Genomic DNA, 115343 nt, shown 5'->3' with positions numbered 1-115343 from the left:
AATTACTGACTAAAATTGCAAAGTAATTCATCTTTAAAATAAAAAATCCCGCATTCAGCGGGATTTTTTATTATTCGATTAACAGAATTTCAGACCGCCATAACAGTTAGAGGGAACATTCTGGTTTTTTAGAATCTGATTACTCAACGTTAACGTAGAAGGATTAGCTTGGGTCCATGGCCCTACATCAATTGTTAATGTTTTAACAATAGGGGTATTGGCTAAGGCCTTAATAGAATCACCCAAATCAATTGGAATTTCATTACCTGGAGCTTGCAGGTTGTTGGTAATATTTGTCGCAACTTGAGGAAGTACCGCCGAAATATCTACAGCCCCTGCCACATTGAGTTTCCCCAATTGCACAGGATCAGCAAATGACATCCACCAACCTCTTTTTGCAACATCTGCTGCATCTGCTCCTGGCCACTGCAAAGCAAGCTGCTGCAAAGCCAAATAACCTCCTGAACCGGTTAATGGTACATTATGTACCATGCTTAATAATTGATTAAAGGTCACATTCATATTCAGATTAGTCAGCTTTGAACCCTCCCCCATTTTAAATTTCGAGGTACTTACCAAACAAAGTGATCCTAAGCCTACACATGGATTAATATTTACCAATAGCTGGTCATTATCAAACTGTGTAGTATTCAAACCATTATAAACCTCATAATTAGCATTATCCTCAGCCGTACCTTTTGCCAAAGGAATCACTGGAATAGTCACCATAATGTTGGTCGCACTTGCCTGGGTTTGTCGGTTTCCAGATACAGTAAAGCCTGGAACATTAAATTTCACATTATTTAACTGCGGTACTGTAATACCCGTCGTATTAGAATTTGTTGGATCACTAGTAAAGTTATGCGTACCAAATAGAGCAATATCCAAGACTCCTGAAATTGCTTGGTTGGACGCTTTACCAAATTTCGCAGCTGCAGTATTGGTAGAACCTGATGTATCTGCAATTTTCATATAACCACTGAAAGATTGAATACCATCTGTCGGTGATTGTGTATTGGCAATACCTGTAGTTAATAAACCCAAAATTTCTTGTGCCCCTAAACGAAAACCAACTATTTCCCTGGTTGATGCTTTATCGCTATTTTTGATTGCAAATTCAATAAAGGGATTAGTTATTTTTGCACTCGTTGAGGCACGGTCATTTGCAAATACAGGATTTCCATCGGCATCATAACTTGTAGGTAATCCACTTAAAGCCAAATTCGAAATATCAATATCACAACCATTTGCACCATTTACTCCCCCACATCCTAATTGTAAGGATTTAATATTGGTATTTAGTTCCATTTCAGCTTCAAGTCCAAGTTTAAAAAAATTAACCTTTTCGTTACTTGAAGTATTATAACTATAAGCATCTTTAGAAAAATTCAGCAAAGCTTGACCATCTACTTTGGCCAATTCGGTATCCGTCAAACTTTTAAATCCTGTTGCATTTGCTCCTGAAGAAATGCAACAAATCAATGCTGGCAATAGTAATCTTTTCATTTTCAATCCCTATAATTTATTCTTTTATCGTGGAGTAATACCCAAAGTGCTACGCATTGCCCCTCCGGTAATTGCAAGATCAGCAATTTTCTGCATATTACCTGCTGGAGACATGGCCATTTCTGCGGTAAAGGGCTTACCTTGAGAAGTCGCAGTAGCTAAATAATTAAACTTGACCTGATTATCTAGTACAACAGTATCCTGTTTCATTTGAACTCTGGATTCGAATCCTATATGTCCTTGAAGCTTATTTAAATTAACACTAGATTCGCTTGGTCCAGTTGCAGCTTTAACATCTTCATTAATGATACTTAAGAAACTTCCTCTATCCGTAGAGCCTGTGAGATCTTTAAACTTAAAATTTCCTTTTAAAGACAAATAATTGGTGTCCGGCGTTGCATTTGCTGAATTTAGCCCCGGAACAATCAGCAATTCCCCTTGACCCTCGAGCTTAAAGGCAATAGAAGACAATACATCATCTTTTTTAGCAAAATTATCAATAGGTACGACTTTTTTATCACAATTTGTACCACCAGTTGCTGTAGTACAGTTATATAAAGAACCCGGAAGTTGTCCAATTGCAATTTCAGCTTTTGCTGCAAATAATAAATTATCTGCCTTGATATAAATTCCTTCATCTTCAAAACCAATGACACCATCTGATTTTAAATATGAATCGATATTTCGAAGACCTGCATAATAATTGACTTCTTCGTTATATACTCCCTTTGCACCATCTACGACAATGATAGAAGTTGTACTTGGCGTTCCGGTTTTTTTATCAATACCATAACCTTCCGTAGACATTGCCAAGTTATATCCCAAACCTGAGCTGGTCACTCCTTTATAAGTATAATTTTTAGCAAATAGCGCCAGATTGGCATTTAAATTAAAGATAGGTATACCTATGCCCCATTCTCCAGAAGAGCTGGTTATCTCAGCAATTGAATTGTCTGAAATAAAACGTGCTTTACGTGCTATGGCCTGAAAATCCATACCACGAATCGCAATTAATGCTACATTTTGCCCTTTATCAACCGGCACCATATCGTAGGTTAATTCGGTACTTGAAGCATTAAGTATCTTTTTAACATTTTCATTGATAATAAAATTTAAGCTTTTAACTTGTGCGGTATTAATGTAAATATCACCAAAGTCAATATATGCATTTTTAGTATTCAAATTGGTAGCATTGGTTGAATTACGAATAGCTAAAGGAGATAGATTTGAAAATTCTATAGCATAGCTACCATGTCCTGTATGACCTATTTCCAAAGTTGTTGGAGCAACATTTTGACCTAATAGAGGATTCCCTTCACGCGTAAACTCAGCAGAAACGCCAAAATGCAAACCACCAGCACCCGCAAAACCATAACCTGAAGCAGACCTTGTTGTTTCCGTTAAATCTGTTCCGGTACGATTTACCGTATTAAAATCTTTAAGACCAGCCTGATTTGCATTAAAGAATATTTTCGCATTTGTAACGCCGCCCGATGCTCCCATACGAATCACATTCTTCTGGTTATTGGGATCTGAACCATAGCGTAAGTCAATATTTACACCAGGATTTTTCGCATTCACTCGACTCGAGTCTACATCGCTTGAATCAGCAACTCGGTCTAAATTAACAATATGATCCGTATTGCCATCACGACTTTTGGTGGTCATTACTATCCCCTCATTCGAGTCTAGATACATATAACCATCAGCAGAAAAATTAAAATTAAAATCTTTTAGAGTTAAATTTTTACCGTTTAAGCCATATCCAATACTTGCATTTTGTAACTGAAAATCTAAATGTGCTTTCTCATCACGGTTAAATAAACCATGAGTAGTTTGCAAATAAAATTTTAAAGGAGAAGTTGTTGAAAGACTTAAAGAACCTAAATTCTGTTCAGCTGTGGTACAAGTTGTAGCACCACATAACAACATGAGTTTTTCTATAGTTGCCTGAAATGGGGAAATGCTAGCTTGAATTTTTACACCAGTTCCTCTATCAGTTGTACCTACATCAAAATCAAGCGTACTTTTAATTGTACTGTTATTTACACCTTTGACTTCAACATTATGCATTCCCAACTTCATGCTACCTGTATCGGTATAGTCCACCCAGTTGACCTGATCTACATTAATCTTTGAGACTTCATGGGTAATAGAAATACCATCCTGTCCTGTAACATCACTTAAGGAGTGATCCGTTAACTGTTGAAGCGCAAAAGATTGTTGAGCCATTAATACACAAGCTGTGAGCATATTCAGTTTTATTATTTTTTTCATTGCAACATCCTTATTCTTCAAAATCTTTGTTTAATTAACAACGACTGGTCCCAGTACCTGCGCAGTTATAACTAAAAATTTTTAGATCACCTGACATATGTAAATTACCGTGTACGTTCAAGCCCATAAATCCTTTTTCAGCACCTTTATCAAAAGCAGGAACATCTATATTGTTATTCACTTTTGTGCCTTGGGCATCTAATGTATAAGCATTATATTGATTATATTTTATATCTTTTAAATAGCCTTTAGAGCTTGCATCATCGGTTTCAACCGAAAGACTACTAAAACCTAAATTTCTTATTTTTAAAGGATTATCATCGAAGAATGAAAGTTTAAGCGCTGTTTGAGGCATCATATCCTTATTGATAATGGTGCTTCCCGCCAAAGAAAACTTATCTACCTGAATAGTGCCTTGAATTTGCTTAAAGACCAACCATCTTTGATTACCAGCTGCATCTGCATGATTATTAGGTGAAAATGCAAAACGGCATTGCACATCCGATGCACAATCATAGGTATAATATACGCCTTGCTGATCAGAAATATTTTTTATGCTTAAATCATTTGCATAGCGATGATTTAATGACAAAGTCCAGCTTAAATCAGCTCCCCCTTGTCCCGTAACGTCCAGTAATTCCCCATTATCTAACCCCACCAATTCTGCATGCGCTGCACAAGCCATCAATAAAACTACAGAAATAGATATTTTATTTAACATTTTACACCCCTATAAGCCCGTAGTTTTAAACTTAAGATGCTGAATTAAAACACCATCAATTACAGCCGAACCCAGATTAACGGCAGTTCCTGTTGGACTTTTAAATACCACCCCTGTCGCATCTGCGCCCCTATTGGCATTTAAAAGATTCGTAGTGGTATTTCGGGTAACACTACCGATTGCAATACTACTGTGGGTCGCATTTGTGCCTTGGTATCTAACCGTATTGGTTCCTGTTGTAATATCCGAGAAATTTGAACCGCAGTAGCTTACATTACAGGTTGAACCTTTAAATGATGCTGTCGTTAACCCTGTACCCGATTGAAATTGAGGACTCGGATCTGTATCTGGATACCAAGTATAAATCTGTGAATATATTGCAGGTACTTTAGGGATACGTGTCACTTCTAGAATGATATTGTTGCCTTCTGATGCCAAAATAAAAGGTTGATACATATTTCCCAATACCAGATTGATATTGGCACTATATAAATAAAGACCGTCTTTATCGTTAAAGAGTGGAGCCAAAGAACCATCTATTGCTGGGGTTACCGCAGTACCATCATCTGTATCACTTTTAGCTGCAGTACTGATCCTGATTCCTTTTTCATCAAGATTTGTATCGGTAAATTTTAAGGTAGATGGATTATCGTTGGTGTTTATACGCAATAGTGCAGCTATTCCCAATGTTTCATCGTAGAGCTTATTGATATCATCATTTTGGGTCTGAAATAATCGTACTTGAGAACCATTGATACTCAAGCCATTCGCCACAAATTGTGCTCTTAAGCGATAATCCTTATCTAACCCACTTATTGGTGCACCGGTAACACCATTAATTGTACGAGTTGAGTCAAAAGACCGAGAGAAAATATCTGTCCAAAATCCCAATTTGATTCGGTCACTTGTTGTATCTCCGCCATCCTTTGCCAAAGGTGCTTCTAAAGCCAGATAACCAATATCACTTTTGTTCGCAGCTGCAAATTGTTGAATGTCTTTTGCAGTGCCAGCGCGGAATAACCAAGGATTGGCCGCACTTCCCCAATTTAAACCTACATTACTATAGCGCTGATTTAAGTTGCCATTACTTTTAGATAAGGCCAAACCATAAATAAAAACATCCGCTTTTGTACGGGCATTGGCTATAGCAGCCGCAGCTGTTGTATTTGCTACATTAGTTGCATTGGTTTTTGCATAATTTATGACTGTTGTATTTGCAGCAGATGTTGCTTGCTGGGTAGCAGTACTGTTTGCTGATGCTCTAATCTGAGCAAGAGTGGTTTCTTTTAAGTGATTATCGACTGCGGTAGTAATAGTGGAACCATAGGCAGCCTCAATTTTTTCAACGGTATTTTTCCAAGCATTTTCTGCTGACTGTTCTTTATCTAACCAGCCCCCACTATATTTCGTCGTACCATCATTAGGAACTGTTAACGTAGAGTTCCAATAATATTGATCGTAGCGTTTTTCATAATAGTCTATATAGGTTTGCTGCTTTGAATAAACCGCAATTTCCTGATCACGATACGCAGTTTGATTTTGTGTTTTTACTTGATTATAAGTGGTTGTATAAAGTGTAGTGGTAGTACTACCATTTTGATAAATTCCATTATATACACTGTTATAAGTTGAATTATAACTTCCTTGATACAAGTTGGCTTTTGCATACGTATAATTAGAATCATAATTCGTTTGATAAATTTTATCGTATGCACGTTGGTACAGTAAGTCGTAATTTTCACCCGTCGGAATAATACGGATAAAACCAGTGTCGTATTTAGGCTTATCTACCACAGTAATAGCATTATTGTTATAACTGGAAGCAGTAGACGTATCCTTTGGTCCCTGAAACACCATCTTAAAATTTTCAGGTAATAATGCGATCCCTTCGCCTGTTGTGTCAGAAAGGTGATCATCTGATAAAGATTCAAGCGCATAAACTGATGGGCTAAGTAAAGCTGCGAGCATGCTCGCCAAACAAGATTTTTTAAATCTTGTATTATTCCAACTTTGAGTCATCACGACCTTCCTTTTTATCAGATGCTCCGCATCATTATTTTTAATTCATCCTGTGCTTGGTATGCCGAATTTTTACTTATTTGTCATTACGACAATGTTTTTACCAAGTCTGTACAACTTTTTATTATGCTGAATATTATTGCAATTGCAAAAAAAACTGGTCGAATGAACGCAGTTTCCGATGAATGAATTCCATAAAAAATAAGCGGACCAAAATGATCCGCTTATTCAATTATTTATAATATTTATGCTTTCGGCAAGGTCACACCGGTTTGTCCTTGGTATTTACCACCACGGTCTTTATAAGAGGTTTCACATACTTCATCAGATTCAAAGAACAACATTTGCGCCACGCCCTCACCTGCATAAATACGTGCTGGCAAGTTGGTGGTATTTGAAAATTCCAGGGTTACATGGCCTTCCCACTCAGGTTCCAGCGGAGTAACGTTTACAATAATACCGCAGCGTGCATAAGTGGACTTACCTAAACATACCGTCAATACATTACGCGGAATACGGAAATATTCGACCGTACGGGCCAAGGCAAAAGAGTTGGGCGGAATAATGCAAACATCTGATTCAATATCGATAAAGCTTTTTTCATCAAAATGTTTTGGATCGACAATGGCTGAATGTACATTGGTAAATACTTTAAATTCACGGGCGCAACGAACATCATAACCATAACTTGAAACGCCATAAGAAATGAGTTTTTCACCCGTTTCATCATAACGTACCTGGTTTTCTGCATACGGTTCAATCATGCCGTGTTTTTCGCTCATTTCGCGAATCCAACGATCAGACTTAATTGCCATTATTTCTATCCAAAAATAGTTAATTCGATTATTGCGCTGTACTTTAACTGAAATTGACTGCAATGAAAATAATGATCAGGCGATGAGGTGATTTTTTACAAAATATGTATTTTCATCGCCCTGATTTCAAGACTTAAAAGCTTAAAGACTTAAAATTGCTGAATAACCGAGAGGGATAGAGAAACTCACCAAAATTAAAGAAGCAGTTTTTTGCAAATTGGATTGATTTAACCAACGCACTTTATTTGATGCCAGAATTGAGCCAATAAATGTCCAGAATAAGGCAATGGGCACAATTAACACCAGAAACATGGCAATATGGACTAAATAATTATTCACGGATAGCCAGGCTGTGCCCGGAAATATAGCCGAAGCAAACAGCAAGGCCTTAGGATTGAGTAAAGTCGCACAAAACAATTCACGCGCACGAATAGCCGGCAGATTAAAACTTGCTTCAATATCTGCAGTTTTCCAGAGTTTAATCGCCAGAAAAATGATATAGCACGCGCTCAGTAATTTTAAAATAGTCGGCAATATTGGAAATTTAGCTGAAACGCTGCCAATGATCATGCCCCAAACCGTAATTGCAATTAAATAACCAGTCGCTTCAGCAGGAATCAATCGTAATGATTTACGTACACCGACCTGAATACCGGAAGATGCCAGTAAGGTATTTGTTGGGCCAGGCGTTAATAAAATGGTAATAACCAAACCAATGAATAACCATGAAATCATATGCGATCTCTCTATAGAGTGCGCGAAGAGTAATCAGTTTTATTGTACTTAGCAAATCAGAAATTTTATATCTTTTAAAAACGTAGAATATTTTTTATAAATTATTTAAATTTCAATTAATTAAAATATATTATTGCAGTTCAACTTATGAGTCATTTGTTAGAAAAAGTTTCAATAAATTCTTTTTTAAGGTTAATCATTTACATTGACCGAACTTGACCTGTCCCGCAAGGGTGGATTCAGGCACAATACTTCATCATTTAAGTGGCCCACATTTTTATGGCAAAACAGTTCTTTCAGTCATGGCTTCCCTCACCACAAAAAGTTGCTGGGATGAAAGTAATGAAGATTTTTGGTCAGCGTACTTTAAATCCTTTACTTTGGTATGTGAACAGAAAGTCCATTTCAAAAGCCGTTTTTATTGGTACGTTTTGGGGAATGCTACCCTTACCTTTTCATAGTGTTTTGATTGTACTGACCGTCTTGCTATTTGAAGTCAACCTCCCGCTCAGTTTATGTTTAGCTTGGTTGACCAACCCTTTTACTCTTGTTCCGATCTTGTATTTGGGCTTCTGGTTAGGCAGCAAAATATTTCAGGTCAATATGATTGATCAGGATATGCTTCTAGGTGTGCTGCATCAGATCAGCCACTGGATCACCCACTTTGGTCATGGGCATATCGACCTGAGTCTGGCAAAAATTTTATTATCCGGTCTGGTATTGGAAGCCTTCATTTTTGCTGTTGTATTATTCGTGATTACACGATTATTGTGGCGATGGAGCATTATTCTGCATCAACGCCGCCGAAACTCGCAGTAATTATTTTTTTCTAGTTCACTTCTCATTATTTAGCATCTCAATTTGCACTATAACTCTAAAATAGACCTCTTTTATTATTGTCGACATCTGCTTTATTTTTAAAAATTAGTAAAAATGTCTAATAAAACCCAGCTGTTTTTTGCTGTTTCGTCGCATTGTCTTTTATAGTAAAGCCAAGCTAAATCCAACATATAAAAAAGCCCAAACAAGGTTGGACTTTTCGAAGATATTGCTTTAATCAGGCAGAAAAATTAGAAAATCCGGTTTTGTGGTTTCTCTGCTTTTGGCAGTTGATCGGCAATTTTTTGTGCAATAGCCATATAACTTTCAGCCGCATCATCTCCTACCAGTACAGACGGTTTACCGGCATCGGCATTTTCGCGAATTTGCACATTTAACGGTAAACGCCCAAGTAAAGGAATGTGGTATTGTTCAGACAATTTATCGCCGCCACCTGTACCAAAAATCTGTTCTTCATGACCACAATTAGAACAGATATGCGTCGACATGTTTTCGACTACGCCCATCACCGGAATCTGAACTTTATTAAACAGCTCAATTCCTTTGGTTGCATCCAGTAAGGCAACATTTTGTGGAGTGGTAACGATCACTGCCCCGGTCACCGGAATGCGCTGCGCCAGGGTTAATTGAATATCCCCTGTTCCTGGTGGCATATCAATCATCAATACATCCAGGTCAGGCCATAAAGTCTGGTTAAATAATTGCATTAAAGCGCCAGTCGCTTTGGGACCACGCCAAGCCACCGGAGTATTGTTATCTCCAGTTAAATGACCGATAGAAAGTACAGCCATCCCATACGCATCAAGCGGCACAAAATTTTCTGCTTCAATCATAGGAGTGCGGCCGGCATTGCCCAGCATGGTTGGAATACTTGGCCCATAGATATCGGCATCCAAAACCCCGACTTTTAACCCCAGTTTTTGTAAAGCCAATGCCAGGTTAACCGTAGTTGTTGACTTGCCCACGCCACCTTTACCAGACGAAACCAGGATCACGTTTTGAATACGTGGATGCTTGGGCACATCTCTTTGCTGCGGTGCCGCTTTCTGGATTGGTGGATTATTAGGATCTTCTTCCTGTTTGCTTTCAGCTGGAGCGGCTTGTCCGGCAGCATCGACTACAGGGGGAAGTTTTTGCGCTGCAGATGCCGTTGAAGTCTGAGCATTACTTGCGCAGCTATGTCCCTGTTTGCCATGCTCAGGGTTAGAACAGCTTTCACCGTGTTGATGCTTTTGCTGAATGACATGCATATTCAGTTCTTGAATACCGCATTTTTCCAGTGCATCGGCCAAATCATCATGAATTTTTTGTAGGTGATCGGCTTCTTCAGGATAAGTATGAAGGGTGATTTGTAATACTCGCCCTTCTACATTGACTTGGGTAATTCGGTCTTTCAAGGCATAGTTGGAATTGGGCAAAAGATAGCCTTGTAACACATTCTGGATTTCTTCCTCCTTCACCTCTTGCGCGGGTGAAAATACAGATTTAAGCGAAGAAAGCCACGACATAAGTTTACTCCAAGTACGGACATACAGCTGAATAGTATAGTTTAGCTTTAAATGCAGCGAAGGTTAAGCATAGTTCTCTCTGGCTTGCTGAATGTGAGAATTAATTTAAATGAATTGATAGCCTGGATTATTCCGTAGTGTATGTTTATTTATTTCTGCAAGACTCTGGTTGAACTCATGTAGATAGCAAGTGCATACAACAATAAACCGTTTTAAATTAGATTAATTTAAGTGGTATGTACCCTATTTCTGTTAATAATTTTGCTACAGACTTGCTGCTATTTTGTTCTTTATATTGGTTTATTATTTTGTTTTTCATTTTATTTTGGGGATAACATGTTACTTAAGCACTTAATTCTAATTATTTTTTTGTCAGCAATATCATTTACGCATGCAGCGAATGAGACATCGTCGATACGCACTCCAGCCGGTCAGTCCATTACGTTAGGAGATTCTTATACCGACATGCAAACTCGTATGGATTTATCTCCAAGTTCCATGATTACACATGAACTCAAAGAAGGTAAAAACCGTTATCTGGCCATGGACTATACCTATGAAGTTGAAAATATGCTGTATACCATTACCATTGTGAACGATCGGGTGAAGAAAATTGAATGGCTGAATACCGATCAGGACATGCAAGCAAAAACTACAAAGCAATAATTCAAAATTCTTAACTAAAAATGGCTGGTTGGTGCTTAGCTCTGAGCTCACTTTTTTGAGTTCACCTTACAGAAGTATCGTTTAAATTCTGAAATGAATTTAAATTGCAGCAGTCGTATAAGGCGGACTGCTGCAATAGAAAACTGGCTGTTCTCTTCAAATGATGAGTCAGTTTCTAGCCTAGTCTTATCTGCATTTACTTAACCGGGATCATCAAGTGCTGGTATTGTGTTCCGGGCCACATCACGTAAGGTATAGTCGTATCCGGTTGGGCACTTTTTGGATACATGTCATAAAAGCCAGGTTCAGCACCGACAATCATGACGTGAGGGCCGGTCTTGATCCATTGGTTACCGGTCGTAGGTTTTTGTGCATAAGGGTCTGTATTACTGGCATCGGTCCCACCCGCTAACATATACATAAAGCCGATTTTACCTACAGTTGGCTTTTTATGGCCTATCCAGGCTTCCGCCCATTCTAGGGCTGCCTTGTCCATACACATCGGGTCTGGACCTGGGGTCGTCGGATTGTCAGGCATGCAGGTAAAACCATTACTACCTTTGCGCAAAGTACGCATCTTGCCATCTGAGCCTATGGCCACAATAGTTGCTGCTGCACCGACTTTTTTCGGTGCTGCGCTCATTGCGCTGGCGATTGCCTTCTGGTCAGATGCTGAAGAGGTAGCCTGCATGCCACCTTTGCTTTCAGCGGCCAGGATGGCAGGTGCGGATAGGACAACCCATCCGCTAATCATTAATATTTTAGGGATATTCATGGTCTTTACTCCCAAAAAGGAGGTTAAGTGGGTGACCCCTAACTCAGGTTATCTGGCACATCGACCTTATAACGAAAAAAAGCAAACAGCATAATTATTATTTTGTTGATTATTTTGAACTCTATTTTGAACTCTATTAAGTTACCCCATCAACATGATGTACTGCATTGCACAGATTTCATAACAAATAAAATCACTAGCACACAATAATTTACGGACATAAAAAACCGAGCTGCTCTTAGTATTCGAGGTATGTAACCAGTCTGATTTTAAAACGGTCTTTAATGCTTTTGGCCCGACAATAAAATACATATGAGACCTATTTATTAAAAAACCAAACAACCAGTTGATAGATTAAAAATATATTTATAGAATACCGTTAAATGCATATGAAGAACTTGAATTTTCATCTATTACAGGATCGATGGCAGAGCTCATCAAACCATAAAATAATTTTTATTGAATTCCATAAACTTATATTTTCAGGCAGAAAAAAATGAATCAAACCGCAACCGCACCTTCGTATACACTCGGTTGGGTATTTTTGCTGACTCTGCTGACTGCGTTTAGCGCCTTATCCACTGACATGTATTTACCTGCTTTACCGATGATGGCGGACGAATATCATGTCAACACACAAACTATTGCAAATACCCTAGGTGCCTACTTTTTGGGTTTAGCTTTCGGACAAATTGTGTATGGTCCACTCAGTGACCGTTATGGCAGGAAGCCGCTGCTTTATTGGGGCTTGGGGATTTATATTATTGCCAGTTTCTGCTGTGCAATAGCTCCGAATGAGACGGCACTACTCATCTTTCGTGTATTACAGGCTTTAGGTGGCTGTGCAGGCGTTGTGATCGCACGGGCAGCAATTCGCGACCGGCTGAATATGACCGAGTCAGCTAAAGTATTTTCAACAATGCTGTTGGCATTAGGTTTAGCACCCATCTTGGCACCAATTTTAGGTGCGCTATTAATTCAGTATTTCCATTGGTCCAGTATTTTTTATCTGCTGACTGCAATCGGTATCATTACCTTAATTTTGGTACATTTCTTTTTTCATGAAACGCTTGCTCAATCAAAGCGCATAAATATCTCAGCCAAAGAGATTACGCACAGCTATATTAAGTTATTTAAAGATCCTTCTTTTGCATTGCCCATGTTTGCCGGAACCTTATTGTACGGCACACTGTATTGTTATATCGGTGCATCTTCCAATTTATTTATACATTTCTTAAATGTGCCAGAGCAGTATTTCGCGTATCTGTTTGGAATGAATGCTTTAGGTTTAATGTTATTTGCATTCTTAAATAAACGATTAATTCAATATTATTCAGTCCATCAGTTATTTCTATTGGGTGCCTTGGTTCAACTGTCCGGTATTCTTATCGTTAGTTTTAGTGCTTGGATATATACGAGTTCACCCTACCTGATATTGTCAGGATTATTTTTACTGGTCAGCGGTATAGGACTGACAGGCCCTAACTCCATGGCAATCGTCATGCAAAATCAGGCCAAACAAGCAGGTCTTGCCAGTGCCTTAATGGGAAGCATCCAATTTTTCTGCGGTTTTATTATGACGGTATTCTTATCTATTCTTCCGTTTAATATTCTGCAAAACATGAGCATTATTATGTTCATTACCGCTTTGCCTAGCGTTTATTTTTCACATTATCACTTGCGTGTCGTCCAAGTTAAATCGTGAATTACAGCGCTCAGTTCCTGTTTTCTCACGAAGTATGAGAGCAGCTTGGGCTGATTTTTGCTTCATCCTCCTGGTTAAAATGTGAAAATTAACTACTGGATCAGGCTGTATTATTCAGGCATTCCGGCTTCTAAAAACAAGCTGAGATTAATTAGATAAATGAACTCTAAGAAAATGATTCAAAATAATTACTCTTGATTATTTAATAAAAAAAATTGCTGAACTTCTTAACAACTTATTAGGGTACCTTCCAAATTCTGTCGTGCTGTTCTTCAGATAAATTTATGAATAAACAATATTTTAACTATCCTAAATTTTTTAATTCAGTTTTTAATGCTGCTATAGATACATATAGAATGAAGCGCAGGATTATATTGGTCTGGTCAAATTCATATATTGAATTGTTTTTTGAGAATAGATCAAAATCCATTGAACATAAAATAACAGTGATTAAAAAGCACGCTGTCGAGAATTATATTTTCCCTTTGTTTAGAACCCTGACAGTCAACGACGATAAGTTTACGATTCGTTTGCTCTCAAATTTTACTTTAAGCCGCACACTATTGAATAAGGGCTGATTTAAATTTGCAGTGATTAAAGACTTAAAAGTTTTATGCTACAGCTCAAATAGAAAACCAGCGATTTTCATCGCTGGTTAGCTGTCTTGTATTGAAATTTATCTAAAATTAGATATTTGCTTTCTGTAGCTGAAGTGCTTCTGTTGTCTTGTTCTTTTTCATCAAGCGGGTCAGCAAGAACATTGAGATTGCCGCCAAGAATGCCGGAACCATCAATAAATTCACAATCTGCTCACCTGAAAGACCTGAAACCATTAACCAACCCACGGCGCCAGAACCGACAAATGAACCCAGACGACCTGCCCCACCTGCCCAGCTCACACCGGTTGAACGGCAATGGGTTGGATAATAGCTTGAACAGAACACATGGATGCCCACATGTGAACCACTGATGCCTGCGCCAATACCAAAGATACCCAAGACAATAAACAAGGTGCTTAAGTTTGAAACACCAAAACTTAAAGCCAGGACACACATAGCACCAATAATGTAAGAGAACGTGAGTGTACGACTATGACCTAATTTATCCATAAAGAAGGCAATGATGAGTGCACCGACAGTACCGCCAATCTGGAATGCTGAAGTAATCCATGAAGCGCTTTGCATATCAAAGCCTTCATTTTTCAGAATGGTTGGCATCCAGCTTGAAATCATATAGATAATGATTGAGCCCATGGTAAATGCACACCAGAACAAGATGGTGCCCATGAAATAATCTTTACTGAATAACTCACGTACACTGACATTCTGTTTTTCAGTTACAGAAGCCACCAATTCCGGGATCGCTTGACCTTCAGGCGCCATTTTTTGAATGACTCGATCAATTTTTTCTTTAGGGAATTTATTCAACACCATAAAGCGCAATGATTCAGGCATAAAGAAATACAGCAAAGGTAAAATCACTAAGGGTGCAGCTCCACCAATGATGAGAATTCCTTGCCAGCCAATCATCTGAATGAGCTGACCTGACAATAAACCGCCCATGGCTGCGCCAATGGTATAGCCACAGAACATCACGGTAACCAAAGTCGAGCGACGTTTTGTCGGGCAGTATTCAGAAGTGATGGTGACTGCATTTGGCATTGCCCCGCCCAAGCCTAAACCTGTTAAGAATCGAAGGACGATCAGGAAGGTTAAATTCGGTGAAAATGCGGAAATGAGTGTACCGATACTGAAAATCACCACGCTCCAGATAATGATCTTTTTACGGCCAAACTTATCGGCCAATGGACCAAACAAGAATGCCCCCAACATCAGACCAAACACGCCTGATAAAAATAAAGGCGCTAAATCTGCGGGTGTCAGCGACCATTCGGCAATGAGTGCCGGAGCAATAAATCCAACGGCTGCAATATCAAAACCATCCAAAGCTGCTACACAAAAACAGAGCAAAATAATGAGTTTTTGCAGTCTGGATACGGGAATCCCATCGATAAATTCTTGAACGTCCATGCGTTCTGTCGTGTTCTGAGTCATCCTGAATCTCACTTAATTTTAGATTTTTTGTTACTGAAATCACATCCTTGTATTTTCAGTGCTCACGATTTAAAGCCACAGTAAAGGAAACGGATTTCCTATACTGCAAAAGGTGAATCATTACTAGGCCTGCTGCGCAGCGGTTTTTAATAAATGATCCCGCTCTTCGCTGCTGTAACCCAGTTCAGTTAAAATATCCTGCGTATTGACTGCAGCAGGACTAACCGGATTGCATTGCAAAATTTTGCTCTTGCTGAATTTAGGCGCGGGACTCGGCTGCAGAATATTATTCACAACTGTGTAGGTTTCGCGAGCTATATTATGCGGATGATGCGGCGCCTCTGACAAACTCAATACCGGAGAAAAACAGGCATCCGTTCCTTCAAAGATTTCACACCATTCATCCCGTGTTTTAGCCAAAAAGATTTCAGTTAAACGTTGTTTCAGTTCTGGCCATTTTTTTTGATTCCATTGCATCTGGAATTCAGCATCTTCGGTTAAATTCAATTTTTCCAGAAATAGCGCATAAAACTGCGGTTCCATTGGGCCAATCGAAATATATTTTCCATCTGCACAGCGGTAGCTGTCATAGAAATGCGCGCCGCCATCACCATTATTGGTCCCGGCTTCGTCATTCCATAAACCTGCAGATCTCCAGCCCTGAATCAGCGCTGTCAGCAATGCAGAACCGTCTGTAATCGCAGCATCGACCACTTGCCCTTCACCGGTCTGTTTGGCATGTAAAGCTGCAGCCAGCACGCCTGAAAACAGCAGCATGCCGCCTCCACCGAAGTCACCAATCAGACCGGGCGTCGGCGTCGGCTGACCATTGACACGAGCAGTTGAATGCAAAGCACCGGTCAGGGAAATATAGTTAATATCGTGTCCAGCCGCCTGTGCCAAGGGACCGGTTTGTCCCCATCCCGTAACCCGTCCATACACCAGCGCCGGATTACGTTCTAAACAGATATCAGGGCCTAAACCTAAGGATTCCATCACACCTGGTCGAAAGCCTTCAATTAAAATATCCGCTTTTTCAATCAGTCTTAAAGCAATTTCTTTTGCTTCAGGCGCTTTAAGATTTAAGGCAATCGATTCTCTGCCACGTGCCAGTACATCGGCATCTCTTGCTGTTAATGCAGCCATCCCACCTTGTGAAGGCTTGACCGGGCGATCAATTCGGATCACCCGCGCGCCTTGATCAGCAAGCATCATTCCTGCAAAAGGTGCAGGTCCAAGACCTGCAAACTCTATGACAGTCAGGTGAGATAATGGGCCTGAACGCAGCATTAAGCAGCCACCTCATTATTTCCCTCTACCGCACGGCCCTGCACGCCTTGAGTTTTGTGGCTGATTAGGAACTCTTCGTTTAACTGAATGCCCAAACCTGGACCTTCATTTGGATAGCACATGCCATTTTCAAACTTCGGAATATTCAGTGCAATATCGGTACCTGGTGCAATGTTTTTGCTTTCCATGGTGCCGTGAATCAGCAATGGACCAATCGATTCATTCAAGCCTTGTGATGCCCATTCATTTGCCACCCACAAATGTGCAGCTGGACTATGTTCCAAACCGGAACCAATCATACAACCACAATGTACTGGCAGACCAGCTAAACGTGCCATCGTCAGCCAGCGCTGCGCTTTCACCAAGCCGCCCACTTTTTGCAGTTTGATAAACAGGCCATCTGCTGCACGGCGGTCAATAATTTCTTTCAGGTTATGCAGTTCTTGCGCAGATTCATCGGCATAAATCGGGGTTTTAACTTGTGCACGTAAACGCGCCATACCTTCAATATCCCAATGCGCTAATGGCTGTTCAATTAAATCCAAACCAGCTGAATCAATACGGCGAATCACATGCAGTGCTTTTTCATAACTCCAGAAGCCGTTGGCATCAATGGTTAACACGGCATCTTGACCAACAGTGTCACGTACGGCATGAACCATATCAATATCATCTTGCAATGTACCGTGACCAATTTTCATTTTGAACAGTTCAAAACCAAGCGCTTTGGCTTTTTGCGCTTCAGCTGCTACATCTTCCGGCTTACCTGCTGAAAGTACCCAGCCTTGGCGTGAACCTTGAGTAGTACGGCCACCCAACAAGTCATAGACTGGAACGCCATATAACTTGCCTTTTAAATCATGTAATGCAAAGTCAACAGTCGCTTTGGCTTGGTTATTGTCGCGAACCAGCAAGTCCATTTTTGCCACAATTTTTTCAATATTGCGCGGGTCTTCCCCAATCAAAATACGTGGCGCAATCACGCGTGTGATCATGGCAATAATTGATTCCTGCAATTCACCGCGATACCAAGAAGAAGTATCACCTGAATCTGAAATGCCCACTGTTCCATCATCACATGTGATTTTTAACACAACGCTATCGATTGAGGTGATACGCGTATTCGGCATAATAACCGGCTTTTTCAGTGGTGTAGATACTGGAAAACATTCTACTTTTACAATCTTTGGCATACTTCAGTCCCTTCCGTTGTTCTTGCTTGTTTTAGCTGTGTGATCAAGCCCGGCTCAAATCTATGAGCTAAAACTGCGTCCTGATATCACTGTAAATCTTTTGATTCCCTATATATTTTTAGCTTTGGCAAAGCTTATTTATTGTTGCCTCTGCTATACGCCAGCTCGAAATTTTATTTTCATTCATCAGCAAAAATAAGCATCCCGAGCGGTCTTTCAGTAATGTAAATACGAATTTTAAAAATGTCAACCAACAAGTTGGTTGATAAATTAAATAAATCAACCAACCTGTCGGTTGACAAATAAATTTTATTTGTTAAAACTAGCCTTCATAGGAACTGATCATAAATTTAGGCCAACCTAAATTGTCCAAGATCAAAAATATTTATTAGATGATAAACAAAAAGGACTGAACATGATTTACGGATATCGCTCTCCATGGATGACAGAAGAACTTGAACAATTACGCGTAACAGCACGTCGCTTCTTTGAACAGGAAGTTGCACCAAAAGCCGAAAAGTTCCGCAAACAGCACTATATTGACCGTGATGTATGGGAAAAAGCTGGTGAGTTAGGCCTACTCTGCATGAGCGTTCCAGAAGAATACGGCGGTCTTGGTGCTTCCTTTGCGCATGAAGTGATCATGATGGAAGAACAGGCGCGTATCTGCGATACCACATTTGGCTTTATTCCTGGTTCTTTAAACAGTCCCGGATTTTTTCTGGGCACCGCAACACATGAACAACTGTTGAAATGGATGCCGGGCATTGCCAGCGGAAAAAAAATGATTGCTGTTGCGATTACTGAGCCAGATGCCGGTACAGACGTGAAAGCGCTGCGCACTACTGCGCGCCGCGAGGGTGATGAGTATGTACTGAATGGATCAAAAACATTTTGTACTCTGGGTGATCAGGCCGATTATGTATTGGTAGCTGCGCGTACAGGTGATTCAGGTTCAGGCGCAAAAGGCATTTCATTATTCCTGGTTGAAAAAGATAAATGTCCAGGTTTTAAAGTAAACAATATTATTGATAAGATCGGTCAAAATGCACTGAATACGGCTGAAATTTTCCTTGATGATGCACGTATTCCAGCTGAAAACCTGATTGGTGGTGAAGAAGGTAAAGGCTTCTTCCAGTTAATGGATGTATTTACCCGTGAACGCTTATCGATTGGTATTGTCGGTATTGCCTGTGCTGAACGCGCGATTGAAATGACGGTTGAACATGCGAAAAACCGTAAAATGCTCGGTAAAACCCTGTGGGATTTCCAGAATACCAAATTTGAACTGGCTGAATGCTTAACCGAAGCACGGGTTGGACGTGTCTTTATTGACACAATTATTAAAGATTTAGTTGATGGTAAAGAACTACAGCCAAACGATGCCATGATGGCAAAATGGTGGGGTTCAGACAAGCAATGTTCGATTATCGATCGCTGCTTACAGCTGTTCGGGGGCTATGGCTACTGTACCGAATATCCAATTGCGCAATTGTTTATGGATGCCCGTGTCGCGAAAATTTACGGCGGCTCTAACGAAACCTTAAAAGATGTGATTGCACGTTCAATGTAAAGTACAGCTCATCAAAAAGAGGCGTTTATCGCACTACTGGCCCATAATTTAAATTTTATTTCAGCACTGAATCAAGATGATAAGGTTTTATATATAAGCAATTGATATTTATTTATATTTAATTTTAATACAGCCTTGTCTTTTCTTTAAAAGTTTTGTGTAGGCTGGACCCTACTTTTGATAGGCCAAAAGTAGGTAAAATTCTTTATTCCCCATACACGACGTCCTGTCGTGATGGGAAATGTGTGGCATTCTTGCCACACTCACAAATCTAACACCTGTAATTTAACTACGGGACAGCAGTGGCGTTTATCGCCTCTTTTTTATGGATGAAAGATATAAAAAAGCCCAAATAATTGGGCTTCATTAAAAATATACAGCTTTGATAACCAAATTATGCGCGGATACCATCAATAAAAGTGTCCATAAACATATCGGCAATTTCAGATACATTCAGTTCATGGTCTTCTTTATACCAGCGTGGCACCCAGTTTAAAGCGCCAAATAGCATTGCAGAGAACATCCCCGGTGAACAGGGTTTAATTTTACCGTCAGCAATGCCCTCTTGAATCAGTTCACGCACCGTCAGATCCAAACGGCGCTGGAATGATTTAATCTGTTCACCTGAACCAATGTCCAATGGACGCGCACCCACCAGGACCAAACAACGTCCAAAAACGTTGTTCTGCGCAACGGCAAGTAGTCGCGCAAATTTACGTAACCGATCAAAGACACAAACTTCTTTATCTTTCATCTCCAGCAAAATGTCATCTAAATCTTTAAATGACAGTTGCAGGCAGTCATACAGAATGCTTTCTTTATTGGAAATATAATGATAAAGCGTTGCCTTGTGAATGCCGACATGCTCTGCGATCAAGTCCAGTGATGTTGCTTCATAGCCCAAGGTCGAAAACAGTTCGGCAGCCGTCATCAGAATGAGTAGACGTTTATCCTCATGACGCGCATCGGTGCTTGGACGGCGCCTTCTCGGCTGACGTGTTTTAGTCAGTAAACTCTGGCTACTCATATCTTTCGATAATTTAAGCTCTTTTGTATCTATATCGGACATTTAGAAATCCTAAAAAATAAAATATTTGAAATCATATATCTTCGGATCAGGTGAAGCCTACTATACAGCTAAAACAACCATGCAGAAGTCGACCTGAAATTGTGCAGTGAGAATATGAAAAATCAACTATAAACAATTCAATCAGTTATTTTATAAGTTCAACCGACTATTTGGCGGTATTATAAAGAATTGGGCTATTTTTTAATAGTGCTTATTTTATAAGCGAAGTAACAATGGCGCCATTGAAAATACAATAATCTGCCGAAACAGATTATTGTGGTAAATAACTAAAATATGCCTGACTTAAGCCGCATATAAAATACCATTTTCAAGCAATTGTGAAATACGCTGATTATCCCAACCCAGTTCATTTAAAATTTCACGTGTGTGCTCACCCAACTTAGGCGCACGTATGCGGACTTCGCCAGGAGTCAAGGACATTTTAACTGGAATGCCAGGCACTGCAGTTGGCGTTGCCGTGCCTGGATGCTCAACATGCGGCAGCATATTGCGTGCAGCGAAATGCTCATCCTTGAAAATTTCTTCACCGGTATAAATTGGACTAAATGGAACACGTCCGCCAAAGAGTTCTTTTAATTCCAGTTTGGTTTTCTGCACAGTGTACTGTTCAATAGCAGCATTCAGCTCGACATGATTCGCCCAGCCTGAACCTTCATTTAAGTATTTCGGTTCATCTTTCAGTTCTGGGCAGCCAAGTAAATCACAGAGCAAATGGAACTGTGGATCATGCGGCGCTGCAATCGCGATGACGCCATCTTTGACTTTAATGGTGCCAAATGGAGCAAGTCCCGGAATGCCATTACCTACAGGTTTGGCTGATACACCCAAATATGAAAACTGGCTCACTACAATTTCTGACAGCGCAAGGATACTGTCTGTCATGGCCACATCTACATATTGACCTAGCCCTGTATTTTTCGCATGTAATAATGCTGAAACTGTACCAAAGGCAGCAAATAGGCCAGACACCGTATCGCCGGCACCCCCGCCAACTTTCACAGGATGATCTGCATCTTGACCAGTCACGCCCATCCAGCCGCCCATGGCTTGTGCGACAATGTCAAATGCTGGCCAATTTTTATAAGGACTTTCACCGCCAACGCTGTCACCAAAACCGCGAATAGAGGTATAAACCAAACGCGGATTAATTTCTTTCAACTGCTCATAACCTAGTCCCATTTTTTTCAGCACACCGGCACGGTAGTTTTCCACCAAACCATCTGCATTTTTAACCAGTTCGATCAGTGCTTCACGGCCTAATTCTGTTTTTAAATTCAGTGAAATTGAGCGTTTGTTGCGGTTACAAGACTGAAATAAACCGCCAAAAAAACGGTCCTGATCATCTGCACGGAACGGACCCATTTTACGGAAAAAATCGCCTTCTAAAGGTTCGACTTTAATTACATCGGCACCATGATCTGCCAGCATTTGGGAACAGAATGGTCCTGCCAAAGCATGGGTTAAATCCAGAATACGTAGCCCTTTTAAAGAACCCTGATTGTTATTTTGCATAAACACTCCATTGTTTTATTTCAACCAACCAGTTGGTTATTTAAATATCATTATGTGTGAAAGGATGAAAGCTGTAAAACGTTTTTAACAGCTCTCATACCAAAGTTTAAAATTGAACAAATGTGAATGAGGAATTTACTTTAAACTGCATCTTTCGCTTTGGTTTGTAGCGTCACCCAATGTGTGCGGGTAAATTCTTCAATAATCCAGCGGCCATTAAAACGACCTAGTCCTGAGTTCTTTTCGCCACCAAAAGGCGCATGTGACTGATCATCTACGGTAATGTCATTAATATGGGTCATACCGGCTTCAATGCCTAAAGCGAAATTCACGCCGCGCTCATGATTGCGGGTACACACAGCGCTGGATAAACCATATTCTGTATCGTTCGCCAGTTCCAAGGCATGTGCTTCATCGCGGGCTTTAATTACCGGCAAAACTGGCCCAAAGCTTTCTTCACGTGCCAAGGCAGATTTTGGATCGACATCAATAAATACATGCGGTGGAATGAGGTTGCCCTGAATTTCGTCACCAATGAGCATTTTAGTACCCGTAGCTTGGGCATCGTTAATAATCCGCTGGATGTTCTGAACCTGGCTTTGATTGATAATCGGACCAATCAGGGTTGCCATATCGTTTGGATCACCGATGACTAAAGTCTTCACCTTCTGCTCAAGCAAGGATAGAAAATCGTCATAGACTTTTTCATCGACAATTACACGGTTGGTGCTCATGCAGATTTGCCCCTGATGCATGAAGCGACCCATCACCGTCAGCTCTACAGCCAAGGCTAAATCGGCATCATCCAAAACCACCATCGGTGCATTGCCGCCAAGTTCAAGCGCAATACGCTTGATATACTTGCCACCGACGGCAAGCTGACCGACTCTTTTGCCAATTTCTGTTGAACCGGTAAATGAAATCAGGCTTGGTACAGCATGTTCAACAAAATAGTCGCCTATCTCGCTGCCGGCACCGACCACCACATTGATTACACCTGCAGGAAAACCGGCTTCTGCGAAAATTTTTGCCAGTAAAGTGCCGCCTGTTACCGGTGTATCGCTTGCAGGTTTAAGCACCACAGTATTACCCAAAGCAATGGCTGTAATAACTGAACGCATGCTGAGATGAAATGGAAAATTCCATGGACTGATCACACCGATCACGCCTAAGGCTTTGCGGTAAATACGGCTCTGCTGATGTGGAACGCTGGTCGGCAGAATTTCACCCTGTATACGCAGAGGAAAGGTTTTCGCTTCTGCAATAATGCCTTGTGCTGCACCCAGTTCAATGCTGGCTTTTAAACGTGTACTGCCTGATTCCTGAATCAGCCAGTCAATAATCTCTTCACCACGTGTTTTCAGTACCTCTTCCATACGCTGAATCAGTGCAATACGCTCGGCAGGCAAGGTTCTTTCCCATTGAGGCTGCACCTTTTTCGCTGCGGCATAGGCTGCGTCCACATCTGCAGTATTTGCCAGCTGGAACTGATGAATCAGCTGCTGATTATAGGGATTGAAATTTTCAGCTGTGCGGGATGATGAACCCTGCTGCCACTTGCCATCAATATACTGCTGATTTAACTGATCCTGATTGAGCGCATTCATGTAAACAACTCCCTGTTTCTTGTTCTGTGTTTATTGCCAGTGCCTGACTGACAATAAACATACGGTATATTTCAACAAAACACAACCAACTATTCGGTTGATATTTTAATTTAAAAAAAATCTAATGCGGCGTGGGCCAGCAATTAGAATCTATAGGTGTAGTTGGTATAGAAGCGGTGTTCATCCAGTTTGATACCCGCACCTTCAAAGTCGGTTTTAATCAGCATATATTGAAAGCCCAGGCCCTTGAAAAGCCCCTCTTTAATGCCGTAATTCAAGACCAGGTTGAACTCGCTTTCTTTAACATCATCAATGGTCGGATGCTTGATATGATCTGCCATAATATAACGGGTCATCAAATTTAAACCATGAATGCCGATATCTGAAAAATCATAGTCGTAGCGGACTTGAACCGAACGCTCCTGCGCTTTATAGAAACTGATGCTGCCCCACTGGGTTAAATACGGTGCAGGTGTCCAGCCGCTGAGCAAGGGAAATGCCGTATCGCCAGACATTTGCTGATAGCCCAGACCGAACTTATGCGGCCCATAATGCAGCATGGTCATAAAATTATAAGCCTGGTTATCAATTTTGCCCTGCAAGCTGTCGCCAGAATCTTGCGTATCGTAAATACCGGCATTTGTAGCCAGTTTTACTTGGTCTGAAAACTTATAGAGGTGCTTCAACCCGATATAGTGCTGATCATAGATGTCTTCCAGGCCGCCATAAAAATATGACATATCCAGACTTGGTGACAATTTATAATCGATACCGAATATATTTAAGCCATCTGAAACCTGACCGGTTTTATTCACGTCCAATGTCAGTTTTTCATAATCTTCTTTATCACGCGCCAAAACGCGGCTAATACGCCCAGCCGTGATTCGGGTATTCTGAATATCATTGGACTCTAACATAAGACCTTTAAAAGTCGTCGGTAAATTCCGGCTGTGATCAATATGTACAACCGGTAGCTTCGGCATCAACTGACCATACCGGATTTCAGTTTTAGCTATTTTGGCTTTTAGCGTTAATCCCAGTTGAGTCTGATCCTGCTCCTGTTCTCCGGTAACAGGATCATTCGGCATGGTGCCATCACGTACCAGTTCATTGTCATTTTTCATCAAGCGCTGGGCATGCATCACCGTACCGTCCAGACCAAAAGCAACTGGACCGATCGGTTCGGCATAGCCTGATTTAATACTCAGTGATGCACTTTGCGACCAGTGCTCAAATTCTGGAACAGGTTGGGTGTCCGGTATACGATGCATATAGAAATTGCGGAAGTCCACTTGAACCTGCGCATCTTTTACAACATCTGCCTGAACAGCGCCAGCTGAACACACCAAGCACCCCAAAGTAAGTATTTTTAATTTCAACATAGCAGCAATCCTCTTTGCTTTCTTTCCAACTTTCCGTAGCTGCAATGGAGCTTCCCTCGTTCTTCTCGTTTAGAATACTTGAGTATTTTTAGACCCATCTCCATTGCTTTGTTGATCGTGCATTCTTCATATCCATGAAAAATGTTTCCGCCTTCCTGCGGAAATACTTCTTATCCTGGTTTCAATCCCATGAATACACAGCGGATAAGAAGCTAAACAACATCCCTGTCGTAAAGCCCACCTTTTTATACGCGTTGATCAGAGCATGCTGTTCTGTTCAACGCAGCTATAATTCCAGTTTAGCCGTTTTTTCTTTAAAGCCAGGCTTTATGCTTCGGCAGATTCAACGGCAGTCTTTTCAATCTCGGTTATTTTTATAAGTAACCCTAGTTGACTACCCAGTAAACCTATACTTCCCATTACTTGGCATTTCATAGCAAAGGACAGATGACCCATTTTTTAATTTTCCGGGTCATCAGCGGGCTGTTTTCTGATTAGCTGACCTTCACCGTGATGCCAGTCAGTCCAGCAATATCCGCATGCATGACATCCCCTTTGACTACAGTACCAACCCCTTCTGGCGTGCCGGTAAAGATTAAATCGCCCTGCTTCAGTTCAAATAAAGTCGAAAGATTAGCAATGGTTTCTGCAATATTCCAGATTAAATGACTCACATCACTACGCTGTTTGGTCTCACCATTGACGGTTAAATGAATATCACCGCTATTTAACTCACCTGCTTGACTTTTAGGGTGAATCAAACCCACCGGTGCAGAGTAATCAAATGCTTTACCCACTTCCCATGGACGGCCTTTTTCACGTTGTGCGATCTGTAAATCGCGGCGGGTCATGTCCAGACCTACTGCATAACCGTAAATATAGTTGGCAGCCTCTTCCACTGAAATATTTTTACCGTCTTTGCCAATCGCCACGACCAGCTCGATTTCATAATGGTAATTTGAGGTCTGTTCCGGATACGGAATTGAGATTTCCTCACCTGCAGGTACCGGTACAATCGACTGTGGATCATTTGGCTTACAGAAGAAAAATGGCGGTTCACGGTCTGGATCGAAACCCATTTCACGTGCATGTGCTGCATAGTTACGACCGACGCAATAAACACGGCGTACCGGGAACAGATCCTGGCTATCTTTGACAGCAAGACCGACAATTGGCATTGGGTTAAATACAAAACTCATGTTCTTTCCTTAGTTTTCAATTCTATAATTTGTTTAAACTGCGTCAGGCTGACTGGCAGGCGCTGCTACCTGAAATGCTGGCAAAGCCATACATGCATCATAAACACGCTGAATATGTGGATATTTACTCATGTCCACCTGAAAGCGTTTTGATGAATCCACCTGTGGAATCAAGTAAGCATCGGCTAGTGTCGGTGTATGACCATAGCAAAAATTACCACGCTCCAAATCTGCGACAAGCAGACTTTCCAATGCACTAAAGCCTTCATCAATCCAGTGCTGGCACCAGCTCTGAACTTGCTCATCATTTAGCGACAAGGTATTGCGCAGATATTCCAAAATTCGCTTGTTATTAATTGGATGAATATCACAGCCGACCAATGCAGCGTAGGCGCGCACTTTTGCACGCGCGATAGGATCAACCGGTAATAACGGGTGTTCCGGATGGGTTTCCTCCAACCATTCGATAATGGCCGGACTTTGAATCAGCTGCTGATCATCGACTGCCAGCACCGGCACAAAACCCTGTGGATTGATGGCTTTAAATTCTGCTTGATGATGCTCATTTTTCATCAGTGAAACAGGAAGCAGCTCATAAGAAATCTGCTTCAAGTTCAGCACAATCCGAGTTCGGTGCGATGTGCCACTGCGGAAAAAACCATACATTTTCATGCTGCTGTTCCTGTATAGTGCTTAGCTGCGTCCAGACAGTTATCGACATTCCAGCTATATAGCCAGGCCATTGCTTCGTAGAAACCTTCGCTTTTGCGTCCGCGCCATAAATCATTGCGTACCATGCGCTGTACGCCTTTGGCATGGTACAGCTTGCCCATTTCACGTGAAGACAGAACAATACGTGCTGTACGCGCCACTCGCGCACGTTGATAAATTTCAAATGCTTCAACAATATTGTTATTGCTGATGCGTAGCGCTTCGCCCAAGGTCACGGCATCTTCCATCGCCATACAGGCACCTTGTGCCATGTACTGTGTGGTTGGATGTGCGGCATCACCAAGCAGCGTCACGCGACCATAGCTCCACTGATCAATCGGTTCACGATCTGCCGTTGCCCAGCGGCGCCAGGATTTAGGCAATTCAATCAGCTGACGCGCTTTTGGACAGATGCCTTCGAAATAAGACAGCACTTCTTCTTTAGAGCCATCTTTTACGCCCCATTCTTCCTGTTCGCGGCTGTGGAAAGTCACCACCACGTTATATTCTTCACCGCCACGTAGCGGATAATGCACTAAATGGCAATTCGGTCCGACCCAAATGCTGGCCGCATTCCATTGTAAATTTTCCGGAAATTCCGCTTTAGGTACCACGGCGCGGTACACCACATGGCCTGTCACCAGCGCCGGATCACCGACATATTTTTCACGCACCACGGATTTCACACCATCAGCGCCAATCAGTGCCTGACCTTTATAGCTATTGCCCTTATGGTCTGTAATCGTGACGCTATTTTCATCTTGTTCAACATTAACAATACGGCAATCGGTGATGATCTCGATATCACCGATTTCATGTGCTCCTTCAACCAAAGAGCCATGAATGTCGGCACGATGAATCACGGCATAGGGATTGCCAAAACGCTGAATAAACTTTTCATCGGTTTCAATACGACCGACCTGATATTCATCAATCGCGTCATGCATGACCATATAATCGGTATACACAGCACGGGCATGTGCTCGGTCACCAATACCTAGCGCATCAAAAGCATTAAAAGCATTCGGTCCCAGCTGGATCCCTGCGCCAATTTCACCAATTTCGGGCGCCTGTTCAAAGACTTGGATTTTAAAACCACGCTTAGCCAAAGCGAGTGCAGCTGCAAAGCCGCCAATACCGCCTCCGGCAACTAAAATCGGCATATTCTGATTTGACATCTTTTTTCTTCCTTAAAAACTAGACGCTGCGTGGTCGGGTTGAATACAAACCGAGTTTTTTCTGCAGCGGTGCTTCATCCGCAACAAATACATAGGCTGGCTGTTCACTGCTATTGATTAAATCAATCTGGGCAAAACACGGCGTGCATGCTGTATCTGAACGTGCCAGGTCAAAATGATCGGTATTGATTGAAATGCCGAGCTGTCCCTCAATGACATGAAAGACTTGTGCAGCAGATCGACGTGTCAGTTGTACCGTTTCATTCGGCGCGACGCGAATTGCGGAATAGCCAATGATGTGCTGACAGTCCTGACCTGTCTCGGGATTAATAAAGCTGACCTGTGCAGGTACCTGATGATTTGCATCTGCAGCCAAAGCATCCAATACATTTTTAGTGTCTATCCATGCATAACGTAACAACGGATAATTGGCGTTTTGTCTTACGAAATGTACCGTTGGAACCACGCCTTTGGCATAGTGATGGCCCAGATCTGTGCCTTGAATCTGCTGCACATCGCCACCTTCAACATAGGAAGCTTCCATGTAATACACCAGTGGCAAATCGAGAACATCCAGCCAGATCACTGGCTCATCGCCATCATGACCATGTTCATGCCACAAACCTGACGGCGTAAGAATTAAATCACCATGCTCCATCCGGCATTTTTGTCCTTCCACGCTAGTAAAAGCACCTTGACCTTCAACCACCAAGCGGACTGCGTTTGGCGTATGTCGGTGTGATGGCGCCCATTCATTTGGAAGCAACAGTTGCATGCCCAAATAAATTGACGATGTTGCTTTCATATTTTCCAGGCCATGTCCCGGATTGGCCAAAACCAGTACGCGGCGTTCTGCCTTTTCAATCGGGGTCAGTTCACCTGCTTCAAGCAACAAAGGCTTGATGTCACTGTAATGCCAGGCTGTCGCTTGAGTCAGCGGCACGGGTTGTTTAGGAGGCAATACATTACGCAGGCTTGGCCATAGTGGGACTAAATTGGATTGGGTTAAATGATCAATATAGGTTTGAGGTAAATCTTCTAATCTCGCCAGTTGTTCCATCTGCTTAATCTCATCCTGATTTGCTCAAATCGCTTTCATTCATTGAAAGACTGATAAAAAATTACTTGAATCCAATCTAACAATCAGAATGTCTTGAATACATAAGCGAAAATGAATAGGCTGTATTGATAAAATCAATACAGCACGCATCAATATGGACATTGACTCAAGACTGGTACAAATTTTTCATGAAATTTATAGACATAGAAGTGTTTCTAAGGCTGCAGATGCTTTGAATACCGGCCAATCAACGCTCAGTATTGGCTTAAATAAATTGCGTGAACATTTTAATAATCCGCTTTTTGTGCGCATTGGCAACAGTATGGAACCGACCGATCTGGCCAAGGATATTTATCCGATTGCAGTCGATTTCTTAAGCAACCTGAAACTGATCAATCATTTCAATGTTGATTTTGATCCACTGACATCAAATTACGAGTTTAAGATCAGCATGACCGATATCAGTCATCTGGTACTGCTGCCTAAACTGGTCAACTATCTACGTGAACATGCACCGAATATACGCTTGAACATTGTGCCGATTGATACGGATACATCTCTAAAAATGGCTGAAGGTGACATTGATCTGGCGATTGGTTTTATACCGCAGCTGGAAGCGGGTTTTTATCAGCAGACACTTTTTAAACAGCAATATTCAGTTATCTGTAGCCCTGAACATCCCAGATTAAAGCACCATAGCTTAAGCAATGAAGAGTTTAGCCAGGAACTGCATATCGATATTTTAGCGACTGGCGGGCATTATGTGATTGAGCATGAATTGCAGAGAATAGGCATCAAACGTAATATCCTCATGAAGTTGCCGGGCTATCTGGGTGTTGGACTCATGATTAAATACACAGATGCAATCGCGACAGTTCCGCGGTATCTGAGTCGTTTTCTCGCTTCCCGTGGTGACGTGAAAATCCTGACCCCACCGTATTCATTTCCTCAATACAGTGTCAAGCAACATTGGCATGCCAGACAACACAACAACCCTAATCTGCAATGGCTTAGAAAAATCTGTTTTGACCTTTTTTCTGAATATGAAAGCAAAGATCTACTTTAAACATCAGTGTAGATTTAATCTGAATTACGGATAAGAAATAGATTTCCATAAAAGTGGCTATCAATTGGCTGCTCATAGCTCATTTATAAAGCTGGCTATGATGTCCGATCATTCCGAATGATTAGACTCATGTAGCCTAATCATGGCGTTTTGATAAATCTATTAGTTATTTTAAGCTTTTATTATTTCACCTTTTTCCCCTCAATATTAAAAAGTCCCTAAGCATGCCGCCATGCTGCTACTTAGAGACTTTGAGGGTTAAAAGAATTTTAGTCTTCAAACACTTTGGCTTGATTAATCAATTGCTGAAACACAGATCCATCTTGAAGCTGATTGGCACTGAGTAAAGCCAATTTCACCAAAAATAGCTCACGTTTTTCGGCAGGTATTGAATCCAGGCTTTCAGCCAAGTGATCATAGACTTTTTCTAAATCATCAATTGCAATTAGGCTCATGCGGCTACTCCATTTTCAACATTGGCGAATTGTTCAAAGGTTTGGGTTAAAGCATTTTCTCGATAGTTTAACCAGCGGCCATTAATATGATGACCTGGACGCACCAGATAGATTGCGCCTGATTGTGCCAGTAAACGCTGCTGAGCAATATCGGTATTGATGGCAAGGTTACGGTCTGCTGCTTCTACTTTTTGACCATCAATATTCAAAGCGATCAGCTGTACCGGAATATCTTTGGCTTTCAGCTGTTCCACTTCATGTACCAAAGCCTGCGGCAACTGTCCGTTTTCAGTGATCGCTAATACCGAGAATCTGCCTGAGATGTAACTGTACAAATAGCTGCCATCCGCAAACTTAATATTTGGAATTAATGCCCCATTTTCAGTCTGTTCAGACATCTGTGCATTATCATCAAACTGACTGTTCAAGGGTGAATGTGTATAGGCATGTGGACGCGAAGTACGCCAATGATAGAGTGGGCGGACAAACTCATGTTCAAGTGACAGTGACAGCACCGCATCACGAAGTAACTTGTAGCCATCGGTTGGTGGTGCCATAAAGCGTGTCGACTTACCGGCTTCGGCAATAATTTCGCGCGCGGCCCCGACGCGGTCAAAGGTATAACTGCCTAAAATCGATTCCGCTGCCCAGCCTTTCACAGCTGCTGCCAGTTTCCATGACAGATCCTGGGCATCCTGGAAACCGGTATTTGCACCACGTACACCAAAGATTGGAAGCAAATGCGCTGCATCACCGACAAATATAATGCGGTTTTGGACATAATTATCTAAGGTTAAGGCACGTGCTGAATATACCGTGCTCCAGTCCATTTCCCACTCAAGGTGATCCTGACCAATCATTTTTAATTGGTCCTGAACCGCTTTATGCAGGTTTTCAGGTTTTAAGGCTTCTTCAGGGGTCACAGTGCTATCAAGCTGATAGTCAAAACGCCAAATGCTGTCCGGTTCACGATGCATAAGGATCGTGTTACCAGGGTTCCAGTCAGGAGAGAAATATGCCAGACGTTCTGTTGGATAATCCAGTTTAATGCGAATGTCGGCAATGACAAAGCGACCTTCGTAGCTCGCACCTTCCATTCTTAATTTCATGCGTTCGCGAATAGGTGAACGGCCACCATCAGCGGCCACTACCCATTTCGAAGTGTGTTGATATTCACCTTCAGGGGTATGAACAGTTAAAGTCACCTGATCATCTTGTTGCACATGATTGACCACATTATTGCCCCAACGCACTTCAATGTTGTCATTTTCATGTATGGTTTCCAGCAAGAAGTGCTCAAGCCAGTTTTGCTGCAAGTTATTTAATGGCGCATATTGGTCATGTTCAGAGGTCGGTGATTCCATACGGAAAGCCACTTGGCCTTTGTAAATAGAATTACCATGCGTCCAAGGTAAGGCTTTCGACATAATTTTTTCAGCAGCACCCACAGCATGCAAAATTTCCATCGAACGTTTGGTATAGACCAGGGCGCGGCTTCCTTCAGACAACTGTAATTCTGAGGACAGCAAAATCACTTTCACGCCCTGCTTTGCCAGCAGCAGCGCAGTAGTCATGCCAATTGGACCTGCACCGACCACAGTGACGGTTTCTGCGTCAGTGATGACAGGTTCTTGACTATGAAAATGTGGAAACACCTGATATTGGTAATAAAGAGACTTTCGTGGCTGCGTTGCTGGAAAATGCATTTCGAACTCCTTGTCCTTATTATGCGAAAACGATATCAATCGTTTAATTAAACTGTTAACCATTCAACCCGCGTAATACACTGCAATTGAAGGTGTAATTCATTCTTTTATTTCGCAATCATGCTGGCAGATCCTTTGCAGCTATTGGCTATGCGTAGCGCTTTGCTACGCTTGCCCTTTCGTTACAAAATCTGTGAGTGCCTGCGCTGTAGCTTTTAAAACACGAACCTTTTCATGTTCAAAGTCCATCGGCAAATACGCCTCATTACCCAGTGCTGCAATACAGAACTCAATGTCGCCATGACTATTAAATACCGGGACACAAAATGAGTTCACACCCACCAACATATCGCCTGAAACAGTCGCTGCGCCCTGTAACACAATACCCTGTTTCATCTCTAAAAATTCGTTCCAGTTTGCCGGATAAACCTGTACGCCCTGTTGTTGTTTGTTCTGCCATTCACGTTCAAGTAAAGGACGAACCATATTTTCTGGCATAAAGCTCGCAAATGCGCGACCGGTTGCCGAGTTCAAAAGTGGCATGATCGAACCGACACGAGTAATGACCGATACCGGCTGATCAGGTTCAATAAACTGCACAATCAATGGCCCTTGCGAGGTCCAGCGACTGATTTGTAAGCCACAGTGAATTTCACGATGCAAAGCCTGAATATACGGCTGTGCTGCCTGAATCACATCGGTACGCTGAATGCATTGCAGGCCTAGCCGCCATGCCTGATCACCCAGGGCATAACGTCCATCTTCAAGCTGCTTAGCATAATTCATGCGCACCAGACTCACCACATAGCGATGCACTTTTGCCGGATGCATGGTCAAGGCTTCCGCCAGTTCCTTCAGCATCATGGGATTACGATGCGCAATTAAAGCATCAAGCACACCCAAACCCACTTCTAAGGATTGCACACCACCTTGTGTTTTTTCTTCAGACATTAGTCGATAACTCTCATTTTCTATGACGTCTATTCTACCCGAAGCCATCTGATTACCAAGAACCAGATTGAATGAGAGCATCGAGAAATCTCAATTCATTTTATTTAAATTTACGTTATACGTAATTAATTTATGTATTGCGTAATTTATGAAAATCAGTATGATGAGATTAATCCCAAAAATCAATAGGTCTTGAACATCAGAAGCATGAATTTCTATAAAAATATATAAATTATTGTTTTTAATATTTTTATATTTAATTGACAGCCTGATTTACAGATCATTAGACGCAAAAATGAATATCAGGGTTGCATGCAATCCGGTGGTTTTACATAAGGAACATGGACATGACTCACCAGTTAAAATCGTTTATTGAGGTTGCTCAGGATTCAGATTTCCCCATCCAGAATTTACCTTACGGCGTATTTAGTGAAACGCCTGAAGGTACACGTCGTATTGGGGTGGCCTTGGGTGAATGGGTGGTTGATCTTGCCGTACTGGAAGCTAAAGGCTATTTAGCCATTCAAGCGGATGAACAGTATTTTAATCAGCCGACCTTGAACAAATTTATTGATTCAGGCAAAGCCAACTGGTCAAAAGTTCGCGCAGAATTGCAAGATTTATTGTCTGCAGACAATGCTGAATTACGTGATAACGCTGAACTTCGTGAACAGGCATTCTTTAAACAGGCTGATGTCACTTTACATTTGCCGGTTCATGTTCCAGGCTATACCGATTTCTATTCTTCAAAAGAACACGCCACCAATGTGGGCTGCATGTTCCGTGACCCGAAAAATGCACTTTTAGCCAACTGGTCAGAACTGCCTGTCGGCTATAACGGCCGTGCCAGTTCAGTGATTGTCAGCGGTACCGACATTGTGCGTCCATCGGGTCAGATCAAACTGCCAAATGAAGAACGTCCACAATTTTCGGCATGCCGTAAGCTCGATTTTGAACTTGAAACCGGTTTTATCATTGGCAAACCAAATACATTGGGTAAGCCAATTTCGATTGAAAATGCATGGGATCACATCTTTGGTATGGTGCTGTTTAATGACTGGTCAGCACGTGATTTACAGCAATGGGAATATGTGCCACTCGGTCCGTTCAACTCCAAAACATTTGCCTCTTCCATTTCGCCATGGATTGTGACTTTAGAAGCACTTGAGCCTTTTAAAACCAGCTCACCTGTTCAAGAGCCGCAGCCTCTGGCGTATTTACGTGAAGATCATGCCGCAAACAGCTATGACATCCATCTGTCTGTAGAAATTCAAGCGGAACAAGCATCGCAGGCCGATGTGATTTGTGAAACCAATTTTAAATACATGTACTGGTCGATGGCGCAGCAATTGGCACATCACACGATTGCAGGCTGTAACGTACAAGTCGGTGATCTGATGGGTTCAGGTACCATTTCAGGTCCAACTCCAGATTCTTATGGTTCACTGCTCGAAATTACCTGGAATGCGACGAAGCCACTGATGTTGTCCAATGGCGAACAACGTACCTTCATCCAGGATGGCGACAGCGTGATTATGAAAGGTCATTGTGAAAAAGACGGTTTACGCATTGGTTTTGGCGAAGTGACTGGCAAAATCCTGCCTGCGCTTCAGTTTGATTTTCAGTAATACCGAGGATCAAAGCCATGCAACTTTATACCTATTTTCGTAGCTCTGCGGCCTATAGGGTTCGCATTGCACTGAATTTAAAAAGTTTAAATGCCAATTATATTCCCGTGCATTTGGTTAATAACAGCGGCGAACAGCACAGCGATGCCTATAAAACGCTGAATCCATCAGAATTGGTACCCACTCTAGTTGAGGATGAATTTCAGCTCAGTCAATCGCTAAGCATTTTGGAATATCTGGAAGAACAGTATCCCGATACAGTACTGCTTCCTCAAAATGTTCAGCAACGTGCTTTGGTCCGTGCCTTCAGTCTCGCCATTGCCTGTGACATTCATCCACTGAACAATCTGCGTGTTTTGCAATACCTGTCAGGGCCGTTGCAAGTCTCAGATGAGCAAAAAAATACCTGGTATCGCCACTGGGTAGCGCTTGGTTTTCAAACTTTGGAAGCCTTACTCCACAATTCCAATGGCCGTTTTTGCTTTGGCGACCAGCCGACATTTGCGGATTGCTGCCTGATTCCACAAGTCTATAACGCCTTACGTTTTAATGTGGATTTAACGGCTTATCCAAAAATTTCCTCGATTTATCAACATTGCAACACCTTAGAAGCGTTTAAAAACGCTGCCCCAGAAGCACAGCAAGAAGCGGCTTAATTTCTTCAAGAAAAGGACATCTAAAATGGCAATACAAATTGAAAAAATTCACCATGTGGCATACCGTTGCAAAGATGCCAAAGAAACGGTGGACTGGTACAAAAAAAATCTGAACATGAACTTTATTTTGGCATTTGCCGAAGATCATGTGCCATCCACCAAAGCCTTTGATCCGTATATGCATTTATTTTTAGATGCCGGTAATGGCAACGTTTTGGCCTTCTTTGAACTGCCAACCCAACCTGAAATGGGGCGTGATGAAAACACCCCAAAATGGGTTCAGCACATTGCCTTAAAGGTTAAAGACCGCGCGGCATTAATTGAAGCCAAAGCACATTTGGAAGCCAATGGCATAAATGTTTTGGGCATTACCAATCACGGCATTTTCCATTCCATTTACTTCTTCGATCCAAATGGTCACCGTTTAGAGTTGGCATATGATGATGAAAAAGCACCTGAAAAAATCGCCATGATTAGCGAAAAAATGAAACACGAGATGTTGGAAGAATGGTCAAAAACCAAACGTGCCCCACACCATACCCATTTCTTACATGCAGACGAGCTTGAAAATAACTCAGCAGCTGCAAAAGTAGATCATTGATTTAAAGGATTAAGCACGTGAATAAACTGGTTGCAAGCGCAGCAGAAGCCTTGGAAGGCATTGTTGCCGATGGTCAAACCCTTGCGGTAGGTGGTTTTGGTTTATGTGGTATTCCTGAAGCACTGATTGAAGCACTCAAAGATACTGGGGTTAAAAATCTGACCTGTATTTCCAACAACGCCGGTGTCGATAACTTTGGTTTAGGCAAATTACTGCAAACCAAACAAATCAAAAAGATGATTTCATCTTATGTCGGTGAAAATAAAGAATTTGAACGCCAATACTTAAGTGGTGAACTTGAAGTTGAACTGACTCCACAAGGTACATTAGCTGAAAAACTCCGTTCAGGCGGTGCAGGCATTCCTGCATTTTACACCCGTACCGGTGTCGGTACTCTCATTGCCGAAGGCAAAGAAAGTCGCATCTTTAATGGTCAGGAATATATTCTTGAAGATACTTTAACTGCTGATGTTGCATTGGTGAAAGCCTATAAAGCAGACAAAGCTGGCAATCTGGTGTTCCGTAAAACGGCACGTAACTTTAATCCGGAATGTGCTGTTGCCGGCAAGTTCACCGTGGTTGAAGTGGAACAGGTGGTTGAGATTGGTGAAATCGATCCAGATGACATCCACCTACCGGGTATTTATGTCAATCGTATTGTCTTGAATACAACCCCTGAAAAACGCATTGAACAAATGACGTTAAAGGCGGAGGCTTAATCATGGCTTGGACACGTAATGAAATGGCACAGCGTGCGGCGCTTGAGCTTGAAGATGGCTTCTATGTCAATTTAGGTATTGGTCTGCCGACACTGGTGGCCAACTATATTCCGGACAACATCAACGTCTGGCTGCAGTCTGAAAATGGCTTGCTCGGTATCGATGAATTTCCCACGGCAGACACCGTTGATCCTGACCTCATCAACGCGGGTAAACAGACAGTCACTGCACGTCAAGGCGCGGCATTTTTCTCAAGCTCTGAATCATTTGCCATGATTCGCGGTGGTCATGTCAATATCGCGATTTTAGGCGCGATGGAAGTGTCTGAAACAGGTGATCTTGCAAACTGGATGATTCCGGGTAAAAAAGTCAAAGGTATGGGGGGTGCGATGGACTTGGTTGCTGGCGTACAAAAAGTTGTGGTCCTGATGGAGCATAGTGCGAAAGATGGTAGCCCGAAAATCGTGAAACATTGTACCCTGCCACTGACGGGTCAAGGCGTGGTTAACCGTGTCATCACTGAACTGGGGGTCATGGACATTACTGCTGAAGGCATGAAACTGATTGAACTTGCAAAGGATGTGACTCTAGAACAAATCCAGGCAGCCTCAGGTGTTGAACTGATTACCACTGATCTCGTTGCAGCTTAATCTTCGCAATAAAAAAGCAGCTCCGGCTGCTTTGACCTCTGTTGAAGATAGTGAAGACTTTAACTTTGCAATCTCTCATCAGGCAACTGATAAAAACCTTCTGCAATTTGCTTTGGTTTGTAAATTTAGCTCCGTTCAAAATGCTTTGAGTTAAGCCATCTAATCAAGCAGGCTGAACTCGAATGAGTTTTCAGATCACTTACATCTCAACCATGAAATGCTGCTTCTATTGCAGCAATGTCAATTTTCTTCATCGTCATCATGGCATCGAATGCGCGTTTGGCGGCTGCACGGTCAGGGCTGGTATATGCTTTAATTAGCGCGATTGGAGTAATCTGCCAAGAGATTCCCCACTTGTCCTTACACCAGCCACATTCGCTCTCCTGACCGCCATTTCCGACAATTGCATTCCAGTAGCGATCTGTTTCTTCCTGGCTTTCGGTTGCCACCTGAAATGAGAACGCTTCGCTGTGCTTAAATCCTGGCCCACCGTTTAGTCCGAGGCATGCAACTCCCAGTACTGTAAATTCAACGGTAATAATGTCACCCTCATGCCCAGATGGATAATTTCCTGGTGCACGATGTATCGCACCGATGGATGAATCTGGGAGGGTCTCGGCATAAAATCGTGCAGCGCCTTCAGCGTCATTCTCGTACCAAAGGCATATCGTATTCTTTGCAATATTCATCATTTCACCTCTTCGTGGAGATTAGAACTTAGGCTATTTGGCAAAACTACAATGTGTTCCGATATCAGTTGAACTCAGTTATTCGACACCTTTTCTATATTTAACTAAAAAATGAAATCGACCTATTTCATAATTGTATTTTTATTGATTTAAACGTATTTCTGAGCAATTTAAAGGCATTTCGAATATGAATAACTATTTATCTTAATCAGGGTCTTAGCCGCGGTCTGATTCATGATCTGCAAGATATCTGCTACCTGAATTTAGCTCATACGTTTATTGACTAATTCAAAGATTATTTTGTTGATCTTTTCACTGTGATCTTTTGCATTGAATATCTGCAATTGAATTAAATCGAACAATTCAGAAAATAAAAAATACCTTAAATGCTGAATTTAATTTTTTATATTTAATTTGGCTTTTATATTGGCAAGATTTTATCAGTGTCATTCCGGCAGATAAATCATTGCCAAACATCAAGCTTAGACTGATCAATTATTGCTTTCTTACTGCCTCTGCATAGCATTACATAACAAATTCACAATACTTCAAAGGCGTGAGTCTTGAGCTGGTTCTCCCACCATAATGATCATAAATCTTGATAAGCTGAACTTATTTTTTTGAATCACTTTCAATACGGCCATCCACCAGATTAATGGTTCGATCACAAGTGGCTGACAGGCGTGGATCATGCGTCACCAGCAGTACAGCACAATCACGTTCACGATGCACTTTACGAAAGAGCTCAAACATTTCAGCAGCGGTCTGGGTATCCAGATTACCTGTAGGTTCATCCGCCAAGAGCAATGCCGGTTCAGTGATCAAGGCTCGGGCAATCGCCACCCGCTGTTGCTGCCCACCGGAAAGTTCATTCGGTTTACGGTCAGCAAATTTTTCCAAGCCCACCGCAGCCAGCAATTCACGCGCGCGCTCTAATGCCTGTTTGTTGGGCTTGCCTCGGGTCAGCATCAACGGCATCAGTACATTATTCAAGGCGGTAAAGGCCTGAATCAGATGATGAAACTGAAACACAAAACCAATGCTGTTGCCGCGCAGTGCCGTGCGTCCGCTATCATCCATGCCACTGGTGGCCTGACCCAGTAAATACAGCTCGCCACTACTGGGTTTATCCAGCAAGCCCAGAATGTTCAATAAGGTACTTTTGCCAGAGCCGGAAGGACCAATCAGTGCAGCAAAATCATTGCGCTCAATACACAAATCAATGCCATGCAGTACCTCAACTTCATTAGGCTGACCAATATTATAAGACTTACGCAGCCCCTCTAAACGCAGTACTTCCTGAAACTGCTCAGACATGACGAATTGCCTCCACGGGATCAAGTGCCGCTGCCCGTCGCGATGGCACAGCCGCAGCCAATACACCAGTCAATGTAGCCAGTAACAAGGCCAATATCACCAGATTGATCGAGATCGGAATATAAAACAAACCTGGACCAAAATTATTAAATACCCAGACTAAGCCATAACTGACCACGCTGCCGAGAATCGAACCGAGCAGGCCAAAGATTGCGCCCTGAAATAAGAAAACTCTTAAGATTTGAGACTGGGTTGCACCAGTTGCACGTAAAATACCAATTTCCCGGGTTCGCTGCACCACGCTGACCGACATTACGCTGGCAATGCCAAAAGCCACTGAAATTGCAACAAATATAATAATCATATTGGTCGATAGACTCTGCGCGGTAATTGCATTCATGAGCTGTGCATTGGTTTTAATCCAGCTTTCGGCTTTCAATGAAGTCAGGCGTCCTATCTGTGCAGCCACATTATCTGCCTCAAAAATATCTGCGATGGTGAGATCAATTACGGTCACGCCGCCGGGCAGACTCAATAAGGACTGTGCCTGTTTCAAATCCAGATAGACATAACGCGAATCCAGTTCGCGCACGCCCAGTTCAAATATTCCGGCAATATTCACCACTGCACTGTTCTGCTGACCAGTATCCAGTCGCAACTTGCTGCCGACTTGTACGCCCAGATCTTTGGCCAATTGACTGCCAATCAGCACATCATCCGCGCCTATTCTTAGCTGACCACTGGTTAAATACTCTTTTAAAGGAATAATCTGTTGATAACGTTCCAGGTTAATACCAACCAAGGCGACCGATTCGACCGCATCACCGCGCTGTACAAAGGCAGGCCCAGACACTACAGGTGAAACAGCAGTCAATACCGGCAACTGATCCAAGGTTTCGGTAATTTCCTGCCAGTTATTGATCGAGCGCAGTCGCTGTGCGCGTTTATCTTCCTGCAATAGCTGTATGGTACCGGGTGCAGGCGGCACAATCAGATTCACTTCATCCGGTGACAGCAAACGGATATGCGCCTGAGTACCCAAAGTACGTTCAACAATATTCGACTGTAGCCCTTGAATTAAAGCGCTAATAAATACGATCACGGCAACACCCACAGCGACACCCACCGTGATCATAATAGATTGCGCACGCCCTTCTCGCAAAAAACTGATTGCGATGGTCCACTCCGTCCAAAGCCGCCCGAAAAAGTTTTTCAATCGAATTTCACCGGTAATTCATTTTTGCTATCTGTATCATCAGCCTGACTCGCTAATGCCATTTTTTGCGGTTTCAAGCGTACTCGTGCACCATCTTCTAATGTAGATTCGGCATCAGCCAGTATCTGATCTCCTTGCCTCAAACCTGAAACCACTTCTGACATGGCCAGTCCACGTAAACCTAAAGTGACCTGCTGATGCTGTATTTTTCCATCCCGTACCAGCCGCACCACAGCCTTATTTCCCTTAATGCTACTTAAAGCATCATTCGGGATCACCAGGGCTCGCTCACGTCGGTCAGTTTCGACATTCACCGAAACAGTCATGTCCTGACGCAAAAACTCAGGGACTGGATCCACGGTTAATCTAACTTCGACCGTACCACGCTGTGGGTCAATGCTCGGTGCAATAAAATTGATCTGGGCAGGAAAAGTCTTTTCTGGGTAAGCATCTGCGATGACAACGGCTTTTTGCTTTAAGGCGAGCCGGGATAAATTGCGCTCATCCAGCGGCACCCGAATTTCCGTATTGCCATCTAGTGCAATGGAGAATAAGGTCTGACCAGGCTGAATCAGATCACCCGGCTCCACATCAAGTGTCAGTACTTTACCCGCGACTGTAGAGCGAATTTTAGTCTTGGCCAATTGCGCCTGTGCTGCAGCAAGTTGCTCACGAAGCTTGGCTTCCTCTACTTGACCCGATGCCAATGCTGCTGCTTTTAATTGCGCTGTTTCATAATTATTGCGAGCGACTCTTTCCGCTTCAACGGCCTTTTCTATTTCTTCTGCTGACAGTACGCCAGCTTCTAAATTGCGTCTACGTGCTGCTTCGCGGCTAGCCTGTTCCAGCTGAGCTTTAGCAGTCGCCAATTCTGCTGCTGCCTGTGGACGTCTGCTGCTGGCTAACTCAGTCAGTGCAAGCTCGGCCTGGCGCACTTGAGCAGTAAGTTCATCCGATTTCAGTACTAAAAGCAGATCACCCGGCGCAACTTGGTCACCCTCCTGAACCCGACGTTCCAGCACTACACCGGTAATTTCACTGCCGATCTGTGCACGCGATACCGTCGCTACACGCCCGGTCGCCACTACAGTTTGCACCAAGGGCATTGAAGTCACGGTATAACTTGGCAACAAGGGCCCCTGCCACCAGCGAAATACAGCAAAACCCGCTGCAAGCATGAGCAATATAATTATCAAAAATTTATAGTGAACAGCGCGCAAAGAGTTTCTCCAGTTCAGTTTAAAAGCACAGTACATCAACCAAAAGTACCTGGCTCTTATAAAATTATATGTTTTAGTCAACATTCTAAAATGATTTCACTTTACTCCACTAGAAGTGAAATCATTTTCCTATTTCTCGTCATTATTTGTAGTTAAATTAATTTATAAATAAGACTGTTATATTCATTCACTGGACTACTATGTCTTCCCCAGATACATTTTGTCTATTTTTTTGTATAGGAGAGAACATTAGGACGGATTATCAGTACCTCTAAATTTGTGGATTAAAGGGAATAAATGATCTACTAAGTACTAGGTTAAGTAAAATTAGCTTTTAAAATCTTTTAGTACGCTCGTAAAATAATTGATCAAGTACTCAAAATATTTTTTAACTTGTGTTTGTAACACAGGGTGCTGAGCCGCGAACTATTATCCTTTCTTGTTAAGCAAGGTTTTTGAATAAGCCAATAATAATATCTACAAATTCAATAAATTTAACTATAATCAGCATGATAATAAAAAAGGAATATACATTATGCGCCATTCATATCATCTTGAAAAACATTATTTCGAACGTGCTGGATGGTTGCGTGCGGCTGTGCTGGGGGCAAATGACGGGATTATTTCAGTCACAAGTCTTGTGGTGGGAATAGCGGCCAGTGGAGCATCTACCCACACTTTACTGATCACCTGTGTCGCCGGATTAATATCTGGGGCTGCATCAATGGCTGCGGGTGAATATATCTCCGTTAAATCACAACAAGACATTGAAAAGAATGATTTAGAGATGGAAGGACGTGAATTACAACGCCATCCTGAACATGAATTAAATGAGCTAAAGAATATTTATATACAGCGTGGATTACAACCTGATTTAGCACAAGAAGTCGCGCAACAACTGACTGACCACAATGCTTTAGACGCACATGCTCGTGATGAAATTGGTATTTCAGCCCATACCTCTGCCCAACCCTTTCGCGCTGCATTCTCTTCAGCCACTGCATTTACTGTAGGCTCATTATTTCCCTTAATTTCAATCATGCTTCTGCCTGAGTCATACTTAGAGAAAGGCGTCATGCTGATTGGGGTTTTAAGCCTCGGAATTATGGGAGCCTTAGCCAGTTATGCTGGCGGTGCAAGTATTTGGAGAGGTTCGGTTCGGGTCATGCTTTGGGGTATTATCGCCATGTTATTCAGTGCTTGGATCGGATCATTATTTAATGTTGCGGTAGCATAGTGTAGCGACGTAGGCCAAATGAACCCGATCATACACTCACTTGCGCAGTATACTGCTCATGGGATAACGCTATTGCAGAATCTTTTTTAGCAGCTTGAAGAAGGAAAGAATTAAAAAGAGAATCTATAAAACTCGAGAAATGGCCCGTGCAGATGTGTTTGATTATATCGAGATGTTTTACAATCGAATCAGGCGTCATTCGCATCTTGATGGGATGAGTCCAGAAGCCTTTGAAGCAGCTTCAAAATGAGGCTGTCTCATGTCTAGGATACCTGGGAGCAGTCCAAGAACAAATTTATAACTTTTTAAAAGAATCTCCAAATTTTCAGAATAGTACTCAATTTAAAAGGTTAAAGGAGTTTTTCTTTGAACTTCATGACCATAGAGTCGGTGAATTTGAAGCGAAGTAACCATTAAAATTCACTTTAAATTTCAATAAATCATGGTTAGTAGTAGATGCTATAGCTGCACCAAATTTTAATCATAAACAATTATTTTTGAAATGGTTATGTATACGATTTAATATTCCAGTTTAAATTAAAAGGACTGAATGTTGCGTAATAAAGAAATCAGTCCTTCCAATTTGATGGAGTTATTCTCTAACTTCCAATGATACACATAAAAAAGTACGAGTTGAAAATTCGCATTATTTATGTAATTTTAAAAATTTTTCCGCTTATAGTGCTCTGGAAAAACATTTCAAAACTGGGACGAATATCTTCACCATCAACAGTGATATGTTTTATATTCGCATGAGATTGCGTAGTGGCAAACTGATGATCCACTGTTGCTTGAATAGAGCGTTTAACACCAAACTGATCTTTCACGCTGAGACTCTGTTTAAACATATATATATAACCTTAATAAAATCGTAGTGAAAAAAATTTAAATAAATTGTTGATTTTTAATAATTTTATCAATAAACAAATTTATGATTTAATTTAAATAACTGATTTAGAGAAGTATAAAATGTACGGCCATCCAAATTTAAATCAACCTCTATTCCAGATTCCAGCAGACCTCTTTTACCAACTTCAATTTGTTTAAAACCTTGACGTGTATTCTGCATTTTTTTGAAGGGAATTAATAAAACAATAATTTCAGTACCATTTTTAGATCTTGCAATTAAATCATTTATTTTTAGCAACTTATATCCTATTTTTTAAAGATTTTTTCAACTTGTAAAACAAATTTTAGAGTATAAAAAAAGCACTCATAAGTGCTTTTTATTACTGCCTATTATTACTTAGATAGCAACAATATTTACAGCATTCGGTCCTTTTTGACCTTGAGCTACACTGAATTCAACTTGCTGGCCTTCGAATAAGGTTTTGAAACCTGAATTCGCGATTTCGCTGAAATGAGCAAAAACGTCTGGACCTGATTCTGGTTGAATAAAACCAAAACCTTTAGTTTCGTTGAACCACTTTACAGTACCTTTAACAACATTTGAGTTTGACATAATATATCCTACTAATTTTTAATAATTTTTAGTCAATTTATTGACTGATTATAACTTTGAAATAATAAAGAATGAGACTTAAAATCTGAAAAAACGAAGGATTATGACTAAAACTACGATACTTAAAGAAGATTTACCGAAACAAGACTTTTTTCTAGTTAAGTTAAATATACACTAAAAATATAAATAATCAAGTTTTTTAATATATATATTTATTTTTCTAATAAAAGATCCATATTTTATAAAAAATAAAATAAAATCAATTTTATATGGTAAATGTAACAATATAATGTAATATGCTAGTCTATTAGGTTTGATAAGTAATGAATGCAATTATATAGTGCCATAATAACGATATTGATGTTTTTAATTTCGGGAATGACGATTTTTTCCCATGCACAAATCATATATCAACCACCAAATTTTACCGTTTTAAATTTTGATAAATAGCAATATTAAATAAGAAAACCGCCTGTGAGGCGGTTTTCTTATTTTGAAGAAATCATAAATATTTTTTATTTAACATAAAATCTCTTATGCAAAGTCCAGGTATAAAAGTCCCAAATAGAAATGTCCATATAGGACATTTCTATTTGGGAATAACAATCCTGTTATGGACCTTGAGTATAAAAAATCATTTACCAAAAAATGACCTAGGTTAAATCGTTTTACACTCATAATGACATCGGTTGAGTCGCAATATGATGTCATTATGGTTCATTAAAAAACTAAAATATTGATTGAATTATTATGCTAATAACAAGTTATGAGTCGTTTAACGTATCACTACTACCTAGTATATAAAGTCTATTATCCGAGGTCGCCAAAAAAACTTATTGTCACCTGATACATATGAATAATTAGCAGTCAGAATAATCTGGTTAACCAGTTTATAATTTAAACCCAGTCCAATTCCCAAACCCACATTTTTAATCATTCACTAACTCTAATTTTCTATTTAATTTATTTAGCCTTATGATTAATACGACTATTTTTAGTCATTTTAATTTCACTATAATCTAATGATTGGACTTCACTTTCTTCAACTTTAATAAGGTTCAACTCTAATTGACTTAAATTATCTTTCACTTTATAAAAATCAACTAGATAAACTTAATTTCACCTCATCCATTGTTCGTGATCTGTAAAGCCATAAGCGCTAATAAATAGAAAATATTACGTTGAATAGTTGAATCTAGTTTAGACCATTATTTTTCCCATTCGGATCGACTCGTAATGACAGACCGTTAATATCAGAAAGACGGTACTGTTTTTCCTGCGGCAGTGCTTTTTTACACATCACATCAGTAAGTGACATATCTTTGTCGCAGGTAATTAAACTTATTTAGTGGGTCAAATTGTCCCAATATTGACCCACACAAAGCAAAAATTGGGTCAAATCGCTTAGGACAGGATCGGACAATACAGCCAATAAAAAAGCCCTTAAACATTGAGTTTAAAGGCTTTTTTACATTCAGTCGGGGTGGCGTCAATTAAATTTAAAACATAAGTTACTGATTTATATTTTATTAATTAAAATAAAAATACACACCATACAAAATACCATACAAATACTTTCAAATTTTATCTTTATCGTTCTTCAAATTATCCAATAAAGTATTACACGATCCATAAAAATAATTTGAATCCGTACTCTTCATGATTGGTGAATATAGATTTTTGGGTTTATCATTTTTTTGGAACTCAAATTTGAAATCAATTGATCGATAAAATTGCTCATCTAAGTAAAGTTGTGCTGGTGGGTGTATTCCAGTCTTTATCGCTTTTTTTGCAGAGTTCTCTATAGCCATAAGTTCAGCAAAAGGTACACCTAGACTATTTAGGCAAATATGATTCTGGTTTTTTGATATATGAAGTAAAGATTCACCATGATATTCATTATCACCTTGAGTAAGCACAGCATAAATCGGTAGTCCCAGGATATCTTGGTAAATATTATCAAGCTCTTTTATTACATGAAGAATCTTTTCAGGTTTATAAGAAGAAGTTATCCCTTTATCAAAATACCCAATCACCCAATTGGTTTTCAAAATAAGACTATCTGCAAAGGATATAAAAGCAATGTCTTTTTCAGTATGCGCTAACTCATCAATTGCATTTCTTAACTCGATTAATTTATCTTTTGTAAGAATGCCATCTTGTATAGCTTTTTTTACTCCAATTGCATCAATTAGTGCAAATATTGAATACTCTTTTAAATAGAGTTGTTCCAACCATTCATGATCAACAAACACATATGGTTTAATATCGTAACGCCAACAACCTACACACTTTTTAATTTTTTCTTTAGATAGAGTTACTGATACTTCATGAAATCTCGTATGAGTATTAGCATACCAAGATAAATTAATCGAACTACTATTTATTTTTCTGAACGCAACTCTAGCACCATAACCTATTTTATAGGGATTGCTATCTTTCCCTTGAAGCATTTTTTGAAGCTCTTTATCAAAATCTTCCATATACATTTCACTCATCAGAATACAGTCTGTATCTAATGGGATTTCTTCAAATGGATATTTATCTATTTCATCATCTTTAAACAATGCTTCATATTGTTTCATATTAATCCTTCAACACTTATAGTAATAGGCTCACATTAACTAATCATTATTAAAAACCAAGACAACATAAGCTATCTTGGTCTTTATCAAACATCAGCTATATCGAGCTTGTTTTTGATCTTCCCACCAGTTTACTAACTCGTTGTAGTCAAAATATACAGCAGCTTGCCTGCTTGCCCCTTCCTTTATTGGTCTTGGAAAGCTTGGATCAGTTTTAACTAATTTATTTAATTTATCACGCTCTACCGACAGCATGTGACAAACATCTTTAATCGTTAAGCGTAGCTTTGTGTACATCATATTCATATCCCCCTTATTTCCTCCTATACTGCGTGTTACAGACTCATTTCCATTTATCATACAGATACCCCAAGCTTAGCTAAATCACGCTTATATCGAGCAATGGTCTTAGGTGTATAAGCAATGGGTAATGCACCCTGCCTTGATGTTGCCAAGAATCTTACATATTTTGGTTCTAAATCCGCCTCCGTTATTGGAGGTGGTAGATTTAATAAAGAATGCTGTTCTTCAACAATCTGCTTTACTAAATTTTCACACCACTGATAACCATAATTTAAGTTGTTATCACGTAGATGCTGACTGAATAAACGAACCTCACATCGCACCATACAATCAGCATAAGCTTTTAATTCTGCTGTTATGCGTTGTTGCTGTTTCTTGTGTGAACTAACCTCAGTTCCTTTATGGTAATAAAGCAAAGTGGTACGTGTACTTTTCAAACCAAAGTAAGTGCCATTCCCATGCGTTTCTTTCTTACGCCGTGGATAAGTACCATGCTCTTTGATCATTGCCAAATACAATTGAGCTTGTTGTTTATCTTCAAATAGAATCGCTTTATTCAAGTCAATACGATGAATCTTAAACATCCCTTGCTTAATATTATCTAGCTCATCTTGTGTTGGCATTAAAGCATCATAACGCTGTAATAACTGACGAACTGTTTCAGCAACCAGACCCATTAAATCGGTAGTGCCTGTGACGTTATGTCCATATAACCATTTAAAGAAATTACCTTGTATAAGCAATGTATTTTCATTCTTAGATTTAATTTGTATTTGGTCACGATGAGAACCTTGTATCCATTGTTGACCATAAGATTCTTGTTGTGGAAAATATTCAGTACCACACTTTACAAAAGGAATAACTACTTTTTCAGATAACTTACTTGGATTATTAGTTAGTTGTATTTCTATCTTCAGATAATCAATTGCGTATAAATTTAAGTTAGCTTCTTCCTCATTGTTTGATAGGTTAAGATTAAAGTTTTGGATGATAATTCTCCTTTTAATGAAATTTAGAATGCAGAAAACCCCACACCTCGATAGTTCATTTGAACTAGATGTAGAGCAGTTAAGTTTTCAGATGTGTTACCTAGACTTTAGGTAATGAGAAATGAATCTATGCTATTGCACAATCATTCCGTTATGTTGCATTAACATATAACATAATTCTTTTTATATTACTTTCATTTATATAAAAATTCAACTTATATTTGTTGTTAATAGATTGTTATTTAACCATTTAAAACCATTGTTAAGCCCTTTATATATCTATAAACCCACTCTAAATTTTCCCATTATCAATAAGTGCGGTACATAGGTATGTCTAATAAAATATCAATAATGGGATATATGGTGCTTAACAACTCAAACTACCACCACGGCGTAAATCCGAATGATTTTAAAATATCAAGCTCGCTTAAAATGAATAACGCTATCATCTGCTAACTTTTCAAGATGATCAGCATACCATTGCATCATCGTTTTACGCTCTTCAAAATGTGTTGCCTTATCATAAGTGCCTTTAACACCATTTTTAGTATGCGCTAAACATGCTTCCACAACTTGAGGCTTGTCACTAAACTGATTATTTAAAGTTGTACTCGCAATATGACGGAATCCATGAGGGTTTTGCTTTCCACCATAACCCATTCTTTTTAAGGCTTCGATAAATATCGTATCCGACTTAGGTTGCCCTTTATTACTCCTGCTAGGAAATAAAAAAGGTGAATGACTTGTTAATTGCTTTAGCTCTTGCAGCAACGATAAGGCTTGTGTTGCTAGTGGAACTTTATGCTCTTTCTTCATTTTCATTCTTGATGCTGGGATTAACCATATACCCTTTGCCAAATCAAACTCTTCCCATTTTGCCTCTCTTAATTCCGATGGTCTGCTGAAGAGTATTGAAAGCAATTTAAGACCAATACGTGTATCCGATGCAGGATATTTATCAATAGCTCGCAATAATGCTGGCAGTTCCTCATCACTTACATGCTTCATCCCATTGCTTTCGTGTTTTTTAAGATACTTATGCAAATTAGTAATAGGATTATATGTTGCTTTACCTATTACCTCAGCATAATCATAAATTTCTCGTACCAATGCTGTGACACGCTGACCTGTTTCAATAATAGGTTTACCCGTTCGGGGATTCAGCTTTTTTTGTATCTCCTGAAAGAGATCATGCCATTCTTGTTTAGTGATATTTCGGTAATCTCTCTTACCCATTGCAGGCATTACATGGTTATTTAATGCACCTACATTGCGAGCTGTAGTATCAGGTGTCCAAGTTTTTGTCAGATAAAACTCTTCAGCGAGTTGCTTGAATGTATAAGCCCCTTGCTCCAATGTCGCTAATCTTTCTTCAGCTTTCTGTACAACTGGATCAATACCTTGAGATATTAACTTTCGAGCCTCATCAGCTTTCTGTCGTGCCCACTTTGAACCAACTTCGGGATATGCACCTAACCCTAAAAACGACCATTTACCTGTACTAGGCTTTTTATATCGTAGTTCCCAGCGTTTATTACCTTTAGGGTTGACCACGAAATAAAGATTATCACCATTATTCAAACGATATTCTTTTTCTTCAAACTCCAATGCACTAAGTGTGGTGTCCTTCATTGGAAACTTATTTACATCATCTCGCTTCATAACCTTTCTTGTATGGTGGCTTTTCACTAACTCACACTATACACACTACCATACACAGCAACAAGCTATGTGCTCATTCATACAAAGTTATATACAGGCATAAAAAAAGCCCTAAACACTGATGTCTAAGGCTTTTTAATTCATATATCGTAATGTAACAACATATAAATTTAAGAATTTGGTGGAGGTGGCGGGAGTTGAACCCGCGTCCGCCAGCACTACGCTCGAGAATACTACATGCTTAGATATCGTCTATTATTTTAACTCTTTGTGACCCGACGAACAGGGTACAAATCGCGATCCTCTAAGTTTAGTACAAAGCCCCGAGGCTTGGCTTTATACGGACTTGTGTGCGTGCGCTTCAGTCGGACTCTCTAACCACAAGTATTCGGAGAGGCGGACAAGCTGCCCTTAGGCAGCTAGAGCGTATGATTCGTCGTTTGCGACTATTAAAATGCAAATTTGATTTACGAGAGAAAATGCGCTCTCGACATGCATCTATGAGTTTCATCACCAGCGTCGAAGCCAGAAACACCCCCAAATGAACCGCTATCATAGCATAAATGTCTAAATCCGCAGTGGGTTTTTTTAAACATTTACACAAACATATGCGATTAATACAATAATTGCGCTAATATTTTATTTTTCAAGTCCTATAAAAGAAAAAATTATGAGCTATTTACTTGCACTTGATCAGGGAACCACCTCTAGCCGTGCGATCATCTTCAATGAACAAGGAAAAGTTCAGGCAACAGCTCAACGTGAAATACATATAGCCACACCGCATTCAGGCTGGGTAGAACAGGATGCACAGGAAATTTGGACCACTCAAATTGCTGTCGTTCAGCAAGCCCTAGCCTCTGCCGGTATTCTTGCTAAAGATATTCAAGCTATTGGTCTAACCAATCAACGTGAAACTACCGTGGTTTGGGATAAACGCACGGGCAGACCGCTTGCCCCTGCAATTGTCTGGCAAGACCGCCGTGCAACTGAATGGTGTAATCAACTTCTACAACAAAATTTGCAGGATAAAATCCAGCAAAAAACCGGTTTAAGAATTGATCCTTATTTCAGTGCCGGAAAACTGGTTTGGCTACTGGAAAATATTGACGGGCTACGTGATTTGGCTCAGCAGGGTCATGTGGCTTTTGGTACCGTCGATAGCTGGTTGATGTGGAATCTGACCCAAGGTGCCGAACACGTCATAGAAGCCAGTAATGCCTCCCGTACCATGTTAATGAATCTGAAAACTCAGACTTGGGATGAAGAATTACTTGATCTGTTCAATATCCCGCATTCCATTTTACCGAATATTATTGCCTCGGATACCTATATGGCCGACACAGCTACAGGTTTGCTCGGAGCCAATATCCCGATTATGGGGATTTTAGGCGATCAGCAATCTGCCCTGTTTGGTCAGTCCTGCTTTGAGATCGGTACAGCAAAAAATACCTATGGCACAGGTTGTTTCATGCTATTTAATACCGGTCATGAGGTGCAATTTAGCCATAACAAACTCATCAGCACGCTAGCCTGGCAATGTCATGAAAAAACCACCTATGCACTGGAAGGCAGTGTATTTATGGCAGGTGCCATTGTGCAATGGCTACGCGATGGTTTGGGGATTATTCAAAATAGCCGTGAAATCGAACAGCTGGCTTGCCAAGTAGAGGATACAGACGGCGTAGTTTTGGTGCCTGCGTTTACCGGACTCGGTGCACCGCATTGGGACAGCGATGCCCGTGCCCTGCTCTGCGGCATGTCGCGTGGGACCAATAAAGCCCACATTGCCCGTGCTGCTTTGGAATCGATTGCCTTTCAGGTATCCGATGTACTGATGGCGATGCAGTCCGATATTGCTCATCCCTTAAAAGAGCTGCGTGTGGATGGCGGCGCAAGTAGTAATGACATGCTGATGCAATTTCAGGCCGATATCTTAAATGTGCCGGTATTGCGTCCTAAAATGCTGGAATCCACCGCTTGGGGGGCAGCAGCCATGGCCGGATTAAAAGCTGGTGTATTTTCCAATATGTCGGATATTTCTGCATCCTGGCAACTGGAACGCGCTTTTGAGCCGAACATGAATGAAGACCAGCGCCAGTTTCATCTAAGTAAATGGCAAAACGCATTAAAACGTGCCAAATCCGATATTTAAGAATTTTCAAACAATAAAAAACCGCTTCGAAAAGCGGTTTTTTATTAATGGGCATGACCGCCACCGGTGACACCCTTCTTAGGCCGTGGACATAACCAGATAATCAGTCCGGCAAAAACAAAGACCATCGCCAGAATTAAAAACACATGATTGGCCGATAAGGTAGATGCTTCTTTATCAACTAGACTGGAAATATAGCCCAAAGTACTTTCCGGGCTCATTCCCCTTTGCAGCAAAGTATTTTGTACTTCATCGACATGCAAAGTTCCCGCCATCTCACTGCGTGCCACTTTACTATGGTCATCCCAAATGGTAACGGCAATAGAGGCACCAATGGCCCCCGCCATGGTTCTGAGGAAATTCATCAAACCCGCAGCAGAAGCCATTTCCTGAGGCAACACTGAAGCCAGCGCCATATTCGACAGAGGAATAAAGAAGAATGGTACAGCAAAACCCTGCAAGATTTGCGGAAAAGCCAAAGCCATAAAGTCAGCCTCTGTCGTCCAGAACGCCCGCATCAAGGTCACTACGCCCAGCAAACAGAGACCAAAACTGGCCAATGCACGCTGGTCATATTTAGTCGCCAGTTTGGCCACAATCGGCGACATCAACAAACTGCCAAAACCCATAGTGGCTGTCAGATAACCCGCCCAGGTGGCAGTATAGCCGAGATTGATCTGCAACCATTGGGGAATCATGACAATACTGCCAAAGAAAGCCCCAAAACCAAAGGCCAAGGCCAGAACGGAAATGGTAAATCCTCGATATTTAAAGATCTGGATATTCACTACCGGATGGCGCTCAGTGAGTTCCCAAATAGTAAAAATGATCAGGCCAACCAAGGCGATAATGGCCAGAATGACAATAAACGGATTGTTAAACCAATCCCGTTCATGGCCTAAATCCAGCATTAACTGTAACGCACCAATCCATAAAATCAGCAGGAATAAGCCACCCAGATCAATTTTGAGTTTATTGGTTTCCGTTTCAGCAGGCTTCAGCAAACGCATGGCGGCCAGCGCACAGCCAATCCCGACGGGAATATTGATAAAGAAAATCCAGTGCCAAGACCAGTTATCACTAATGGTACCGCCAAGGATCGGTCCTAAGATGGGTCCCACAACGGTGGTCATGGCCCACATGCCCATCGCCTGCGACTGTTTCTCTGGCGGGAAAATACGCATCAGCAAGGTTTGGCTGAGTGGCATAATCGGACCGCCAAACAGACCTTGACCTATTCGGCAGAACACCAGCATTTCCAGACTGGTAGATAAACCACAAAGCACCGAAAACAAGGTAAAGCCAAACAGACTGATCACAAAGATCCGGACTGCACCAAAGCGTCCAGCCAGCCAACCGGTTAAAGGCACACAAATGGCTTCGGCAACGGCATAGGAAGTAATCACCCAGGTCCCTTGCGATGCAGAAACCGCAAGGCTGCCGGTGATATGAGGAACCGAGACATTGGCAATGGTCATGTCGAGCACGACCATAAAATTGGCAAAGGCCAGTACAAATGCCGCCAAAAGTAAGCGGCCGCCGGTCAGGTTCGGTATTGGAGTGTAGTTATTCATAAATGACTACTTCGAAGACAAATCGATCTTCGCTTCCATAGACAGTCCCACCCGTAACGGATGTTCAGCCAGTTCTTTAGGGTCAAGCTTGATGCGAACCGGCAAGCGTTGAACCACCTTAATCCAGTTACCTGTCGCATTTTGTGCAGGAATCAGGGCAAAGGCAGAACCTGTTCCGCCAGAGAAGCCCTGTACCGTTCCGTGATATTCAACAGAATCGCCATACAGGTCAGAGGTTAAAACCACTTTTTGACCTGGACGGACTTTTTCCAGTTGGCTTTCTTTAAAGTTGGCATCGACATAAAGCTGTGAGGTCGGTACCACCATCATCAACACAGTGCCCGGCGCCACACGCTGACCGACCTGAATATTACGGCGTGTCACTACCCCATCAAATGGTGCCTTAATTTCAGTCCGTTCCAGATCCAACACCGCCTGTTTCAATTTGGCTTGTGCAACCAAAACATCGGGCGTGCTATTTTCATCCGCACCACGAATCAGCGCTTCATTGGCAGCCAGGTTGCTTTGTGCTGCTTTCTGGCTTGATTTGGCTTGTGCCAAACCGGCTTGTGCCGATGCATAGCCCGCTTTGGCGGTATTCAGCGCACTTTGTGCCGTACTGAGTTCTTCTTTAGAAATGGCTCCAGAGGCGCTCAGTTTTTCACGACGGTTTAAGTCATCCTGTGCCTTGTCCATTTCTGCTTTGGCCTCGGCCACTTTGGCTTCGGCACTATGAATCGCATCATCACTGACAAAGATTTGTGAATTCAGCGAGCTGCTATTGGCTTGTGTCTGTTTATATTGACGCTGTGCCTTGATCATTTCTGCTTTGGCCTGAGCAACGGCAATTTCTGCATCACGGCGATCTACACGTAACAGAACATCGCCTTTTTTGACCGTTTGGGTATCACTGACCAGTACCTGTTCGACTTGTCCAGTCACCATGGATGTGATTGAAGCCGTCTCTGCACCGACATAGGCATTATCGGTCTCGACAGAATGGCTGAGAAATAATTTCCAGATTGCATACAGAATTGCAGCAATGATTAAAATCAGCGCGACAAAACCCAAGGCTTTTTTACGTTTCGCTTTTAAGGCTGAATCGGAAACCGGTTGATCTGGTTGTGTTTCTGGCAGGGTATTTTGAGCATCTGTCATCAATATGTCCTAAATCCAACAGACTTGGTCACCAGCCATCCTCAATGCATTGCAGTTTCAAACTACAGGCATAGAGACAAGAGTTGTCTTGGAGATGATGTGGATGAGAAAGTCATTTTTTCAATTTTATTGGCGTGATTTTAATGTGAAAAATTCATATGATGAGAATAAAAATGTAACTCATCAGTTTCAAAAACAAATTCGGCAGCGAATTTTCATTCAATGCCGAATATTTATCTAACTTTTACTGAGTTTAACTTGCCTGTCTTACAACAAACTTAATAAGCATAAGACGCAATTGCAGTTGCAATCGGTTTGTTTTCATCATTCACCAAAGTCATACGCATGGTGCAACCCTTACGACCTAAACGCAAGGTTTCAGCACGTGCAGTAAATGACTTGCCGCGGCCCGGTGCCAAATAATCGACCCGCATATCGACTGTTGCCAAACGTGATACTTTTTTGATGGTATCAGGCAAATCATCCACATTGGCTTTCTTATACAGCTCTCCCATCGCCACAATGCCGCCGACACTGTCTAGGATTGTTGCTGCCACTCCGCCATGCAGAATCTGAAACGCGACGTTGCCAATCATATAAGGCTGCATCTCGATATACGCTTCAATCTGCCCATCCACTACCCGCATGGTCATGCCGTTATGCTGAAAAAAAGGAGATTTATTAAAGGCCTTGCATAGCTGCATAAGGACCACATCGATATCAACTTTCGAGCCTAAGTGAATGTTGCCAGTCCAATTTTTCTCTGCTTGCGTCATAGTCTGCTCGAGTTACCTTGATTAAATAAAAAATGAATACAGTCGCCCTAAACTCAAATTATGAGTCTACAATAGCTGCTAGTTTAATACTGATCATTGAGATTGTTATGACTTATACGTTCAATCGTCCAGCCTTTCCTGCTACTCGTATGCGCCGCATCCGTAAAAATGACCAATTACGTGCCATGGTACGGGAAACCCAGCTAACGACCGATCATCTCATTTACCCAGTATTCGTCCTCCCGGGGCAAAATCAGACCCAAGATATTCCAAGTATGCCGAATGTTCAGCGTCTATCTGCTGATCTGCTGTTAAAAAAATCAGAACGTTTACTGGAATTGGGTGTTTCCAAATTAGCGCTATTTCCAGTTACGCCACAAGAAGATAAAAGTCTGTCCGCTGAAGCTGCTTGGCGTGAAGACGGTCTAGTTCAGAGTACCGTCCGTTTACTGAAAAAAGAATTGCCAGAAATGGTGCTGATTACAGATGGTGCCTTAGACCCGTATACCACGCATGGTCAGGACGGCATTATTGATGACACCGGTTATGTGCTGAATGATGAAACCGTGGAATGCCTGATTAAACAGGCACTCAGTCATGCCGACGCCGGTGCAGATGTGGTGGCGCCAAGTGACATGATGGATGGCCGTATCGGTGCAATTCGTCAGGCTTTGGAAGCCAATGGTCATATCTATACCAACATCATGGCGTATTCAGCCAAATATGCGTCCAGTTTTTATGGGCCTTTCCGTGATGCAGTCGGTTCATCGAGTAATTTGAAAGGCGGCAACAAATACAATTACCAGATGGACATTGGCAACCGCGCCGAAGCGCTACACGAAATTGCACTGGATATTCAGGAAGGCGCAGACATGGTGATTGTCAAACCGGGTATGCCTTATCTGGATATCGTGCGTGAAGTCAAAGATACGTTTGGTGTGCCGACTTTCGTATATCAAGTCAGCGGTGAGTACGCGATGCTGGCCGGTGCCATTCAAAATGGCTGGTTATCTGACAGCGTGATCATTGAATCACTGATGAGCTGCCGCCGTGCCGGTGCTGATGGTATCTGGACTTACTTTGCTGAAGAAGCAGCCCTTAAACTGAAAGACATGAAATAAGAATCAATGGCGCAAGCGATGAAAATTGCCATCATTGGAGCGGGCATTAGTGGTCTGATGTCTGCTTTAGAGCTTGTGGAACAGGGATGTTCCGTGATTATTTTCGATCAGCAGCAAGCAGGTAAAGCGGCATCCTGGGCAGGTGGCGGTATTCTTTCCCCGATGTATCCGTGGCGTTATCCGCATGCGGTGAATCAGCTAGCGCAATATGGCAAGTCACTGTATTTAGAATGGAATGAAAAGCTCAAGCCTGTTTCAGACATTGATTTTGAAATTCATGAAACTGGCCTGCTGATTTTTGATGAAACCGATTTTGAAACTGGTCTGAATTATGCCCGGCAATTTCAGGAACCCATGCAGCAATGCGAATATTTACAACAAGAACAAATCGAACAGCTTAATCCTTTTATTGATGCCAAATTTCAGCACGCGATTTATTTCCCCCAGATTGCCAATGTCAGAAATCCACGTTTACTGCAATCCATCACTACCTATTTAAAACAGCATCCACAAGTCGAATTTGTCGAATATTGCCCGATTGAGCAGTTCAATATGCTAAATGGCAAGGTGCAGTCCATAGCTGCTAAGAATGGCAAAACTTATGAGGCAGATCAGTTTGTGATCACTACCGGCGCTTGGTCGCAGCACTGGTCTGAACAATTGGAGATGGAAATACCCGTATATCCTGTTCAGGGGCAAATGGTGCTGTTTAAAACCCCTGCAAACTGGTTGCCGACCATGTGCATGAATGATGTGATGTATTTAATTCCACGTCTGGATGGTCATGTGGTCTGTGGTTCCAGCATGGCAGACTGCGGTTTTGATACCACCCCCACCGCAAGCACCACGCAGAAAATTTTAGAAGCCTGTTTCGAGATGGTTCCCGAACTGGCACAGTTTCCTATCGAGAAACAGTGGGCCGGTTTAAGACCCGCCTCTCCAACCGGTGTTCCCTATATCGGGAAAATGCCTGAGATAGATAATTTGTGGGCCAATTTCGGCCATTTCCGCAATGGTTTATGTATGGGGCCAGCATCTGCACGTTTACTCAGACAGCTGATGCTGGAGCAAACGCCTCTAGTGAATCCAGCAGCTTATAGCACTGAGCGTCTTAAATCTGAAGCAGGTTTAATGGCTCACTAATATATCTTCTAAAGCCATTTTTAAAGTCGGATAGTGAAACTCAAAACCGACCTCTTTCAGGGCCTTGGACACGACATATTGCCCATTCAATACCAGTTGTGACTGTTCACCCCACATCCATCGCAAAACAAAAGCCGGTAAAGAGAATAACGGTTTGCGTTTTAAAACTTGTGCAGCGGTTTTGACAAACTGCGCCTGTGTTCCCCTCTCAGGCGACACGACATTAAATATTTGTGCTTCAGTTTCATTAAGCATTAAAAATTCAATTGCTCTAAGCACATCTTGCACATGTACCCAAACGACAGGTTGCCGCCCATGTCCGATTTTCCCTGCCAGATTCAGTTTAATCGGCAATAACATACGTGGCAGAATTCCGCCATGCTTTCCAAAGACTATGCCAAGACGAATAATTTTGGTTTTTTGCTGGCTAAAACTGAGGGCTGCCTGCTCCCATAACTGGCACAATTCCGACATAAAAATAGCTTGGGGTGCTGACTGTTCTGTACAAAGGGTCGACCATTGTTCAGTCGGGTCTATACCGTAATAGCCAACGGCAGAACCGGAAATAATTCGCTTTGGAAAAATCTGTCTTTTTTCCAAGTAGCGATAGAGCTGATGCGTGGTCTCTACCCGACTGTCAATCAATTGCTGCTTTCTTTTGGCTGTCCAGCGCCCTTGCCCAATGCTTTCACCCGCCAAATTGATCACATAATCAATCCGATCGGTTTTCAGTTCGTCTAAATGCTGAATCCAGCTAAGATCAGGATGATTGGAACGTTTATTTTTCTGGCGAGTTAGCCCTACCACCGCATAATCACGGGCCAACAGATAAGGCAGCAGATGCGAGCCAATAAAACCACTGCCGCCGGTAATCAATACACATGCTTTTTGCATTTTTAGGTCTCGCCTGTTTTTTCTTATCTATAGATCAAGACAGTTTAAAACTCAAGCCTACATCCGTGTCGTTTAGCCAAACATTTTTTTGGCCATGCGCTGGGCCTGTTTGCCATAAAACCAGTAGGTCAAAATATAAAGTGGAATGGCAATCAGCAGGAACATGATCAGCACAATACTCATAAATTGCACATTTTTGAGATATAAAAGAAAATTCTGCCAGACTTCAGGATCATTCTTGGCAAAAAGGACAATGCCGAGCAATAAAAAGGCCAGGTTATAGCCCCAAAAAATCAGGGTAAATCCCCAGGTGATTTTTTTTTGTTCTTGAGCAGTTGGAGCGCGTTGTTGTTGTTTTAAAAATTTATACAGCACTAAAATCATGGCGGTTAAATAAGGCACAATGGTCAAAATGCCACCCATGCCGGTTGGCAGTAAAGCAGCCAGTACACCGCAGATACAGGTAAAAATAAAACAAAAGAAAAAAAACCATAAAAAATATCGAGTTAATGACACAATAGGCCTGCATAAGCAACGTTTAGATGATCAGTATAAAAAAAAATGAGTTTTTTTTCATTTTATTGTCAACCAATCTGTAAACCGCTGCGTTATATAGGGTACGAAGTTCATAAACCGTTAATTTGTACCGGCATCCACAATATTTTCGGTGAACTTTTCTAAAGCAATAAACTTAGTTTCAAGTTTTAGTGAGGAACAGCAGCCCAAGCTAAAACTTGCAACAGATTTTTTGACCGACGATTTCATCATCACTCGAATCGTCGGTCTTTTATTTTGTACATTCTATTTTAATCTTACTGGTCGATCTGAGCCATACGAGCGATCTAATTAACCTTAGCTCGACCGCATGCAATGAAGATAAACTCGGAAACGTCATCTACAATGTGCGTGTTCTCTTCATCTCGAAATTATTCAATTTATTTTCAGTATTTTGAATACAAAGTATTTACTGCAATCAAATCAACTTAGATCATAATTAAATGATTTATTTCATTCCAAAGATGAGTTTCAAGCCCAGTAAAGTCATGATCCCGCCTGCAGCACGGTCAAAACCGGCTTTAAATTTTAAATAGACACGACGCGGTTTTTCGGCCGACAAGGCAACTGCAACCAGGGAGCACCAGCCTGCATCAATAAAGAAGCACAGTAGCGGTAATACAAAATAATAATAGGTCGGAATTTCCTTGGGTAAAAGTGCAGTAAAAATACTGGCCAGCACAATCGCAATTTTTGGATTGGAAAGCTGGGTAATTAAGCCTGTAGTGAAGGCACGGCGCAATGACATTTGAGTGTTTGAATCAGAAGTAGATTCAATTGGTTCCTTGGCATGTTTAATAATTTTAAAAGCCAACCAGAGTAAATATAAACCACCACAGATTTTCAAAGCCAGGTAGGCTGATGGCACCGCTAATAAAAATGCCTGTAATCCAAGTACCGCCAATAAGCCAAAAACGGCAGCGCCTGTCCCTGTACCTAAAGCGGTAAACAAACCATGCTTGCGTGAAATGGCAATTGAATTTTTAGCCACATAAATAGATGTCGGTCCAGGACTCATTGCACCTAACATTAAGGCAAATGCAATTGAGCCCAAAATCCAAACTGATTCCACAGCAACACCTATCCCAAAAAATTACGTGATCATTCTACAATTTTAAAAACTGAATATCTCGCTATATTTGGCTCCATTTTTAAGGTTTTGCCTCATAATTCACTACTATTTGATCAAATTAGCCACAGAAATATACGCTGATCGACATTTCTTCCGAATGAATATAAATAGATAAATAAAAATACATTAAAAAATAGGCGAGCTGGGATTCACCCTACATTAGTGTGTAAACAGAACAGCAAATAAAGCCAGGCTATAAAGTGGCTGCTAATGATGCGAAATAGTAGTACTTTAAAAACAGTATCAGCTCAAACTCATATTGATTTAAAACGATTTACTTTTGTAAGTCTGGCTGTATTTCACGCGCGCTGAGCTGATCAACACGATAATCATGATCACTCACAGGCACGCCACCAATAATCATGGTTCTAACTTCAGTTTTTGGCTTGTTATAATCATCTTTTGCATCGCAAGCCGTCATGAGCAGCAACATGCAAAGCGATAATCCCAGGGATAGCGTCTTCATCACATATCCTCTTTTTCATCATTGTTATATGTTCTAGCTTAGCATCATTGCACATTTTGTAATCATATTTTTATTATTTAAATTCAATTACTTAAGATATATTTACAAATAAGACATATAAACATATGCGCTATATAGCAGAGGTCTGTGAAATTTTTTTACTTCATGCTTGCTATTGAAGTATGGCTCAGATCATCCTGATCCAAACAGCAAAGCTCAGATCACCATATTTTGGATACAATACGCTTAAATTTTTGTGGATCATGATGAAATGTTTGATCATATTGCCCAGTCAGTGACTTATCAAAAACTTAAGCTGGATGCCCCGGTCACTGTTACTGTTACTGTGAAGCGTTTGGATCAGATTCATCCACAGATTTCCGGCAACAAGTTTTTTAAACTGAAATACAACTTTCTGGATGCAAAACAGCAAGGGCTTAAAAAGATCCTGACTTTTGGCGGCGCCTATTCCAATCATATTGCTGCCACCGCTTATGCAGCACAGCTGTTTGGATTTGAAAGTGTGGGTATTATCCGGGGCGAAGAACTCAAAGATAAAGCGCTCAATCATACCTTGGCCACGGCGCAGCAGTTTGGCATGCAATTGCATTTCGTTTCGCGTGAACAGTATCGGGAAAAAACCGATCCTGTATTTCTTGAGCAACTGCAACAGCACTATCCAGCACATTACATTATTCCTGAAGGTGGAACAAATACGCTGGCCATCCAGGGTTGCAAGGAAATATTAACTGCCGAAGACCAGAAAAATTATGACCTGATCTGCTGTGCCGTAGGAACTGGCGGAACAATTTCAGGCCTGATTGAAGCCAGTGCAGCACATCAAACTGTGTGGGGTTTTTCTGCTTTAAAAGGTGATTTTTTACAGCACGATGTCCAGCAATGGACCAGCAAAAAAAACTGGAAAATCACCGATGCCTATTGCTGTGGTGGCTATGCTAAAACCACGCCTGAACTGTTAAAGTTTATGCAGTCCTTTGAAGCTGAGCAGAACCTTGCTTTAGAGCAGGTGTATACCGCCAAAATGATGATGGGCTTAATGGATTTAATTCAGCAAAATCAATTTTCTCCAGATACACGAATCTTGGTTATGCATACTGGAGGTTTACAAGGCCGGAGCACTGAGCAAGATCAATCCTGAAATTGGTGGAAAAATTGTCTATAATGCCCTGCTTTTATCTCCCGCGAGTTTGTCCATGTCTTCAAATCAGTACGATGTCATTGTTTTAGGTGCCGGTGCATCAGGTCTGATGTTGGCCTACATGGCAGCACAGCGTGGCCGTAAAGTTTTGGTCCTGGAAAAAGCCAACAAGGTGGGTAAAAAAATCCTGATGTCTGGTGGCGGTAAATGTAATTTTACCAATCTGTATGTCGAGCCTGAAAACTATATTTCTCATAATCCGCACTTTGTGATCTCGGCCTTAACTCGCTATACCAACTGGGACTTTATTGGCCTGGTGTGTGAACACGGTATTGAATACGAAGAGCGTAAACACGGTCAGTTATTTACCTTAAACGGTGCTAAAGAAATTTTGGCCATGCTGCTGGCCGAATGTGATAAAACTGACCTGGTCGAGATTAAAACAAGCTGTGAAGTCAAAGCGGTAACAGCTCTAGATGAACAAGGTTTCCAAGTTGCGACTAATGCAGGTTATTTCCAAGCTGAATCTGTGGTTGTGGCAACAGGCGGTTTATCTGTACCGACACTGGGTGGTTCAGGAATAGGTTATGACATTGCCAAACAGTTTGGGCATCATGTCCATGCGACCCGTGCAGGTTTAGTGCCTTTTACTTTCTCGGATCAGTTTAAAGAAGTGACCACACGTTTAAGCGGTAATGCAGTTGATGCCACCCTGTCGAATGATTTAAACAGTTTTACTGAAGCCTTGCTGTTTACCCATCGCGGTTTAAGTGGTCCAAGTTCATTGCAGCTTTCTAACTACTGGAATGTTGGTCAAAGTTTTCACATCAACTTTCTGCCTTACCTCGATCTGGTAGATTTCTTCAAGGCTAAAAAAGCCAGCCAGCCTAAAGTGCTACTGCGTACTTTGTTAACCGAGCATTTGCCTAAAAGTGTGGTGCTGGAATTACAAAATCTAATCTGGGCAGACCTTGCCGATACGGCAATAGGTAATTTGAGTGATGATAAACTGGAACAGATTGCCAAGCGTTTACATGCTTTTGAAGTAAAACCCTCAGGAACTGAAGGATACCGGACTGCGGAAGTGACCTTAGGCGGTGTAGATACCACTGAAGTTTCCTCCAAAACCATGGAAAGCAAGAAACAAAAAGGCTTGTATTTTGTCGGTGAAGTTCTGGATGTGTCTGGTCACTTAGGCGGTTTTAATTTTCAATGGGCATGGGCGTCTGCGCATGCCGCATCGCAATATGTTTAATGTGAAATAGCTTATTCCAGATAATCCGTGCGTAGTAAATGAACCTGTTTATTCTGCTGTATACGCTTAATGGCAAGATCCATTTTTGCAATGGCTTCAGTCATATAAGCAGGTTGATTTGCTTCTCGTCTTTGCATGATTAATTTTTTTATAACCTTATTTAATAACATCTCTTTTCTCCTTTTATTATTCACTTCATACATCCGAGTATAAAGAATATATATTTCATTAATATTTATATAAACACTTAAATTTTATGAAATAGTTATTTTATAAATAGCATAAACAGAATATAAAAACGATTATTTTTTAACTATTTTTCATCTTTTTTTTGCGGCTGATCTGCTAAATCTGCATAATCCATCTGCGTATCTACCCGCTTGGGTTTGGCAAAGACAAATTTATAAGCACTAATAAAAAATCCTGCGGTAATACCTGCAATAACTATGGGAGCAATAAACTTATTTGGGGGTCTTCTACTCATTGAGATCTCCTGTTATGAATGAAGTTCTGTTGATCATTTGTCCAAAGTTACAAGGATGTATTTTTAACCGTCTCAGGCTAGAAATAGAAAATTAAGTTAATTTCACTTATTACTTATTTAATCATTACTTCATAGCAATAGAGCAACAAATAAATGTTGCTCTATTGTGCACAACCAAAGCAGCGCTTTGGTTGTGCTGAGGTGACTGATTTTCCTAATCCTAACGATTATTTTTTGTCATCGCTGGAACCAGGATAAGTTTGGCCTTTGTCGCTATTGATATCGACATCGGATTCTTTCTCACCAGTCGATCCAAAAGGATTATTTACTGGCGGATTTTTTGGATCAACACGCAGAGAATCTGGAATACTCTGATCTGGATCCGGTTTTTGTGCATCTTGCGGTGCGGTAGTTAATGAAGCAGGAGTTGGATTGGACAAATCAGGCATGAGCGTTTCTTTCTGATCTGAGATTGGGTATGGACTCGCCGCTACGGGTTTGTTAGAACCAGACGTTGCTGGTGCGCCTCCATCCATTTCCAGTTCAGAAGATTTATCCACTGAAGGGTCCGAACCTTGATTCACTTCTGATGTGCCATGTGCAGTAAATGCTTGTGCAGCATGGGCAGAGATTGAGTCAGAATCTGAACTTGAAGTCATCAGGTCTGAATTTTCCTCATGGAAAGGATTCGGCTCCTTTGCCTCTCTTTTGCATTTATCAATTAAGTCAGTCAATACTCGTTGTGCCGGATCACGACCACCTAAACCAAAGGCCAAAGCAAAGGCAACCGCAACTGCGCCCAAGGTTAAACCGAAGGCAAGATTTACAATCGAATCGGCAATACCCATGGCACGTAAGCCCATGGCAATAACCAAACCTATAATCAGGATGCGAACCAGGTTGGCCAACCAGCGTGAACTGTTATATTCCCCACGCCCAATGACTTTCGCAACAATGTTTGCAAGCCAGAAGCCGATCATCAAGATGACAGCACCAAGTAAAATATTGGCACCGAACTGGATAAACATCGAGATCAGCGCACTAACCTGTTCAAAACCAAGTCGGTTTGCAGCTTCCGATACTGCAAATAGCATGGTAAAGAAAACGATCATGTATCCAACAATGGTTGATACTTTGGTCGTTCCCAAAAAGCGTTGTGCATCCATTTTGGCAGGTAATTCATCAACACCTGTTCCAGCCAATACGTCAACCACCAGATTAGCCACGAAACGTGAAACTACATAAGCCAAAATCAGAATTAGACCCGCCGCAATAATATGCGGAATCGCATTCATGATTTCATACAACATGGCTGTTGCAGGTTGTGAAATCGCCTGAATACCTAAAGCTTCAAATGCAATAATCAGCGCAGTAATAATAATTACAGCGAAAACAAAAGAGCCTAATACTTTTGGCAAATTAGAATTTTTCAGGAAACCAATCTTTTGTGTTTCATGCTGTAGATTTAAACTGCCGACCAGACCTTCAACAATACCGCGTACAATTTTTGCCAGAATATAACCGACAAATACAATCACACCGGCAATAAAGATATTAGGCAAGAATGAAACAACTTCATTCACCATATTTTGTACTGGAAGCAGCAAGCCGGTTAAGCCTAAAATAGACAGTACAATTGGCAGGAATAATAACAAAATCAGCCAATAAACAATGTCACTAATGTTCTGGCTAATCGGACTGACACCTACGTCAGCACTTAATTTTTCGTCCAGTTCAGTTCGATCCAGCAGTTTTTGCATTCCTACTTTGACCAGAGTCGCTACAATCCAGCCAATAAAACCGACCGCAAGAGCCGCTAAAAGTCGAGGAATAAACAACAGGAATTGCTGAATCATATTGCTGAACGGTCCACTCACACTGGTGAGATTAAGCACATTAAATGCACCTATGACCGCAATGATCATCACAATCCAAAAAACGATACGCGAAACGATACTTTCCATATTTGCGCGATGTCCTGTCGCACTAGAAAGTCTTTGATTTGTTCCAAGCTTTTGTAAAACTTTTTTAATTCCTGCCGCAATAATGAGGGCAATAATCCAACCTATGATTAAAATGGCGATGGCAGCTAAAATAGGATGAAATTGATTCCAATAATACATTGCATCAAATTCACCCCCTCTTGGGCCTCCAGAAAAATACTCATTCATATTGTCATGTCCTCTTGTTATTACTTATTGAAGTTCTATCGCAGATGAATATTGGGTTTTGTCGGTTAGTTAACCTAAAACTATGAAGTTAAGAACACATTAGGATTCGAATATTTTTTCTTCAATACAAACCAGCATAAATACAACAAAAGCGCACATTTGATTGCAAAAAAGCCCTAATCCTTTCAGATTAGAGCTTTAAATTAATACATTAAAATTGTCGTTTTAATTCGAGTTACTACGTCCCACGCCCACATTGTCGGCTGCATTTTTAATCGCGTCACTTTCACCCGCTTCGGTTGCTGTATCAACAGCTGTTCCTACAGGTTCATCTGTTGCTGTCGCTGTTCCGGTATTTGGAGTGGTATTGTTTGGTGTTGCTGTTTGGGCTGAAGGATCAGGATGTCCAGGAGGCGCATCTTTAGCATCTGGTTCGGTATCCGCAAACATGTAAGCCAGTAACGCAATCAGAAAAACACCTACGATAACCAAGATATAAACAGGCAGACGCTTTTTCTGAGTTCTCTCTTCCTGTGTCGTTACATGAGGCGGTTTATTAAAATCATGTGGCATATATTCCTCTGCTTTATCTTGTTTTTCATATTTTTATACTAGCAATATCCACAATTTAGTTATGTGTAAAAGCATAGTGACATGGTGAATACATGTAAACTTGCCTTATATACTGTCAAATCAGAAAATACGTTTTAAATTAGAGGAAGTGTGGGTTTCAACCAGCATTTCATGTTCATCTTTAAGATGTACGCCTGAAAATTGCAGCTGACGAGACTTTCTCATCAATGCTATTAAACGCTGAATTGCCACTAAGTCAGATAATCCGGCAGGACGCACATTGGAAATGCAATTGCGTTTGGCATCAGGGCAGCCTTGATATGCGTTCCAAGTGTAATAAATTCCCATACTGTCAGGTGAACTTAAACCCGGACGCTCACCAATCAGCATTACCAGCATTTTAGCTTTTAGAATTTCTGCAACTTCATCACCCAGTGCTACCCGACTTCCGGTTGCAATCACCAATGGCGCAACCGACCAACCCTCATTTAGGCAAGCTTGAGCTAACTGTTCAACAAAATGTCCTGCATTCACTTCAATCGCACGTGCCGACAAGCCATCACCCGCCACAATCAGCACATCATATTCAGTCTGATGTTGCTGCTGATATTGCTGTAATAATGTTCTGGATGACGCTGACAGTACTCGACCTAAATCGGGACGTTTTAAATAACTATCTTTATCTACCGCACAACTGGAAATGTACAAAATATCGTTATTCAGCTTTTTTAACTGTGCTTTTAAGCTTTCAACATCCAGCATTTTTAAAACGGCATCTTTGGCCTGCGCATGTGCTAGCTGAAACTGCAATGAAGGCTGAGTGGGCTGACTGCACCCCGCGCGACCTAATGCAATTCGGGCATCGGTAAACTGTTTTAGTTGCTCCCAGGCATTTTTCTTCAGCTCGGGTTGAAACTGGACATCGTATTGTACTTTCATGCTCCAATCCTCCGCTCATGACATGATTAAACGGGAGAACTTTTCCGGCAGCTGGCTCGGCCATTGCAGTTCTGTGTAATGCTGTTTCAAAATTCCCTGTTGCTCCAGCCAGGCTGCAAACTCGGGTGCTGGCTGCAAACCTAATAATTGGCGAATATATAAAGCATCATGAAAAGAAGTGGTTTGATAATTCAGCATCACATCATCCGAACCCGGAATCCCCATAATAAAATTAATCCCGGCATTGGCCAGCAATGTGAGTAACACATCCATATCATCCTGATCGGCATCGGCATGGTTGGTATAGCAAATATCGCAGCCCATCGGCAGACCCAGTAATTTGCCACAGAAGTGATCTTCCAGCCCTGCCCGAATAATCTGTTTGCCGTTATATAAATATTCAGGGCCAATAAAACCGACCACAGTATTGACCAGAAAAGGCTGATACTTTCGAGCCACGGCATAGGCTCGCGCTTCCATGGTTTGCTGATCTACCCCATGATGGGCATTACTAGATAAGGCACTGCCCTGTCCGGTTTCAAAATACATCACGTTCTGACCGACCGTACCGCGTTTTAAACTTAAAGCAGCTTCATAGCCTTGCTGCAACATGGCTAAATCAATCCCGAAAGCGCTATTGGCGGCTTGTGAACCGGCAATCGACTGAAACATTAAATCGACCGGCACATTTTTATTGACCAGCTCGATGCCTGAACTGACATGAGTCAAGACACAGGACTGGGTCGGAATCTCATATTCATGAATAATATGATCCAGCAGTCTCAAGAGTTCTGAAAGATTTTGCAGATTATCAGTCGCCGGATTAATGCCAATCACGGCATCCCCATTGCCATACATCAAACCATCTAAAATACTGGCAGAAATCCCGAGTAAATCATCGGTGGGATGGTTTGGCTGTAATCGGGTCGAAAGCCGTCCTTCCAAGCCAATGGTGTTCCTAAATTGGGTGATGACACGGCATTTCTTTGCGACCAGAATCAAGTCCTGATTGCGCATAATCTTGCTCACCGCAGCCACCATTTCAGGTGTCAGCCCCGCTTGTAAATGTTGCAATTTTTCTGTGCTGGCGTCTTCACTGAGTAGCCAGTTGCGAAAGTCTCCTACACTAAAATGTGAAATGGGATAAAAAGCCAATGCATCATGTTCATCAATAATTAAACGGGTCACTTCATCCTGATCATAATCAATCAACGTTTCTTGCAAAAATTGCTTGAGCGGCACATCTGCCAGACACATCTGTGCTGCGACCCGTTCTGTTGCATCTTGCGCCGCAATTCCTGCCAGCTGATCGCCCGAGCGTTCCGGCGTCGCTTTCGCCATTAAAGTTTTTAAGTCTGCAAAAACATAATGATGATGAGCTACATTGATTTGATACAGCATGCTGCATTGCTCCTGATTTTCTTATTATTTCAGTTCCTGTTCTGCGGCCTGAATATTGGCAAACTCTTCTTCTGGTGTTCCGGCAACCAATTTATTTCGGCTATAAACCAGGAAATACACAATAAAAACCACATAAATGGCGGCTGCCATCAACCAGACTTTAGGGTCAACCACAAAACCTGCTACCACTGCAATAGCGGCAAGAATCAAGGCAACCGATGCAGTAATGATTCCACCCGGTGCTTTATAGGGACGTGGCATATCGGGTTTTGAAATTTTCAGTTTGATATACGCCATCATCATCAATACATAAGAAATGGTGGCACCAAACACAGCCATCAAAATAAGTAAATCGCCCTCTCCAGTTAATGACAGCATAAAACCAATAATACCCGGAATGATAATTGCTAAATGCGGAGCATGGTTGTTATTTGTTAAAGAGAGTTTTTTCGGTAAATAGCCGGCACGTGAAAGCGCAAAGACTTGGCGTGAATAGGCATAAATGATCGAGAAGAAACTGGCAATTAAACCGGCCAAACCGACAAAGTTTACAAAACCAGCAAGCCAGGTACTTTCACCATAAACTGCTTTTAAAGCATCAACCAAGGGCGCGCCTGAATTTTTTAAAGCATCTGCGCCCGCTGCGCCTGGACCTAAAATCAAAATACTCAAGGCAAAAATCGCCAGAATAACCATAGAACCAATTAAGCCACGCGGTAACGATTTATGCGGCTCCTTGGCTTCTTCAGCGGCTAAAGGCACGCCTTCCACTGCCAGAAAAAACCAGATTGCATAAGGTACTGCGGCCCAAATGCCTAAATATCCTAAAGGTAGCAATACACTCGAACCAACCGCGTCAGTATTGACTGCAATATTAAACAGGTTGGCACGATCAAAATAAGGTACCATCGCCACAATAAAAACCAACAATGCGACAGCGGCAACGGCGGTAATTATGAAAATGATTTTTAATGCTTCCCCTGCACCTTTTAAATGCAATCCCATAAAAAATAGATAACAGACCAGATAAACCATCCAGCCTCCAATGCCAAACAAGGATTCGCAATAGGCGCCAATAAAACAGGCAATCGCAGCAGGTGCAATGGCGTACTCAATTAAAATGGCCGTACCGGTCAAGTAACCGCCTAATGGACCAAAAGCCGTCCGCGCAAAACTGTAACCGCCGCCCGCTGTAGGCAACATGCTCGACATTTCCGACATGGCTAAACACATGCACAGGTACATGACTGACACAATGATGGTAGCAATAAACATTCCGCCCCAACCGCCTTGCGCCAAACCAAAATTCCAGCCGGCAAAGTCACCTGAAATCACATAGGCAACTCCTAGGCCAACTAAAAGCAGCCATCCGACAGCACCTTTTTTTAATTGACGTTGGGCAAAATAGTCTTCTGTCACGTTTCCCGCTATTGGGGCATTTTCTATTACGGTTTTAATTTCGGACATACGCACCTCTTATTCTATTTTTTGCAATAACAAAATAAATGCATAAGCCATACCAGTTTTGAAAATTTGGTAAAAAACGCTTTAAGTAACTGTTACAGCAAAATAAAGGCAACGTATTTTTATCTTTAAGCTTAAATCAAGATGAATCTGGCTAAAGGTGCTGAAAGGTTTAAAATGAGCTATAATTGTGCACCTTGTTTTTCATGCTGCTTAACTTTATGGCGTATCGTCAGCAATCTGTAACGCTTGATTTGGACACTGACGTCACTCATCAATGTTGCTTGCATTACACTCGTGATGAACATCTCATTGGTATTATTGAATTTAATAAACCAAGTTACGTGCTTAAATGGGGTGATCTGGAATATTTCCGTCGTCGTACCGAAGAATTTTCAGTGATGCCTTTTCCTGAATGCATCAACGCGATGGTGATTGATATTCGTAATATCGCACCTTTTTTAGATAATGAAGTGCCGATTATTCCTTGGCGCTTATTGGAAGAAGAATGCCCAATTCGTTTGGTGGTACCACAAGATCGTCTTGAACATTATGCGGGTCTGTTTGAACCGACATGGCTCACTAGCGATGTGGAAACCGCCATTCAAGAAATCCGTGAATATATTGATATGTTTGTACACTAAGATAATGATATTAAAAAACCTCCACTGTGGAGGTTTTTTTGTGCCTGCGTCTCCTCCCTTTCTTAAAGGGAGGTTGGGAGGGATTAATTTTTAGATGGTTTACATCCGATTAAATCCCTCCCTTGTCAAACAGTACTTCTCACCTTTTCCAAAGGAAGGAGCATTAAAAGGATTTTACCAATAATTCTCGACTGCAATATTCCCTTCACCACGGCGGTTCATAATCAAACCACGTGCTTTTAAGGCTTCTTTGGTATCGTCTACCATTTGCGGGTTACCACACAGCATGACGTGGCTGGTTTCCACATTAAATTGCAAACCTGCCGCTTTTTCCAGTTCACCATTTTCAATCAGTACCGGTAAACGCTCATGCAATGCTGCATTGGGATCACGGGTGATAATCGGGATAAATTTAAAGCCAGTATGCCCTTCGCCAAAGGTTGCAGCAATTTCCTGAATACGCTCCACATAAGCCAGTTCGGCTTCGGTTCGCACACTATAAACCAGATTAATCTTTTGATATTTAGACCAGGTTTCAAAGTCTTGCAACATCGATAAAAATGGTGCCAGACCCGTACCTGTGCCTAATAACCACAAATCATTCGGTAAGGGTAACTGGTAGCGCGCCAGGGTTAAAAATCCATACGGGATTTTTTCCAGGTACAGTTCATCTCCAACTTTGAGATGCTGTAAATTTGAGGTAAAAGCGCCTTCTGGCACCACAATTGAAAAGAATTCCAGGGTTTCATCAAAAGGTGATGACACCACAGAATAAGCTCGAACCACCAGTTCATCACCCACTTGTAGTCCAATACGTGCAAACTGCCCTGCAGTAAATTTAAAATGTGCAGGTCGTGTCATGGTAAAACTGAATAAGGTATTGGTCCAACGGTGTACAGATAAAACTTTTTCTAAGCTAAATTTTTCAATTGACATGATTTCAACGTGGCATGAAAGACTGTGCTCATGGTAGCATGACAATATAATTTATTAATATTTTTTAAATGTTAAGGCTCTATTCATGCGCATGACCTTACGCCAGTTGGCTGTTTTTGTAGCAGTCGCACAAGAAGGCACAGTAACCAAAGCCAGCGATGCCGTTAAGCTCACGCAAAGTGCTGCAAGTATGGCTTTAGCAGATTTGGAAGATGGCTTGGGTGCTCCACTGTTCGACCGTCTCGGTAAACGTCTACAATTGAATGACTTAGGACGTTACCTATTGCCACAGGCATTAGAAATTTTAGGTCGTTGTGATGCATTCGAGCAGGCAGCCAAAGGCGAGCTACAAAGTATCGACTTACGCTTAGGTGCAACGCTTACGATTTCAGATTACTTAATGCCCGATTTAATGGCAGATTTCCTTCAAATTCAGCCACAAGCACATTTACAACTTCAAGTCGGCAATACCCGTCAAATGATTGAAGCTGTGAACCAGTTTCAGCTGGATTTAGCTTTAATCGAAGGTTCATGCCACCTCCCGCAGTTACAATGTATTCATTGGCGTGATGACGAACTGGCCGTGTGCTGTGCACCAAATCATCCGCTTGCACAGCTTGAACGGACTTTAACCCCTGCTGACTTTAAGGCCGCAGGTGTAGAATGGATTTTACGTGAAGAAGGTTCAGGCACCCGTGAAGTTTTTGATAATGCCATTCTTAAGGATCTGCCAGACGCGAATATTCGTTTAACTCTGGGTCATAATGAAGCAATTCTTAAAATTGTCGCAGGCGGTTTAGGCATGTCCTGTATTTCTAAACTTGCGATTGAACCTTTACTTGAAAAAGGTCAGTTGGTGATTTTGGATACTCCATTCTGGCAATTGACCCGTCCATTGTTCATGCTGGTACATCGTCAAAAATATCAGGGACCTGGTCTAAAAGCCTTTATGCAATTTTGCGAAGATAAGTGATTTCAGCTTTTAAAAAGCGCCCGTAGAGGGCGCTTTTTCATTTTCTACTTGTTTTACCAGCGTGAATCATTTTCACAAGGTTCACCATCATTGTTACCATCCATTTGTGTTCCCGGACAATTGCGCACAAACCAGCGTGCTTCTTCACGAGAATTCATTTGACCACAACGTGTACGGCCATCACAACGATAACCATTTGGATTCGAATTAACAGGCTGCTCGACAACAGTTTGTACAGTAATCGGTGCTTGTTGTGAAAGTTGCCAACGCTGGTATTTACCGTAGGCCATATAAATCAGTACACCAATAACAACCAGACCAATAATAGTGGTGAGGAATCCTCCCTCCTGCTTATCATTTTTACTTTGACGATGTCGGTAATTACTCTTCTCTTTTGCTCGACTCAGCGGCGTATGTGATACAGATTCAACTTTCACATCTAAACGAACAATATTATCGGCTTTTAATTTACCGTTATCTTCAACAATACGAAATTTTAAGTTCTCGCCTATTTTAGGTTCGATATTTTTATTGGGAAAATCTTTGATATGAAAAAATAAATCTTTCTTTTCCCCATTCACATCAATAAAGCCAAAGCCACGCTCAGTGTTATAGCTTTTGATTGTCCCTTCAGCAAACATAACAATCTCTTATTCTTTAAATCTTATGTCGATGATTGTAATAAAAAAAGCGCCTCAATGGCACTTTTATTACCAGCGTGGATCATTTTCACACGGTATGCCATCACCATCGCCGTCCATTTTATGATTTGGACAGTTTTGCACGTACCAAACCGCTTCTGCTCTTAAATTCATTTGACTGCAATGCTGCCGTTCATCACATTTAAATTGGGTGGTTGCTAGCTTAATACCATTTTGCTGGTCAATACTGGCACTGATTTTTTCTGAGCGAGGTTTATTGGTATTGTACGTTTCACCAGCTAAATTACGTTGCCCCTGCTCCGATAAAACTGCTTCGGGTAAATCTCCCAGTGCTTCTCGCTGCTCTGAGACAATACGCTGTTGTTCGACGATCAACTGTTGTGCTTTTAGTTGCTCTGCGGTGCGATAATCCTGATATTTGCCGTAAACCATTACAGCCAACACGACAATCACGATTAATCCCAGTATGGTAAAAATACGGCCCTTACCACTCTTTTTATTATAACGTGGTGAAGCACTTTGCTTGATCTGAACTTGAGGTTCTGCATAAGTTTGAGCCTTAGCTGCAGATCGCTTTAAATCCAGGCGTACAATCTGAGAAGCTTTTAATTTACCGTCATCTTCCACAATACGAAACTTTAATTTTTCTCCAATTTTGGGTTCAACACTTTTTTTTGGAAAATCATTGATATGAAAAAAAAGCTCTTTCGATTGCCCTTCAACTTGAATAAAGCCAAAACCACGATCCGTGATATAGCTTTTTAATTTCCCCTCAACAAACATATCTCACTCTTTTAATTGCTATTATTTTTTTATTTTAATAAAAAAAGAGGCCTTATGCCCCTTTTTTTTATTCATGCAAAAGTCAAATATTAATCTACTTGCACTGAAGTAAAGTTTTTATCCAATCTGTCACCCAGAGCTGACCAGATATCACTTTGAATTCTTCATCTTAACAGGTGAATGTTCAACGTTTAAAATTCGACAATAAAGCAGATGTAATAGATTGGTTGTGTGAAGCAATCTTCGATTTTTTCGCTTTTGCAGACTTGTCTTCAACGCGTTCTATACGAACCGCCTTATACTTATCGCCATTTTCAACAGCCACGAATGTCACACGTTCATTACGTTTTGGTTCGCCTTCTGCCGCAGGGAAATCTGAAATATGAAAGAAAATATCTCCTTCAGCTGAACCAATAAAACCAAAGCCTTTTTCAGGGTCATACTTTTTGATTTTACCCTGATGTAATTCATCTTTCATGCTGTCGCCCTATGCTTAAAAATGCCATGTCTACAGTATATAAAAAAAGAGGCTTGAAGCCTCTTTTAATTTGTCTTCAAGGATCAGTCTTTTTGCACTGAACCAAAAATTTTATCGCCCGCGTCGCCCAGACCTGGAACGATATAACCATTTCCATTCAGACCGTCATCAATAGAAGCGGTGAAAATTGTTACATCTGGGTGTTTTTCTTCTACTTTTTTAATACCTTCAGGTGCCGCAACCAAAACCATCACGCGAATGTCTTTACAGCCGCTTGCTTTCAATACATCAATCGCTGCCACCAATGAAGAACCTGTTGCCAGCATCGGGTCAATGATCATTGCTAAACGGTTTTGTACATCAGGTACCAATTTTTTATAGTAAGTACGTGCTTCCAAAGTTTCTTCATCACGTTCAAGACCAAGAACCGATACTTTTGCACTTGGAATCAGGTTTAAGAAACCATCTAACATACCAATACCGGCACGTAGAATCGGCACAACGGTAATTTTTTTACCGGCAATACGGTCTACACTGACTTTGCCATTCCAACCTTCAATTTCATGATCACACATCGGCAAGTCTTTGGTTGCTTCATAAGTCAGAAGCATGGTCACTTCTTGTGCTAGTTCGCGAAAGTTCTTTGTACTGATGTCTGCACGACGCAGCAAACCAAGTTTATGTCGGATAAGCGGATGACGGATTTCATGAATAGCCACGGGAGAGCACCTAAAAGATGAGATAAAATTTCGTCTATTATAAATGTTTTTTATATCTCTTATAAACAAAAAAGCCCCCTATCTAAGGAGGCTTTTTCAAAAAACTTATAGTTTTTTTAGATTATTGCTGAGATAGCATGAAATGCAATGGAGATAAAATCTCGGCCTGAAGTGCTAATTTGATGATTGGATCAGGATAAACACCAATGATCAATACAGCCAATGCAGCAGCAAGCACCATCATACCACCCACTTTTTGACCCCAATGTTTATCGGCATCAATACGTGGCGTATCTGGCGGTGTCATATACATTACTACCATCACACGAAGGTAATAGTACAGACCAATACCTGAACCGACTATAATCATTGCAGCCATGAACCAGTGCTGAGTCGTTACAGCAGCCATTACTACCAGGAACTTACCTATGAAGCCTGCAGTTAATGGAATACCGGCAAGTGACAACATCATGACAGTCAAGGTCGCAGTCAGTACTGGACGGCGCCAGAACAAACCACGGTAATCAGCCAAACTTTGAGCTTCATCTGCATTGTTATACGGACTCGACATCAACGCTACAGCACCGAATGCACCAATAGTCGTCAATACATAAGTGATCACGTAAACAGATACGTTACCCAGGCTTGCATAAGTCATGCTGACTAAACCAATCAGCAAGTAACCAAAGTGCGCAATTGAAGAGTAACCCAGAATACGTTTCAAGTTGACTTGACGTACTGCAAGGAAGTTACCCACCAGGATAGAAAGCACCGCAATAATCGTGATGATGGTTACGATTGAATCTACCAGGATTGCACCTGAAGCCAGCAAATAACGTACGAACAGACCAATAGTCGCTACCTTAGCCACAGTCGCAAGGAATGTTGCGATTGGCGCTGGCGCACCTGCATACACGTCTGGTGTCCATTTATGGAATGGCGCAAGAGACAGTTTGAATGCAACGGCAAAGACAATTAAGCCTAGGCCTAAGATCACCATTGGTTGTTTCAGTGCTTGCATCAGGGCCTGAACATTGTCATAGAAAGACAATGAACCAGTATACGCATAGATATATGCCATGCCCATCAACAACATTGCAGAAGCAGTTGCTGAAAGAACAAGGTATTTAATACCCGCTTCTAACGATTGTGAACGTTGGTGCGTATAAGCCAAAAGACCGTATACAGGAATCGACATTAGCTCAAGGCTAATGAAGAAAGATGCATAATGAGAACTTGCAACCATCAGCATTGCGCCCGCGACCGAGCACAGCATCAAGATATACAGTTCTTCACGGTTATCTTTATAGCTTTCAATATAAGCATGTGACAAGGTACAGCAAGCCAGTGCAGCAATCAGGATGACCAATTGGTAAAGCAAGGTAAATGGGTCAAGCATAAACATGCCCATGATGTTCGCTGGTGCAAAAGCACCACCGAACATAGCAATCAGGACATAGGCTGCAGCAAGGTTCAAGCCGACGACAGAGGCTGTTGCAATTAAATTATGGTTACGTTTAATTGCAATGAGAAGCATCACTACGATCGCAGTTAAAGCCACGATCATCACAGGAGCTAATGGCATAAGCTCAGAAAATGACATTGTGAAGTTCATGGCTTATTGGATCTCCACATTTTGTTGAGATACGACCTGTTGAGTCGCATCGACAACTTCTTGAACTGGGATATAGCTGTTCGCTAACCACGCCATGCTTGAATTTGAAATATCAAGGAAGCTTTGTGGATAGATACCGAGCCATAGTAGACCAAAAGCACACACTAACAGAATAACAATTTCACGCGCATTCAAGTCTTTAAGCGGGTTTGTATAATGTTGTTTTTGCTCTTCATTTGGCGTACCAAACAATGCTTTGTGAATCAAGATCAAGCCGTAAAGACCTGCCAATACCAAGCTGATTGCCGCCAAAATGGTGAAAGTCGGGAATTTGTTGAATGAACCCATCAAAATCAGGAATTCACCAATAAAGTTACCTAAACCTGGAATACCCACAAGCGCAGCAACAAAGAACATCAAGAAGAATGAAAGGTATTGGAACTGACCGCGAATACCGCCCATTAAACGTAAGTCACGTGTATGCAAACGCTCATACACCTGGCCACACATAATGAACAAGGCAGCAGATGAAATACCATGTGCCAGCATCATGATCATTAAGCCTTGGAACGTTAAGATATTACCTGCGTAAAGTGCAAGTAATACAAAGCCCATGTGCGAAATTGAAGTATACGCAAGCAAACGTTTCATATCGGTTTGCTGGAAAGCACACCAAGCACCGTAGAAGATACCGATTAAACCGAAAATGATCGCGATGTCTGCAAACTGTGCAGAAGCCGCCGGGAAGAATGGCATTACAAAACGAAGCAGACCGTATGCAGCAGTTTTAATCAAGATACCAGCCAAGTCGACAGAACCGGCTGTCGGAGCTTGAGCATGCGCATCTGGTAACCAGCCATGCAATGGGAACACTGGAAGTTTTACCGCGAAACCAATGAACATACAGATCATCAAGGCATAAGCCACTGATGGTAACTTTGCATCAAGCGTATTCGCCACACCTAACAGGTAGTTGTAATCGAAGCCGATCATGCCCGTCATCATGTAACCGTAAACCACAAGGCCTAGGATACCGATTAGCATGATTAAACCCGCTACCTGGGTATAGATGAAGAACTTGGTCGCAGCATAAACACGTGACTTGTTGTCCGCGCCTTTATGGCCCCATAACGCTATCAGGAAGTAGATTGGTACCAGCATCATCTCCCAGAAGAAGAAGAACAGGAACAGGTCAATTGCCAGGAACACGCCAATTACGCCACCCAAAGACCATAAAAGGTTTAAGTGGAAGAAACCAATATTCTTTTGAATCTCGCCCCATGAACAGCCTACTGCAAGTACACCCAGTAATGCAGTCAAGCCGACCATAAGCAGTGATAAACCATCCACAGCCAAGTGGATGTTAATGCCAAGGGTTGAAATCCAAGGCAGCATGAATTCGGCAGACCAAGTTGGAACTTTGGCGCCGAGTTCGTAGTTATAAGTACCCGAATTCCAAAGCGCAACGGTTAAGCCCAAAGTAATGAGCATGCCGAATAGCGCAATGTAACGCGGGAGTTTGTCGTCAAGCTTGTCGACGATCCAGCAAATAAAACCTGCAATGAACGGTACGAGGATCAGCGCGGGTAAAATCCAGTTGTTTGTGATTTCCATCTTATTTCCCCACTACCTGAATCACGATCAAGATCATCAGTAACACCACTACACCGAGTGACATACTTGATGCGTATTCACGCAATGAACCTGTTTGACGTGAGCTGGTAAAGTCGTGACCACCTTTAACAATGGCAGGAAGCACTAACCACAAACCATCAATCGGATCACGACCTAAAATTTTCGCAATCAGCAAATATGGTTTTACAAATACGATGTTATACAACGCATCAAAACCAAGTGCATTACGGCAGATATTGGCAAGACCGGCACCGAATGAAGTACGGGCAAAACCTTTCACTGCATTATAAGCAAAGGCAAATAATACGATACCCACCACAAGACCAGCCAATGCAATACCCACGGCTGTATATTCAGCACTGTGCATACCGTGTTCAAGTGCTTCAGAAACGCTGAATACTGGAATATTGGCTTTGGTTAAAGCTGCTTCTACCGGTGCTTTTAAGAAATAAGCCAGACCAGTTGAAAGTACGGCAAGGATACCCAAAGGCGCCCAATATGTTGCACCTTTGATTTCGTGATAAGGCGTGTTCTCTTTACCAAAGAATACAACCCAGATTAAACGGAATGTATAAATTGAGGTTAAGAAAGCACCTGCAACACCGACCCAATAAAGGCTGTTATAAACTGCTACAGACTGACCTTGAGCCCATACTGCACCCAAGATTGCATCTTTAGAGAAGAAGCCGATGGTCAAGAATGGAATCGCAGCCAATGCACCGCCACCAATTGCGAAGCAGGCAAACAGAAATTTGTTATGTTTGAACAAGCCACCCATTTTGAAAATGTTTTGTTCGTGGTGGTAAGCCAGAATCACCGCACCAGAAGACAAGAATAATAATGCCTTAAAGAATGCGTGTGAAAGCATATGGAACAGACCCGCCTGGTATGCTTCAGCACCTACAGCCATAAACATATAACCGAGCTGACTCATGGTTGAGTAAGCCAAGATACGTTTGATGTCTGTTTGAACCAATGCAGCAAAACCGGCAACAATCAATGTTACCGCACCAGTAATCGAGATGAACATCATCACTTCTGGCGTCATTTCAAACACGGAGAACATACGGCAGCACAGGTAAACACCTGCTGTTACCATTGTCGCAGCATGGATCAACGCAGAAACAGGTGTAGGACCTGCCATCGCATCGGCCAACCATGTTTGTAATGGAATTTGCGCAGATTTACCGGCAGCACCCAAGAACAACATTAACGATGTCCAGATTGCCAGTGAATGATCACCTGCCAATACTTGAGGTGCGTTGGCAACGATTGTACCAATATGCAAAGTACCGAATTGTTGGAAAATCATGAACAATGCAATCAGTAAGAATACATCACCGATACGGGTTACGGTAAATGCCTTAATGGCTGCAAAACCATTTTCCGGGTTTTGATAGTAGTAACCAATCAGCAAGTAAGAACAAAGACCTACACCTTCCCAACCCAGGAACAATAACGCCAGGTTATCGCCAAGAACGAGAAGCAACATGCTTGCTACGAACAAGTTGAAGTAAGAGAAGAAACGTGCAAAGTCTTCGTCACCACGCATGTACCATGATGCAAAGATGTGAATCAGGAAACCCACACCAGTAATCATACCGGTCATCAGTAATGACAGACCGTCCAGGTGCAAGCTCATGCCCGGGGCAAAACCACCGACATTGAACCAGGTCCAAAGATGTTGAACCTGAGCGACTGAACCATTGTCTACAAAGCCCATGCCGGCAATCAGTGCAAATAAAGCAGATAAACCGACTGCCCCAACACCAATAATGGCTGCTACATTTTCAGGAAGCTTATTGCGCCCCGCCGCTAACAGGACAAAACCAATGAGCGGAAATAAAATTGTTAAATATAGATAACTCATCCGCGCATCTCACTAGCAGCATCCACATCCAAATGATGGAAGCGATGGTAGAACTGAAGGACGATCGCAAGACCAATACAAGCCTCTGCAGCAGCCAGGGTTAAGATCAGAATGAACATGATTTGTCCATCTGGCTGTAACCAGGCACTACCCGCAAGAACGAACGCAAGCGCAGCTGCGTTCATCATGATTTCAAGGCTCATCAACATAAATAATAGGTTGCGTCGAACCATTACACCGTAAAAACCCAGTGCAAAAAGGATGGTTGCAACGATTAAACCGTGTTCTAAAGGAATGTTGCCCATTATTCTTTTTCCTCTGTTGCACTTGGTTCACGTTTACCCAAATGATATGCAGCGACTAAGGCAGCAAGCAATAACATTGCGGCAACTTCTACCAATAATAGGTAGTGAGTAAAGAGCGCTGTACCTACAGCTTTAGGCCCCACAACTTGAGTGCCCATCACCGGACCTGAAGTGGTGTAATCTGAACCAAGCATCCAAACAAGCACTAGGCCCATCAGGAAACTCATCAATGCTGGATATGCCCATGCCGATGAAGTCAGCCATTTACGTTCCTGTTCAACCGTATGTTGACCAAGATTCAGCATCATCACTACGAACACGAACAACACCATGATCGCGCCGGCATAAACAATAATTTCAAGTGCACCTGCAAATGGCGCACCCACGATCATGAAAATCCCTGCCACAGCAAGGAGTGACACGATCAAGCTTAATAAAGCATGTACAGGATTCGCATTGGTCACAACACGAATCGTAGAAACAATGGCCACAAGTGCCATCAAATAAAATGGCCACATCATGGTAATAAGCTCCGTACGTCAACTGGCGCGCTTTCGCGTTGTGCTTGACCTTTATCTTTACCTGCAACAGCCATACCAGCTACGCGGTAGAAGTTATAGTCAGGATATTTACCAGGACCTGAAATGAGCAAGTTTTCTTTCTCATAAACCAAGTCTTGACGAACGTATTCACTTAACTCGAAATCTGGTGTCATTTGAATTGCTGTGGTTGGACATGCTTCTTCACACATACCGCAGAAAATACAGCGAGAGAAGTTGATACGGAAAAACTCCGGATACCAACGACCATCTTCTTTTTCTGCTTTCTGTAAAGAAATACAGCCTACAGGACAAGCAACCGCACATAGGTTACATGCCACACAGCGTTCTTCACCATCTGGGTCACGTGTCAATACAATACGACCACGGAAACGCGGCGGAACAATTTGTTCAGCTGGTACTTCTGGATATAAAATGGTGTCACGTTTACGTGTCACGTGGCTAAATACCATCCACAATGAACGTACAATTGACCCGAATCCAGCTAGAATTTTATACATTTTGTACTCCCTGCTGTCCTAGGCCTGATTCATCAGAATCACAGCACCAGTCACCAACAAGTTGACCAACGCCAATGGCAAACAAATTTTCCAACCAAAGTTCATTACCTGGTCATAACGTGGACGCATAAGTGAACCGCGCGCCAAGACAAACATCATTACAAAGAATGCTGTTTTGATAATGAACCAGAATACTGGTGGAATAAATGGAATTTCTAGGTTAAATGGTGCTAACCAACCGCCAAAGAATAAAGTGACGATCAATGCTGAAATAAGAACCACGTTGACATATTCTGCAACGAAGAACATACCCCATTTCATACCGCCGTATTCGACGTGATAACCTTCCGCCAATTCTTGTTCAGCTTCCGGTTGGTCAAATGGATGACGATGCGTTACTGCAACACCAGCAACAATAAAGATAATGAATCCTAAGAATTGTGGAATCACAAACCAGACATCGCGTTGTGCTTCAACAATTTCACGCATGTTGAATGAACCGGCAATTGCCACTACACCCATCAGCGAGATCCCCAGGAACACTTCATACGAAATGGTTTGGGCTGCAGAACGCAGACCGCCCAATAACGCATATTTGTTATTTGAAGACCAGCCGCCGAACAGTACTGCATAAACCGCGATACCTGCCATTGCCATAAAGAACAATAGGCCGATGCTCATGTCTGCCACACCTAAATTTGGTGAAACAGGAATAACCATGAACGACAGTACCGCAGTTGCCATGGCAACTGCAGGTGCTAAACGGAAAGTCAGCTTGTCAGCAAACTTCGGTGTCCAGTCTTCCTTGAACATGATTTTCAGCATGTCGGCAACGATCTGGAACATCCCCCCGGGACCAACACGGTTTGGACCGTAACGGTCTTGCCATAATGCAAGTAAACGACGTTCGATGAATGACATCAACGCAGCGACAAGCACCACTACAAGCAGGATCACAATCGCTTGACCTACAGCATAAGCGATTGGCCAGTTCTCAGCCCATAGCGGTGTTTGACGTATAATTTCTTGATTCATGAATTACACTCCTACCGCGACTGAGACAGGCTCTGCAAGTGAAACCGTTGGTGCAAGACCAATTGGATAACCGATATAACCCGTAGGTAAATATTCAATCACTTGAACTGGAAGGCTGATTGTCGCCTCACCTGCTTTCACAGTAATTTTTTGACCATCTTGAACGTTTAGACGCGCAGCATCCTGCTCACCTACTGCAAACATGGCAGCAGGAATACGAGATTCCATGGCCGGAGTTTTCACAGTAAATTCACCAGAAGCGAAGATATGATGCATTGGCACCAAACGGAAACTTTCGGCATTGACAAGTACTGCTGCCGGAGCCACGAAACTGCGTACAGGGCGTTTTGCCAAACGATCGAATAAACGAACGCCTGAATCACCACCTTTTAAATGACCACCCACGTTATCCTGGAATTTGTTCCAGGCTTGTGGAGAGTTCCAGCCTGCAGACCATGCGAATGGAACCAGTGGAGATGGCGTTTCATTACCCACATAACCTTCCATAGAGAACGTTAATGCAGAATCGACATCAATTGGCTGTTTCGGTTCATGAACTGAAAGCGGAGCACGCATTGCAGTACGACCTGAATAACGACGTGGTTCACGCGCAATTTTCAAGCCATGTACACGGTAACCCGCATCTGGTGCAACATCCTGAATTGCTTCAAGCGCAGGAACGTTTTTCACCACTGATTCAATCACGTCATCCAATAATGTCCAGGAAATCGCTTTGCCTTTCACACCCGTTTCAATGGCATGTAACCAGCGCCAAGATTCTTTGATTGCCAGTTCAGGTTTGTAGTAGCTTGGGTCATACACTTGGTAGAAACGTTGTGCACGGCCTTCTTGCGATACCACAGTACCATCACCTTCAGCGAAGCTTGCAGCAGAAAGCACAACATTGGCTTTTTTCACAGTTTCAGTTTCTGAATGATCAAGAACGACCACTTCTTTGCCTGAAAGTGCAGCATTCACTTGTGCAGCTGGTAAACGACGGTAAAGGTCATTTTCAACAATCACCACTGTATCGAAGTCTTGTGCAAATGCTTGCTCTAGGCTTTGCCCACCAAAGATTGCCAAGCCCATTGAGTTCACTTCAGGAACAGTCAAGGTCAAGCCTGCATTACCCAGATTCTGTGCAACTTGTGCAGCAGCTTCCATGATGGCAGCGTCTTGCAAACTTGTACCAGAGATGATCAGTGGTTTCTTCGCAGCTTTTAAAGTGTCAGCGATGGTTTGAGCAAATGCTTTCGCATCGTCATCTAAACCAAGAATCGCTTCACCTGCAACTGCCGCAGCAACCGCAAAACCTAAACGCGCGATGTCGTTAGGAGAAGCAACCACTTCACCTGTCGCAACGTCAGCTAAACGGGTTTGAGTCGCAGCAAGAATGTAGATTGGAGATTTTGCATCTTGAGCAATACGTTGTACCGGCTCAGCCAACCATTCTTGAGTACGGCGTTCTGCCGCCATTTCTTTAGCTTTGTTTTTCGCAGCCTGGCGAACAGACAATGCCATACGTGGCGCAGTTTGGGTTAAGTCTTCACCCAGAATCAACACTGCATCGTAGCTTTCGATTTCACGCATTGTCGGGTTATAAACACCCTCGGTTTGCATGATTGAGGCAGCAAGCTCAACCAGGTTTTGCTCTTTTTGCGACATACCGGTTGAGTAGTTGTCTTGACCTACAAGTTCACGAAGTGCGAAGTTCGATTCAAGTGATGCACGCGGAGAACCAATACCCAGTACTTTTTTACCCTGGATATTTGCAATCACGGTATCAAGTGCTGTATCAACTGAAACAGTCGTTACATTTTCACCATCACGGAATTGCGGCTGACGTGGACGGTCTGCACGGTTCACATAACCTGTACCAAAACGACCTTTGTCACAAAGGAAATATTGGTTAACGTCACCATTGAAACGGTTTTCTACGCGACGTAATTCACCATAACGTTCACCCGGAGAGATGTTACAACCTGAAGAACAACCGTGACATACGCTTGGCGCATACTGCATGTCCCATTTACGGTTATAACGTTCTGAGTGAGTTTTGTCGGTGAATACACCTGTAGGACATACTTCAGTCAGGTTACCCGAGAATTCAGACTCTAAAGTCCCTGATTCTGGACGACCGAAATACACACGTGATGCGTTGGCATACACGCCGAAGTCCGTACCACCAGCGTAGTCTTTGTAATAACGCACACAACGGTAACACGCGATACAACGGTTCATTTCGTGAGAAATGAATGAGCCTAGCTCCTGGTTATAGTGCGTACGTTTAGTGAAACGGTAACGACGACGGTCGTGCTGTGTCATCACAGTCATATCTTGTAAATGACAGTGACCACCCTCTTCACAGACTGGACAGTCGTGCGGGTGGTTGGTCATCAAGAATTCAACAATCGAAGCACGGAAATCTTTGGCTTCTTTGTCTTCAATCGAGATGTAGGTATTGTCAGATGCAGGCGTCATACATGACATGACCAAACGGCCACGCGTATCTTCTGGATTCGCGTACTGGGTCACGGCACATTGACGGCAAGAACCGACAGAACCTAAGGATGGATGCCAACAAAAGTATGGAATATCAATGCCAAGACTCAAACATGCTTGTAGCAAGTTTTCCGAGCCGTTGACTTCATACGATTTGCCATCGACATGAATTGTAGCCATAGTCGAATTCCTTAAGCTTGTTCTACGGAGCTAACTTGAGCGGCGGCATTGACTACCTTCGCTTCAAATTCGCCACGGAAATGTTTGAGTGCGCCCATAAGTGGTTCCATCGCACCAGGTGCGTGAGCACAGAAAGTTTTACCAATCCAAAGCTTACGAGTCAGTTCTTGTAAGTGATCGATATCTTCTTTCTTACCTGTACCGTCTTCAAGTGCTTTCAGCGCTTTAACCGCCCAAGGCAAACCATCACGGCAAGGGGTACAGAAACCACATGATTCACGTGCAAAGAATTCTTCTAGGTTACGTGTTGCTGAAACCATACATTGGGTTTCATCCACAACCATCAACAAACAAGTCCCTAAACGCGAACCTGCTTTCATGATGCTTTCCGCATCCATAGGAAGATCGATATGCTCGGCAGCCAGGAAGTCAGTCGATGCACCACCCGGTAACCATGCTTTCAGTTTCAAGCCGTCGCGCATACCACCAGCGTGTTCTTCAATCACTTCACGTGCAGTGGTACCAAATGGAAGTTCCCAAAGACCCGGGAATTTCACTTTGCCTGATGCACCGTAAATTTTAGTGCCTGGATCTTTCGATTTACCTTCAGATAAACCCACATACCATTCAGGACCACGCAGCATGATTGCTGGCAAATTGTTGTAGGTCTCAACGTTGTTCACAATCGTAGGACGACCCCAAGCACCTGCAACCTGTGGGAATGGTGGCTTGGTACGCGGGTTGGCACGGCGACCTTCAAGCGAGTTAATCAATGCAGTTTCTTCACCACAAATATAACGACCCGCACCGGTATGCACGTGTAAATCAAAGTTCCATCCAGAACCCAAGATGTTTTCACCCAAGTAACCTTTGGCACGAATTTGCTCTAAAGCTTCGTTCAGGTATTGAGCGGCTTCGATGTATTCACCACGGATGAAGATATAACCCTGAGTTGCTTCAAGCGTATAGCCTGCAATCAGCATACCTTCGATCAATTGATGTGGAAGCTGTTCCATCAACAAACGGTCTTTAAAGGTACCCGGTTCCATTTCATCGGCATTACAGATCAGGTAACGCGGACCGCCATCATTTGGCGCCATCAATGACCATTTAATCCCTGCCGGGAAACCTGCACCACCACGACCTTTTACAGTCGCCGCTTTAATCACTTCAAGCACATCTTTCGGAGGCATAGTCAGTGCTTTTTTAAAGCCTGCGTAACCTTCAAGCGCTTCGTAATCATCAGCATTACGAACGTGTTCCTGTTTGCTCAAACGCCATGTTAATGGGTGAGTTTCCGGGTTACCGTCGCCATAAATTGGTTTTGGTTCAGTATTCATACATACTTCTCCAATAACTGTTTAATTGAAGTCACTTCAACCAAACCGTGCGTATCTTGATCAATCATCAGGGTTGGACCTTTGTCACAGTTACCCAAACAGCAAATTGGCAATAAAGTAAAACGACCATCTGCAGTCGTTTGACCAAACTGGATACCCAATTCACGTTGGAACGCTTCTGCCAAAGTTTCCGCGCCCATCAAGAAACATGCGATTGAATCACATAATAAAATTACGTGACGACCAACCGGTTGACGGTAAATACGGTTATAGAAAGTCGCAACCCCTTCAAGATCTGCAATACTCATACTTAACAGCTGAGCAATTGCATTCATTTGTGCGTCATCTACCCAGCCGTTACGGCGTTGTACACACTTCAGCGCATCTAAACATGCAGCACGTGGGTACGGATAGTGACCAATGTGATGTTCAATTTCATGGATTTCATCAACAGTCAAAATCCCTTCAACATTCACACGTGGCTTTTTATCAGTCAAAATCATCATAATGCGTTTACCCCTTAGCGATCCACGTCAGCCATTACGACGTCAATTGTCGCTAAATAAATGATTAAGTCAGATACAAGGCTGCCATTAATCACAGAAGGCATTTGCTGTAAATGGGTGAAAGTTGGTGTACGAATACGGGTACGGTAACTCATGGTTGACTTGTCTGAAGTCAAGTAATAGGTAGATGCACCTTTTACCACTTCCGCCATCACAGATGCTTCACCTGCCGGCATTACAGGACCCCATGACACGCTTAAGAAGTGCGTAATCAAGGTTTCAATATCTTGCAATGTCTTGTCTTTTGGTGGTGGAACAGCCAGTGGATGGTCTGCTTTGTACGCACCAGAAGGCATGTTGTCCAAGCACTGTTTGATGATTTTCAGTGACTGTTCGATTTCACGGAAGTGAACGATGACACGTGCATAAGCATCGCCTTCGTACTCAACCGGTACGTCGAAGTCGTAGTTTTCATAACCGCTATAAGGACGATATTTACGTACGTCGAAGTCGATACCTGTGGCACGTAGACCAGTACCTGTTACACCCCAAGCCAATGCAGATTTTGCATCGTATTGCGCAACATTACGGGTACGACCGACAAACACCGAGTTTTTCAGTGCTGCTGTGTAGTACTCGTTCATACGCTTCGGCATCCAGTCCAGGATTTCGCGAATCAGATGCTGCCAGTTGTTTGGAAGGTCATGGGCTGTACCGCCTATACGGAACCATGCCGGGTGCATACGGTAGCCAGTGATCGCTTCAATTGCGTCATAGATTTTCTGACGATCGGCGAACATGTAGAACACAGGCGTCATACCGCCGGCATCCTGAATGGCTGTACCGATATACAACAAGTGGTTATTGATACGGAACAGTTCCGACATCATGACACGGATACATTGCGCACGGTCAGGAATAGTGATTCCCGCCAGTTGCTCCACACCCATGACATAAGGCATGTTTTGCGCACAACCACCCAAGTAGTCGACACGGTCGGTATACGGAATGAAAGAATGCCAGGTTTGACGCTCAGCCATCTTTTCCACACCACGGTGGTGATAACCGATGTCAGGTACACAGTCTTTCACTTCTTCGCCGTCCAGCTGCAAGATGACACGGAAAGCACCGTGCGCAGATGGATGGTTTGGACCCAAGTTCAGGAACATGAAGTCTTCGTCGGCATTACCGCGTTTTAGCCCCCAGTCTTCAGGGACGAAACGAAGATGCTCTTGTTCAAAGTCCTGCTTCGCCTGGTTCTGCATATACGGCGTATATTCGGTCGCACGTGCAGAATATTCTTTACGAAGTGGATGACCTTCCCAATAGGTTGGCAACAAGATACGACGGAGCATTGGGTGCCCTTCGAAATTGATCCCGAACATGTCATAAGCTTCACGTTCGTACCAGTTGGCATTTGGCCAGATGTTGGTCGCTGTTGGAATATTGAGATCACTCTCATTCAACGCAACTTTAATACGGATATCCGTATTACGCTCGAGCGACAACAAATGATAGAACACAGTGAAGTCTGACGCAGGCAAACCGTCACGGTGAGTACGTAAACGCTCATCTACCGCAGACAAGTCGAACAGCATCACGTAAGGACGTGACACCGTACGCAAGAACATTAAAACTTCTTGTACACGTGCGCGCTCAACCCAGACTGTTGGAAAGTCTTCAAAAGTCGCTTGCACATAGAAGTTCTCACCAAATTTGGTTTTGAGCTCTTCTATAATTGCAAATGCTGGGCGTGAATCAACAGGGGTTGATTCTGGCATAGCAATGTCAGTTTCAGCCATTGGCTTGGCTTCCTATTTAATACAAATTCAGTCAACCTGAACGACAATTACACCCAGACCGGGTGCATCAATATTTTGTCGCCTAGATTATTTAATTTCATCCATAGAGCGTAAGTTTTTCACTGCAATACGTTCAGCATTCTTACGGTCACGTTCTGGCTGCATCTTTGGCTTATACACTGGCTGAAGATCATCACCAATAACCGCTGAAAGTGGACGGCGCTCTAATTGAATTTGGTCTTGTAACAACATTAATGCTTGCAATAATGCTTCAGGACGTGGCGGGCAACCCGGGATGTACACATCGACAGGAATGATTTTATCCACGCCTTGTACTACAGAATAAATGTCGTACATACCGCCAGAGTTTGCACAAGCACCCATCGAAATTACCCATTTAGGCTCTAACATTTGCTCGTATAGACGCTGGATTACAGGTGCCATTTTCACGAAGCAGGTCCCTGCAACGATCATTAAATCCGCCTGACGTGGTGAAGCACGAATAACCTCGGCACCGAAACGTGACATATCATGCACACCGGTCAAGGTGGTTGCATATTCTACGTAACAGCATGATGTACCGAAGTTAAAAGGCCATACAGAGTTTTTACGGCCCCAGTTGACTGCTGTGTGCATCACATCCTCTAAACGAGTCATGAACACATTTTTATTCACTTCTTCTTCAAGCGGATCGGTAACGATTTGACGCTCTTGAAGTGGATATTGATCAGCATCCGGATTCGCACGGGTTAATGTATATTTCATCCCGTATTACTCCTTATCAGAAGATGCAGTCGCAGATTTTTTCACACGACCAGATGATTGAGCTGGAATTTGACCCGTAGGATCCACAACCAACTCTTCAATAGAATTGAAGCGCGTAATGTCGGCAAGGTTCATATTTGGTGAACCCACTTTCGATTTCATTACTGCTGCTTTGATACGATCGGTTGGTGCCCAGTTTAATGCGCCTACAGCAATGGCATAAATCAAAGCAATCAATAAATCGACCACAAAAATCACAACAGTGGTAAAACCGAACCAACCTACTTCACGAACTGATGTAGCCCATGCGTAGAGATACAGTGCTTCTAAGTCAAATACCACAAAGAAAATAGCAACCAAGTAGAACTTTGCAGATAAGCGGATGCGTGCTCCACCAGCACCTACCACGCCTGACTCAAATTGCTCTTGCTTTGCACGGCCCCATGATTTACCCCCAAGGAGTAAAGGAACTGTGAGCATAAAGACACAAAGAAATGTAACGCCGATCACGAAGGCAATAATTGCCCAATCGTATGGAGTAATGGCACTCATGCGGGGATAACTCCTGGCAGGCCTAATTTATTAACAAAGAATGTATGTATTGGCCTTCAAATACACCAAACACAAAATTAATCCCGCCAATTGTACCTGATTTATGATTTCACTTGCTAGCTTATAAGCCTTAGTCTTTTGGATGATTTTTTATTCAAAGGAGTTTTTTTTCAAAGCCTCAGCCCCTTTATTTCTGTTGCAATCGTTTTATTAAATCAAAAAAAGAAAATTAATTATTTTTTTCAAATTTATAAACTCTACGCACCTTTTGAGCAGAAAAAACTTCCATAGAGTCACTTTGATTCATCCTGAAACTTTGTACATTTGAGCTTATTGCTCAGACTACGGCCAAACCCATAAATGGCTATAGGGTTTAATGTGGAAATTATTCTGGTTTTCTGTTTTTATATTTTTCAACATTCTTGTGCTTACTTGTGCAATTCTGACTTAAAGCCAAGACACTTTTGCATATGACTCACTTAAAACAGCTTACCTCTACATAAGAGCACAAACCTGACTTTTTGCTCTTATATTTTGTGTATTTTTTTGCAACTTGAATGCGTCTATAGATGCGCTTGCTGCTCTATTTATGCTATTCCTATGTATATCGCAAAAACAAAGAATAAGGAGCAAACACATGAGTTTAGATTATACCCACGAATCAGAATATTTCTTTTTTGCCCAACTGCTCGTGCGTCATGTGGAACGATATATCGAGAAACACCCCGATGCACGTGACGCTATTTTTGACCTGCGCGATATCTATGATCTTTTCCGTCAGGACTTTGCTTCTGCAACCACGAATCTAGAGGCAATTTTAAATATTGTGGATGAATATAAAGTTGAAACATTAAATGGGGACCAGAAATTAATTAGTCATTATGCAATTGATGCTAAAAACAATTCTTTGCTGCTAGATTTTAATGCAGATGCACTCGACAACTTAAAACAGGGGAAAAAGCTGATTGAACCCGATGCAACCAGCCATGAGTAAATCATAAAAAAAGCACTGAATACGGTGCTTTTTTATTTCAAACGTTATATTTAAGATTCCATACCATCTTTTAAAATACTGGTTTTCTTTTTGCTTTTATTGAAGCTTTGCACAGGCCATGACATGGTAAAACGCGCCCCGCCTAATACTGGACTCTGATCGACTTCAATGGTTCCACCAAACCAGTAAGCAATCCGGCTGACAATCGACAACCCCAAGCCATAGCCTCCTGAAGCACGGGTACGACTGTCATCCAAACGGGCAAAGGCCTCAAAGATGCGCTGCCGTTCTTCTTCTGGCACACCGGCACCATCATCTTCAACTCGAACATAGGCCAAGCCTTTTTCATTAATCCCGCCACTGACAATCACTTTATTGTCACAGTAGCGAACGGCGTTGCCGACCAAATTTTGTACCACACGGTGCAAGTAACGACGTTCGGCCTCCACAATTACATTAATAGGGGGCGCTTTCAGTTCAATTTCTTTTTGAGTTTTCAGTGCTGCAGTTTCAATCACGACCTGATCCAACACTTCAAACAAAACAATTTCTTCAAAATCCAGAGAAGGTGTACCCTGCTCCAGTTTTGCATAGGTCATGATTTCATCAATCAGGGTATTGAGTGCTTCAATATCCTTATCAATCTGTTCTACCTGCTGTAAGCGATATTCATAGTCATCTTCTTCAGCCAACATTTCCATACCAAAACGGATACGCGCCACCGGTGTCCGAAGTTCATGCGAAACCGCACGCATCAGCTCGCGCTGTGCTTCAATTAGACGTTGGATATGATCCGACATACTGTTGTAATTGGTTGCCAGACTGGCCATTTCATCAGTACCATCGACCGGCAAACGCAAGGTCATGTCACCGGATTTCATCCGGTGCAAGGCATAATTAACTTCGCGCAAACGACGCTGCATCGGCACCAGCAACCCATACACCCCAAGGCTTAATACAAACAAGCTCAGCAAGGTAATCCCGGCAGCCAACTGGAAAGGCATCCAGTTAAATAAAGGCACAGGACCTAGTACCAACACCTCTGAAGGGGAACTCGGCATAGGTGAAACAATCGAAATAGTTGTACCCCGAACCGAAGCGTTGTCACGGTACAGAATAATACTGTGATCCAAGCGAAGTCGGCCAATCTGTTCAGAATCAAGCGGAAGCTTTTGAACTTTTTCAATGGCAATGGGATAAGAGAAATTCGATTGAATTTTGGCGAGATATTCTTTTTCTTGCCCAGGGTAATAGACCAGATAATCCAGAATAAAAATAGGCAACGCTTTCATTTGGCGTTCGCCTATTTTATTCACTTTTACATACAGCAAATGCTGGGGATCATCTTTCAAGCCAATGATGATATAAGCAATGGAATTTTCCGCATCATAACGGACTGCGGCTTTACGCTCTTCAATCCGTTTTTTTTCGGCACGGGACAAATCCACCTTAGCCGCATCAACATAATAAATTGGCAATTCAAGCAAATCCGAAGCATCAGAAATCCAGTCTTTTTTCTGCTGCTCGTTCGGCTGCCGTGCAATCCCCTCGCTAATGATATAAGAAATACCATCGGTTAAAGATTCACGATATTCCTGCGCACGTTGGTAATTGATAATTTGAACCAACAGATAGCCAAATAAGGCCACCAAGGCAACCAAAATGACCAGCCCTGCGTAGATGCGCAGAAATATGCTGTGTTTAAACACTCAGTAATCCTATAAAATTAGCGGCAGAGCTTAAAGACCTGTTTCTTTAACAAACAAATAGCCTTTACTGCGCACTGTTTTAATACGTTTTGGATTTTCAGGATCATCGCCAATTTTTGGACGGATACGTGAAATACGCACATCAATTGAACGATCCTGGCCATCATACTCAATACCGCGCAGACGCTCAAAAATATCTTCACGGGAAAGAATGCGACCCGCATTCGAAGCCAATAACCATAACAGGTCATATTCAGCGCTGGTAAAATCGACCAGCTCGCCATTCAAGGTCACTGAACGACCACCATTATCAATCACCAGATCATCAAATTCTATACGTTGAGCCACTTCATCTTCAGGGGCTTTGTCAGTACGGCGCAATAAGGCACGAATACGGGCAAGCAATACACGAGGTTGAACCGGTTTGGCTACGTAGTCATCTGCGCCCATTTCCAGTCCTAAAACCTGATCCATGTCTTCAGTACGCGCCGTTAACATTAAAATCGGTTGATGATAATGTGGACGTACTTCACGACAAATGGTTAAACCATCTGCACCTGGCAACATCACATCAAGTACCACCAAATCTGGTTGTTCAGCAATAATACGACGGATTGCGCGATTACCGTCAGGTTCTACCCCAACCTCCAATCCATTACGGATAAGGTATTCTTGAGTCAAACGTGCAAGACGTTCATCATCTTCAACAATTAAAATTTTAGGTAACTTTTCTTCTTGGCTCATAAACTGCCCCTTTATATTGGAGTAAGGTATCCTTATTTGATTAAGGTATCCTTAAAAATCCACTGGATACGCTTTAATATATTCAGCAATATACACACGTTTACATTGTAAACAAGATGGCGTTCACCAAACTGATACATCAAAGTAGCATTTTGTTATATTTTTTTTAACCATTGAATTCATTGGAATTTTCACATTACCATGATTTTAAGATAATTTTTAGAAATAAATAGTTACAAAATGCATATTTTTTAAACCGCTCGTCTGTTTGCACAGTTTCTGACTAGTTAGATCACTTCTTTTAAGTTATCCACAATGTTATCTATAAGCACATTTTTTTAGCTTTGCTATGCTATGCCCTTGTCTGATAAGGCTTCTACAAGAAACATAAAAAAAGGGATGTTTTTGCAAAGGATCATTGCAGAGTTCAATCAAAAATTTTAAAGAAATGTCAATATTGATCTACCCTCAATTTTCCCGTATCTTGTGCTTATTCCGATTTTAAACCACTAGTTCTTGTGTTTAATCATCAAATACTGAGATGAGATTTCGTCCAGTTCAAATGGTCCACACATATAAAACAATAGATGACAATGGAGCTATGCCACAATGAGCGTAATCACTTCAACTCCTGGTCAACTTCAGGTGATTAAACGCACCGGTGATGTTGCCACTTTTGATGCAGAAAAAATTTCTGTAGCAATAGGTAAAGCTTTTTTGGCGGTAGAAGGCCAGCAAAGTGCTGACTCTAGCCGTATTCATGATCGTATCGAGCAGCTGACCGAGATGGTAATGAACACGTTTAACCGTCGCTTACCGTCAGGCGGCACCATTCACATTGAAGAAATTCAAGACCAGGTTGAACTTGCGCTAATGCGTACAGGTGAACAAAAAGTAGCTCGTGCGTATGTCATCTACCGCGAACAACGTTCTGAAGCACGTAAGCAGACTGGCGCTCATCATCATCCTACCTTGCAAGTGATTGGTGCAAATGGCCAGTTTAAACCGCTTGACCTTAGTGCTTTAGAAGCGCATGTGGCAAAAGCAGCTGAAGGCTTGGAAGGTATTGACGTTAAAGCCATTGTCGATGAAACCGTAAAAAATCTTTATAACGGCGTAAAAGAGTCTGACATCTCTACAACAATGATGATGGCGACGCGTACCCGTATTGAGCAAGAACCTAACTATACCTATGTGACTGCACGTTTACTTCGTGACAATCTGGTTGCTACAGGTTTAGAGTTCTTAGGCCTATCTACAGACACCAACGAAGGCAATGCTTTAGAGACCTTCCTTAAGAAAGGGATCGAGCTTGATCTTCTGTCACCAGAATTATTGAATTTTGACCTTGCGAAACTGGCAGCAGCCATTCAACCAGAACGCTCAAACCAGTTCACCTACTTAGGTCTGCAAACCTTATTTGATCGTTACTTCATTCATTCAAATGGCATCCGTTTTGAATTACCGCAATTGTTCTTTATGCGCGTTTCAATGGGGCTGTCGTTAAATGAAGAAAACCGTGAAGAGCGTGCCATCGAATTCTATAACTTGTTGTCTAGCTTCGACTACATGGCCTCTACGCCGACCCTGTTCAACTCTGGTACTTTGCGTCCACAGTTGTCGAGCTGCTACCTCACCACGATTGCCGATGACCTTTATAACATTTATGGTGCAATGCGTGATAATGCCATGCTGTCTAAATGGGCTGGCGGTTTAGGTAATGACTGGACGCCTGTTCGTGCCTTGAACTCGTATATCAAAGGTACTAACGGTAAATCACAAGGTGTCGTACCTTTCCTTAAAGTGGCCAACGATACTGCCGTTGCGGTAAACCAGGGGGGTAAACGTAAAGGTGCGGTATGTGCATACTTAGAAACCTGGCACCTGGATATCGAAGAGTTCCTGGAACTGCGTAAGAATACCGGTGATGACCGTCGCCGTACCCATGACATGAACACAGCAAACTGGGTTCCAGACCTGTTCATGCAACGTGTATTTGAAGATGCTGAATGGACATTGTTCACGCCGTCTGAAACACCAGATCTTCACGATTTAACCGGTCAGGCATTTGCTGAACGTTATGCTTATTATGAAAGCATTGCCAAAGAAACCGACATGCTGCACAAGAAAGTGCGTGCCAAAGACTTGTGGCGCAAAATGCTTTCTATGCTGTTTGAAACAGGTCACCCTTGGATCACATTCAAAGACGTATGTAACTTGCGTTCACCACAACAACACGTGGGCGTAGTGCATTCATCTAACTTGTGTACAGAAATCACGCTAAATACAAACCAAGACGAAATTGCGGTATGTAACCTGGGTTCGATCAACCTGGTACAACACGTTCAAGGTGGTGTACTAGATCGTGAAAAATTGGCGCGCACTGTAAAAACAGCCGTTCGTATGCTCGATAACGTGATCGACATCAACTACTACGCAGTTCCGCAAGCGAAAAATTCAAACTTGAAACACCGTCCGGTCGGTATGGGTATCATGGGCTTCCAAGATGCTTTATATGAAATGAAACTGGCTTACGGTTCTGATGAAGCTGTAGATTTCGCTGACGAATCTATGGAAGTGATCAGCTACTACGCGATTCAGACTTCTAGCGACTTGGCTGTTGAACGTGGTACTTACGAAACATTTAAAGGATCACTTTGGGATCAAGGTATCTTGCCAATCGATTCTTTAGACATCGTGGCTAAATCACGCCCAGAACGTATGTTTGAAGTAGACCGTACACAACGTTTAGACTGGGACACTTTACGTGCCAAAGTTCAAAAAGACGGTATGCGTAACTCGAACGTAATGGCGATTGCACCTACTGCGACTATTTCGAACATCTGTGGCGTATCTCAATCGATCGAACCGACTTTCCAAAACCTATATGTGAAATCAAACCTTTCTGGTGAATTCACAGTGATCAACCCGTACCTGGTACGTGCGTTAAAAGATCGCGGTCTTTGGGATTCAGTGATGGTCAACGACCTGAAACACTTTGAAGGTTCAGTACAAAAGATTTCGCGTATTCCTGAAGAGCTTAAAGCGATTTTCGCAACTGCGTTTGAAGTTGAGCCACGCTGGATTGTGGATGCTGCATCACGCCGTCAAAAATGGATTGATCAGGCTCAGTCTCTTAACCTTTACATCTCTGGTGCAAACGGTAAGAAACTTGACCTGACCTATAAAATGGCTTGGTTACGTGGTCTTAAGACGACTTATTACCTCCGTGCATTGGGTGCAACTTCTGCCGAGAAATCGACCATTAATACTGGTGCATTAAACGCAGTTAAACCTGCCATTGTTGCAGCGCCAGTTACCGCTGCAGTAGCGCCTGAAGTGAAAGCTGAAGCAGCTGTTGAAGATGATTTTGCTCAAGCAGCACCAGTGCCAATGGCATGTTCAATTGACAACCCTGATTGTGAGGCTTGTCAATAATCTGACAGGTTTCTAAAAATCCCCCTAAATCCCCCTTTTCCAAAGGGGGACTTCCAAAAATCCAAATAGGTTGATGGAAGCCCCTCCTGAGTAAACTTTAAAGCACTTCTTTGAAAGTGAAGCGCAACAAAGAAAGGGTTAGGGTGGATTGAAGAATTAAAATATAAATAAAGGAAACCCGCCATGCTCCATATGACCCATAACTATATGTTAGGACTTATTGCCTTGATGGTTTCCTTTATTGTTTGCTTTTATGTGCCGATCACCTATGCATGGTTCAAGATCCGCGCGCAGCAACGTAATCAAAATAAGTCGTGAGAATAGGTGCTCTACCGAATAACTTTAGAGCAGTAATCGACAAAACTTAATTTTGCTTACACAGAATAAGCGTATAGTAGACATCTTCGTTTGTGAGATGTCTGATAACAGATATAAGCATCGAAGAGAGAATTGATATGTCTATCCTAAGTTGGGACGATTTCGAAGATGATTCGCAAAAACCGGCTGCACCTGAACACAAGTCTGCGCCCGTCGAAACGCAAAAAGCGTCTAATTCACAGATGGTATCTGATGCACACAACGCACCGTCGAATGTGGCAGCTGCACAACCCCTTAGAGCCACTCAAAACCGAGGATCAAATCCAACCGATTCATTGGCAAGAGCATCTGCTTCCCTAGAACAGCTTGATGTTGCTCCAGGTCTGGAAGAGCTTGAAATGGGCGCACAGCGTGTACAGGTTGACGACAAGGCGATGATCAACTGTCGTGCCGACTTGAACCAGCTTGTACCGTTCAAATACGAATGGGCTTGGCAGAAGTATCTAGACGGTTGTGCAAACCACTGGATGCCGCAAGAAGTCAACATGAACCACGATATTGCGCTTTGGAAGTCTGAAAATGGCTTGACCGAAGATGAGCGTACTATTGTTATGCGTTCACTTGGTTTCTTCTCGACTGCCGATTCATTGGTTGCAAACAACCTGGTACTGGCGATTTACCGTCACATTACCAACCCTGAATGCCGTCAGTACATCTTGCGTCAAGCATTTGAAGAAGCGATTCATACACACGCTTACCAGTACTGTATCGAATCTTTAGGTATGGATGAAGGCGAAGTCTTCAACATGTACCGCGAAGTACCTTCAGTGGCGCGTAAAGCGGCTTGGGGCTTGAAATACACGCAACAATTGAGTGATCCAACATTCAAAACCGGTACACCTGAAAACGATCAGATTTTGCTTCGCAACCTGATCGCGTTCTACTGTGTCCTTGAAGGGATCTTCTTCTACTGTGGTTTCAGCCAGATCCTTTCTATGGGCCGTCGTAACAAGATGAATGGTGTTGCCGAGCAGTTCCAGTACATCCTGCGTGATGAGTCAATGCACCTGAACTTCGGTATCGATATGATCAACCAGATCAAGATTGAAAACCCGAATCTTTGGACTACAGAATTCCAGGAAGAAATCATTCAAATGATTCTGGAAGGTACCATGCTGGAAATCGAATACGCACGTGACACTATGCCACGCGGTGTACTTGGCATGAATGCTGCGATGATGGAAGAATACTTGAAGTTCATTGCAAACCGTCGCTTAGCGCAACTTGGTTTGCCTGAACAGTTCGCTGGTGTGAATAACCCATTCCAGTGGATGTCAGAAATGATGGACTTGCGTAAAGAGAAAAACTTTTTTGAAACTCGCGTAACAGACTACCAAACTGGCGGTGCGTTAAGCTGGTAAGGTTTTTTAGACTTATTTGTAGAAAGGGAGGATTCATTCCTCCCTTTTTAATCCTCATAAAGAATAAATTATTTAATCATTTAAAATCAAATAATTGAGGTTAAATTGACAAAATATAATGCATATACAATATTTGCTGATGAAAGCGGCACCGACAATCTAAACAACTTTAAAGAGGATGACAGATACTTTGTTTTAGCCTTTTGCTTATTTGATAAAACTTATTACAGCCAGATAACTGTTCCTAGCTTTCAAAAATTGAAGTTTGATACCTTTGGCTATGATCAAGTCATTATTCATTGTTACGACATGATGAACTGTATTGGTGATTTTGAATGCTTACAAGATTCAAAATTTAGAAAAGTTTTTCTAGATCGCCTGACCGAAATTATAGAGTCAACAAACTTTATTCTTATTGCAACAGTAATAGACAAACAGAAATTAAAAGAAAAATATATTATTCCGCAGAATCCTTATGAACTAGCTTTAAAGTATTCCCTAGAACGTATTTATAAATTCATGAAAGAAAGGAAACAAGAAAATAGAGTTTCACACATTTCAATTGAAAGTAGAGGAAAGCAACAGAATTTGAAGCTAGAATCCGCATTTGAAACCATAAAAAATGGTGAAAATTGGAAAAGTGAAAAGTTCCCTTTTGAAATTAAATTTATTGATAAAAAATCAAACTCTACTGGGTTACAACTCGCGGACTTAGTAGCAGAACCGATTCGCTCACAATATTTAAGACCACATAAAGTTCATCCAAACTTTAAAAGTTTAGAGCACAAATTTTATTGTAGAGATGGCAGGAATCTTACTGGTATAAATTTTAACGGATATGGATTAAAAGTATTCCCACAATAGAAAACTCCCGCTTTAAGCGGGAATTTTTATTTAAAAAAATCATTTAAATACAGTAATTTAAAATAACAAAAAGTTTAAATTTTAAGCATTTCTGCTATAGTGATATGCAATAACAAGACTAAATTTATAACGTATATCATAAAAATAGAGGTTAAAAATGAAAGGAACAATTCTGGATTTTTCCATCCAAACCAATTCAGGCATTATCAGTGCGGACGACCAGAACCGCTATAATTTTACCGGTGCAGAATGGCGTGGACAACGTCCACCAACTCGTGGCGATCGGGTAGATTTTGATATCGATAGTACAACAGGTAATGCAACTCAAATTTTTACCGCATTAACGCCTAGCAACCCTATATACAATATTTCACAGCAGCTAGACAAAATTTCAGATCAAAACAAGGCTGAAGAACAATTTAATATGATTGACTGGTTTGTCAAAGGCTTAAAAAATTATGCAAATTTTAAAGGTCGTGCTCGTCGTAAAGAATACTGGTTCTTTGCCTTGGTTCAATTTATTATTTTAGTTATTGCTCAAATCATTGATACCATCCTCGGTACTGAATTTGTCTTTTATGCAATTGTGGTCTTGGCACTCTTTATTCCAAGCCTTGCAGTAGCAGTTCGACGCTTACATGATACAGGTCGTTCAGGTTGGTGGTTCTTAATTGCACTTATTCCTCTAATTGGTACTATTTTATTAATTGTTTGGCTGGCAACAGAAACTAAGCAAGAAACGAATAAATGGGGTCAACCTGCCAAATAAATCAGATAAAAAAAGGGCGATATCGCCCTTTTTACAACCAAAATTTAGCCATATTTTCGGGCAAATTCTTCGTCTGAGGTACACAAGTAAATAATAAATTCGATAAAAGCGACCAAGGCAGGAATAAAAGTCCAGCAGAAAATCAGATAAACAATGCCCCAGCCAATTTGCCCCAAATAAAATTTATGAACCCCGAAGCCGCCGAGAAAAAAAGCCAAAATTGCTGCAATAATTCTGTTTTTCTCGCCCACTTGAGTTGGAAATACTGAAGCTGAACTCAACACATAAATATCATTGGCCTGACCCGTTCCATCCACGGTAAAATCAACTTTCTGACCGCGTGCAGGTGGAACTTGCCCACGCCAGCTTGCTCCAGAAAACTGGTAACGGTTTTGATCATCACCACTGATTACGCCAGAATTGCTCTGAATAGAAAAATCCAATATCTGCCCTTTCATACATCCCCTTATTTTTATTTATATTCACTTTTAAATTATAGGTTTAATTGTACACATTTAAAACAGGTATCGATGAGCAGCTTATTCGGAGAATAACCCACTTTCGTACATCTAACCTTTGTTCTGTCATTGGATAAAATAGAACTGTTAAATAACTGAATGCCCAAAGCACTTCAAATAAAAAACCCGGACTTTAAAATCCAGGTTTTTAATGAATGATTTAAGCTGATAAGTGATAGATTTATCGCAACTCGATTTGATTGATTTTTTCTAAACCTTGCACAGCAGCAGAAAAATCCAGTTGACTCGCCTCATCTTTTTCAAAGTGGGTAAATTGCTCCTGAATCAGGTGCATACTTGGAAGCTGCAATGACTCTTGCTGGATCAAATCGATAGCAATGCTAATATCTTTTTGCAACAGATCCAGCGCAAAGGTTTTATCAAAACTTCGGCTAAGGACCCGCTGCGCCATAATATTTTCAGACATGCTGCTTTTACCACTGGAATGATTAATACAGTTCAAAGCTGCTGACAAATCCACGCCTTTTGATTTCAGCACCGTTAAACCTTCTGCCAAAGCCCATAAATGCGTGGCCATCAAGGTATTGTTAATTGCTTTTACCGCGAAGCCAGAACCGCTTTCGCCGACATATTCAATGAGATCTGAAAATGCAGCAATGATCGGTTTAGCTTTATCAAAAGCACCCTCATCGCCACCGATCATCACGGTTAAAGTACCTTTTTCAGCGCCGATGGTTTGACCTGAAACCGGTGCATCCAGATATTCGACCCCTATTTTTTTTAAAGCTCGATTTAACTGTTGTGCAGATTGTGGAACACCACTGGTGCAATCAATCCAGATACTGCCTGACTTGGGTGGATATGCGGCAATCAATTGCTCTACATCCGCACTGGTCGGTAAACATGAAAATATATAATCAGCTTGGACTGCTTTTTCGATATCGACAGATTGCGTTTGAAAGCTAATCGAATGATGAACTGCTTTGGAGGGGGTTCTATTCCAGACCCAAACTTCATGTCCAAGTTTAGGAAGATGGGAGGCCATATACCATCCCATTGCCCCGAGTCCAATAAATGCAATTGTCTGACTCAAAATATCCTCCTAAGGGTTAACTACAGGGGTAGCCGAGGTTTCTGTATTTTCACTGCTGGAACTGGTTTTTTCTTCACCACGATTCAAAAACAGATTCAGTACAATCGCCGCTAGAGTTGCAGTACCAATACCACCTAAATCGAAAATCCCAATTTTTAAACTGAAGTTACCTGCGCCCATAATCAGGCTGACCGCAGCAATAATTAACGTGCTGTTTTTGGTGAAATCGACTTTGTTATCAATCCAGATTTTTGCACCAGCTACGGTAATCAAACCAAATACCATGATCGATGCACCGCCCAATAAAGCTACTGGAATAGTACTAATCACGGCGCCGAATTTAGGTGACAAACCCAGTAAAATGGCAAACAGACCTGCCACCACAAAAATTGTCGTTGAATAGACTTTAGTGACGGCCATAACGCCAATATTTTCAGCATACGTGGTCATACCTGTACCACCAACCGATGCAGACATTGAAGTACATATACCGTCTGCAAAGAATGCACGCCCCATATATGGATCAAGATTTTTGCCTGTCATGCCCGAAACTGCTTTAAAGTGACCCAAGTTTTCTGCAACTAAAATCAGCGCAACTGGTGCAATCAATAAAATGGCATTGGCATTAAACACAGGACTATGCAAAGTCGGTAAACCAATCCAGGCAGCTTCAGAAACAGCACTGAAATTAATCGGTGTGCCAAAGCCCATGACATTGGTCATCAGGAAATAAATAAAATAGGCAGCCACAATACCGAGTAAAAGTAATAAACGGCGCACCATGCCACGGGTAAACACGGCCACTACACTAATACAGATAATGGTGACCACCGCCATCCAGGTATCGAATGAACTTGCAGAGACACTTTTAATGGTCACAGGTGCAAGATTCAACCCGATAATCATCACAATGGCACCTGTGACAATCGGGGGCATCAGTTTTTCAATCCAGCTGGTACCGGTTTTCATGACAATCAGACCAATACCCGCATAAATCAGACCACAGACAATGGTTCCACCCAGCGCCAAGGCAATATTGGGGTTAGATCCTGCACCGGCATAACCGGTTGCTGCAGCAACTGCTCCAATAAAAGCAAAGCTCGATCCCAGATAACTCGGCATGCGGCCGCCGGTAATCAGGAAAAATAAAATGGTTCCGATTCCGGTAATTAGAATGGTTAAGTTCGGATCGAAACCCATCAACAAAGGTGCAAGCACCGTTGCCCCAAACATGGCAAAAGCGTGTTGCAAGCCTAAAACTATACTTTTCCCCGCAGGTAAATATTCATCTACCTGTACTGGTGTTGTATCTAGATTGCCTTGGTAAGGCTTAAATTTCGGAAACCACGATTCTTTTTTTTGCATGGGTTTCCCCTCCCCTTAATTAGGATATTGGATTAATTCATGGGTTGCGGCTCACAATAAGCACGGTTGAAATACATCAATGCATTCTTGCCTTCATTTTGTTTCATGGCTTTGACCTGACAAATCAGTACATCGTGACTGCCGACCGACATGCTCTGCACTATTTCACAATCAAACGACACCAATGCATCTTCCAATACAGGCGCTTGTGTGATCAGTGTTGACCATTTTCCACGCAAGAATCGTTCCGACATTGGCGTTTTCCCACCAAAAACATTTGATAATTCAGTGTGATGTGCAGCAAGAGTATTTACACATAGTACCTGGTTGCATTTAAAGGTTTCAAATACAGACGCCGAACGGTTTAAACACACCAATAAGGTTGGCGGCGAATCAGTGACACTACACACAGCGGAAGCGGTAAAACCGGCCTGCCCCGCTGCACCATCTGTGGTAATTACATTGACAGCTGCACCTAAATTGGACATCCCTTGTCTAAAAGTAGACGAAGCAATTTGTGTATGTGTGTCATCAGCAGTCATTTGAAAATTTTGCGCATGCTGTAGTAAATCTTTTGCAGATTGAACTGCCATGATTTTGCTGTTCATCATCACCTCCATCACTGAAATTCGACTCTTGATCATTCAAATTGAATTTCAGCTTTGTCCTTTATTGATCTCTGGTTAGATCTGTTTTCTTGAAAATTTTCATCATTTAAACATGGGCAATAGATGCAATTTCAACCAAAGCATCCGGTTTCACCAAGCCGGTTTGTACGCAATAGCGTGCCGGTTTATCGCCCGGGAAATACTCGGCATAGACAGTATTGATGGCAGCATAATCCGCCCAGTCTTTGACAAAGACATGATTAAAGGTCACGTCATCCATGCTGCCGCCTGCCGTTTCAAGCACTTTTTTAATGGTTTCCAAAATGTGACGGGTTTGTGCAGCAGCATCGCCGACATGCACGACATTGTTATTTTCATCAAAAGCCAAAGTACCTGACACGTAAACAATATTGTCCGCTTTGGTTGCCGGCACGTACGGTGCCAATGGTTTTCCTGTACCTGCGGGTAAAATAATTTCTTTAGGCATGTGTTTTCCCCTTTAGCGACTTAAGCTGATTTTTCTAAGATGTGTGATTTGGATTGAAAGGTTTCGACGAAATTTTGCGTATCGGATACCCAGCCAAAGAAGGTTTTGATGTTATACAGACTGGCTGCATGTGCTTCCACCGGCCCAGCCTGATAACAGGCATCGTCCAGTGCTACACCAAAATACTCCAGGAAAAAGCCATCTCTTAAAGTCGATTCGACACAGACATTGGTGGCTATACCGACAAACACCAGATTCCGAATGCCTTTGCTACGTAACATGCTGTCCAGCGCCGTATTAAAGAAACCGCTATAACGTGGTTTTTCAATGACGATGTCTTGCGCCAAAGGTTTGAGTTCATCAATCAGTTCAAAGTCCCAACTACCTTTAGCGAGTAATTTTCCTTGTAGTTCAGGGTGTTTACGCATAGTTTTTAAGGCATTGGATTTATGGAAATTGGGAGAATTCACTCCACCCGCTTCTACATACTGATCATCCCAACCATTTTTAAAATAAATCACCTGAATGTTTGATGCATGCGCTGCATCAACTGCTTTTCTGATGTTCTCCACCACCGGCTTGGTTTTTGAAACATCAAAACCTGCCAAGTCTAAATAGCCACCTTTTGAGGTATAGGCATTCTGCATGTCAATCACAATTAAAGCAGTTTGCTCAGGCGCCAGTTGGATCGCTTCAGGTTCAGCCTTTAACACTTTTCCAGTACCGGCGGCTTGGGTAAATCCGGTACAGACCACATTTTCCAAGGATTCATTTGTATTCATGCTGATTTCTCCAACGTTGGGATTTGAGTCACATCAGCTTCAATGACAATATGCTCACGACATTTCATTAACGGTTGAATTTTTTGACCGAAATCTTCTACACCTTGAATAAAATCATCAAAGGTTAAAAGAATGCCTTCGGTTCCGTCGATTTCACTAATTTCATCCAGCATTTTTGCAACGTTTTCAAAAGAGCCGACAATGGTTCCCATGTTGATATTGACTGGAGATACACTAGACGCCATTTGACGAATATTGGTATCAGCACCGGATTTGGTATCTTTACCACCTTGGTTCATAAGCCAGTTAATCGCTTCGACATCTGCCCCATCGTTGTAGCTTTGCCATTTTGCAAAAGCTTCTTCATCAGTTTCTGCGGCAATCACCATAAACAGCACATAGGTTTGTACATCGCGTCCGGTTTTGTCTGTATGTGCCTTTAAGCGGTCATTGATGTCTGCATAAGCGGTTGGTGTATTTAAACCTTTACCAAAAACAAAGTTATAGTCTGCATATTTGGCCGAGAATTCCAGTCCGGTATCGGATTGTCCTGCGCAGATGATTTTCATGTCTGCTTGCGGTAACGGACTGACCCGGCAATCCTCCATTTGAAAATGCTCACCTTTAAAGTCCGATTTTCCGGTTGCCCAAAGTTCACGTAAAATTTCGACATATTCAGACAAATAGTCATAACGTTTTGCGAAGTATTCATCGCCTGGCCACATACCCATCTGTTTATATTCTGGTGCTTGCCAGCCAGTCACCACATTCAGACCGAAACGTCCATTTGAAATGGAATCAATGGTCGATGCCATACGGGCTACAATCGCAGGCGGCATCACCAAAGTTGCCGCAGTAGCATAAATTTTAATTTTGCTGGTCACCGCAGCAAGGCCTGCCATTAAGGTAAATGTTTCGAGGTTATGATCCCAAAATTCGGTTTTCCCACCAAAGCCGCGCAGCTTGATCATCGAAAGTGCAAAGTCAAATCCATAATGTTCTGCACGCTGTACAATTTGCTTGTTCATTTCAAAACTTGGTTTATATTGCGGTGCATTTTCCGAGAGCAACCAGCCATTATTTCCGATTGGACAAAAGACGCCTATTTTCATTTCTCATACCTCTTTTTTTACCATCTGGTTATCAATATGCTTTAAGCAACTGTCTTGGGTTTGTTATAATTAATATTTAGCATATTCTGTGCCAAATATTTTTAATTATTATTTATCAAATATTTATAATTTATTTATTTTATCAAATAGTAAAATAAACTTTTAAAACAGTGCACCGTTATAGGAATGACAGCTCCAAAAAAATGCATTCTTTGATAAAAAACCATACATTCATTATTTAGCAATACTGGAATTTTTGAGCTAAAAATCAATAAAAAAACCGCGATTTTAGGAATCACGGTTGAATAAAAAATTTACCGGTTATTGCTATAAATAAGCCTGCTTAATTCGACAGTGAAGTTACTTTTAAAAAATGATGTTGAAAAAATTGCAGCATGGTTTTATTAAGCAATTCAGGCTCTGTGACTGTGGATGCATGTGCACCTGAGGCCAAAATACTGAGTTGCCCATGACCAAGTCGTTGCTTTAAATCACCCGACTTATGTACAGGAACCAAAAAATCATCCTGATTGGCAATAAAATGCAGTTGGCTATGCTCTAAAACCTGCCTATGCTGATCATTGATTTTAAATTGCTGTGCTGCCTGAATTCGCTTGAGCACATTTTCTGAAGGTGGAAAATCTTCAAGCTGAAGATTTTCTAAAGTTGTTAAATGTTGATGATGTGTTGAAGTCCATGCCGGTGGATATAAAAATAACCCCTGTGCTCGGACATAAGCTTCAGCACCTGCTGACTTTAATAAATGAATCCGGGCTTCAAAACATTTTTGGGTATGTGGATCGAGTTTATCCCACGAATTAATACAGGTCAGGCTGAGTAGTTTCAATTCCGATGCGTTTATAGCTAGCGCCAGTTCCGCACCAATAAACCCGCCAATTGCATGTCCAATAAAATGAAAAGACTGGATTTTTTCCCGTTTTAGAATGCCCAGCAACTGTGCTGCCATATCGGTAATTGTATAGTGATCTGGCAAAATGGAGGAATCGGCATGACAACCTTCCTGATCATAAGTTAAAACATGAAAATATGGGATGAATGCTTCAATTTGAGCTTTCCAGTAACTGGCATGCCCGCCCAGACCGGATGATAAAATTATAAAATCTGCTGCTGAATTTTCTGTACAAGGATGAATTTGATAGCTCATTTTTTACCGTTCATTCAAATAATTTGAATAACAACCAGCAAAATTTGTGCCTGAAAAATTTCATTAATTTGGTCTGTATAGCGATATAACCCATCAAGTTCATATTGCCCTTAAATATAGAAATCCAAATATCATAGAAAACATTCAAAAGTAGCTAGTTAATCAATCAACAACAGCATTTACCTTCCTATTCAAATCTACAACAAAATAGATAAATCCTTGTAAACTCAAAAACTTAAAATAAAGTGTTAAAAGAAAACAGGATACTAAAAAAGCATTAAAAAATTTAAATAGCATTAATTATCAGAAGTAAATTCATAATCCTGTTAGGCAATATCTGTACCAGCATGGAACAGCCATTGCAATAAAAATAGCCTTCACGCCCTATTTATACTTTTCTTGAAAGGTGATGATTCATGGACATAGCAACTGAATATCCACTATTTCAATGTCATTATCTGCCCCGTTATTTTATCGGGTTAATCTTTATTCCTGCCATATTGATTGTTTTAGCACAGCACTCAGTTAGTCCTTTTGCTCTGGTTCAGGATTTGAGCAGTCTGATGCAGTATTTATTGCATCAATCCATGTCGGGCTGGTTCATGGTCCTGTTCATCCTGATGCTGGCATTGATGGCAATGAATATGAAATTGGTAGTGACCAGCCAAACCATCTCTATTCAAAGTTTTGGAATAAAGCTCAAGAAACTGGTGCAACGCAATAAGCTGTTAAGGACTCAGCTTTACTCTTCCCACATATTAAAATATCGCGCCCTTAACTCATCTGGAGTACAACTCTCTAGCCAAGAGCAACAGTGGAAAACGAGTAGTATCGGCTTTATTTTAAAACCTGAGTTTCGCAAGCAATACAAAATGGCACATATTGACCTGAATATGTTCAACAAAGAGAATCGCAGAAAATTGATTCAGATTCTGGTGCAACACTATTATTTGGACCCTAAAAAATTTTTAGATAAGAAACAACTTGCCCGACTTAAACTACAACACAAATTACGATAAAAAAGGCGCTCGAAGCGCCTTTTTTATAGCGTCCAGCTTAAGTCGGAATACGCAGTACTTGACCAGGGAAAATATCATCCGCATCTTTTAATAACGGACGGTTAGCCTCAAATATTTTGTTATATTGATTGGCATCGCCATAATATTCTTTTGAAATCTTGGACAGGGTATCGCCTGATTTAACCGTATAGAATTTACTTGCCGGTTCTGGCGTAGCAACAGTCATCTGATCATCCACTTTCGCCACATGATCTACATTTCCGACGGCTAAAATAATTTTTTCGCGGTCTGCCTGGCTTTGTACTTGCCCTTTAATGGTCGCCAGATCGCTATTTCCGTTATAACTGACAGATAGCCCTTTTACAGGCAAACCTAATGCTTTGATATGTCCCAGAAGCTTGTTTGCGATTTCTTGTGCAGAAGGTTCTGCTGGAGTGGTAGGTGTGGCCGGAGCTGGCTGTGGTTCTGCTGGTGCTGTATTTTTTTTACCAATACCTTTTACAAAATCAAAAAGACCCATTGTACTTCTCCATCATTATTATTCATGCGATTTGAAACGGCATCCTTTTTTTATACATAAAATTTATTCATAGGAAGGTTGTCTTTGGTCAAGCAACAGTAAAGATATGTAATTGTCATTTAGGTGATTAGGGTCTATTGACATTTCATAAATGGCTTGCGTTGTGGGCTAAAATTGAGCAGGCGAGGAATGAAATGCAAAGAATGGTGGTTCCATTTTTAAATTTCATAACGAAGACTGGAATAATTTTAGCCACAACCCTTCGGGACTAGAGTATTTTTTGATGCTACGTCGTTGTGAACTACGCATTTAGAATGACTAAATTTTGTAGTACACGCCTTGTATCCTCTAAAAAATACTCGTAGTCGCAAACATAGACGAATTGTCAACAGACCCTAAATAAAGAAGCCACCTAAAAGGTGGCTTCTTCATATTCAGCAGAGCTGAAACAACAATTAACCTAGTTTCTTAGAAACATAGTCAATAGCTGATTGAACAGTGGTGATTTCGTTAGAATCTTCATCAGGGATAGTGATGTCAAAATCATTTTCGAAAGACATAACAAGCTCAACTAAGTCCAAAGAGTCAGCACCTAAGTCATCCATGAAAGATGCTTCGTTTTTAATCTCTTCAGCTTTAAGACCAAGTTGTTCTGCAACCGCTTGTTTGATACGTAGTTCGATATCGCTCACAGGAATTCTCCTCATTGCTTGTGGCGTTTTTAATGCCGTTAGTTTAATTGAATATATAATTTTTGCAAAGTTTATACATCAGCCAATTAGCTCATGTACAAACCACCATTTACATGTAAAACAGTGCCAGTGATATAACTCGCTTTTTCGCTCGCTAAAAAACTCACGGCATGTGCGATATCTTGCGGATCACCTAAACGGTTCAATGCCACTTGATCACTCATTTTCTTACGAATGTCTTCGCTTAATTGTTCAGTCATTTCTGTCACAATAAAGCCGGGCGCCACAGCATTCACGGTAATTTGGCGGCTGCCCATTTCTTTTGCAAGGCTGCGACCAAACGCCTCAATCCCTGCTTTGGCAGCAGAATAGTTGGCTTGGCCCGGGTTTGCAAAGTGTGCCACGACAGAACTGATATTAATAATGCGGCCGAAACGTGCTTTGGTCATGCCTTTTAAAACACGCTTAGACAGGCGGTATACGGCTTTCAAATGAATATTGAGAATATCATCCCAGTCATCTTCAGACATACGAAGTAACAAATTATCTTTGGTAATGCCGGCATTATTGACTAATACAAGAACAGGGCCATATTTTTGTTCAATATCTGTAACTAATGCATCAATGGTAGTCGCTTCACGCACATCCAGCACTGCACCAGCACCATTTTCCGCAAAACTTGCAGATAATTTTTCTGCCCCTGCTTCGCTAGTTGCTGTACCTACGACAAAATAACCGTCTTGAATCAATTGCTGAGCGATGGCTGCACCAATCCCTCTGCTCGCGCCTGTCACTAATGCGACTTTGCGTTCCTGTGTCATGCAATTTTTCCTTCAGCCACTAAAATGGCGTTAAGTGCATCTTCCATACGACTCTTGCTGTCGAGTGGGAATGCTTTTTCGATATTTGGTAAACGCTTCGCAAGGTTAGCCAGTACATTGCCCGGACCACATTCAACCACATACTGGATTCCTTGATCTTGAAGGAACTGCATGGTCTTGGTCCATTGCACAGATTGATACAATTGTGCAGTCAGTGCTTGACGTAATCCTGCTACATCTGTCGCGATTCCCGCGTTGACATTTTGTATTACAGGAAGGCCAGGTAGCTCAATGGCAGTTTGTTCCAAAGCTTGTGCAAATTTGTCAGCAGCCGGTTTCATCAGTGAACAATGCGATGGAACAGAAACCGGTAATGCAATGGCTTTACCTGATTGTTCTTTTGCCGCAGCCATTACCGCTTCTACTGCTGCTTTATCACCAGCAATGACCACTTGGCCTTGTGCATTGAAATTGGCTGCTTCTACGCTGCCTTGACCTGCAGCACTGGTTTGCGCGCAAAGCTCAATCACTTGAGCATCATCAAAACCTAAAATTGCCGCCATTGCACCCTGACCTTGAGGAACAGCGTCTTGCATCAATTTACCGCGTAAATTTACCAGTTTTACCGCATCACCCAAGCTCATTGACCCAGCAGCAACCAGTGCGCTGTATTCACCGAGTGAGTGTCCTGCAAGATATTTTGGCGCTACCCCACCCAACTCCAACCACACACGCCAAAGCGCAATACTTGCGGTGAGCAATACCGGCTGGGTAAATTCAGTCTGATTCAAACCTTCGCCGCTTTGTGCGATCTGCCATAGGTCAAAACCTACAGCTGCCGATGCTTCTGCAAAAGTTTCTGTCACGCTACTAAACTGTTCAGCCAAATCTGCGAGCATACCGACTTTTTGTGAGCCCTGACCCGGAAATACAAATGCTGTTTTTGTTGCCTGAGCGACTTGCTCGAGTTGTTTAGCAGACATAAAAAAATCCTTTAATGAAGTGCTGTTGTTATTCAACAACCGGTTAAATAACCAACAGACACTTATGTAAGCTTATTTACGGAACGGAATTTAACACTTAATTTTTGTTTTGGTAATTGCCAAATACAACAAAAAGAAGCCATAAAAAAAGGGAGCTTAACGCTCCCATTTTTTCTACTAAGCTTGACGCTTAATACATCATCAATTATTCAGCAGATGCTTTAGCGAATAATTGGCGACCACGGTAGATACCATCTTTAGATACGTGGTGACGACGGTGAGTCTCGCCAGTAGCTTGGTCTACAGTTAATGCATTCTCGGTTAAAGCGTCATGTGAACGGCGCATGTCACGGCGAGAGCGACTTTTACGGTTTTGCTGAACGGCCATGATGGCTCCTTACAAAGATCGAAAAAATGGATCAGAACAAATTCAGTTGTCTTATACTTAACAGTATAACACAAAAATTAGTTAAGTTTACCCTTCAAACTTGCCAAAACATCAAACGGGTTGTCCCGTTTTTCTTCGACAATGTCATCAGTGGCAGGTTGATGCTTATGCTCACAAACGTCATGCTTAGGAGACAAAGGCACCAACAATAACAATTCATCTTCTATCAGAGAAAGTAAATCAGCCGTCGCAGGAGCATCATAGCTACCTTTTGTCGTTGCTTCACTTTCACCTAAGACGATGAAATCAGCATCCTCATCCAAGCGCTCTATCAGTGATTCATCATCCACAAGCGCTAAATGAAAGTCTGAAACGAGAGGAATTTCAACAGGATTCAGACAACGCTGACATTCCATTGGTACTTTCGTTTCAACATGACCATCTAACCATACGATACGATGATACGCATCCATTGATAGCTTACAGTCTATGTTAATCAATTGATCATCAATTGATCCAACAGCTTCACGGGAAATGCGAACAAAGCGAGACAATGGCAGGGTACCTGACCATGTAAAGCCTTGTTCAGCCCATTTAAACGGCTCAATCTGTGCCGGAAAGGTATTTGCTGACATAATTAAGGCGGCAATTCTACAAATTCATCGGTACTCTGTCAAAGATTAAGATACAATTTTGTACTTATTTAGACAGATCAATTGGGTAATACAAGTCATGCATCAGTTGCAGCCGCAACCTGAAGTCACCACTTCATTACAGTTAACCACTTATTTAACCTCAAATTCTGCTGTTTATATAGACCCTGTGCAACGCTCACCTTGGGCCAGTTTGCAAACAGAAGTTCAACAAGTAGATTGGCTTATATTACACTTTAATCACTGGTTTTCCCACTTAAATGTGAGTTTAGTCAAAGGTGATTTTGAACCTGAATATTTTCCGGCAACGGAAGATGCCCCTGCCCGTATTCAATTTGCCCATGGCTTTTTTAATAGTGCTTTGCATGAAATTAGCCACTGGACTATTGCCGGCGAAAAAAGACGACTATTACCCGATTTAGGCTATTGGTATGCCCCGGATGGACGCAGTGCAGAACAGCAGGCTTTATTTGAACAGGTCGAAGTCAAGCCGCAGGCGATTGAATGGATGTTTGCCCAAGCTTTTGGTCGTAAATTTCGGGTGTCTTTAGATAACCTGACAGGTGATGGCGGTGATGGCAGCACTTTTAAAGACAATGTTTATGCGCAAGTGCAGCGTTATTTTTCAGGTGAAGCCAAGCTGCCACGTGATGCTGCACATTTTATTGCCTGTATCTGTGCCTGTACCCGGAGTGGCAAAACATTACAAAGTGATGAGTTTCAACGTAACCTGCTGGATTAAATTACACAAAATCATCAAACCCTGATTGCAAGACTTTGTAAAATCAACAGATAATGCTTATTAACACATCGGGAGAGAATAAATATGCTGCATTTAAGAGTACATCCTGATAATCCTCAACCACGTTTGATCAGCCAAGCGGTAGAACGTATTCGCGCGGGCGATGTCGTGGTTTACCCGACCGATGCCGCCTATGCCATTGGTTGTCAGATCGGAAATAAAAATGCCATGGAACGGATTGCACAGATTCGTGGTCTCGGTCCAAAGCATCAATATGCCATTCTTTGTTGCGACTTATCCGATATTGCCACTTATGCCAAAGTGGACAATGCCATGTATCGTCTACTTAAAAACAATACCCCGGCAATCACCACCTTTATTCTGCCTGCGACCAGTGAAGTGCCTAAGCGACTGATGCATCCAAAAAAGAAAACCATTGGATTACGTATTCCGAGCAACCCGATTTGTCGCATGTTACTGAAGGAACTGGATGAACCTTTATTAACCAGCACCCTGATTTTGCCCAATCATGCAGAACCTCTCGACGATCCTTATGATATTGAAATGGAACTGGGCAAACGCATTGATGTGTTTATTGATGGTGGATTGGGCACTTTAAGTACGACCAGTATTGTCGATTTATCTGGTGAACATCCGGAAGTGATTCGTCATGGCGCAGGTGATGTCAGCGCGTTTGAATAAGTGCGTCATCAACTCCTACAAAAAGAAAAAACAGAAAGAGGCGAAATGGACTTATTTCATGTATTGCTCAATATTGATCAGTTCTCCGAAGAGAATACTCTATATGTGCAGCTCCCCTGGACTTTAGAATCTGAAACTCAAGTGATCTTTAGTCCTGATGAGGAG

The 115343-nt window shown here is 41.9% G+C and carries 111 protein-coding genes, 1 other RNA gene and 2 pseudogenes (2 of these 114 cut by a window edge); 30 read left to right on the top strand and 84 right to left on the bottom strand.

The features are described from left to right. On the top strand, positions 1-26 hold the end of the coding sequence (locus B4C48_RS04500) for a proline--tRNA ligase (protein WP_291354412.1). The gene continues 1690 nt to the left of window position 1, outside the view; the window shows 26 of its 1716 coding nt (coding positions 1691-1716); the start codon falls outside the window, past its left edge; its stop codon occupies positions 24-26. Positions 27-78: 52 nt separating this feature from the next. Here the strand turns inward: B4C48_RS04500 and B4C48_RS04495 are convergent, their stop codons facing one another. The 6 genes from B4C48_RS04495 to B4C48_RS04470 form a co-directional block, all read right to left on the bottom strand. Beyond that, positions 79-1506, bottom strand: coding sequence for a hypothetical protein (locus B4C48_RS04495; RefSeq protein ID WP_291354411.1), 1428 nt, complete (start codon positions 1504-1506; stop codon positions 79-81). A gap of 24 nt (positions 1507-1530) precedes the next feature. Continuing rightward, positions 1531-3783, bottom strand: a complete 2253-nt coding sequence (locus B4C48_RS04490) for a DUF6160 family protein (protein WP_291354410.1) — start codon at positions 3781-3783, stop codon at positions 1531-1533. Positions 3784-3817: 34 nt separating this feature from the next. After that, on the bottom strand, positions 3818-4504 hold the full coding sequence (locus B4C48_RS04485; RefSeq protein ID WP_291354409.1) for a hypothetical protein: 687 nt from the start codon (positions 4502-4504) through the stop codon (positions 3818-3820). Between the two features lie 9 nt (positions 4505-4513). Beyond that, complete coding sequence (locus B4C48_RS04480) at positions 4514-6523, bottom strand: hypothetical protein (RefSeq protein ID WP_291354408.1); 2010 nt, start codon at positions 6521-6523, stop codon at positions 4514-4516. Positions 6524-6768: 245 nt separating this feature from the next. After that, complete coding sequence (gene dcd, locus B4C48_RS04475) at positions 6769-7338, bottom strand: dCTP deaminase (protein ID WP_291354407.1); 570 nt, start codon at positions 7336-7338, stop codon at positions 6769-6771. Between the two features lie 141 nt (positions 7339-7479). Beyond that, the gene (locus tag B4C48_RS04470) at positions 7480-8073 is read right to left on the bottom strand and encodes a LysE family translocator (protein ID WP_291354406.1); all 594 of its coding nucleotides are present in this window, start codon (positions 8071-8073) and stop codon (positions 7480-7482) included. 273 nt (positions 8074-8346) lie between these two features. Between B4C48_RS04470 and B4C48_RS04465 the strand changes: the two genes are divergently transcribed. After that, on the top strand, positions 8347-8892 hold the full coding sequence (locus B4C48_RS04465) for a DUF2062 domain-containing protein (RefSeq protein ID WP_291354434.1): 546 nt from the start codon (positions 8347-8349) through the stop codon (positions 8890-8892). Positions 8893-9143: 251 nt separating this feature from the next. Here B4C48_RS04465 and apbC read toward each other — a convergent pair whose 3' ends face one another. Next, entirely contained in the window at positions 9144-10421 is a 1278-nt protein-coding gene (apbC, locus tag B4C48_RS04460; protein ID WP_291354405.1) for an iron-sulfur cluster carrier protein ApbC, read from the bottom strand. Positions 10422-10886: 465 nt separating this feature from the next. Between apbC and B4C48_RS04455 the strand changes: the two genes are divergently transcribed. Beyond that, entirely contained in the window at positions 10887-11087 is a 201-nt protein-coding gene (locus tag B4C48_RS04455) for a hypothetical protein (protein ID WP_291354404.1), read from the top strand. Positions 11088-11283: 196 nt separating this feature from the next. Here the strand turns inward: B4C48_RS04455 and B4C48_RS04450 are convergent, their stop codons facing one another. Further along, on the bottom strand, positions 11284-11862 hold the full coding sequence (locus tag B4C48_RS04450; RefSeq protein WP_291354403.1) for a hypothetical protein: 579 nt from the start codon (positions 11860-11862) through the stop codon (positions 11284-11286). Positions 11863-12358: 496 nt separating this feature from the next. On the opposite strand from B4C48_RS04450, the gene B4C48_RS04445 reads away from it, so the two are divergent. Then, complete coding sequence (locus B4C48_RS04445; protein WP_291354402.1) at positions 12359-13567, top strand: multidrug effflux MFS transporter; 1209 nt, start codon at positions 12359-12361, stop codon at positions 13565-13567. A gap of 686 nt (positions 13568-14253) precedes the next feature. On the opposite strand, the gene B4C48_RS04440 is transcribed toward B4C48_RS04445, so the two are convergent. From B4C48_RS04440 to B4C48_RS04430, 3 genes are all read right to left on the bottom strand, one after another. Further along, complete coding sequence (locus B4C48_RS04440) at positions 14254-15621, bottom strand: MFS transporter (RefSeq protein ID WP_291354401.1); 1368 nt, start codon at positions 15619-15621, stop codon at positions 14254-14256. Between the two features lie 123 nt (positions 15622-15744). Further along, positions 15745-16911 carry a CaiB/BaiF CoA transferase family protein gene (locus B4C48_RS04435; RefSeq protein WP_291354400.1) on the bottom strand — a complete coding sequence of 389 codons (1167 nt, stop codon included), beginning with the start codon at positions 16909-16911 and terminating at the stop codon, positions 15745-15747. Further along, complete coding sequence (locus B4C48_RS04430) at positions 16911-18104, bottom strand: mandelate racemase/muconate lactonizing enzyme family protein (RefSeq protein WP_291354399.1); 1194 nt, start codon at positions 18102-18104, stop codon at positions 16911-16913. The genes B4C48_RS04435 and B4C48_RS04430 overlap by 1 nt, the downstream gene beginning before the upstream one ends. A 415-nt stretch (positions 18105-18519) precedes the next feature. Here B4C48_RS04430 and B4C48_RS04425 point away from each other — a divergent pair, with 415 nt between their 5' ends. Beyond that, positions 18520-19677 (top strand): acyl-CoA dehydrogenase family protein, encoded by a 1158-nt coding sequence (locus B4C48_RS04425; protein ID WP_291354398.1) that lies wholly within the window; start codon positions 18520-18522, stop codon positions 19675-19677. A 394-nt stretch (positions 19678-20071) separates the two neighbouring features. Here B4C48_RS04425 and B4C48_RS04420 read toward each other — a convergent pair whose 3' ends face one another. The 8 genes from B4C48_RS04420 to B4C48_RS04385 form a co-directional block, all read right to left on the bottom strand. After that, positions 20072-20746 (bottom strand): TetR/AcrR family transcriptional regulator, encoded by a 675-nt coding sequence (locus B4C48_RS04420; RefSeq protein WP_291354397.1) that lies wholly within the window; start codon positions 20744-20746, stop codon positions 20072-20074. Between the two features lie 303 nt (positions 20747-21049). Continuing rightward, positions 21050-22279 (bottom strand): CaiB/BaiF CoA transferase family protein, encoded by a 1230-nt coding sequence (locus B4C48_RS04415; protein ID WP_291354396.1) that lies wholly within the window; start codon positions 22277-22279, stop codon positions 21050-21052. 140 nt (positions 22280-22419) lie between these two features. Next, positions 22420-23886 carry an aldehyde dehydrogenase family protein gene (locus B4C48_RS04410; protein WP_291354395.1) on the bottom strand — a complete coding sequence of 489 codons (1467 nt, stop codon included), beginning with the start codon at positions 23884-23886 and terminating at the stop codon, positions 22420-22422. Between the two features lie 143 nt (positions 23887-24029). Then, the gene (locus B4C48_RS04405) at positions 24030-25268 is read right to left on the bottom strand and encodes an OprD family outer membrane porin (RefSeq protein ID WP_291354394.1); all 1239 of its coding nucleotides are present in this window, start codon (positions 25266-25268) and stop codon (positions 24030-24032) included. A gap of 494 nt (positions 25269-25762) precedes the next feature. Further along, entirely contained in the window at positions 25763-26467 is a 705-nt protein-coding gene (locus tag B4C48_RS04400; RefSeq protein ID WP_291354393.1) for a fumarylacetoacetate hydrolase family protein, read from the bottom strand. 33 nt (positions 26468-26500) lie between these two features. Beyond that, positions 26501-27139 (bottom strand): maleylacetoacetate isomerase, encoded by a 639-nt coding sequence (maiA, locus tag B4C48_RS04395; protein ID WP_291354392.1) that lies wholly within the window; start codon positions 27137-27139, stop codon positions 26501-26503. After that, complete coding sequence (locus B4C48_RS04390) at positions 27136-28356, bottom strand: 3-hydroxybenzoate 6-monooxygenase (protein ID WP_291354391.1); 1221 nt, start codon at positions 28354-28356, stop codon at positions 27136-27138. The genes maiA (B4C48_RS04395) and B4C48_RS04390 overlap by 4 nt, the downstream gene beginning before the upstream one ends. Before the next feature lie 19 nt (positions 28357-28375). Then, the gene (locus B4C48_RS04385) at positions 28376-29416 is read right to left on the bottom strand and encodes a cupin domain-containing protein (protein ID WP_291354390.1); all 1041 of its coding nucleotides are present in this window, start codon (positions 29414-29416) and stop codon (positions 28376-28378) included. Between the two features lie 154 nt (positions 29417-29570). Between B4C48_RS04385 and B4C48_RS04380 the strand changes: the two genes are divergently transcribed. Continuing rightward, the gene (locus B4C48_RS04380) at positions 29571-30482 is read left to right on the top strand and encodes a LysR family transcriptional regulator (protein WP_291354389.1); all 912 of its coding nucleotides are present in this window, start codon (positions 29571-29573) and stop codon (positions 30480-30482) included. A 269-nt stretch (positions 30483-30751) separates the two neighbouring features. Here the strand turns inward: B4C48_RS04380 and B4C48_RS04375 are convergent, their stop codons facing one another. From B4C48_RS04375 to B4C48_RS04365, 3 genes are all read right to left on the bottom strand, one after another. Further along, positions 30752-30937, bottom strand: a complete 186-nt coding sequence (locus B4C48_RS04375) for a hypothetical protein (RefSeq protein WP_291354388.1) — start codon at positions 30935-30937, stop codon at positions 30752-30754. Continuing rightward, the gene (locus tag B4C48_RS04370) at positions 30934-32643 is read right to left on the bottom strand and encodes an FAD-dependent monooxygenase (RefSeq protein WP_291354387.1); all 1710 of its coding nucleotides are present in this window, start codon (positions 32641-32643) and stop codon (positions 30934-30936) included. The genes B4C48_RS04375 and B4C48_RS04370 overlap by 4 nt, the downstream gene beginning before the upstream one ends. Before the next feature lie 165 nt (positions 32644-32808). Beyond that, positions 32809-33594: an IclR family transcriptional regulator gene (locus B4C48_RS04365; protein WP_291354386.1), complete on the bottom strand. Its 786-nt coding sequence runs from the start codon at positions 33592-33594 to the stop codon at positions 32809-32811. Between the two features lie 347 nt (positions 33595-33941). Here B4C48_RS04365 and fahA point away from each other — a divergent pair, with 347 nt between their 5' ends. Genes fahA through B4C48_RS04340 form a run of 5 tightly spaced genes read left to right on the top strand, consistent with a single transcriptional unit; the run spans position 33942 to position 37848 of the window. Further along, a complete protein-coding gene (gene fahA, locus B4C48_RS04360; RefSeq protein ID WP_291354385.1) occupies positions 33942-35222 on the top strand; it encodes a fumarylacetoacetase in 1281 nt (426 codons plus the stop codon). A 17-nt stretch (positions 35223-35239) separates the two neighbouring features. Then, the gene (maiA, locus tag B4C48_RS04355; RefSeq protein ID WP_291354384.1) at positions 35240-35878 is read left to right on the top strand and encodes a maleylacetoacetate isomerase; all 639 of its coding nucleotides are present in this window, start codon (positions 35240-35242) and stop codon (positions 35876-35878) included. Positions 35879-35903: 25 nt separating this feature from the next. Beyond that, positions 35904-36479, top strand: coding sequence for a VOC family protein (locus B4C48_RS04350; RefSeq protein WP_291354383.1), 576 nt, complete (start codon positions 35904-35906; stop codon positions 36477-36479). Between the two features lie 17 nt (positions 36480-36496). Further along, positions 36497-37198, top strand: coding sequence for a CoA transferase subunit A (locus B4C48_RS04345; protein ID WP_291354382.1), 702 nt, complete (start codon positions 36497-36499; stop codon positions 37196-37198). A gap of 2 nt (positions 37199-37200) precedes the next feature. Further along, entirely contained in the window at positions 37201-37848 is a 648-nt protein-coding gene (locus B4C48_RS04340) for a 3-oxoacid CoA-transferase subunit B (protein WP_291354381.1), read from the top strand. Positions 37849-38054: 206 nt separating this feature from the next. Here B4C48_RS04340 and B4C48_RS04335 read toward each other — a convergent pair whose 3' ends face one another. The 4 genes from B4C48_RS04335 to B4C48_RS04320 form a co-directional block, all read right to left on the bottom strand. Further along, positions 38055-38537: a VOC family protein gene (locus B4C48_RS04335; RefSeq protein WP_291354433.1), complete on the bottom strand. Its 483-nt coding sequence runs from the start codon at positions 38535-38537 to the stop codon at positions 38055-38057. 612 nt (positions 38538-39149) lie between these two features. Beyond that, a complete protein-coding gene (locus B4C48_RS04330; RefSeq protein ID WP_291354380.1) occupies positions 39150-39854 on the bottom strand; it encodes an ABC transporter ATP-binding protein in 705 nt (234 codons plus the stop codon). Continuing rightward, positions 39847-41070: an ABC transporter permease gene (locus B4C48_RS04325; RefSeq protein ID WP_291354379.1), complete on the bottom strand. Its 1224-nt coding sequence runs from the start codon at positions 41068-41070 to the stop codon at positions 39847-39849. The genes B4C48_RS04330 and B4C48_RS04325 overlap by 8 nt, the downstream gene beginning before the upstream one ends. After that, positions 41067-42290, bottom strand: coding sequence for an efflux RND transporter periplasmic adaptor subunit (locus B4C48_RS04320; protein WP_291354378.1), 1224 nt, complete (start codon positions 42288-42290; stop codon positions 41067-41069). Before B4C48_RS04320 ends, B4C48_RS04325 begins: the two co-directional genes overlap by 4 nt. Before the next feature lie 535 nt (positions 42291-42825). Here B4C48_RS04320 and B4C48_RS04315 point away from each other — a divergent pair. Beyond that, positions 42826-43527 carry a VIT1/CCC1 transporter family protein gene (locus tag B4C48_RS04315; protein WP_291354377.1) on the top strand — a complete coding sequence of 234 codons (702 nt, stop codon included), beginning with the start codon at positions 42826-42828 and terminating at the stop codon, positions 43525-43527. Positions 43528-43586: 59 nt separating this feature from the next. Then, positions 43587-43777, top strand: a pseudogene (locus tag B4C48_RS04310) (IS3 family transposase); the annotation flags it as partial. Between the two features lie 400 nt (positions 43778-44177). On the opposite strand, the gene B4C48_RS04305 reads toward B4C48_RS04310, so the two are convergent. The 9 genes and pseudogenes from B4C48_RS04305 to ssrA all read right to left on the bottom strand — a co-directional run bounded on the left by B4C48_RS04305 (position 44178) and on the right by ssrA (position 51067). Further along, positions 44178-44375, bottom strand: a complete 198-nt coding sequence (locus B4C48_RS04305; protein WP_291354376.1) for a hypothetical protein — start codon at positions 44373-44375, stop codon at positions 44178-44180. A gap of 68 nt (positions 44376-44443) precedes the next feature. Further along, positions 44444-44674 carry a hypothetical protein gene (locus B4C48_RS04300; protein ID WP_291354375.1) on the bottom strand — a complete coding sequence of 77 codons (231 nt, stop codon included), beginning with the start codon at positions 44672-44674 and terminating at the stop codon, positions 44444-44446. Positions 44675-44773: 99 nt separating this feature from the next. After that, a complete protein-coding gene (locus B4C48_RS04295) occupies positions 44774-44989 on the bottom strand; it encodes a cold-shock protein (protein WP_086198985.1) in 216 nt (71 codons plus the stop codon). A 1213-nt stretch (positions 44990-46202) separates the two neighbouring features. Continuing rightward, positions 46203-46307 (bottom strand): annotated as a pseudogene (locus B4C48_RS04290) (Arm DNA-binding domain-containing protein); the annotation flags it as partial. Positions 46308-46566: 259 nt separating this feature from the next. Further along, positions 46567-47574 (bottom strand): hypothetical protein, encoded by a 1008-nt coding sequence (locus B4C48_RS04285; RefSeq protein ID WP_291354374.1) that lies wholly within the window; start codon positions 47572-47574, stop codon positions 46567-46569. A gap of 93 nt (positions 47575-47667) precedes the next feature. After that, positions 47668-47934 (bottom strand): helix-turn-helix transcriptional regulator, encoded by a 267-nt coding sequence (locus tag B4C48_RS04280; protein WP_414631497.1) that lies wholly within the window; start codon positions 47932-47934, stop codon positions 47668-47670. After that, positions 47931-48674: a phage/plasmid replication protein, II/X family gene (locus B4C48_RS04275; RefSeq protein ID WP_291354432.1), complete on the bottom strand. Its 744-nt coding sequence runs from the start codon at positions 48672-48674 to the stop codon at positions 47931-47933. The genes B4C48_RS04280 and B4C48_RS04275 overlap by 4 nt, the downstream gene beginning before the upstream one ends. Positions 48675-49283: 609 nt before the next feature. Next, positions 49284-50528, bottom strand: a complete 1245-nt coding sequence (locus B4C48_RS04270; protein WP_291354373.1) for a tyrosine-type recombinase/integrase — start codon at positions 50526-50528, stop codon at positions 49284-49286. Positions 50529-50707: 179 nt separating this feature from the next. Further along, positions 50708-51067: a transfer-messenger RNA gene (gene ssrA, locus B4C48_RS04265) on the bottom strand. A gap of 131 nt (positions 51068-51198) precedes the next feature. On the opposite strand from ssrA, the gene glpK reads away from it, so the two are divergent. Then, on the top strand, positions 51199-52683 hold the full coding sequence (glpK, locus tag B4C48_RS04260; protein ID WP_291354372.1) for a glycerol kinase GlpK: 1485 nt from the start codon (positions 51199-51201) through the stop codon (positions 52681-52683). A 44-nt stretch (positions 52684-52727) separates the two neighbouring features. On the opposite strand, the gene B4C48_RS04255 is transcribed toward glpK, so the two are convergent. From B4C48_RS04255 to B4C48_RS04245, 3 genes are all read right to left on the bottom strand, one after another. Continuing rightward, positions 52728-54257, bottom strand: a complete 1530-nt coding sequence (locus tag B4C48_RS04255) for a DHA2 family efflux MFS transporter permease subunit (protein WP_291354371.1) — start codon at positions 54255-54257, stop codon at positions 52728-52730. A gap of 6 nt (positions 54258-54263) precedes the next feature. Next, the gene (locus tag B4C48_RS04250; protein WP_291354370.1) at positions 54264-55415 is read right to left on the bottom strand and encodes an HlyD family efflux transporter periplasmic adaptor subunit; all 1152 of its coding nucleotides are present in this window, start codon (positions 55413-55415) and stop codon (positions 54264-54266) included. 278 nt (positions 55416-55693) lie between these two features. Further along, positions 55694-56191 (bottom strand): thioesterase family protein, encoded by a 498-nt coding sequence (locus B4C48_RS04245; protein WP_291354369.1) that lies wholly within the window; start codon positions 56189-56191, stop codon positions 55694-55696. A gap of 107 nt (positions 56192-56298) precedes the next feature. Here B4C48_RS04245 and hemB point away from each other — a divergent pair, with 107 nt between their 5' ends. Then, entirely contained in the window at positions 56299-57312 is a 1014-nt protein-coding gene (hemB, locus tag B4C48_RS04240; protein WP_291354368.1) for a porphobilinogen synthase, read from the top strand. An 18-nt stretch (positions 57313-57330) separates the two neighbouring features. After that, positions 57331-58455, top strand: coding sequence for an NAD(P)/FAD-dependent oxidoreductase (locus B4C48_RS04235; protein ID WP_291354431.1), 1125 nt, complete (start codon positions 57331-57333; stop codon positions 58453-58455). On the opposite strand, the gene B4C48_RS04230 is transcribed toward B4C48_RS04235, so the two are convergent. The 5 genes from B4C48_RS04230 to B4C48_RS04210 all read right to left on the bottom strand — a co-directional run bounded on the left by B4C48_RS04230 (position 58441) and on the right by B4C48_RS04210 (position 61502). Beyond that, positions 58441-59349, bottom strand: a complete 909-nt coding sequence (locus B4C48_RS04230) for a TIGR01777 family oxidoreductase (protein ID WP_291354367.1) — start codon at positions 59347-59349, stop codon at positions 58441-58443. The genes B4C48_RS04235 and B4C48_RS04230 overlap by 15 nt on opposite strands. A gap of 72 nt (positions 59350-59421) precedes the next feature. Continuing rightward, positions 59422-59868, bottom strand: a complete 447-nt coding sequence (locus B4C48_RS04225) for an ABZJ_00895 family protein (protein WP_291354430.1) — start codon at positions 59866-59868, stop codon at positions 59422-59424. A gap of 117 nt (positions 59869-59985) precedes the next feature. Next, the gene (locus tag B4C48_RS04220) at positions 59986-60117 is read right to left on the bottom strand and encodes a hypothetical protein (protein ID WP_257221656.1); all 132 of its coding nucleotides are present in this window, start codon (positions 60115-60117) and stop codon (positions 59986-59988) included. A gap of 235 nt (positions 60118-60352) precedes the next feature. Then, positions 60353-60976, bottom strand: coding sequence for a LysE family translocator (locus B4C48_RS04215; protein ID WP_291354366.1), 624 nt, complete (start codon positions 60974-60976; stop codon positions 60353-60355). A 334-nt stretch (positions 60977-61310) separates the two neighbouring features. Beyond that, positions 61311-61502, bottom strand: coding sequence for an NF038215 family lipoprotein (locus B4C48_RS04210; RefSeq protein WP_291354365.1), 192 nt, complete (start codon positions 61500-61502; stop codon positions 61311-61313). Positions 61503-61773: 271 nt separating this feature from the next. Between B4C48_RS04210 and B4C48_RS04205 the strand changes: the two genes are divergently transcribed. Further along, entirely contained in the window at positions 61774-62661 is an 888-nt protein-coding gene (locus B4C48_RS04205) for a 1-aminocyclopropane-1-carboxylate deaminase/D-cysteine desulfhydrase (protein ID WP_291354364.1), read from the top strand. A gap of 55 nt (positions 62662-62716) precedes the next feature. Then, the gene (locus B4C48_RS04200) at positions 62717-63916 is read left to right on the top strand and encodes an NAD(P)/FAD-dependent oxidoreductase (protein WP_291354363.1); all 1200 of its coding nucleotides are present in this window, start codon (positions 62717-62719) and stop codon (positions 63914-63916) included. An 11-nt stretch (positions 63917-63927) separates the two neighbouring features. Here the strand turns inward: B4C48_RS04200 and B4C48_RS04195 are convergent, their stop codons facing one another. From B4C48_RS04195 to eat, 7 genes are all read right to left on the bottom strand, one after another. Next, on the bottom strand, positions 63928-64053 hold the full coding sequence (locus B4C48_RS04195) for a hypothetical protein (RefSeq protein WP_291354362.1): 126 nt from the start codon (positions 64051-64053) through the stop codon (positions 63928-63930). A gap of 176 nt (positions 64054-64229) precedes the next feature. Further along, on the bottom strand, positions 64230-64400 hold the full coding sequence (locus B4C48_RS04190) for a hypothetical protein (RefSeq protein ID WP_291354361.1): 171 nt from the start codon (positions 64398-64400) through the stop codon (positions 64230-64232). Positions 64401-64627: 227 nt separating this feature from the next. Continuing rightward, positions 64628-66571, bottom strand: coding sequence for a mechanosensitive ion channel (locus B4C48_RS04185; RefSeq protein ID WP_291354360.1), 1944 nt, complete (start codon positions 66569-66571; stop codon positions 64628-64630). A 225-nt stretch (positions 66572-66796) separates the two neighbouring features. Continuing rightward, positions 66797-67144: a hypothetical protein gene (locus B4C48_RS04180; protein WP_291354359.1), complete on the bottom strand. Its 348-nt coding sequence runs from the start codon at positions 67142-67144 to the stop codon at positions 66797-66799. 120 nt (positions 67145-67264) lie between these two features. Beyond that, positions 67265-68083 (bottom strand): ethanolamine ammonia-lyase subunit EutC, encoded by an 819-nt coding sequence (gene eutC, locus B4C48_RS04175; RefSeq protein ID WP_291354358.1) that lies wholly within the window; start codon positions 68081-68083, stop codon positions 67265-67267. 15 nt (positions 68084-68098) lie between these two features. Further along, positions 68099-69484 carry an ethanolamine ammonia-lyase subunit EutB gene (locus B4C48_RS04170; protein WP_291354357.1) on the bottom strand — a complete coding sequence of 462 codons (1386 nt, stop codon included), beginning with the start codon at positions 69482-69484 and terminating at the stop codon, positions 68099-68101. A 24-nt stretch (positions 69485-69508) separates the two neighbouring features. Next, positions 69509-70951, bottom strand: coding sequence for an ethanolamine permease (gene eat / locus B4C48_RS04165; RefSeq protein ID WP_291354356.1), 1443 nt, complete (start codon positions 70949-70951; stop codon positions 69509-69511). Positions 70952-71169: 218 nt separating this feature from the next. On the opposite strand from eat, the gene B4C48_RS04160 reads away from it, so the two are divergent. Next, positions 71170-71592 (top strand): hypothetical protein, encoded by a 423-nt coding sequence (locus B4C48_RS04160; protein ID WP_291354429.1) that lies wholly within the window; start codon positions 71170-71172, stop codon positions 71590-71592. Positions 71593-71766: 174 nt separating this feature from the next. Here the strand turns inward: B4C48_RS04160 and B4C48_RS04155 are convergent, their stop codons facing one another. After that, positions 71767-72528, bottom strand: a complete 762-nt coding sequence (locus tag B4C48_RS04155) for a ferredoxin--NADP reductase (RefSeq protein WP_291354355.1) — start codon at positions 72526-72528, stop codon at positions 71767-71769. A gap of 85 nt (positions 72529-72613) precedes the next feature. On the opposite strand from B4C48_RS04155, the gene gigC reads away from it, so the two are divergent. Beyond that, positions 72614-73501 carry a LysR family transcriptional regulator GigC gene (gene gigC, locus B4C48_RS04150; RefSeq protein ID WP_291354354.1) on the top strand — a complete coding sequence of 296 codons (888 nt, stop codon included), beginning with the start codon at positions 72614-72616 and terminating at the stop codon, positions 73499-73501. Between the two features lie 53 nt (positions 73502-73554). On the opposite strand, the gene B4C48_RS04145 is transcribed toward gigC, so the two are convergent. From B4C48_RS04145 to ndhC, 17 genes are all read right to left on the bottom strand, one after another. Then, positions 73555-74142 carry a cold shock domain-containing protein gene (locus B4C48_RS04145; protein ID WP_291354353.1) on the bottom strand — a complete coding sequence of 196 codons (588 nt, stop codon included), beginning with the start codon at positions 74140-74142 and terminating at the stop codon, positions 73555-73557. 69 nt (positions 74143-74211) lie between these two features. Further along, positions 74212-74946 (bottom strand): excalibur calcium-binding domain-containing protein, encoded by a 735-nt coding sequence (locus tag B4C48_RS04140; RefSeq protein WP_291354352.1) that lies wholly within the window; start codon positions 74944-74946, stop codon positions 74212-74214. Between the two features lie 184 nt (positions 74947-75130). Next, positions 75131-75424 (bottom strand): cold-shock protein, encoded by a 294-nt coding sequence (locus tag B4C48_RS04135; RefSeq protein WP_291354351.1) that lies wholly within the window; start codon positions 75422-75424, stop codon positions 75131-75133. Positions 75425-75507: 83 nt separating this feature from the next. Next, entirely contained in the window at positions 75508-76143 is a 636-nt protein-coding gene (gene upp, locus B4C48_RS04130; protein ID WP_291354350.1) for a uracil phosphoribosyltransferase, read from the bottom strand. 121 nt (positions 76144-76264) lie between these two features. Next, the gene (nuoN, locus tag B4C48_RS04125) at positions 76265-77758 is read right to left on the bottom strand and encodes an NADH-quinone oxidoreductase subunit NuoN (protein WP_291354349.1); all 1494 of its coding nucleotides are present in this window, start codon (positions 77756-77758) and stop codon (positions 76265-76267) included. 3 nt (positions 77759-77761) lie between these two features. Then, entirely contained in the window at positions 77762-79366 is a 1605-nt protein-coding gene (nuoM, locus tag B4C48_RS04120; RefSeq protein ID WP_291354428.1) for an NADH-quinone oxidoreductase subunit M, read from the bottom strand. Positions 79367-79373: 7 nt separating this feature from the next. Continuing rightward, positions 79374-81263, bottom strand: a complete 1890-nt coding sequence (nuoL, locus tag B4C48_RS04115) for an NADH-quinone oxidoreductase subunit L (protein WP_291354348.1) — start codon at positions 81261-81263, stop codon at positions 79374-79376. Beyond that, positions 81260-81568, bottom strand: a complete 309-nt coding sequence (nuoK, locus tag B4C48_RS04110) for an NADH-quinone oxidoreductase subunit NuoK (protein WP_004651041.1) — start codon at positions 81566-81568, stop codon at positions 81260-81262. The genes nuoL and nuoK overlap by 4 nt, the downstream gene beginning before the upstream one ends. Continuing rightward, complete coding sequence (gene nuoJ, locus B4C48_RS04105; RefSeq protein WP_291354427.1) at positions 81568-82086, bottom strand: NADH-quinone oxidoreductase subunit J; 519 nt, start codon at positions 82084-82086, stop codon at positions 81568-81570. Before nuoJ ends, nuoK begins: the two co-directional genes overlap by 1 nt. Beyond that, positions 82086-82628 (bottom strand): NADH-quinone oxidoreductase subunit NuoI, encoded by a 543-nt coding sequence (gene nuoI / locus B4C48_RS04100; RefSeq protein WP_291354347.1) that lies wholly within the window; start codon positions 82626-82628, stop codon positions 82086-82088. Before nuoI ends, nuoJ begins: the two co-directional genes overlap by 1 nt. A gap of 18 nt (positions 82629-82646) precedes the next feature. Continuing rightward, positions 82647-83663, bottom strand: a complete 1017-nt coding sequence (gene nuoH / locus B4C48_RS04095) for an NADH-quinone oxidoreductase subunit NuoH (RefSeq protein ID WP_291354346.1) — start codon at positions 83661-83663, stop codon at positions 82647-82649. Between the two features lie 3 nt (positions 83664-83666). Next, positions 83667-86345, bottom strand: a complete 2679-nt coding sequence (gene nuoG / locus B4C48_RS04090) for an NADH-quinone oxidoreductase subunit NuoG (protein ID WP_291354345.1) — start codon at positions 86343-86345, stop codon at positions 83667-83669. Between the two features lie 11 nt (positions 86346-86356). Next, positions 86357-87685 carry an NADH-quinone oxidoreductase subunit NuoF gene (gene nuoF / locus B4C48_RS04085; RefSeq protein WP_291354344.1) on the bottom strand — a complete coding sequence of 443 codons (1329 nt, stop codon included), beginning with the start codon at positions 87683-87685 and terminating at the stop codon, positions 86357-86359. Next, positions 87682-88191, bottom strand: coding sequence for an NADH-quinone oxidoreductase subunit NuoE (gene nuoE, locus B4C48_RS04080; RefSeq protein ID WP_291354343.1), 510 nt, complete (start codon positions 88189-88191; stop codon positions 87682-87684). Before nuoE ends, nuoF begins: the two co-directional genes overlap by 4 nt. Before the next feature lie 14 nt (positions 88192-88205). Then, positions 88206-89993, bottom strand: a complete 1788-nt coding sequence (gene nuoC / locus B4C48_RS04075) for an NADH-quinone oxidoreductase subunit C/D (protein WP_291354342.1) — start codon at positions 89991-89993, stop codon at positions 88206-88208. Positions 89994-90080: 87 nt separating this feature from the next. Then, the gene (locus B4C48_RS04070; RefSeq protein WP_086199188.1) at positions 90081-90758 is read right to left on the bottom strand and encodes a NuoB/complex I 20 kDa subunit family protein; all 678 of its coding nucleotides are present in this window, start codon (positions 90756-90758) and stop codon (positions 90081-90083) included. 6 nt (positions 90759-90764) lie between these two features. Continuing rightward, entirely contained in the window at positions 90765-91310 is a 546-nt protein-coding gene (gene ndhC / locus B4C48_RS04065; RefSeq protein ID WP_291354341.1) for an NADH-quinone oxidoreductase subunit A, read from the bottom strand. Positions 91311-91947: 637 nt separating this feature from the next. Here ndhC and B4C48_RS04060 point away from each other — a divergent pair. Continuing rightward, the gene (locus B4C48_RS04060; protein WP_291354340.1) at positions 91948-92304 is read left to right on the top strand and encodes a hypothetical protein; all 357 of its coding nucleotides are present in this window, start codon (positions 91948-91950) and stop codon (positions 92302-92304) included. Between the two features lie 50 nt (positions 92305-92354). On the opposite strand, the gene bfmS is transcribed toward B4C48_RS04060, so the two are convergent. Both bfmS and bfmR read right to left on the bottom strand, forming a co-directional pair. After that, the gene (gene bfmS, locus B4C48_RS04055; protein ID WP_291354339.1) at positions 92355-94013 is read right to left on the bottom strand and encodes a sensor histidine kinase BfmS; all 1659 of its coding nucleotides are present in this window, start codon (positions 94011-94013) and stop codon (positions 92355-92357) included. Positions 94014-94043: 30 nt separating this feature from the next. Further along, a complete protein-coding gene (gene bfmR / locus B4C48_RS04050) occupies positions 94044-94757 on the bottom strand; it encodes a response regulator transcription factor BfmR (protein WP_086196042.1) in 714 nt (237 codons plus the stop codon). A 609-nt stretch (positions 94758-95366) separates the two neighbouring features. On the opposite strand from bfmR, the gene B4C48_RS04045 reads away from it, so the two are divergent. From B4C48_RS04045 to B4C48_RS04025, 5 genes are all read left to right on the top strand, one after another. Beyond that, positions 95367-98195, top strand: coding sequence for a ribonucleoside-diphosphate reductase subunit alpha (locus B4C48_RS04045; protein ID WP_291354338.1), 2829 nt, complete (start codon positions 95367-95369; stop codon positions 98193-98195). Between the two features lie 183 nt (positions 98196-98378). Next, complete coding sequence (locus B4C48_RS04040; RefSeq protein WP_291354337.1) at positions 98379-98513, top strand: hypothetical protein; 135 nt, start codon at positions 98379-98381, stop codon at positions 98511-98513. A gap of 137 nt (positions 98514-98650) precedes the next feature. Continuing rightward, positions 98651-99934, top strand: a complete 1284-nt coding sequence (locus B4C48_RS04035) for a ribonucleotide-diphosphate reductase subunit beta (protein ID WP_291354336.1) — start codon at positions 98651-98653, stop codon at positions 99932-99934. A 105-nt stretch (positions 99935-100039) separates the two neighbouring features. Beyond that, positions 100040-100798: a DUF3800 domain-containing protein gene (locus tag B4C48_RS04030; protein ID WP_291354335.1), complete on the top strand. Its 759-nt coding sequence runs from the start codon at positions 100040-100042 to the stop codon at positions 100796-100798. Between the two features lie 157 nt (positions 100799-100955). Further along, complete coding sequence (locus B4C48_RS04025; RefSeq protein ID WP_291354334.1) at positions 100956-101567, top strand: DUF805 domain-containing protein; 612 nt, start codon at positions 100956-100958, stop codon at positions 101565-101567. A gap of 44 nt (positions 101568-101611) precedes the next feature. On the opposite strand, the gene B4C48_RS04020 is transcribed toward B4C48_RS04025, so the two are convergent. The 8 genes from B4C48_RS04020 to rutD form a co-directional block, all read right to left on the bottom strand. Beyond that, positions 101612-102025: a TM2 domain-containing protein gene (locus tag B4C48_RS04020; protein WP_291354333.1), complete on the bottom strand. Its 414-nt coding sequence runs from the start codon at positions 102023-102025 to the stop codon at positions 101612-101614. Positions 102026-102266: 241 nt separating this feature from the next. Beyond that, entirely contained in the window at positions 102267-103139 is an 873-nt protein-coding gene (locus tag B4C48_RS04015; RefSeq protein WP_291354332.1) for an NAD(P)-dependent oxidoreductase, read from the bottom strand. A gap of 9 nt (positions 103140-103148) precedes the next feature. Further along, positions 103149-104504, bottom strand: coding sequence for a pyrimidine utilization transport protein G (gene rutG / locus B4C48_RS04010; RefSeq protein WP_291354331.1), 1356 nt, complete (start codon positions 104502-104504; stop codon positions 103149-103151). A gap of 32 nt (positions 104505-104536) precedes the next feature. Continuing rightward, on the bottom strand, positions 104537-105046 hold the full coding sequence (rutF, locus tag B4C48_RS04005) for an NADH-dependent FMN reductase RutF (RefSeq protein ID WP_349678579.1): 510 nt from the start codon (positions 105044-105046) through the stop codon (positions 104537-104539). Between the two features lie 172 nt (positions 105047-105218). Next, positions 105219-105599 (bottom strand): pyrimidine utilization protein C, encoded by a 381-nt coding sequence (gene rutC, locus B4C48_RS04000; RefSeq protein WP_291354330.1) that lies wholly within the window; start codon positions 105597-105599, stop codon positions 105219-105221. 20 nt (positions 105600-105619) lie between these two features. Further along, on the bottom strand, positions 105620-106381 hold the full coding sequence (gene rutB, locus B4C48_RS03995; protein WP_291354329.1) for a pyrimidine utilization protein B: 762 nt from the start codon (positions 106379-106381) through the stop codon (positions 105620-105622). Then, a complete protein-coding gene (gene rutA, locus B4C48_RS03990) occupies positions 106378-107493 on the bottom strand; it encodes a pyrimidine utilization protein A (RefSeq protein WP_291354328.1) in 1116 nt (371 codons plus the stop codon). The genes rutB and rutA overlap by 4 nt, the downstream gene beginning before the upstream one ends. Before the next feature lie 343 nt (positions 107494-107836). Next, complete coding sequence (gene rutD / locus B4C48_RS03985; protein ID WP_291354327.1) at positions 107837-108658, bottom strand: pyrimidine utilization protein D; 822 nt, start codon at positions 108656-108658, stop codon at positions 107837-107839. Positions 108659-109074: 416 nt separating this feature from the next. Between rutD and B4C48_RS03980 the strand changes: the two genes are divergently transcribed. Then, positions 109075-109677 (top strand): hypothetical protein, encoded by a 603-nt coding sequence (locus tag B4C48_RS03980; RefSeq protein WP_291354326.1) that lies wholly within the window; start codon positions 109075-109077, stop codon positions 109675-109677. 37 nt (positions 109678-109714) lie between these two features. On the opposite strand, the gene lysM is transcribed toward B4C48_RS03980, so the two are convergent. The 6 genes from lysM to B4C48_RS03950 all read right to left on the bottom strand — a co-directional run bounded on the left by lysM (position 109715) and on the right by B4C48_RS03950 (position 113716). After that, entirely contained in the window at positions 109715-110197 is a 483-nt protein-coding gene (gene lysM, locus B4C48_RS03975) for a peptidoglycan-binding protein LysM (RefSeq protein WP_291354325.1), read from the bottom strand. A gap of 455 nt (positions 110198-110652) precedes the next feature. Continuing rightward, entirely contained in the window at positions 110653-110889 is a 237-nt protein-coding gene (gene acpP / locus B4C48_RS03970; protein WP_004651013.1) for an acyl carrier protein, read from the bottom strand. A gap of 86 nt (positions 110890-110975) precedes the next feature. Then, positions 110976-111710 (bottom strand): 3-oxoacyl-ACP reductase FabG, encoded by a 735-nt coding sequence (fabG, locus tag B4C48_RS03965; protein WP_291354324.1) that lies wholly within the window; start codon positions 111708-111710, stop codon positions 110976-110978. Beyond that, entirely contained in the window at positions 111707-112693 is a 987-nt protein-coding gene (gene fabD / locus B4C48_RS03960; protein ID WP_291354323.1) for an ACP S-malonyltransferase, read from the bottom strand. The genes fabG and fabD overlap by 4 nt, the downstream gene beginning before the upstream one ends. A 205-nt stretch (positions 112694-112898) precedes the next feature. Next, the gene (gene rpmF, locus B4C48_RS03955; RefSeq protein ID WP_004279227.1) at positions 112899-113081 is read right to left on the bottom strand and encodes a 50S ribosomal protein L32; all 183 of its coding nucleotides are present in this window, start codon (positions 113079-113081) and stop codon (positions 112899-112901) included. 77 nt (positions 113082-113158) lie between these two features. Then, positions 113159-113716 (bottom strand): YceD family protein, encoded by a 558-nt coding sequence (locus B4C48_RS03950; protein WP_291354322.1) that lies wholly within the window; start codon positions 113714-113716, stop codon positions 113159-113161. A 97-nt stretch (positions 113717-113813) separates the two neighbouring features. Here B4C48_RS03950 and B4C48_RS03945 point away from each other — a divergent pair, with 97 nt between their 5' ends. The 3 genes from B4C48_RS03945 to B4C48_RS03935 form a co-directional block, all read left to right on the top strand. Further along, complete coding sequence (locus tag B4C48_RS03945; RefSeq protein WP_291354321.1) at positions 113814-114476, top strand: elongation factor P hydroxylase; 663 nt, start codon at positions 113814-113816, stop codon at positions 114474-114476. Positions 114477-114560: 84 nt separating this feature from the next. Further along, positions 114561-115178, top strand: coding sequence for an L-threonylcarbamoyladenylate synthase (locus tag B4C48_RS03940; RefSeq protein WP_291354320.1), 618 nt, complete (start codon positions 114561-114563; stop codon positions 115176-115178). After that, positions 115179-115343, top strand: the 5' portion of a protein-coding gene (locus B4C48_RS03935) for a hypothetical protein (protein ID WP_291354319.1). Its footprint extends 159 nt past the window's final position; the window shows 165 of its 324 coding nt (coding positions 1-165); its start codon is at positions 115179-115181; its stop codon lies off the right edge, out of view.

It is taken from the genome of Acinetobacter sp. UBA3106 (assembly GCA_002365595.1).
In the GTDB taxonomy this organism is placed as follows: domain Bacteria; phylum Pseudomonadota; class Gammaproteobacteria; order Pseudomonadales; family Moraxellaceae; genus Acinetobacter.
The sequence above is the reverse complement of the archived record's forward strand: the minus strand, read 5'-3'. Positions and strand labels throughout refer to the sequence as shown.

What these genes read in the sequence shown, in the direction of transcription:
- B4C48_RS04495 (WP_291354411.1), bottom strand. Translation starts at nt 1,506, where the DNA reads ATGAAAAGATTACTATTGCCAGCATTGATTTGTTGCATTTCTTCAGGA.
- B4C48_RS04490 (WP_291354410.1), bottom strand. Translation starts at nt 3,783, where the DNA reads ATGAAAAAAATAATAAAACTGAATATGCTCACAGCTTGTGTATTAATG.
- B4C48_RS04485 (WP_291354409.1), bottom strand. Translation starts at nt 4,504, where the DNA reads ATGTTAAATAAAATATCTATTTCTGTAGTTTTATTGATGGCTTGTGCA.
- B4C48_RS04480 (WP_291354408.1), bottom strand. Translation starts at nt 6,523, where the DNA reads ATGACTCAAAGTTGGAATAATACAAGATTTAAAAAATCTTGTTTGGCG.
- dcd (WP_291354407.1), bottom strand. Translation starts at nt 7,338, where the DNA reads ATGGCAATTAAGTCTGATCGTTGGATTCGCGAAATGAGCGAAAAACAC.
- B4C48_RS04470 (WP_291354406.1), bottom strand. Translation starts at nt 8,073, where the DNA reads ATGATTTCATGGTTATTCATTGGTTTGGTTATTACCATTTTATTAACG.
- apbC (WP_291354405.1), bottom strand. Translation starts at nt 10,421, where the DNA reads ATGTCGTGGCTTTCTTCGCTTAAATCTGTATTTTCACCCGCGCAAGAG.
- B4C48_RS04455 (WP_291354404.1), top strand. Translation starts at nt 10,887, where the DNA reads ATGCAAACTCGTATGGATTTATCTCCAAGTTCCATGATTACACATGAA.
- B4C48_RS04450 (WP_291354403.1), bottom strand. Translation starts at nt 11,862, where the DNA reads ATGAATATCCCTAAAATATTAATGATTAGCGGATGGGTTGTCCTATCC.
- B4C48_RS04445 (WP_291354402.1), top strand. Translation starts at nt 12,359, where the DNA reads ATGAATCAAACCGCAACCGCACCTTCGTATACACTCGGTTGGGTATTT.
- B4C48_RS04440 (WP_291354401.1), bottom strand. Translation starts at nt 15,621, where the DNA reads ATGACTCAGAACACGACAGAACGCATGGACGTTCAAGAATTTATCGAT.
- B4C48_RS04435 (WP_291354400.1), bottom strand. Translation starts at nt 16,911, where the DNA reads ATGCTGCGTTCAGGCCCATTATCTCACCTGACTGTCATAGAGTTTGCA.
- B4C48_RS04430 (WP_291354399.1), bottom strand. Translation starts at nt 18,104, where the DNA reads ATGCCAAAGATTGTAAAAGTAGAATGTTTTCCAGTATCTACACCACTG.
- B4C48_RS04425 (WP_291354398.1), top strand. Translation starts at nt 18,520, where the DNA reads ATGATTTACGGATATCGCTCTCCATGGATGACAGAAGAACTTGAACAA.
- B4C48_RS04420 (WP_291354397.1), bottom strand. Translation starts at nt 20,746, where the DNA reads ATGTCCGATATAGATACAAAAGAGCTTAAATTATCGAAAGATATGAGT.
- B4C48_RS04415 (WP_291354396.1), bottom strand. Translation starts at nt 22,279, where the DNA reads ATGCAAAATAACAATCAGGGTTCTTTAAAAGGGCTACGTATTCTGGAT.
- B4C48_RS04410 (WP_291354395.1), bottom strand. Translation starts at nt 23,886, where the DNA reads ATGAATGCGCTCAATCAGGATCAGTTAAATCAGCAGTATATTGATGGC.
- B4C48_RS04405 (WP_291354394.1), bottom strand. Translation starts at nt 25,268, where the DNA reads ATGTTGAAATTAAAAATACTTACTTTGGGGTGCTTGGTGTGTTCAGCT.
- B4C48_RS04400 (WP_291354393.1), bottom strand. Translation starts at nt 26,467, where the DNA reads ATGAGTTTTGTATTTAACCCAATGCCAATTGTCGGTCTTGCTGTCAAA.
- maiA (WP_291354392.1), bottom strand. Translation starts at nt 27,139, where the DNA reads ATGAAAATGTATGGTTTTTTCCGCAGTGGCACATCGCACCGAACTCGG.
- B4C48_RS04390 (WP_291354391.1), bottom strand. Translation starts at nt 28,356, where the DNA reads ATGTCAAATCAGAATATGCCGATTTTAGTTGCCGGAGGCGGTATTGGC.
- B4C48_RS04385 (WP_291354390.1), bottom strand. Translation starts at nt 29,416, where the DNA reads ATGGAACAACTGGCGAGATTAGAAGATTTACCTCAAACCTATATTGAT.
- B4C48_RS04380 (WP_291354389.1), top strand. Translation starts at nt 29,571, where the DNA reads ATGGACATTGACTCAAGACTGGTACAAATTTTTCATGAAATTTATAGA.
- B4C48_RS04375 (WP_291354388.1), bottom strand. Translation starts at nt 30,937, where the DNA reads ATGAGCCTAATTGCAATTGATGATTTAGAAAAAGTCTATGATCACTTG.
- B4C48_RS04370 (WP_291354387.1), bottom strand. Translation starts at nt 32,643, where the DNA reads ATGCATTTTCCAGCAACGCAGCCACGAAAGTCTCTTTATTACCAATAT.
- B4C48_RS04365 (WP_291354386.1), bottom strand. Translation starts at nt 33,594, where the DNA reads ATGTCTGAAGAAAAAACACAAGGTGGTGTGCAATCCTTAGAAGTGGGT.
- fahA (WP_291354385.1), top strand. Translation starts at nt 33,942, where the DNA reads ATGACTCACCAGTTAAAATCGTTTATTGAGGTTGCTCAGGATTCAGAT.
- maiA (WP_291354384.1), top strand. Translation starts at nt 35,240, where the DNA reads ATGCAACTTTATACCTATTTTCGTAGCTCTGCGGCCTATAGGGTTCGC.
- B4C48_RS04350 (WP_291354383.1), top strand. Translation starts at nt 35,904, where the DNA reads ATGGCAATACAAATTGAAAAAATTCACCATGTGGCATACCGTTGCAAA.
- B4C48_RS04340 (WP_291354381.1), top strand. Translation starts at nt 37,201, where the DNA reads ATGGCTTGGACACGTAATGAAATGGCACAGCGTGCGGCGCTTGAGCTT.
- B4C48_RS04335 (WP_291354433.1), bottom strand. Translation starts at nt 38,537, where the DNA reads ATGAATATTGCAAAGAATACGATATGCCTTTGGTACGAGAATGACGCT.
- B4C48_RS04330 (WP_291354380.1), bottom strand. Translation starts at nt 39,854, where the DNA reads ATGTCTGAGCAGTTTCAGGAAGTACTGCGTTTAGAGGGGCTGCGTAAG.
- B4C48_RS04315 (WP_291354377.1), top strand. Translation starts at nt 42,826, where the DNA reads ATGCGCCATTCATATCATCTTGAAAAACATTATTTCGAACGTGCTGGA.
- B4C48_RS04305 (WP_291354376.1), bottom strand. Translation starts at nt 44,375, where the DNA reads ATGTTTAAACAGAGTCTCAGCGTGAAAGATCAGTTTGGTGTTAAACGC.
- B4C48_RS04295 (WP_086198985.1), bottom strand. Translation starts at nt 44,989, where the DNA reads ATGTCAAACTCAAATGTTGTTAAAGGTACTGTAAAGTGGTTCAACGAA.
- B4C48_RS04285 (WP_291354374.1), bottom strand. Translation starts at nt 47,574, where the DNA reads ATGAAACAATATGAAGCATTGTTTAAAGATGATGAAATAGATAAATAT.
- B4C48_RS04280 (WP_414631497.1), bottom strand. Translation starts at nt 47,934, where the DNA reads ATGATAAATGGAAATGAGTCTGTAACACGCAGTATAGGAGGAAATAAG.
- B4C48_RS04270 (WP_291354373.1), bottom strand. Translation starts at nt 50,528, where the DNA reads ATGAAGCGAGATGATGTAAATAAGTTTCCAATGAAGGACACCACACTT.
- glpK (WP_291354372.1), top strand. Translation starts at nt 51,199, where the DNA reads ATGAGCTATTTACTTGCACTTGATCAGGGAACCACCTCTAGCCGTGCG.
- B4C48_RS04255 (WP_291354371.1), bottom strand. Translation starts at nt 54,257, where the DNA reads ATGAATAACTACACTCCAATACCGAACCTGACCGGCGGCCGCTTACTT.
- B4C48_RS04250 (WP_291354370.1), bottom strand. Translation starts at nt 55,415, where the DNA reads ATGACAGATGCTCAAAATACCCTGCCAGAAACACAACCAGATCAACCG.
- B4C48_RS04245 (WP_291354369.1), bottom strand. Translation starts at nt 56,191, where the DNA reads ATGACGCAAGCAGAGAAAAATTGGACTGGCAACATTCACTTAGGCTCG.
- hemB (WP_291354368.1), top strand. Translation starts at nt 56,299, where the DNA reads ATGACTTATACGTTCAATCGTCCAGCCTTTCCTGCTACTCGTATGCGC.
- B4C48_RS04235 (WP_291354431.1), top strand. Translation starts at nt 57,331, where the DNA reads ATGAAAATTGCCATCATTGGAGCGGGCATTAGTGGTCTGATGTCTGCT.
- B4C48_RS04230 (WP_291354367.1), bottom strand. Translation starts at nt 59,349, where the DNA reads ATGCAAAAAGCATGTGTATTGATTACCGGCGGCAGTGGTTTTATTGGC.
- B4C48_RS04220 (WP_257221656.1), bottom strand. Translation starts at nt 60,117, where the DNA reads ATGATGAAATCGTCGGTCAAAAAATCTGTTGCAAGTTTTAGCTTGGGC.
- B4C48_RS04210 (WP_291354365.1), bottom strand. Translation starts at nt 61,502, where the DNA reads ATGAAGACGCTATCCCTGGGATTATCGCTTTGCATGTTGCTGCTCATG.
- B4C48_RS04205 (WP_291354364.1), top strand. Translation starts at nt 61,774, where the DNA reads ATGTTTGATCATATTGCCCAGTCAGTGACTTATCAAAAACTTAAGCTG.
- B4C48_RS04200 (WP_291354363.1), top strand. Translation starts at nt 62,717, where the DNA reads ATGTCTTCAAATCAGTACGATGTCATTGTTTTAGGTGCCGGTGCATCA.
- B4C48_RS04195 (WP_291354362.1), bottom strand. Translation starts at nt 64,053, where the DNA reads ATGCAAAGACGAGAAGCAAATCAACCTGCTTATATGACTGAAGCCATT.
- B4C48_RS04190 (WP_291354361.1), bottom strand. Translation starts at nt 64,400, where the DNA reads ATGAGTAGAAGACCCCCAAATAAGTTTATTGCTCCCATAGTTATTGCA.
- B4C48_RS04185 (WP_291354360.1), bottom strand. Translation starts at nt 66,571, where the DNA reads ATGAATGAGTATTTTTCTGGAGGCCCAAGAGGGGGTGAATTTGATGCA.
- B4C48_RS04180 (WP_291354359.1), bottom strand. Translation starts at nt 67,144, where the DNA reads ATGCCACATGATTTTAATAAACCGCCTCATGTAACGACACAGGAAGAG.
- eutC (WP_291354358.1), bottom strand. Translation starts at nt 68,083, where the DNA reads ATGAAAGTACAATACGATGTCCAGTTTCAACCCGAGCTGAAGAAAAAT.
- B4C48_RS04170 (WP_291354357.1), bottom strand. Translation starts at nt 69,484, where the DNA reads ATGCTGTATCAAATCAATGTAGCTCATCATCATTATGTTTTTGCAGAC.
- eat (WP_291354356.1), bottom strand. Translation starts at nt 70,951, where the DNA reads ATGTCCGAAATTAAAACCGTAATAGAAAATGCCCCAATAGCGGGAAAC.
- B4C48_RS04160 (WP_291354429.1), top strand. Translation starts at nt 71,170, where the DNA reads ATGGCGTATCGTCAGCAATCTGTAACGCTTGATTTGGACACTGACGTC.
- B4C48_RS04155 (WP_291354355.1), bottom strand. Translation starts at nt 72,528, where the DNA reads ATGTCAATTGAAAAATTTAGCTTAGAAAAAGTTTTATCTGTACACCGT.
- gigC (WP_291354354.1), top strand. Translation starts at nt 72,614, where the DNA reads ATGCGCATGACCTTACGCCAGTTGGCTGTTTTTGTAGCAGTCGCACAA.
- B4C48_RS04145 (WP_291354353.1), bottom strand. Translation starts at nt 74,142, where the DNA reads ATGTTTGCTGAAGGGACAATCAAAAGCTATAACACTGAGCGTGGCTTT.
- B4C48_RS04140 (WP_291354352.1), bottom strand. Translation starts at nt 74,946, where the DNA reads ATGTTTGTTGAGGGGAAATTAAAAAGCTATATCACGGATCGTGGTTTT.
- B4C48_RS04135 (WP_291354351.1), bottom strand. Translation starts at nt 75,424, where the DNA reads ATGAAAGATGAATTACATCAGGGTAAAATCAAAAAGTATGACCCTGAA.
- nuoN (WP_291354349.1), bottom strand. Translation starts at nt 77,758, where the DNA reads ATGAACTTCACAATGTCATTTTCTGAGCTTATGCCATTAGCTCCTGTG.
- nuoL (WP_291354348.1), bottom strand. Translation starts at nt 81,263, where the DNA reads ATGAGTTATCTATATTTAACAATTTTATTTCCGCTCATTGGTTTTGTC.
- nuoK (WP_004651041.1), bottom strand. Translation starts at nt 81,568, where the DNA reads ATGGGCAACATTCCTTTAGAACACGGTTTAATCGTTGCAACCATCCTT.
- nuoJ (WP_291354427.1), bottom strand. Translation starts at nt 82,086, where the DNA reads ATGTGGCCATTTTATTTGATGGCACTTGTGGCCATTGTTTCTACGATT.
- nuoI (WP_291354347.1), bottom strand. Translation starts at nt 82,628, where the DNA reads ATGTATAAAATTCTAGCTGGATTCGGGTCAATTGTACGTTCATTGTGG.
- nuoH (WP_291354346.1), bottom strand. Translation starts at nt 83,663, where the DNA reads ATGAATCAAGAAATTATACGTCAAACACCGCTATGGGCTGAGAACTGG.
- nuoG (WP_291354345.1), bottom strand. Translation starts at nt 86,345, where the DNA reads ATGGCTACAATTCATGTCGATGGCAAATCGTATGAAGTCAACGGCTCG.
- nuoF (WP_291354344.1), bottom strand. Translation starts at nt 87,685, where the DNA reads ATGAATACTGAACCAAAACCAATTTATGGCGACGGTAACCCGGAAACT.
- nuoE (WP_291354343.1), bottom strand. Translation starts at nt 88,191, where the DNA reads ATGATGATTTTGACTGATAAAAAGCCACGTGTGAATGTTGAAGGGATT.
- nuoC (WP_291354342.1), bottom strand. Translation starts at nt 89,993, where the DNA reads ATGGCTGAAACTGACATTGCTATGCCAGAATCAACCCCTGTTGATTCA.
- B4C48_RS04070 (WP_086199188.1), bottom strand. Translation starts at nt 90,758, where the DNA reads ATGAAATATACATTAACCCGTGCGAATCCGGATGCTGATCAATATCCA.
- ndhC (WP_291354341.1), bottom strand. Translation starts at nt 91,310, where the DNA reads ATGAGTGCCATTACTCCATACGATTGGGCAATTATTGCCTTCGTGATC.
- B4C48_RS04060 (WP_291354340.1), top strand. Translation starts at nt 91,948, where the DNA reads ATGAGTTTAGATTATACCCACGAATCAGAATATTTCTTTTTTGCCCAA.
- bfmR (WP_086196042.1), bottom strand. Translation starts at nt 94,757, where the DNA reads ATGAGCCAAGAAGAAAAGTTACCTAAAATTTTAATTGTTGAAGATGAT.
- B4C48_RS04045 (WP_291354338.1), top strand. Translation starts at nt 95,367, where the DNA reads ATGAGCGTAATCACTTCAACTCCTGGTCAACTTCAGGTGATTAAACGC.
- B4C48_RS04040 (WP_291354337.1), top strand. Translation starts at nt 98,379, where the DNA reads ATGCTCCATATGACCCATAACTATATGTTAGGACTTATTGCCTTGATG.
- B4C48_RS04035 (WP_291354336.1), top strand. Translation starts at nt 98,651, where the DNA reads ATGTCTATCCTAAGTTGGGACGATTTCGAAGATGATTCGCAAAAACCG.
- B4C48_RS04025 (WP_291354334.1), top strand. Translation starts at nt 100,956, where the DNA reads ATGAAAGGAACAATTCTGGATTTTTCCATCCAAACCAATTCAGGCATT.
- B4C48_RS04020 (WP_291354333.1), bottom strand. Translation starts at nt 102,025, where the DNA reads ATGAAAGGGCAGATATTGGATTTTTCTATTCAGAGCAATTCTGGCGTA.
- rutG (WP_291354331.1), bottom strand. Translation starts at nt 104,504, where the DNA reads ATGCAAAAAAAAGAATCGTGGTTTCCGAAATTTAAGCCTTACCAAGGC.
- rutF (WP_349678579.1), bottom strand. Translation starts at nt 105,046, where the DNA reads ATGACTGCTGATGACACACATACACAAATTGCTTCGTCTACTTTTAGA.
- rutC (WP_291354330.1), bottom strand. Translation starts at nt 105,599, where the DNA reads ATGCCTAAAGAAATTATTTTACCCGCAGGTACAGGAAAACCATTGGCA.
- rutB (WP_291354329.1), bottom strand. Translation starts at nt 106,381, where the DNA reads ATGAATACAAATGAATCCTTGGAAAATGTGGTCTGTACCGGATTTACC.
- rutA (WP_291354328.1), bottom strand. Translation starts at nt 107,493, where the DNA reads ATGAAAATAGGCGTCTTTTGTCCAATCGGAAATAATGGCTGGTTGCTC.
- rutD (WP_291354327.1), bottom strand. Translation starts at nt 108,658, where the DNA reads ATGAGCTATCAAATTCATCCTTGTACAGAAAATTCAGCAGCAGATTTT.
- B4C48_RS03980 (WP_291354326.1), top strand. Translation starts at nt 109,075, where the DNA reads ATGGACATAGCAACTGAATATCCACTATTTCAATGTCATTATCTGCCC.
- lysM (WP_291354325.1), bottom strand. Translation starts at nt 110,197, where the DNA reads ATGGGTCTTTTTGATTTTGTAAAAGGTATTGGTAAAAAAAATACAGCA.
- fabG (WP_291354324.1), bottom strand. Translation starts at nt 111,710, where the DNA reads ATGACACAGGAACGCAAAGTCGCATTAGTGACAGGCGCGAGCAGAGGG.
- fabD (WP_291354323.1), bottom strand. Translation starts at nt 112,693, where the DNA reads ATGTCTGCTAAACAACTCGAGCAAGTCGCTCAGGCAACAAAAACAGCA.
- rpmF (WP_004279227.1), bottom strand. Translation starts at nt 113,081, where the DNA reads ATGGCCGTTCAGCAAAACCGTAAAAGTCGCTCTCGCCGTGACATGCGC.
- B4C48_RS03950 (WP_291354322.1), bottom strand. Translation starts at nt 113,716, where the DNA reads ATGTCAGCAAATACCTTTCCGGCACAGATTGAGCCGTTTAAATGGGCT.
- B4C48_RS03945 (WP_291354321.1), top strand. Translation starts at nt 113,814, where the DNA reads ATGCATCAGTTGCAGCCGCAACCTGAAGTCACCACTTCATTACAGTTA.
- B4C48_RS03940 (WP_291354320.1), top strand. Translation starts at nt 114,561, where the DNA reads ATGCTGCATTTAAGAGTACATCCTGATAATCCTCAACCACGTTTGATC.